Source organism: Phytohabitans flavus (genome assembly GCF_011764545.1).
Taxonomy (GTDB): Bacteria; Actinomycetota; Actinomycetes; order Mycobacteriales; family Micromonosporaceae; genus Phytohabitans; species Phytohabitans flavus.
Map to the genome: position 1 here is coordinate 4743282 of NZ_AP022870.1, position 113802 is coordinate 4857083.

The window sequence follows — 113802 nt, forward strand, 5'->3', positions numbered from 1 at the left end:
AGACCTGCTGACCGGTCATCGCCTCGCCCGCGAGGGTCACGGGGTCCGTGCCGAGACGCGTCACCGTGCCGCTGATCCGGACCGGTGCCGACCAGCGCGGGTCGAGCGTGGCGCCGACCGTCGTGTCCACACTGGACCCCGCGCCAGCGATGTGGCAGGCGGCGACGGCCGGGGCGTCCACCAGGGTCGCGTACGAGCGCAGCTCCCCGGGACGGTCCAGCAGCGCGGCGACGACGGTGGCGCTGTCGGCGGCGGCGCCGGCGGTGGGCGAGTCGGCGGACTGCACGAGCAGTACCGGTCCCCGGCCGGTGCGCGGCCGGACGGCTGCCACCGCGTCGCGTACCGGCACGGGGTGCACGGCGAACTCGCCGCGCCGGGCCCAGGCGGCGTCGGCGACGGCCTTCGCGGTTGCCCGGGCCGCGGCCTCGTCCCCGGCGTGCGTGACGGTCACGCCGAACCCGAGCTCGGGCACGTCCAGCCACGGCTGTACCGGAAACAGCGAAACGTCGAGGATCGGCCCGCCGGTCGCCTCGTCGGCGAGCCGGCGCAGCAAGGCCATCGGCGGGTCGGCGACGGCCTGGGACTCGGCCGGCACCAGCATCGGCCGCTTCTCCAGTACCGTGCCGGGCCGCAGCCCGTCCCGCAGCATGCGCAGCGCGATCGCGGCCGCGCGCCGGCCGGTGTCGCCCTGGTCGACGTGCGGGTACGTGCGGAACCCCACGAGCGCGTCGACCTGGGCGACGAGGCGCGCGGTGACGTTGGCGTGCAGGTCGTGCGTGACGACGAGCGGCGTGCCGGGCGGCAGGACAGCGCGGGCCGCCTCGACCAGGGCGGCGTCCGCGGCCGGCTCACCGTCGGCGACGAGGGCGCCGTGCAGGCACAGCACGAGGGCGTCGACCGGCCCGGCGGCGACAAGACCGTCGAAGAGCAGACCGCGCAGGTACGTGAACGCGTACTCGTCGAGCACGCCGCCGGACATCGCCCATGCGCGCACGACCGGCACGGGTTCGGCACCCGCCTCGGCGGCACTGGCCAGCGCTCCGGCGATCTCGGTGTTGGTACCGGCGGACCGCTCGGCGGCCTCGTCGCCGACCCAGAGCCCCTGCGCGGTGAAGTCGTCCAGTGTGGACGGCTGCGGGGCGAACGTGTTGGTCTCCTGGATGATGCTGGCGACCGCGATCCGTTCGGTCATCAGTTCATCACCCACCCGCCGTCGACGACCAGCAGCTGGCCGGTGACGAACGAGGAGTCCGGGCCGAGCAGGAAGCTCGTGACCGCGGCCACGTCGTCCGGCTCGCCGCGGCGGCGCAGCGACTGGACCGCGGCCATCGTCGCGGCCAGCTCGTCCGGGTCGCCGTACACCTGCTCGTCCGGGGTACGGATGGCGCCCGGCGCGATCGCGTTGACCCGTACGCCGTCCGGCCCGACCTCGCGCGCGAGCGCCCGGGTGAACCCGATCAGCGCGGCCTTGGAGGTGACGTAGTGCAGGTTGCCGGTACGGCCGAGCAGCGGCGAGACCGAGGACATCACCACGACCGCGCCGTGCCCGCTGGCGGCCAGGTCCGGGTACGCCGCCTGGACGCACAGGAAGCTGCCGGTGACGTTGACCGCGAGGACCCGCTGCCAGTCGGCGGCGGTGAGCGCGTGCCAGGGCCGCTGCGCGGCGACCGAGGTGGCAGCGTTGCAGACAAGGGCGGTGACCGGGCCGAGGCGCTCGCGTACCGCCTCGATCATCGCCGTGACCTGGTCCGGGTCGGTGACGTCGGCTTCCGCCGCCGCGGCCTGTCCCCCGGCCGCGGTGATCTCGTCGACGAGGGTCGCGGCCGCGGCGCGTTCGCCGGGTAGGTGGTTGACCGCGACCGCCGCGCCGTCGGCGGCGAGCCGGGCGGCGATGTGCCGGCCGATGCCGCCCGTGGCACCGGTGACCAGCGCGACCCGGCCGGTCAGGTGCGGAGTGGGCATCAGAACCTCGGAAACTTCGCGCGGAAGCCGGTCTGTGCCGCGTCGGCGAACTCGCTGCCCTCGCCGACCTTCGCGTGGTGCGCGGCGTAGAAGCGCAGCTTGTCCTGGTCGATCTCGACGCCGAGGCCGGGCCCGCTGGGTACGTCCAGGCGGCCGTCGCGGAACGCGAACGGCGTGGTGATGATGTCGTCGGCCTGCTCGGGCAGGTGCGAGTCGACGCTGTGGCTGACCATCGTCTCGGCGGCGGCCAGGTGCAGCACGGCGGCGGTGGAGATGCCGAGCTCGCGGTCGCTGTGCAGGCTGAGGCCGAGGTTGAAGGTCTCGCAGATCTTGGCGAGCTGGAGCACGGCGCTGGGGCCGCCCCAGAAGTGGACGTCGCCGAGGATCACGTCGACCGCCCGCTGCCGTACCGCGAGCGGGATCTGCTCGAACGCGACGCAGCACATGTTCGTGGCCAGCGGTACCGGCGTGCGTTCGCGGACCAGCGACATGCCCTCGATACCCCAGGTCGGGTCCTCGCAGAACTCCAGGCCGTAGTCGTTGACCGCATTGAGCACCCGAATGCTCGTCTCCACCGACCACACCGCGTTGGGGTCGATCCGCATGTACCGCAGCCGGTCCCCAAGCCGCTCGCGCATCAGCCGGACCGAGGCGATTTCCTGCTCCGGCGGCAGTACCCCGTTCTTGAACTTGATGTCCCGGAAGCCGTGTGTCTCGAACAGCTCCTCGGCGTGGTCCGCGGCGTCCTCCGGGCTGTCGCCGCGCCCGATCTCGGTCATCGACTCGTACCGGTAGAACACGTATGCGGCGAACTCCACCCGCTCGGTGCCGATGCCTCCCCACAGGTCGCCGCAGCGCTTGCCGAGGGCTTTGCCGACAAGGTCCCAGCAGGCCATCTCGACCGCCGCGCCGGCCAGCTTGGCGGCGCCCACGAGGGCGAGCTGCTCACTGGTCATCCGGAACACGCCGAACCGCCGGGCGAGCCGGCCGACCTCCATCGGGTCCAGCCCGACGTAGAGGTCGCGGTGCAGGCGCAGCGCCTGTACCACCTCGTCGCCGCCGCGGGTCTCCCCGACGCCGACCAGCCCCTCGTCGGTGATCAGCTCCACGATCGTGCGGGTGGTGGAGACCTCCACCCCGAACGACCAGCGCAGCGGGCGCCGAAGCGGGACGGTGACGGCCGTGGCCCGGATGTCGACGATCTTCACGGTCACTTCCTCTCGGCGAGCACGGCGCGCACCGCGGCGAGCGTCTCGTCCACGTGCTCGTCGTCGTGTGCGGTGGAGACGAACCAGGTGCCGCGGGGCAGGACCCGTACGCCGTGCTCCAGCAGGCGGGCGGCGAAGCGGGCGTACCCGGCCCGGTCGGCGACCAGCGCCTCCCGGTAGTCGCGGGGCTGGCCGGTGTCGAACCGGACCTGGAACACCGCCGGGAAGCCGACGATCTGCGCGTCCACGCCGGCGTCGGCGAACTCCTTGCGCAGCCCCTCCATCAGCCGGGTACCGGTGACGGCGATCCGCCGGTGCGGCTCACCGCCGGCGATCTCGGTGAGGGTGGCCAGGGTGGCGGCCATGGCGACGGACTGCGTGTTGTACGTGCCGCCGTGCAGCACCTTGCCCACCAGGGCGCTCATCGGCTCGCGGCGGCCGACCAGGGCGGCGACCGGGAACCCGTTGGCCAGCGCCTTGCCGAGGATGGTGAGGTCGGGCGTGACCCCGTACAGCTGCTGGGCGCCGCCGGGCGCGACCCGGAACCCGGTGATCACCTCATCGAAGACGAGCAGCGTACCGGTGGCGTCGCAGGCCGCGCGGACCGCTTCGAGGTACCCCGGCCGGGGCAGGATGCCGGCGTTGTTGAACATCACCGGCTCCATGATCACCGCGGCGACGTCGTTCGCCGCGAGGCGCTCGGCCAGCGGCTCCGGGGTGTTCCAGGGCAGCACCACCACGCCGTCCGTCGGCTGCTGCCCAGCCGACCCGGGTACCGGTACCGGCGCCTCGGCCGGCCCCGCGTCACCCAGATCGGGCGCCACGCTCCAGAGGACGTTGTCGAACCAGCCGTGGTAGTGCCCCTCGAACTTGACCACAGTGGACCGACCGGTGACCGCTCGGGCGACCCGCAGTGCGGCCTGTACCGCCTCGCTGCCGGAGACGGCGAAGCGGACCAGCTCGGCCGAGGGCACGAGGTCGGCCAGGATCTGGGCCGCCGCGTACTCAAGCTCGGTCTGGCCGGCGACGAGGATGCTCCGGTCGAGCTGGGCGCGAGCCGCTTCGACCACCGGCGCCGGGCGGTGGCCGAGCAGCATCGGCCCCATGCCGAGGAAGTAGTCGATGAGGCGGTTGCCGTCCAGATCGGTCAGGATCGGCCCGTCCGCGGCCGTGAAGACCAGCGGGTGCGGGGCGATCCCCTGCCGGAAGGCGCTGTTCACACCGCCGGCGACCAGCGCGGAGGCTTCCTCGATCCGTTGTCGTGACGCGTCGAACTGCATTGCTGCTCCTTGCGGCGGTGGGGGCACCGGAGGGGACGAGGTCGGGGCGGCGGGGGTTAGGTCACCAGACCGTCCATCCGCCATCGACCACGAGGCTGTGCCCCGTGACGAACGAGGACGCCGGCGCGGCCAGGAACAGCACCGCCGAGCGCAGCTCCCGGTCGGTGCCCAGCCGGCGCATTGGCGTGCCCTGCTCCAGCGCGGCGATCACCTCCGGGCGCAGCGCGTCGTCGTTGGCGGGGCTGGGGAACATGCCCGGGCAGAGCGCGTTGACGGTGACGCCGGACGCCCCGACCTGGGCGGCCAGAAACCGGGTCAGGCCGATCACCGCGTGCTTGCTGGCGAAGTAGGAGGCGATATCCAGGTCGAGGCCGGGATAGCGGGAGGCGTCGCCGCCGACGAGGCCGTACACGGACGCGACGTTGATGACCCGGCCCCAGCCCCGCTCGATCATGCCGGGGACGAACCGCTGGAAGAGCCAGAACGGCGACTCCACGTTCAGCGTCATGATCCAGCGCCAGTCCTCGGAGCGGGCCTGCGGCCACGGCGCCCGGTGGGCCAGGCCGGCGTTGTTGACCAGCACGTCGATCTCGCCCGCGGCGGCGACGAGCGCGTCCACGTCGGCCGGCTCGGTCACGTCCGCCCGGACCGGGATCACGGTGCCGCGGTCGGCGAGCTCTTCGGCGGTACGCGCCAGCGGCTCCTCCCGCCGCCCGCAGATGACCACGGTGGCTCCGGCGTCCACGAACGCCTCAGTCATCTGCCGGCCCAGGCCGTCTCCCCCGCCGGTGACGAGCACCCGGCGTCCCGTGAGGTCGGGGTCGTCAAGGGGCATGTCAGTGTCCCTTCAGGACGGTGCTCTCGGCCGGGTCGAGCGCGGGTTCGTCCACCGCTTCCAAGCCCGCCATCAGGTGCAGCAGCCGTGTGTGGGTGACCCGCTCGATCGCGTCGTCGTACACGACCTGGCCCAGCCGCAGCACCACGACCCGGTCGGCGACCGCGAAGACCGTACGGATGTCGTGGCTGATCAGGATCACGCCCGCGCCGTTGTCCGCGGCCTGCCGGGCGATGCGCAGTACGTTGCGGGTCTGGGTGACGCCGAGCGCGGCGGTCGGCTCGTCCAGGATGACCAGCTTGACGCCGTCCTTCATGGCACGGGCGATCGCCACCGACTGGCGCTGGCCGCCGGAGAGCCGGCCGACCGAGCGGTTCATGTCGGTCAGCGTGATGCCGAGCGAGGCGAGCCGCTCGCGGGTGCGGGTCACCGCGGCGCCGTCGTCCCGGACCGGGATCAGCCCGAACATCCGGCGGCGCGGCTCGTCGCCGAGGATCAGGTTGTGCGCCACCCCGAGGTTGGGGCAGACGGCGAGGTCCTGGTGCACGGTCTCGATGCCGGCCCGGCGGGCGTCGATCGGGCCGCCGAAACCCACCTGTTTGCCGTCCAGCTCGATCCGGCCGGCGTCCGGGCGGTACACCCCGGAGATCAGCTTGATCAGCGTGGACTTGCCGGCGCCGTTGTCACCGACGAGGCAGACGACCTCGCCCGCGCGGACCGAGAACGTGCCGTCCCGCAACGCGAAGACCGAACCGAACCGGCGGGCCAGGCCGTCTACCCGCAGCACCACCGGGCCGGGCTGGCGCGAGGTGTCCCGGTCCAGGCCGTACTCGTCGGCCGCCGAGACGCCCAGGCCCGGTGGTGCCCCCGGGGTCGGATCTGGTTCGCCTTGCTCGGCCGGTGCCTCCCGGCGTACCGAGCGGGCCCGCCGGTGCTCGGCGATCTGGTCGGCGCCGAGGGCGAGCAGCAGCACCAGGCCCTTGCTGATCTGCTGCCACCAGTCCTCGAGGCCGGCGAAGATGAGCCCGGAGCTGAGTACGCCGATCGTGGCCACCCCGACGAAGACGCCGGCGGGGTGGCCGCTGCCGCCGGCGAACCCGACGCCGCCGAGGATCACGGCGGTGAGGACGTCGAGCTCGAACGACGTACCGATCTGCGGCGTGCCGCTGCCTAGCCGGGCCGTGGTGAGCACCGCCACCACGCCCATCAGCAAGCCGTTGAGCACGTACAGGCGCACGATGGCCCAGTCGACGTTGACGCCGGTCAGCCGGGCCGCCTGCGCGTTGCCGCCGATCGCGAAGAGGCGCAGCCCGCCCGCGGTGCGCAGCAGCCAGAACCCGCCGGCGACGAAGAGCACGCCGGCGATGATCACCGGCAGCGGTACCTCGTTGATCCGCGCCCGGCCGAGGAAGATGAACGCGTCGGAGAAGCCGAACACCGACCGGCCGTCGCTGACCAGGTACGCCAGTCCTTTGAAGACCGCCATCGTGCCCAGCGTCACGATGAGCGGCGAGATCTTCATGAACTTGACCAGGATGCCGTTGGTCAGGCCGAGGACCAGGCCGGCGACGAGCCCGGCCAGGACCGCGACGACGACGTTTCCCGAGTCCTTGGCGAACTGCGCGGTGATGACGGAGATGAGCGCGTACTGGCCTCCGATGGACAGGTCGACGTTGCCGGAGACCAGCAGGAACATCGCGCCGATCGCGGCGATCGCGATCGCGGAGACGTTCATCAGGATCGTCAGTCCATTGGAGACGGTGAAGAAGTTGTCGAACGAGATTCCGAAGTAGGCGACCAGGACGACGCACAGCAGCGCCAGGCCGGTGCGCCGGCTGGGTTCTCCGGGTACCAGGTATCGGCGGTTGGCCGCCACGGATGCGATCGACAACTCGACCCCCTCGCCCGACGTCAGGCGGCGTAGTTGATGAACTGCTCGCGATCCTGGTAGCGGATCGAACCGAGCATGGTGAAGTACTCAGCGGAGTTCTTCCAGGTCTCCGTGACGGCCTTCATGTCGGCCTGGTACTTGTCGATCGTGGCCGCCGAGTTCAGCTCGATCGCGTTGAACTGCATGACCTGCGGGATCGGCTTGCCCTCCAGCCAGTCGGCGGCGAACTGGCCCCACGCGTACCCCATGAGCGGGTAGGCGAAGGCGAAGCTCGCCTTGTAGGCGCCGCCCTTGCGGATCTCGGCGAGCGCCTGCTCGTCGCCGTCGATGCCGGACAGGTACATCTCCGGCCGCGCCTTGCCCGCCGCCTGGAGCGCGGACAGGGCGCCGAGGCAGTACGTGTCGCCGCCGACGATCACGTTCACGTCCGGGTTCGCCTGCATGATTGTGTTCATCGCCTTGAACCCGCCGTCCTGCGTGATGGCGGGCGGCTGGATGTCGGACACGATCTTCATGCCCGGTCCGGCCGTCTTCAGGCCGTCGAGGGCGCCCTGGTGGCGAGCCTTGAGGACCTCGATCGTGTCGGTGTTGAAGTAGACGACGTTGGCCTGGCCGCCCAGCTTTTCGGTGATGTACTTCGCGGCGGCCAGCCCCTGGGCGTTGCCCACCTTGTACTGGTCGGCCACCACCTGCGAGGTGCTCGGCGGGGTGACCAGGGAGAGCACCGCCGCGCCGGCCTCGATCGCCCGTTTCATCAGGGGTGCCTGGGCGTTCGCGTCCAGCGGCTGGATGCACAGGGCGGCGATGCCGCGCTGAAGGAACGTCTCGATCTGCTCGACGTTCTTGGCCGAGTCGTCGTTGGCGATGGCGGTCGTGAACTCCAGGCCGCGGGACTTGGCCGCGGACTCGATCGCCGAGGTGATCTGGAGGAAGAACTCCGCGTCCGAGGTGTTCGCCCAGGCGATCCGCTTGGGCAGGTTGGGCTTCTCGCCCGCCGGACCGTTGAAGTCGAACGGTGCCAGTTGCTTCTTCTCGGTGATCCCGTTTCCGATCACCTTCTGGCCGGAGCCGGCGTCAGCGCCGGAGTCCGAACCAGAGCCGTCGTCGACCGAACAGGCCCCCAGCAGCGGCAGGCCGACAAAGGTACCCGCGCCCGCAAGCGCGCCGATTCGCAGAAGGTTACGCCGGTTGAGCTGCCCCCGACCCGCCGTTGTGTCATCAGGCATGTGCGACTCCTCTGTCATCGGGTCCGCATTGCGGACTCCGATTTTGCTATGCGGACACGCTAGGGACCTCGCTTGTGATCTGTCAATCGGTCGCGGCGCCTTGATCGTCCACCGAAATCAAGCTGTGACCAGGACGAATCAGGCGATCATGTGGACACCGAGAGCGCCGCGCCCACCGCCGCCTCCCAGTCGGGGTCGCGCTCCAGCGGGTACAGGGGGCGGGCCGGGACCTGTAGTCGAGCTGGTCCACGGCGGCCGGGCAGTAGCCCGGTGTGCGGGTGTAGATCGCGCGCGCGGCGTACCCGCCGAACGCCGCCTTCCACGCGATCGCCCCTTTCGCGACGATGGCGCGGGCGGACCGAGGGTGTACGTCCACGGCGGTCAGGTGGTCGTCGTCGAACGGGACCACCCGCCGCTCGGTCAGCACGAGTTCGCCGATCGGGTCCTCGACCACCACGACGCGTCCCATGTCGACCCGCTGCCCGCGCATGTAGGTGCCGCCGCGCAGATAGCTGACCGCGCCGTACCGCCGGACCGGTCCGGCCGCCGGGTACGGCGGTCCCATCCGCGGATCGCTGTGCCCGCCCACCGGTACCGCCAGCCGCGCGCCGTCCACGTCGTACGCCCTCTCGACCGCGGCCGGATCCCAGATCACCGCGACGCTGCCGGTGGCGCGGGCGCGGGCCAGGGCGTGCAGCAGCGCGGTGCCGTCGCCCGGCGAACCTCCACCCACGTTGTCCGCCACGTCCACGAGCACCACCGGGTACGGCGCCATGGTCGCGGCGGCCGCCGCCTGATCCGGACCGACCAGCGGCGCCGCGAAGTCCTCCCGCCGCGCCCAGACAAGGCTCGCCAGCTCCCGCGCCCGGTCCGCGGCCCGGGACCGCGCCGCCAGGTAGACGGCGAAGCCGAGCCGGTCGGTCTCCGCGTACGCGAAGCCGGGCAGTGCGCTGGCGGCCCAGACGTCCGGCTCGGCGCGGAGCGCGTCGGCGGCGGCCAGCAGCTGCCGCATCGGCGCCACGGCGTCCTCCTGCGCGTGCGGCACCGTCAGCAGCGGCAGCTTGACCAGGTGCCGGTCCGGGCGGGTGTCCGAGCGGGCCATCCGGACCACGAGCTCCAGCGCCTCGGCGCCGCGCTCGGCCATGTCCACGTGCGGATAGCTGCGGTACCCGCACAGGACGTCGGCCGAGCGCGCCAGGTCCAGGCTGACGTTCGCGTGGTAGTCGAGGGCGACCCCGATCGGCAGGTCACCGAGCACCGCGCGCAGCGCCGCCACGATCTCCGCCTCCGGGTCCGGGTGCCCGTCGACCACCATCGCGCCATGCAGGGAGAGCACCAGACCGTCCAGAGTGGACGCCGCCCGAGCGCGCTCGACGAGGCCGCGCAGCATCCGCTCGAACGCGTCCCGGTCCACCGTCCCGGCCGGCAGGGCGGCGCCGAACAGCAGCCCGACCGGCTCGACCCGGTGCTCGCGGGCGGCCGCGATGGCCCCGCCCAGCTCGGTACCGGTACCGGCCAGCGCGGCCACCAACTCCGGGCCCTCGAAGAGCTGGTACCGGCGGAAGTCGTCGAGTGTGGTGGGGCGGGGCGCGAACGTGTTCGTCTCCTGCCAAATCCCCCGAGCCCGATTCTCATGATCGTCACCGATTTCCTCTGGCTCTAGATCGTGTACGCTACCCGAAATCTAGTTCCGCGAAGCGGACTAGACAATGATCTCCGCAGGAGGCGGGATGGCTGGCCGGGAGATGTCCGCGATGCGTACAATCAGTCCCCATTGCGGAACAGGCGGCACTACCGGATCTGGAACGGAGCTCGGCGACCGTGACCAACGAACGGCGCTCCGACGGGGTCAACGTCCTCGTCAAGGCACTGGACATCCTCGACCGGATGGCGACCGACGCGCCCTGCACCGTCGCGCATCTGTGTCAGCACACCGGCGTGACCAAACCCGCGGCGTACCGGATCCTCAAGACGCTGGACCAGCGCGGATACGTCGTGCGCGACGAGGTGCGCCGGGAGTACTCGCTCGGCCCCGCACTCTACGGCCTGAGCCGCGCCGCGCGGAACTCCACCGACCTGGTGCGGCTCATCCGCCCGGCCATGCAGGCGCTGCACGAGGAGTTCGGCGAGACGGTCAACCTCGGCGTGGTCAGCCACGGCCAGGTGCTCTACCTCGACGCGATCGAGAGCGCACAGCGACTGCGTACGACCGTCCAGATCGCCCTGCGCGACAACATCCACACCACCGCGCTCGGCAAGTCGATCCTCGCCGCGCTGCCCGAGCGGGAGGTGCGCGAGCAGCTTGTCGAGGCGGACTGGTCGCCCGTCACGCCGAACACTCTCGGCTCGGCCGAGGAGCTGCTGGCCGACCTGCCCCGGTTCCGGGCGCAGGGCTACGCCGTGGACGACGAGGAGAACGAGCTGGGCTCCCGGTGCGTGGCCGCGTCCATCTTGGACAGTGCCGGCCGGCCGGTCGCGGCGATCAGTGTCTCCGCACCAACGTCACGGATGACCGACGAGACGCTCGTCGCGATCGGCGAGCGCCTGGTGGAGACCTGCAAGCAGTTGGGCAACGTACTGACCTGACCGGGCGGGCCGCGCCGTGACACTCGACATGCTGTTGCGCGGCGCGGCCGTCCTGGACGGCACCGGCGGTGAGCCGCGGCGGGTGGACGTCGGCGTACGCGACGGCCGCATCCGGTACCTCGGAACGCAGAGCCCTCCTCCGGCCGCCACGCGCCAGCTCGACATGTCCGGCCTGGTCCTCGCGCCCGGCTTCGTCGACATCCACACCCACTCGGACGTCAGCCTCCTGCACGACCCGGCCGGGCAGAGCAAGGCGCTACAGGGCGTTACCACCGAGGTCGTGGGCAACTGCGGCTACTCGGCGTTTCCCGTGCACCCGCAGCGGCGGGCGATGCTCGCCGACCACCTGGCCCGGCTCGGCGACCCGCCGACGGCCCTGGGCTGGACCGACTACGCCGGGTACGCCGACGCGCTGGACGCGGCCCGGCCCGCGATCAACGTCGCGGTACTTGTCGGACACAGTGCCCTGCGGATCGCGGCGATGGCCGACCCGTACGGCCCGGCGGGGCCCGACGACGTCGACCGGATGCGGCACCTGCTCGACGCGGCGCTGGCCGCCGGCGCGTACGGCATGTCCACCGGCCTCACCCACACACCGTCCGCGCTCGGCGACACAGCCGAGGTCAGCGCGCTGGTCGCGGTCTGCGCCCGGCACGACGCCCTGTACGCCACGCACGCACGCGCCGCCGCCGGCCGCGAGCTGGCCGCCATCGACGAGGCGATCGACACCACCCGGGCCACCGGCGGGCGGCTCCAGTTCTCCCACCTCGCCCTCAACGACCCGGAGTACTGGGGACGGGCCACGGACGCGCTCGACCGCTTCGACGCCGCCCGCGCCGAAGGGCTCGACGTCGCCTTCGACGTGTACCCGTACGACGCCTCCTCCTCCGCCCTCATCCAGTACCTGCCGCCCTGGGTACAGGACGGCGGCAGCGCCGGGCTGCGGGCCAACGCCGGCGACCTGGACTGGCGGCGCCGGGCACTCGACGCTGTGCGGGCCGGCTTCTTCGGGGGCATCCCGTGGCACTGGGACCGCGTGGTGGTCACCGCCGCCGGGCCGTACCACGAGCTGACCGGGCAATCCCTCGCGGCGATCGCCACCGCCCGCGGCCACGCCCCGGAACGGGTCCTGCTCGACCTCTGCGTCGAGCTTGGCGACACCGTCCAGGTCGTACTCCACTACCGCACCGAGGCCGACATGACCGCGTTCCTCGCGCACCCACTGTCGATCGTCGGCTCGGACGGCAACGCCCTCCCGCTGGCCGGCGCGGACAAGCCACATCCCCGCGCGTTCGGCACGTTCCCCCGCGTCCTGGGCCGGTACGCCCGCGACGCCGGCCTCTTCGGGCTCGCCGGCGCGGTACACAAGATGACCCTCGCGCCCGCCCGGCGGCTCGGCCTGGCCGATCGCGGGCGGATCGCCGAAGGCGCCGCCGCCGACCTTGTCGCCTTCGACCCCGGCGCGATCGCCGACCGGGCCACCTTCGCCGAACCCCGCCAGGCGCCCACCGGCATCGCGCTCACCGTCGTCGCCGGCGAGATTGTGGTACGCGACGGCGCGCTCACCGCCGCCCGCCCGGGAAAGGTGCTGCGCCGTGCCCGCTGAACACCCCAAAGGGCTGCCTCCTGGCGCAGACCCGCGCGGCGCGAACATCTTCGACGGCACGTTCCCGCTGCCGACCGCGGTACTCGACGACGCGGCACTGCGCCACAACATCGCCACGATGGCCCGCTACTGCGCGGACAACTCGGTGCTGCTCGCGCCGCATGGCAAGACAACGATGTGCCCGCCGCTGATCCAGCGGCAGCTGGACCACGGCGCCTGGGCGGTCACCGCGGCGACCGCGTGGCAGGCCGGCATGATGGCGTCGTTCGGCGTACCCCGCGTCCTGATCGCCAACGAAGTCGTGGACGCCGGCTCGACCGCGCTGCTCGACCGGCTGCTGGCCGACCGGCCCGACCTCGAGCTGTACTGCTACGCCGACTCGGCCGCGGCCCTGGATGCCCTGCTCGGTGGCATCGCGCCGAGCCGCCGGGCCCGGCTGCGACTGCTGGTCGAGCTCGGCATCGCCGGCGGGCGCACCGGCCTGCGCGACGACCGCGAGGCCCTCGACCTGGCCCGCCGGATCGCCACCGGTCCGGCGACCCTGGCCGGCGTCGCCGCGTTCGAGGGCATCATCGACGAACCCGTCCTCGCCACAGGCCTGGCCCGGGTCGACGCCTTCCTGCGCCGCGTCGCGGACCTGTGCCTGGCGATCGACGCCGCCGGGCTGGCTGGCGCCGACCCGATCGCCACGATCGGCGGCAGCGCCTACTTCGACCGCGTCGTCCGCCTGCTACCGGACGCGCTGGCCGGTACCGCCTTCCGGACCGTACTGCGCAGCGGCTGCTACGTCACCCACGACGCCGGCAGCTACCAGCTCCTCTCCCCCTTCGGTGCCAGCGGGCGGGAGCGGCCACGGCTGCGCGAGGCGCTGCACGTGTGGGCGCCCGTGCTGTCCCGGCCCGAGCCAGGGCTCGCCATCTGCGGCCTCGGCCGGCGGGACGCCTCCGCGGACGCCGGCCTTCCGGTGCCACAGCTCGTCCGCGCGGGTACCGGCCTGACCGCCCCGCTTTTGTCCACTGTGGTCACCGCGGTCAACGACCAGCACGCGTACCTCCAGGTGTCCCCGGCAACGGCGCTGGCCGTCGGCGACCTGGTCCGGTTCGGGATCTCCCACCCGTGCACGACATTCGACAAGTGGCGCCGTATCCCCGTCGTCGACCCGGACGGCACCGTCATCGAGGTGGCGCAGACATTCTTCTGAACCACCGTTCCGTCGGAAGGAGCGCGCAATGGCCCCCATCGGCTGGCCGTCATCGGCTGCGGTGACATGGAGGACGCCCACCAGCAGGTATTCGCCGGACTCGGTGACCGGATCACCGTCATCGGTACCGCCGACGTCGTCCTGGCCCGGGCCGAGCACGCCGCGCAGGCACTTGGCGCGCCACGCGCGGTCACCGACTACACCGAGCTGCTGGACGACGCCGACGCCTGCCTGATCGTCACGCCGCACGACCTGCACTACGAGATGGGCATGCGCTGCCTGCGGGCCGGCAAGCACGTACTGATGGAAAAGCCCATGGCCGTCTCCGAGGAGCAGTGCCTGGACCTCATTCACGCGGCGAGCACCGCCGAGCGGCAGCTCATGACCGCGTACCCGATGCGCTTCCACCCGCTCGTCGCCCACCTCCGGGAGCTGGTGGCCGCCGAGGCGTACGGCGAGGTGATCCAGGTGTCGGTCTACACCGAGCAGCACACCGAGCACCCGGAGGGGCACTGGATCCGCTCCGCCGCGCGGCTCGGCGGCGGGCAGCTGTTCAGCCACGGCTGCCACTACGTCGACCTGCTGCTGTGGATGCTCGGCGAGCCCGTGCGCGGTACGCACACCGGCACCCGGCGCGGCACCCCGTGGATGGAGTGGGAGGGCACGAGCAACGCGGTGATCGAGTTCGCCAGCGGCGCGCTCGGGTACCACTTCGGCACCTGGGGCGCCCGCGCCACCCGCCACGGGTACGCGATCCACGTGCACTGCGAGAAGGGCATGCTCGAAGCCGACCTCACCCGCGGCCTCCTCTACGCCCACCACCCCTGGGCCGGCGAGGCCCCGCGCGGCGGCCTCTCCGGGCGGCTCTCCCCCGACCCCGAGCACGCCGAGGTACTCATGGCGGTGCCCGCAGACTCCAAACACCTCGGCGGCGAACTCGTCCACTTCGTCGACTGCCTGGACAGCGGCGCCAGCCCGCTCACCGACGGCCCGGGCAGCCTGCAAGGGCTCCGCGTGATCTGGCGGCTCTACGAGGCCGAGCGGCGAGGCGTGGTCGCCGACCTGCGCGGCCTCGGGCTGAGCGCGGAATGGGACCGACCGGGTCTGGCCGGCCTCCCGCTGGCGTAGCTCAGCCGGCGCAGATCCGGTGGTAGTCCAGATCCGGCATGGTCGACCACCACTCTCGCTCACTCATCGGGCCCACCTGCGCGCACGCGGCCCGCACCGGATCGGCGGGCGCCGGGATCGGCGGCCCGCCCAGCGACCACACCGAGACAAGGTAGCCGTCGAGGTAGCCCTCGTCCGTGCGCTCGTGCTCGAAGACCGCCCACGTGCCGTCGTCGGCGACGAGGGCGCCGGTCGCGTAGGGTCCGAGCGGCAGCCGTGCGGCCGAGCCGTCCGCGTTCAGACGCCACGCGGTCGACTCGCCGTCCGGGTCTACCAGCTCCGCCCACACCCGACCGACGTCGACGTCGCACCCCGAGCAGTAGGTGCCGAGCCGAATCAGCCGTGGCGGGACGATGTCGAGGTTCCACAGCATCGCGGTCCTGTCCGGCAGCACGCCCACTGCCCACGGCGGGCTGGCCAGAAACTCGTAGATCTTGAGCGCCTGCGGGACGCTCGCCAACCGCACCGGCGCCGGGTCCAGGCGCCACAGCGCGGTCGTCCCGTCGGTGTGGCCGATCTGGGCGTAGCCGTCCTGAGCGAAGACGCGCTCCGGGTCGACCTGCGTACCGGCCGGCACAGGCGGGGCCGAGGGGTTGGCGAGGTCGCGAAACTCAGCGGTGCCGTCATCGCGGACCAGCACGATGCGCTGCGTGACGTCATCGATCTGCTCGGTTTCGATGTGTTCGCCGAGCACCTGTGGCGTCGTGTCCGGCAGGTCCCAGAGCTGGACGGCGCCGTCGTCGTGCGTCGTGACAAGCAGCTCCCGGCCGTCCGCCAGGGTTTCGAACGAGCCGTAGCTGACGTCCGGGCCGAGCCCGACCGGCTCCTTGGCGCCGGCGCCGAGGCGCCACAATAGATCTGGGCCCTCCTCGTCCACCGTGTACGCCCATTCGCCATCCGCCGACAGGTAGAGGCGATCGGCCAGTCGCCCGCCCAGCGCCTCACGGGGTGGGTCGGCGCTGAGGTCCCACAGCCGGTACTCGCGGCCGAGTCCGATCCCGTAGTGGAGGGTGTTGCCGGCGATGTCGAGGCCAAGGGCGTCCTCGGCGCCATCGGACAGCTCGACAGCTCGCCCACCTGGCGCGAGCGGTACGGCCCGCACCGACCCATCCAGCGTTTCGACGGCGGCCCACCGACCGTCTCCGTCGCCGAACCAGACGTACTCCACGCCTGGTCCGAGGTCCAGCAGCGGCTTGTCTGGCGCGTCGAGGTCATGGATCGTCGCGGTGTCGTCGTCGTACCTGATGACGGCGATCAGGCCGCCAGCGACGCCCGACGTGTCCCTGATGTCGCCGAACGGCAGCGGGATCTGCCGCGGCGGGGACTGGGCGAAATCCCACAGCACGTCGTTGCGGTCGTTGTACTGGATTCGCATCATGTCGTCTTCGATGCGGGTCAGGATCGACACGCCCGTGTCCAGCCGCTCCGGCTCGGGGCCCGCCGCGCGGGACCACCAGCCCAGCAGGTTGCCGCCCATGTCCACCCCGAGGAACCAGTCGCCGGCCTGCGCGGTCCAGTTCAGCCGGTAGGCCTGCCCACGGCCGCCGGACGCCTGGATCCGCAGCGTCTCGCCGAGCTCCCGGCGCGAGCTGGCGTCGGAGTCGGTCTCGGCGGCGGCGATCCGGAGCTGGAGAGCGGCCTGTGGGGACCGGGCGGCCAGTTCGTCGGCGCGCCGTACCAGGGCGCCAGCTTCCGCGTTGCGCTTGTCGGCGACGTAGTCGTCGACCTGCCTGCGTACGGCCGGCAAAATCGCCAGCACGATGATCAGCGGCAACGCCACCGCCGAGGCCGCGGTGGCGAGGCGGGTAATCGACTGGGCCCGCCGTTCGAGCACCTCGGGCGGCACGGTGGAGGGCTCCTGGTCCGGCGCGAGGTACTGCTCGACCTTGTCGTGACGGAACTGGTAGAACATGCCGACCTGGCGCAGCAGCCCGCGGCCATGCGCGTCTTCCAGGAAGGCGATCGTGTGCCGGGGCAGGCGCCGCGCCGCACCGAGCCAAAGCTGCGCCGTCGCGTACGAGACCCAGGCCGAGCCCGACCCGAGCAGCACCACGGCGCAGACCGCCAGCCCGCCGTAGAAGCCAGCCTCGACCGGCCCGAACGGCACGATGGCGTCGCGTTCCAGCCAGCCGGCACGGGCGCTGGCCACGACGAACGCCGCGATCCCGGCGGCCGTGGCGAGTCCGGCGGTGACCGCGATCGCGAGCGACGTCGTCCAGTCAGAGCGGAGCGCCGACCGAGGCGAGACAAGCGCGCCGTCGTCGAGCGGCGTCGCCAGCCAGCGCCCGACGCCGAGTGGCAGCCCGATCGCGCCGGCCAGCAGTACGGCGGTCCAGATCGCCGGTGACCGTCCGGCGGTCAGCACGGTGTCCAAGGTGTCGGGATGGTGGTCGAAGAGCGAGGTGTCGCTCAGCCGCTCGATGCCGACGAGGAGGCCGACGACGAGGCCAGCGGGCACGCTGAACAGCAGCCCGGTGCCGAGGCCGGACACGAGCCGCGGCACGAGGCTACGCAGCCGCCACGACGGGCGGGCCGGGGCGGCGCCACGCCACGCGCCGATACCGGCGTTGACGACGCTGAGCAGCCCGGCGACCGCGGCGATCGTGGCCGCCGCGGGCAGCTGGTCGAGGCTCCCACCCTGGCCGAGTAAGCCGGCGAAGCCGAGGCAAATCGTGAGCCCTGCCGCGACCGCTGCGTCCCGTAGCGAAGCCGCCCCGAGCACCCGCCCACGACCGCGCGCGGCGGCCGGATCGGCCGCGGCGGCGCGCTCCGCACCGCGGCCGGCGACGACGCCGAGCACGACGCCGACGAGGGCGCCGGTGCTGACGTTGCCGAGGCGGCCGGGGCCGAACGGCGTACCGATGCCGCAGGCGGCCGCGCCCAGCAGGCCGAGCAGCACGGCGCCCGTGAGCCGGTAGGCATCTGGCGGCACCCCCGCGCCAAGCTGCCACCAGGCGAGGTCCGGCCGGAGCAGGCGGCGCCGGACGAGCCGGGCCAGCGTGGCGAGATAACGCTCGGCCGCCGCCGGATCACGGTGGTCGCGGTAGACGGCCGGGACAAGCTGGGCGAGCAGGTGCGCCTCGACGGCTTCGGCGCTGTCGAAGTCGCTGACCAGCTCCGCCGGGTCGCGGTCGGCCGGGCGGTAGACGGTGCGAGCGAGCGAGATCATCAGCGGAGTGGACAGTGCCTCGGCGAGGTGGCCGTCCGGCTCGGCCCGCATCGCGGCGACCACCACGTCCCAGCGGGTACTGCCGGGCGGCTCGCCACCGGTGAGGAACTCCACGGCGTCCTCGACACCGATCGGGCTGATGGTGATCTCGGCGGCGAGCGGCAGCCGACCCTCCACCGCGACGATCGCGTCGTACTCGTCCTGGCGGCACGTGATGATCATGTTCAGCCCGCCGGCCGAGGCCGCGTCGCCGAGACGCCGGGCCGCTTCCCGCCGCATCGGCACCGGCAGCTCGTCGAGGCCGTCGAGCACGAGCAGCACCCTGTCGTGCTCCACGAGCTCACGCGCGGCGGCGGGACCGAAGCGCCGGGCGTCGGCCAGCTCCGGATAGTTTTCCGCGATCCACCGCGCGGCCCACGCCCGCAGCTCCTCCTCGGCCGGCTGCCACGCACTCAACGGGAGCAGCACCGGGACGGGCTCGGGCGCCGCGTCCGTCGCCCCGTCAGCACGGGAAACCCGGGGCGGCTCCAGCGCGGCGACGGTACACAGCACGGCGAGCGTGCTCTTGCCGGAGCCCGCCGCGCCCCGGATCACGAGCTGCCGGGTACGCAGCCGGCGGAACGCCGCGATAAGCCCGGCCGCCGGCTGCCGCGAACCTCCTACGAGCGCACCGTCGCGCAGCCCGGCGGCCCGACTCCCGGCCGGCAGCCCCGTCTTCGCCCAGCGCAGGCGCAGCGGCTGCGGGTGCTGGAGCCGGCGGGTCTCGATCTCCTCCCGCCACTGCCGGCCGACCCGGTGCGCCAGCCAGGCGGCGGCCGCGGCGAGCTGTTCGTCGCCGGCCGACTGGTCGTGCGAACGGCGAAGCTCGGCGCGGATCGCGACAAGCGCGACGGCCAGCGACGCGGCACTGACCACCGCGGACGCGACGCTCGCGAGCGAGTCGGCCGTCGACAGCCCGTTTTCCGGCCCACGGGCCAGCACGGCGAGCAGCGTGGCGAGCCCGCCCACGAAAGCAACCGCCGCCACGGCGAGCAGCCACCGGGTAGCGGCGGGCCGGCGGGCTCGGGGCACGCGTCAATGGTGACTGAACCGATCCATCCACCGCACCCCCGCCCCCAAGTCTCAACCGGACGGCCATGCACAGAATGGACGGACCGCATTGACCAGAACGACAGCCGTCCATTACTTGATCCTTGACGACGGTTCGGACGTAGTTTGAGAACGTGGGTGAGCGGGTCGTGGCGCTGGTCGCGCGGCTGATCATGCTTGGTGCGGTGGTCGGCGTAGTCGCGATGCACCAGCTGGCCGGCGTCCCTACCGGCCACTCCCACAAACATGGCGCAGCCCCGTCGGCACTCGCTGTGGTGGCGGCAGCCGATCACTGTCCGCACCCGCCCGGAGCTGACTGCCCGGACCGCTGGCATGGTCACCCCGGCCAGGTATGCCAGCCCCACCAGGGCGGAAATGGTCCCGACGGGGTCCCCGCCCTTTCGCCGCTGCCGACCACGCCCACCGAGCCACCACTGCTAACGGCGCACACGGCCGCGCGCGAGGCGGGCAACGGCACCGGCTGCGGTCCACCCGGGCTGGCTGAACTCTCGCTGCGACGCATATAGGCCGACTCCCGGCCGACCGCCGGCACCCGTTCACCAGGTGTACGGCCGTCGGCCGCTGGCCAACCTCGTTTCCAGCGACGAATCCAAGGAGTCGACCAAGATATGCGTAGCAGTTCAGTCATGCGCCGCGCCGGCGGCGTCATCGCGGTGGCCGCCGCCCTCGCCTTCGTCGGTGCCTGCGGCGGAGAGGGCCACGACGGCGGCGGCCACGGCGGCGAGCAGCAGCCCGCCGCGTCCGCCGGTGCCGGCACGCCGGCGGATGCCGCCGGGCACAACGACGCGGACGTCGAGTTCGCCCAGGGAATGATCCCGCACCACCAGCAGGCGGTGGAGATGGCCGAGCTCGCCGCCACCCGCGCGGCGAACCCGAAGGTCAAGGAGCTGGCCAGCAAAATCGCGGCGGCTCAGGGGCCAGAGATCGGGCAGATGAACGGGTGGCTGACCGCGTGGGGCGCCCCGCCACCGGCCACCAGCGGCGGCCACGACACGCACGGAAGCATGCCCGGCATGATGAGCGACGCCGACATGGCGGCGCTGGAGAAGGCCACCGGGCGGGACTTCGACAAGAGGTTCCTGGAGATGATGATCGAGCACCACGAGGGCGCGCTGCGGATGGCCACCAGCGAGCAGCAGCAAGGCCAGCACCCTGGGGCGAAGGCCCTGGCTCAAAAGATCGAGGCGGATCAGACGGCCGAGATCGAACAGATGCGAACCATGCTCCAGTCCGCCTGACCTCGTACACGGTGGTCCCGGCCCTCCCAGGGACCGGGACCACTCGGACCATCCCCCGCGTGCCGCCTCGCTGGGGGCCGCGCCGCTCAGGAGCGGCAGGTTTACAACGTCAACCCGAGTGGGTCAGGTGAGATCACATAGCATGTGCGCGTGCGTTTCGAGGTCTGCGTGGACGATGTCGAGGGTGTACTCGCCGCGCAGGCGGCGGGCGCCGACCGGGTGGAGCTGTGCGCCGCCCTCTCCGAGGGTGGGCTGACGCCCAGCGCCGGCGCGATCGCCGAGGCGCTCGACAGCACCACCATCGCCGTCAACGTGCTCATCCGCCCGCGCGGCGGCGACTTCATCTACGACCGGCACGAGATCCGGGCGATGCGGCGCGACATCGAGGCCGTCGCGGCGGCGGGTGCGCACGGGGTCGTCATCGGCGCGCTCACCGCGGACGGCGATGTGGACACCGCCGTATGCCGGCAGCTCATCGCGGACGCGGGCGGCCTGTCGGTGACGTTCCACCGCGCGTTCGACATGGCGCGGCTTCCCCGCGAAGCGCTCGCCGCGATCGCCGACCTCGGCATCGACCGGCTGCTGACCTCCGGCCAGGAAGCGACCGCGCTGGACGGCGCCCCGCTGATCGCCGACCTCGTCGCAGCCGCCGGGGATCGCCTCGCCGTGATGCCGGGCGGCGGCGTGACGGCGAGCAACGTACGGCGCCTGCGCGACCTGACCGGCGCGGGTGAGGTGCACTTCACCGCCCGGACCACAGTGGACAGTCCGGCCCGGCACCGCAACCCGCGGGCCAGCATGGGCGCGGCCACGGCGACCGCGGAGTACACGCGCCGCCGCACGAGCCAGGCGGCGATCGAGGAGCTGATCGCCGCCGCCGGCGCCCGGTAAGAAATCTCAGGAGCGCGGCGAGATACTTCATGGTTCCGCCGGGACGGCCGTCCGTACGTTGGCCGTACCGCGGAAGGGGTGGTGCGCATGGCACGGGAGGAAACACGCCAAGGGCTGCGGGTGGCCGTGGTGGGCCTGGAGTTCGGGCGCCAGTTCGTGCCGATCTACCGTGACCATCCCCTCGTCAGCACGGTCTTCGTCGCCGATCCGCGGGACGCGGTCCGGGACGCCGTCGCGGCCAGGTGTGCCGTGGCCGGTGCCTACCGCTCGCTGGACGAGGTGCTCGCCAACCCCGAGATCGACGCGGTCCACATCGTCACCGGGTTCGCCGACCGGACGGCACACACCGTCGCCGCCCTCGACGCGGGCAAACACGTCGCCTGCGCCGTACCGATGGCGCTGAGCTTCGAGGACATCGCCCGGATCGTCGCGGCACGGGCTCGCGCGGGCACGACCTACATGATGATGGAGACGGCCGTCTACACGCGGGAGTACCTCTTCGTCGAAGATCTTCTCCGGTCAGGCGCCCTCGGGACGATCAACTACGCCAAGGGCGCGCACCACCAGGACATGACCAACTGGCCGGCGTACTGGATGGGCCTGCCGCCGATGCACTACGCGACCCACGCGATCGCGCCGATCCTCCGGCTGCTGGACGCACCGGCGCAGCGGGTCGGCGCGGTCGGTGGCGGGGCGCTGGCGGCCGAGCACCGCGGTGCCGGCGGCAACCGGTTCGCCGTCGAGTCGGCCCTGGTCCAGGTGGCTGGCCGGGACGCCGTCGTCGAGCTTGTCCGGTCGCTGTTCCAGGTCGCCCACCCGGCCAGCGAGTCTTTCTCCGTCTTCGGCGACCGGCAGGGCTTCGAGTGGCCCCAGCGCGATGGCCGCGAGCCGCTGCTGCACACGCTCGAGGCACCGACGGCCGCGCGGGGGCGCCGGGTGACCACGCGGTCGGTGCGCGCGCCGGACCGCGCCGACCTGCTGCCCGAGCCGATCCGGCGGTACACGCGACCGGACCCCGAGGCCGGTCCGGGCGCGCTGATCCGGCATGGCGGGCACGGCGGGTCGCATCCCCACCTGGTACACGAGTTCGTGACAAGCATCGTGGAGAAGCGGCCGCCGGCGGTCGACCACACCCGCGCCGCGAACTGGACCGCTGTAGGCATCGCCGCGCATATGTCCGCGCTCGGCGGCGGTACTCCGGTCGGCGTCCCCGCGTTCTGAGCGGCGACTCAGCCCGAGGCCAGGCGGGCGGCCACCGCCGGTGGGGTGGGTAGCGAGCCCTGGGCGCCGAGGCCCTCGGTCGCGATCGCCCCGGCCGCCGCCGCCCAGCGGACCGCCGCTGCCAGCGGCTGGCCGTCGGCGAGCGCCACCGCCAGGCCCGCCGTGAACGCGTCACCGGCGCCGGTCGTGTCGACCACGTCGGCGGCGCACGGCGGTACGGGTACCGGGTCGGCACCCGCCACGTGCACGGTGCAGCCGGCCCCGCCGTGGGTGACCACCACGGCTTCCACCCCCGTGGCCAGCAGCGATTCGGTCCCGCCGAGCGTGGATACCTCCGTCTGGTTGGGGGTGAGCACCGAGACGAGTCCCAGCAACGAGTCGGGTAGCGGCTGGGCCGGGGCGGGGTTGAGCACGAAGCGCCAGCCGCGCGTGCGGGCGGCCGTGGCCGCGGCGTGTACGGCGTCGAGCGGGATCTCCAGGCAGGCGACCACGACCGCGTCGCCGGTGACGTCCGCCAGCGCCGAGGTGACCAGGTCCGGCGTGACCGCGGCGTTGGCGCCCGGGACGATCGCGATGGAGTTTTCCCCCGCGCCGTCGACCAGGATGATCGCGGTACCGGTCGGGCCGGCAACCGTGGTCAGCGCCTCGACGCGCACGCCGCGGTCCGCGAGCTGGCGGCGGGCGACTGTACCCCAGTGGTCGTCGCCGACGGCACCGACAAGGTGGGTCTTCGCGCCGAGGGCGACCGCCGCGGCGGCCTGGTTCGCGCCCTTGCCACCGTGCTCCTGCGTGAAGTGCGACATCGACACCGTCTCGCCGGGCAGCGGCATGCGCTCGCCGACGGCGACGAGGTCCACGTTGACTGAGCCGACGACCACGACCGTGCTCATGCCGCCATCCCGGTGTTCGCCATGCCTTCCACGAAACGCCGTTGTAGCACCAGGAACAAGGCCAACATCGGGAGCAGCATGATGAGGCCGGCCGCCGCGATGAGCACGTCGTTCTGGACGTACGACTGCTGGAAGGCGAAGAACGAGGTGGAGACCGGCATCTGCGCGTCGGACTGGAGGAAGGTCACCGCGAACAGAAACTCGTTGTACGCCGCGAGCGCCGTGATCAGCGCGACGGTGAGGATGCCGGGCAGCGCGTTGGGGAGGATGACCCGCGCGGCGATCCGCAGCTCACCAGCACCGTCGATGCGCGCGGCCTCCTCCAACTCTCGTGGCAGGGTCAGCAGGAAGGCCCGCAGCAGCAGCGTGCCGAACGGGCTCAGCGTCGCGCAGTAGATGATGATCAGCCCAAGTTTAGTGTCGTACAGCCCGGTCTGCGTCCAGATGTAGAAGAGCGGGACGAGGAACATCTGCATCGGCAGCGCGCTGCTGACCAGCAGGTAGAGGATGACCGAGCCGCCGCCGGGCAGGTCGAGCCGGGCCATCGCGTACGCGGCGAGGCCGGCGATGATCAAGGTGCCGACCACTGTTCCGGTGACCAGGATGGCGCTGTTGGCCAGCCCTCGGCCCATGTGCGCCTGGCTCCAGGCGTCGGCGAAGTTGGACCAGAGCAGCTTGGCCGGCGGGCCGAACGGGTTGTCCACGAGCTCGGCCTGCGTCTTGAACGCGGCGAAGACGAAGATGATCAGTGGCCCGACGGCGAACAGGGCGAGGATGAGCAGGACCGCCCACCCGCCGATACCGGCGGGCCGGCGTCCGCTCACACCCGCCACCCGGGGCGCACGCAAACGTTTCGGCCTCGTCAGGGCGCTGATGGCACTCATGCTTCCCACTTCCTGACCCGGCGCAGCACCTGGTAGGTGATGACGACGATCGCGGTGAACAGGGCCATCACCACGCCGATCGCGGAGGCGTACCCGGCTTCGAGGTTGGCGAAGGCGTTGCGGTAGAGCAGCGTGCTGAGCACGTCCGTGGCTCCGGCCGGACCGCCCTGGGTGAGGATGAAGACGAAGTCGAACGCGAGGAACGACCAGATGATCGTCTGCACGACGAGGAAGACGAGGGTCGGCCGGATGCTCGGCAGCGTGATCGACACGAACTGGCGGAACGGCCCCGCGCCGTCCAGCGCCGCGGCCTCGTAGAGCGCCGGGTTCACCGACTGCATGGAGGCAAGGAAGATCACGACCAGGAAGCCCCAGAACGCCCAGGTGTTGACCATCGCGACGGTACCGAGCGCCAGGTCCTGGTCGCCGAGGAAGTTCACACCGAAGACGCTGCCCAGGCCGTTGTCCGGCGAGAGCAGGGTCTGCCAGACGGCGGCGCTGACCACGGTCGCCACGGTGTACGGGATGAAATAGGCGAGCCGAAAGAGCACCTGGTACCGGCGTACCCGGGAGAGCAGGTACGCGCCGAAGAGCCCGAGCGTCATCGGCACGACAAGGCTGACGGCGGTCCAGATCAGGTTGTGGTAGAGCGCCGACTTGAACTCCTCGTCGCCCAGCATCCGGGTGTAGTTGTCGAACCCGATCCACTGCCCCGACCCGACACCGGACCAGTCGGTGAACGAGTAGTACACCGACTGCACGGCGGGCCAGAGGATCACCGTGACGTTCGAGGCGACGAGCGGGAGCATGAAGAGCCAGGCCACAAGCCGGGTGCGGTGGCTCACGCGGCGGCGCCGCGGCCGGCTACCCGGGCGGGTAGCCGGCGCGGCCTTGGGGAGAGTGGCGGTGGGTGCGGTCATGGGGCCGGCGTCAGTCCGGGAGCGGCGGTACGACGCCGGCGGCGAGCTCGGGCCCGAAGGCGTCCGCTATCCCCTGGCAGTACGCCTGGGCGGTGAGCTTGCCCGTGATGAGCTTCTCCCAGCCCTCGATGATGTAGGTGTCGGTCTTGGGCGGGAAGAACGTCCAGGTGGTGTAGCCGACGTGGGTCGCGCTGGAGAAGGCCGCGAAGAGGCTCGAAACCCGCTTGTCCAGGTCGGCGGGGAAGTCGGCTTCGGTCATGGCGATCGGCGGGGGCGGCTCGTTGGCCTCGGCGAGCGCCCTGCCCTGCCGCTTCGGGTCCGACATGTTGAAGTCGATCCACTCGGCGGCGGCGTCCGGGTTCTTCGACTTCGCGTTGATCGAGTTGGTGCCGCCGACAGCCAGCTCCCAGACGTCCTCGGGCACACCGTCCCGCAGCGAGGGGACGGCACCCCACGCCCACTCCGCGTCGTTGCCGCCCTCCTTGCCGAAGAACGGCCCGATCTCGCCCAGCCCCCAGGTGCCGGTGATGTTGAATACCGCCTCACCCTTGGCGAGCTGCTGGTACTGCTGGGGGAAGGTATTGGTGAAGTAGCGGTCCACGGCGCCGCCCCACCAGCCGTCCACAAAGTACTTCCGGGCCTGCTCCATCGCGTCGACGAAGACCGGGTCGCTGAACTTGATTTCGCCCTTGAGCGCCTGGCGTACGGCGTCGGGGCCGGCGATGTGGTTGAGGAAAACCGAGACGTGCCACTCGTTGGCGTTCTTGTAGTCCGCGTTGCCGGCGCTCACCGGGATCATGCCCTTGGCCTTGGCCTCCCGGCAGATCGCCTCGAACTCGGCGCGCGTCTTCGGAAACGTCCAGCCGTGCTGCGACATGGTCGCCGGGTTGTAGAAGATTTGCATCGACTCGTAGTTGGTCGGTAGCGCGACGAGCTTGCCGTCGATGACGCCGGTCTTCATCGCCCAGCCGAGGATGCGATCGTTCCAGCCGAGCTTCTTCGCGTAGTCGTCCAGCGGCAGGAGGTACCCGGCGGCGGCGTACTCCCGCAGCGGGCCGGGGCCGGCGGCCGCGACGATGTCGGGGCCGGACCCGGCGGCCAGCGCGGTCTGCTGTTGCTGCTCGAAGTTGTCGAACTGCTTGACCGACAGCTCTGCCGGCACCGCCGGATGCTCCTTGTTGAACGCCTCAAGGGTGTTCGTGCGGAACCAGTTTTCGGCTTCCTTGCTGGCGAAACCGGACCAGACCACGATCTTGCCGGAGTTGCCGCCGGGGGCGTCGCCGCCGCCGGCGCAGGAGGCGAGGAAGGTGGCGAGCGCGGTGCCCCCGCTCAACTTGAGCAGATTCCGGCGGGAAAGACCGGAAGGAACGTTATTCATGGGGTGGGTTCTCCTGTTCTGTCACCGGAAGCCGGTGGGGTCGGCAAACGGCTGAGGGCCGATCAGGCCCGAATCAGGAGGCGGCCCGCTAGGCCGACTCCCGGACGTTGAGGGCACCGGGCACGACGATGTCCCGGAACGGGCCCGTCAGCTCCCCGGTTATCCGCTGGAGAAGCAGCCGGCCGCAGACCGTCCCCTTCTCGTAGGCGCGGTTGTCAATCGTCGTCAACTGGGGATGGACCAGAGCGGCGGCGTCGATGTCGTCGAAGCCGGTCACCGCCACGTCATCGGGTACGGCACGCCCCGCGGCCCGGAGCGCGTCTATCGCGCCAATGGCGCCCAAATCGTTTGCGCAGACGATCGCGTCGAAGTCGAGACCCGCGTCGAGGGCCGCCGCCACGGCCGCGCGCCCGCCTTGCCGCGTGTAGTCGCAGCGGATGACGAGCTCCGGAACGATGGGCAGGCCGGCACCGAGCAGCGCGTCCTCGTAGCCGGAGAGCCGCGAGTCGGCCGGCCCGACGCCCGGCAGCCCGCCGACGAACGCGATCCGGGTGCGGCCCCGCCGCAGCAGGTGCCGGGTCGCCTCGGCGACGCTGACCTTGTCGTCACCGTGCACCCGGTCGCCGATCGGCGCCTTCAACGGGCCGAGTATGACCACCGGTGTATGCCCGCCCACCAGGGACTGGACGTACTCGCCGGGCGTACGGAACAGATCGACGATCAGGCCGTCGACGGCCCGCCCGACCATGTCGGAGATGAACGCGGCCTCGCGATCGGCGTCTCCGTCGGTGCTACAGACGACGACCTGGTAGCCGGCGTCGCGGATCGCGTCCTGCACGCCCCGGGCGACCATGGGATAGAACGGGTTGGTGATGTCGGGCATCACGAACGCGATGGTCTGGGTGCGCGCCTTGCGCAGGCCCACCGCTAGCTGGTTGGCCCGATAGTTGAGCTCCTTGACGGCGGCGAGGACCTTCGCCCTCGCCTCGTCGGAGACCGGCCGCCGGCCGCTCAGCGCGTGCGACACGGTCGTCCGGCTCACGCCGGCGATCTCCGCGACGTCTGCGATACGAGCTCGCGATGGCATGGCCAAGCTCCTGACGGCTGTACGGGGTCCGGCGCAAACCGGTTTGGTAAATCTCACCCGCCGGGCGGGGTGTTACGGAAGTTTGGGTCATGATCCTGAGCTTGTCAACCGGAGGTTTCCCGACTTTAGGTGTGTATCGCCGATCTGAGATAGGAAGTGGACCACATTGGCCGCACCCCTCTAGCGCAAACGCGTTTGCGCGTTATCGTGTGGCTCCAGCCCTAGATCACCGACGTTGACGGAGCGAAAGTTCATGACTGACCTGCGCGACCGCGTCCACGGTGCGGTCCTCGGCCAAGCCATCGGCGACGCCCTCGGTGCGCCGACCGAGGGGATGACGCGCGAGGCGATCCGTGCCGCCCATGGCCGGGTTACCGGCTTCCTGTCCGACGATCCCGCCGGTACCGACGACACCGAGTACGCCGCGCTGACCGCGCGGATCCTGCTGACCTACGGCCCGGCGCTGACCATCGACGACGTCTCCAACGAGTGGGAGCGGGTGCTCGTCCACCAGAATGGCGGCTTCAACCGCGGCGGCTTCTCCGAGATGGAGGGGATACACAACCTCGCCCGCGGGCTGCGCGCCCCGGACACCGGCTCGGACAACCATGAGATGTGGAGCGACGGGTCGGCGATGCGGGTCGCGCCGATCGGAGCGTACTTCGCCGGCGACCCCGCCGAAGCGGCCCGGATCGCGGGCATCGACGCCCAGGTGAGCCACGCCCGGGACGGCATCTACTGTGGACAGGCGGTAGCCGCCGCCGTCGCCGCCGCGGCGACCACCGACGACTGGCGGGTGGTGGTCGACGCGGGCGTCGCCGCGATCCCCGCCGACTCCTGGTCGGCCCGAATGGTCAACCGCGCGGTGGCGATCGCGACCGGCCCGGGTACCGCCGAGGAGCGCCTCGACGAGCTGGAGCGGCGCATCTCGATCTTCCACTACCCCTGGTCCGACGTGGCCCCCGAAGCCACCGCGCTCGCGTTCGGCGTATTCGCCACCGCCGAGGGCGAGTACGTCGACTCGGTGCTCGGTGGCGTCAACATCGGACGCGACGCGGACACCATCGCCGCGATGGCCGGTGCCATGGCCGGCGCCCTGCGCGGCGCGAGCGCGATCCCCGCCGAGTGGTCAAGCCGGATCGTCGCGCTGCGCGGCACCTGCATCCACAACACCGCGGGAGTACGCCTCTCCGCGCTCGCCGACGAGATCGCCGACGCCGTCGAGGCGCGCGGCACCGCTACCCCGAACGGAGCCACCCGATGACCACGCCTGCCGACGCCGCGTTCCTGGACCGAGCGGAAGGCGCGCTCTTCGGCCTCGCCGCCGGCGACGCCGCCAGCTTCCCCGCCATGTGGCACCGCATGCTGCCGCTGCCGCGACGGCGTGAGCTGCTGGCGAGGTTCACAGTGGAGGGTGACGCCCAGCGGGTCAACAAGCTCCCCGTGCCCTTCAGCATGAGCGCCAGCCCGGCCCTGATGGACTTCGGCCCGACCGACGACGCGGAGCAGGCGGCGCTCGGCGCGCAGATCGTGCTCGCGGTCCCCGCCGACCCGAGCATGGACGACCTCTTCGACGCGTGGTGGAGCCGGGTCGAGCCGCAGCACGAGGAGCTCTGGGGGTCCGTGGCCGACCGTTCGGCCGTGACCAACGCACTGCTCGGCCTGCGCGCGCCGACGACCGGCAACGACAACCCCCACCACTACGACGACTCGGCGCTGGCCCGGGTGCTGCCGGTCGGCATCCGGTGGGCCGGCGACCCCGATCAGGCCGCCACCGTTGCGCGCCGCCTTGCCTCGATCACCAACGCCGAGGTCGGCGTCGACGGCGCCGCCGCGTTCGCCGTGGCCATCGCGGTCGCCGTCGGTGGCGGCACGCTCGCGGAAGCCGTCGACGCCGCCCGCGGTCAGATCTCCGCGCAGACCTGGCTGGGCCGGAAGCTCGCGGTCGCCGAAGAGGCGCTCGGCGAGTCCGGCTCGGCGTTCGCGGCCATTCCCCTGTGGAGCGACAAGGTGGTCAACCCCGAGTACAACTTCGGCAACGTGGTCGCCGAGACGCTACCGCTGGCGCTGCTCATCGCCCGGGAGAGCGGGAGCCTCGCCGAGGCGCTCGGCGCCGCCGCGCTGCTGCCCAAGCCGGCCGACACGTTGCCGGCACTGGTCGGGGCGCTGGTCGGGGCTTCGGTTGGCGCCAGCGCACTGCCGTCCACCTGGCGCGGGCCGATCGACGAGCTGGCCGGCCTCTGCGTACCGTCCACACAGGGCGTACGGCTGGGCGAGCTGGCCGCCGCGCTGGCAGCGGCACCCGCTGGTGGTGGCGACCTCGCCTGAACCGACGACGGCTCGCGCCCCGGGTGACCGGCACCCGCGGCGCGGGCTTTCGGCGCCCGTAGCGCATTTGCCCTGGCTTTGGCCTTTTCCCGAAACGGCGAACAGGAAAGCGTGTCGGGTTCCTGTCGCTCACCAATTCGGGTGACACCGAGCGCGATACGTTGCGCCCCACCAGATCCCCGGTGACTCAGGGACGTCGACATAAGACGGTGGGCGGATGCGCATCTATTTCCGGCGGTGGCCTTTCCTTGCTGTTTTGAAGGCTATTGTGCTGGTCATCGTATTGGGGACGGTGACATTCGAGAATGCGCCGGAGCGCCCGCAGCCGGTGGCTTTGACATATCCGGTCGCCCTCCGAGCGGCTCACCAGACCACCGTCTCCGTCCGTTATGGACGGCTCCCGAGCGGCTGGCGGCCCGCGTCGGGACTCGCCACGGAGGCGGCGGGCGCGGCCGCGCCGTTCCGGCAGTGCCCGCAGGTCGGGGCGGCGACCGGCTGCGGCGCGCTCATCGAGGTCACCGGCACGGGTGCGGTGGCTGTCCGTTCGGATCCCGGCCAGCGCCCGTACGACGGCCTGAGCGGCGCCACCCTCGTCGGCGTGCTGAACTCCAGCCCGGCGCCGGTCCGCGAGCTGTCCCTGGCCGCTGACGCCCAGCTGTTCTCGTTCCACACGGGCGGGCTCTGCGGTGTCCACGATGGAGCGGTGCCGGGCGGGTGTCCCTTCGGCGGTACCGGCTTCGAAGGTCCCGGCGTCACCTTCGCCCGCCTCGGCACCGACCGGCGCAGCGGCAAGGTGCGCTTCCACCCTCCGCTCGGCCCGGGCGCCACCGCCTACTTCGCGCTGGCGCAGGCCCCGGCGGCGAGCGTCGCGCCCGCCGGCAGCCCGACCCGCGCAGGCGAGGGTGGCCCGCCGAGCCGGACCCGCCCGATGCCCTCCTGCGGATCCACCGTCAACTGCGCCACCGGCGTGTGGTGGGAGGAAACCACCGACGTGTCGATCGCCGGTCGAGGCGCACCGCTCGCCTTGACCCGGACCTACCGCTCCGACCGCGCCGACCAGGACTCGCGGTTCGGGCAGGGCTGGGTCGACAGCTACGGCATGTCGGTTTCCACCGACGCGGGCACGGCCAAGGTCACCGAGGAGAACGGCGCGTCGCTGCTCTTCACCTCGGACGGCCAGGGCGGTTACCGGGCGCCGCCTGGGCTGCCGGCGACCCTGATCTTCAGGCCCGGCAGCGGTTTCGAGTTCCGCCGGTACGCCGACGGGATCCGGCACCTGTTCACCGAGTCGGGGCGGCTGGTCCAGCAGAGCGACGCCCACGGCAACACCACCCACCTGACGTACGACGACGACTTGCTGACCCGGGTCACCGATCCGGCCGGCCGGACCTTGCGCTTCGGCTACCTCGGCGGCCGGGTGTCCACTCTGGAGGTCGTGGACCGGGACACCGACCTGGCCGCGCGGACCTGGCGTTACGGGTACAGCGGCGGCGACCTGACCCGGGTCACGGACGTGCGCAGCAAGCGCACCTGGACCTTCGGCTACGACCCGGGCCACCGGATGGTGACGGCGCGCAGCCCGCGCGGCGGCATCCGATCCGTCACGTACGACGAGGCGCACCGGGTGAAGGCCCTGGTGGATCCGACCGGCGGGCAGACGAGCTGGTCCTACCGAGGCGACGGGGCCGCCCCGTCCGGCGGCACCACCACGATGACCGGTCCGGAAGGCGACGTCAGCGTCTTCGAGTACGCCAGCCTGGAGCTGACGGCGGTCACCCGCGGCGCCGGCAGCCGGGACGCGGCCACCACCCGCTACACGTACGGGCCTGGCGCGCTTGTCTCCTCGGTGACCGACGGAAACGGCCACACGACACGGTACGACCACGACGCCGGCACGGGCGATCTGCTGCGGTTGACCGACGCTCGCGGCAACACCACCACCTACCGGTACGACAACCCGGGCGAGATCGCGGCCGTGGTCAACCCGCTGGGCGCGACCACCGAGTACCGGTACGACAACGGCAGGCTGACCGCGATGGTCGACGCCGAACGGCAAGCGGTCACGTACCACTACGACAGCGCTGCCCACCCGGGCGACCTGAAGTGGATCAAAGGCCCGGACCCCGACAAGGACAAGCAGGTCACCACCCTTGAGTACGACGACTGGGGCAACGTCGTGTCGTCGACCGTCTACCCGCACCTCGAGGAACGCGCCACCACGAATTACACATACGACTTCGCCGGAAACCCCACATCCGTTGTCGACCCGCTCGGCGGCGAGACCCGGTTGACGTACAACGCCGCTGGGCAGCCGGAGCAGCTCGGCGCGGGCACGAAGGCGATCCGGTACGACGGCAACGGCAATGTGGAGCAGGCGACCGACCACAGTGGAAACGTCACGCGGTTCACGTATGACGACGCCGACCGGCCCGTCATGGTGATCCGCGCCGACGGCAGCAGCACCCGTACCGGCTATGACCGCGCCGGCCGCGTAAACCTACAGGTCGACGCGGCCGGACTGCCCACCAAGTTCACCTACGACGCGCTGGACCGGGTCATCTCGGTCACCGACCCGCTTGGGCGCATCACCCGGATGGGCTATGACCGGGCGGGCAACCAGACAAGCCTGACCGACCCGGCGGGCCGGCTCACCCGATACGGGTACGACGAGGCGAACAACCTTGTCTCGGTCACCCAGTCGCGCGGTGACGTGCCGGGCATCGTGTACCACTACGACGAGGCCGGCCGGCTGGACTCGATGGACGACGGCACTGGGCACACGAAGTACTCGTATGACCGGAACGACAGGCTCACCGGCGTCACTAACGGCGCCGGCCTCACTGTCAGGTACACGTACGACGGCGCGGGAAACCAGGTCGGGCTGACCTACCCCGCCGGCACCGTCAGGCGCACGTACGACAACGCGGACCGGCTCACCACGGTCACCGACTGGGGCGGCCGCACCACAGAGTTCGAGTACGACATAGCCGGAAACCTCACCTCGCAGAAATACCCCAACGGGATCGTCACCAGCTACGAATCCGCCATCACCAGCAAGCTCGGCGACGCCACCAAGGCGGAGTTCGGATACAACCGGGATGCGGCCAACCGGATCAGCTCAGCCACGACCGAGTTCGACGGGCAGCCGAAAACCACCATCGCGTACACGTACGACACGCTGAACCGGGTCGGGACCGGCGATGGCGGCGCGTTCGGGTACGACAGCGCGGGCAACCTGGACGCCTTCCCGGACGGGACCGAGCAAGCCTTCGACGCCGCGGGACAGCTGAGGACCACGACCCCGGCCGATGGCACGGCGGTGACCTACGGCTACGACGAGCAGGGCAACCGCGCTTCGGTCACGACCGGCGCCGGCACCACCGACCTCAGCTACGACGAGGCCAACCACCTCACCGGGTACGGCGAGGACATCCAGTACACCTACGACGGCACCGGCCAGCGAGCCAGCGCGACGGTGAACGGCAGCACGTCGACCTTCGCCTGGGACCACTCGACCTCTGTCCCATTGGTGCTCACCGATACCGCCAACTCCTACCTCTACGGCCCGAACGGCCAGCCCATCGCGCAGATCGGCCGCGACGGCACGGTCCGGTACCTGCACACCGACGCCCAGGGCAGCGTCCGCATGCTCACCGACGAGCGCGGCGGCACGGTGGAAACGCGCGGCTACGACGCCTTCGGCCGGCCGACCGGGCCAAGCGGCGGCTCTCCCCTGGGCTACGCCGGTCAGTACACGGACCAGGGCACCGGATTCCAGTACCTGCACGCCCGTCACTACGATCCGGCCACCGGGCAGTTCCTCACCCGCGATCCCTCGCCGCGCTGACCCGCGCGCCGTTCTCGTACGCCGGTAACAACCCACTCAACGCCGCGGACCCGTCCGGCCTGTCCTGGTGGAACCCGATCGACCTGCTCAAGAAGGCCGCGTCCTTTGCGGTCCGGGCCGCCCGCTTCGTGATCTCGCACCTGGGCGACATCGTCGCCGGGGTGGTGTTCGGCAATTGCGAAGGCGCCCTCTTCGCGGCGGCGGTAGCGGTCAGAAGTCCGCTCGTGCTTTTCGCCACACCACTGTGCGGCGCGCTCGCCGGCGCGGCCGGCGGGGTCACCGACTACCTCGTCACCGCCATCCAGACCCGCACCTTCTCCTGGTCCAGCCTCGGCACGGCGGCCAAGGACGGTGCGGCGGAGGGTTTCGCCCAAGCCACCGGCGAACTCATCGGCGGCCGCCTCGGCCGCCTCGGCCGCGGCCGCAAGCCCACCCCACCCTCCGCGACGCGAGCGGCCTAAGAGGGCATCTGATTCATAGATCGGGGGTTGTGTCCGCATTTATGGTGTCGTCGTCGCGCCAGGACGGGGTTGATTCGCCCGTCAGTCGCCGGGACATGGTGTCGATCATTGCCCAATGAATCATGGATCGGGAACGCTGCGGGTTGGTTTCGTAGTCGCGGACCAGGCGGCGGTGCCACATCAGCCAGCCGAACGTACGCTCGACCGCCCAGCGCTTACGTTGTGGCTTGAACCCGCGTTGCTGTGGGTCCTTGGTGACCACTTGCACGTCGATACCGTGCATCGCGCCGGCGTCAATGACGCTTTGCTTGTAGCCGGAATCCACCCAGGCCACCGCGACCGCGGGGTACTGGTTGGCCACCTGTTCCACAACTACCCGGCCGCCGGCGGTGTCGTGGACACTGGCCGCGGTCACCAGGATCACCAGCAGCAGACCCAGCACGTCGGAGGCGATGTGTCGTTTCCGCCCCTTGATCTTCTTCCCCGCATCGATACCTTGCGAATGCTCGGGCACGTTGCCAGAGGTCTTGACGGACTGCGCGTCCAGGATCGCCGCGGTGGGTTCGGCGTCCCGGCCCGCCGCTTGGCGGACCTTGCCCCGCAACGCGTCGTGGATCGCCTCGGTGAGGCCTTCCTTCTCCCACAACGCGAAGTAGCCATGCACCGTCTTGTACGGCGGGAAATCGTGCGGCAGATACTCCCACGGGATCCCGGTCCGATTCACGTACAGGATCGCGTTCACGATCTCCCGCAGATCATGCTTTATCGGCGAGATCCCCAACCCGACCCGGCCCGCCCGCCACGCCGACAGCATCGGCTCGATCAACGCCCACCGAGCGTCGGACAGGTCGGTGCCGTACGGACGGCGAGCAGTCGTCATTCACCCGACCTACCAAACCAACATCCACAATGGTGGGACGCCCTGTCAACCACGGCCCGCCGTGTCTATACCAGATCATCACTAAATGGGATGAGATGCCCTCTAACTAGAAAGCGTTTGGAGTTGTGGTGCCCTCGGCGTCTTGTCTCGAATAAAGGCCCAAAATCAAAGAAAGTTGGGCTACCGCGATGTCCGTTGTGGTCCGGACCGTCGCTCCCGCGGCCTCACCCTTCGCGGTTGCGCAAGCTCACCCCCCGGGTCGTGGTCGACCAACCACGACCTTCGCTGCCGAGTCCGCGCTCCGTCCAAACCAGACACGCGCCCAAAGGCGCTCGGTTTGCCTTGATCGGCGCGACGACGGGCCGCCGTCCGGCAGATCGTGGTACTGAGTTGCCCCTGGAGGGCAGTTGCATACCACGATCTCTCGCGTACACCAACCCCGCGTCCGACGGCGATCCCGGGTCGGGCTCGGGGTTGGGCTTGGATCGCCTAACGTCGAATTTCGAAGACCACGTGCCCTTCCACCGGCTCATCGTGAACGTCGACGGCCGTGACCCTGGCCCCGGACGGACCCCGACGGGACCAACTCACCAAATGCTCGACGCTCTCCGCTTCGCCTCGAAGACAGCCTCGACCCGGCCATCCGGTAGGTTGCGCACCCAACCGGCCACACCCTGCTGCCCGGCGACGCGGCGGCACGTATCACGGAAGAAGACGCCCTGCACGTCGCCCGAGACCAGCACCCGCCTACGGATCACCAGGTCACAGTACCGCCGCCCGCCTGCGTTTCCGTCAGGCTGGGTAGCCTTGCCGGCGGGTCCAAGGGCCTCCGAGTCGGGTGCGGCTCGCGCTGTGTCCGGGTGGCAGGTCAAGAACATCGATCAAGGTAGGGTCTTCATCCACGGCATGGTGAAGGTGTCCGATCTTCCCGGTGCTGTCCGCGTCCGTCGCGCCGATGAGCTGCCAGACACCGTCGTCGGCGTCGTTGCCCTCGCGCTGGCACTGGCCCTACTTCCCTTCGTGGCGTTTACCAGCTGGCGCGGTTCAACGCTGCTTCGTCGACTCACCCGCCGGAATCAGTCGGCGTAGACACGGTAGAGCCACCAGTCGTCGCGGATATGCGTCCACTCCTCGCCTGGCCAGATTGTCGGGGGTGGTGAGCTGGCGTCGGGCAGGTACACGTACGACCAGTGGTGCTGCCAGGAGTCGTCCTTGAGCGCTATGTCGATTCCTCCTTCCGCCTGGCGGAAGATCTGTATGATCGCCACCCCGGACCGCTCGACGGCGGCTGTCACTTCGTCGAAGTCCGCCCGCGCCTCGGCGTCGAACCCCAGCGAGGCCCCACACTCTGGAGGCCCATCGCCGTAGCTGCCACGCGGATACTCCAGCTGGCGGCATGGCACCGGTGTCAGGCGGTAGTACGCGACCTGAAGCTCCTGGACCACGGGCAGCACTTCCGTCTCCAGGCGGTCCACGTCCGCCTTCCGCCGGTACGGTCCGGGACCTTCGCCCGGGGCGAGGTCTTCCAGGGCCCGGATGGCAGTGCCTGCGGGCGCGGTCACGATGTCGAGGCCGGGCACGGGCAGCGGGCCGGCGAGCGCGAGCGCGACGTAGGCGGCGGTCGCGCCGGCCACGGCCTTGACGAAGTTTCGGCGACGGCGACGCAGCGCGGCGCGCGCCTGGGAGGTCACGGCTCGCCCGTCGAACTGTGCGATCGGCAGGCCCGGGGCGCCCGCGCGGAGGTAGGCCACGACGGCGGCGTCGGACGGGCCGCCGCGCGGGGCGGCCGGCTGGCGGGTGGGGTCCATCATTGCTGCCCTTTCGTGAGCAGGGTGCGCAACCGGGCCAGGGCCCGTGCGTTGTGCGACTTGACGGTGCCGATCGAGACGGCGAGCTCCTTGGCGGTCTCGGACTCGGTGAGGCCGAGCAGGTGCCGAAGCACCACCACCCGTCGCTGGGCCAGCGGCAGCTCGGCCAGGAGTCGGACGACCTCGTTGCGCCCGTCCACAGTGTCGGCATGGCTCGGCGTCGTGCCCTCGGGCAGCGTGTCCGGGGAAGTCAGGACCTCCAGACGGAGGCCGCGCCAGCGGTCGATCCTCAGGTTCACGAGCACCTTGCGGGCGTACGCCCGGGGATCGGTGCGGCGGGCCCGCTCCCAGGACCTGTAGGTGCGTTCGAACGTGGTCTGCACCAGGTCCTCGGCCTGACTCCGGTCGCCGGACAGCAGCAGGGCGACCCGGAGGAGGTACGGCCCGACGTCGGCCACGAACGCCTCAAACTGCTCATCTCGGCTCCCGGACAACTCGACCACCTCGGCGCGCGGGCGGGCGCCAGGCGGCGCGGTGGCCCCCGGGGCACTCACCGATTCGGCGTTCACAGCCGATCGCCTCGCATGCTCATACCCTCCACCACGGCAGGACCCGCCGGATGGTTGTCACGCATCGACAGCGGTGTCAGCCCCGCGTCTTGAGGGGTACGGGATGAACGTGCTTCTGTTTTCGTCGAGGTCAAGGCTCCGGCCGATCGGTGCGGCGGCGCGTTGCGCGCAGGACAGCCGTTCGCAGGTTTTGCAGCCGGGGCCGATCGGGGTAGCGGCGCCTGTCGCGTCGAGGTCTCGGCCGTCGGAGTAGACGAGGCGGCTCGCGTGGCGGGTCTCGCAGCCGAGGCCGATCGCGAAGATCTTGCCGGGCTGGCGGAAGCCGCCGAGGTGGCGGGTCACGGTGCGGGCGATCCACAGGTAGCGCTGGCCGTCGGGCATGGCCGCGATCTGGGTCATGACCCGGCCGGGTGCGTTGAACGCCTCGTACACGTTCCACAAAGGACAGGTGCCACCCGAGCGGGAGAACGGGAATCCTGTGGCTGACTGGCGTTTGGACATGTTGCCGGCGCGGTCGACCCGCACGAACGAGAACGGCACGCCGCGGGCCTTGGGGCGCTGGAGGGTGCTCAGCCGATGGCAGACGCTCTCCCAGCCCATCGCGAAGTGGTTGGTGAGCAGCTCGATGTCGTACCGCATGCTCTCGGCCGCGGTGAGGAAGCGCTGGTACGGGAAGATGAGCGCGGCCGCGAAGTAGTTGGCCAAGCCGACCCGCATGAGGATCTGGGTCTGCACGTCGTCGACCTGCTCCTCCTCGATGACCTCGTCGATGATGTCGGCGCACTCGATCAGGCCGATCTGGGCGGCGATGCGGCTCGCCTCCTGGCCCGGGCGCAGCGACGTGGACAGGTACAGCGTGCGCGTCTCGGGCCGGTAGCGGTGCAGCTCGCCACCGAGTGCCGAGGCGTCCTCACGGGTGACCTGGATTCCGTGCCGCTCGGCGAGCCGGTCGGCCAGTACCGCGCGGGTCTCACCCCGCCGCACGCCGATCTTCTCCGCGAGGGCCTCGGCCGCCTCGTCGAGGTCGGGGATGTAGTTCTGCCGGCGGTAGAAGAAGTCGCTCACCTGGTCGTGCGGGCTCCGCCCGGCCACCAGCTCGCGGTCGCCGACGATCTCGGCCAGCTGGTCGTTTGCCTGCCGGTAACGGCGAAACAGCTCGATGACGGCCTCGGCCACCTCGGGCAGCTTTGTGGCCAGCTCGGTCAGGTCGGACACCGTGACTCGCGGCGGCAGGGCTTCGCGCAAGTCGTGCACCAACCGTGGGGTGTCGTGTGGCGCGAAGAATGTGGTGTCGACGCCGAATAGCTCCGTGATGCGGATGAGCACCGGGACGGTCAGCGGCCGGGCGTCGTGCTCGATCTGGTTGAGGTAGCTGGCCGATATGCCGAGCTGCCGGGCCAGCTCGACCTGGCTGATCGTGCGGTCCTCGCGCAGGCGTCGCAGCCGCGCTCCGGCGAATGTCTTGGTCACGGGTGCTCCTTCCGCCGACCAGATCAGCACAGATTAGCAGCATTGAAAAGGGGCGCATTCGCAAGTTTGCAAAATGGCGCCGAGGCTTCTCAATAATTGGCTGTTTCCGTCCCTTTACCGGCCGTCACCTCGGATGCCAAGTTTTGCGACAGGCCCCCGATACGCGATCGGGGAAGCACTGAAGGAGTGACCGATGAACGCACCCGCGCGACGGTTGCAGGACGAGTGGACGGCCGACCCGCGTTGGCGTGGCGTCGAGCGGACCTACACGGCACAGGACGTGGTGCGCCTGCGCGGCGCGATCCAGGAGGAGCACACGCTCGCGCGGCGGGGCGCCGAGCGGCTGTGGGCGTTGCTGCACGACGAGCCGTACGTGCACGCGCTGGGCGCCCTGACCGGAAACCAGGCGGTGCAGATGGTTCGGGCCGGCCTCAAGGCGATCTACCTGTCCGGCTGGCAGGTCGCCGCGGACGCCAACCTCGCCGGGCACACGTACCCGGATCAGAGCCTCTACCCGGCCAACTCGGTGCCGGCGGTGGTGCGCCGCATCAACAACGCGCTGCTGCGGGCGGCGCAGATCACCACGGCGGAGGGTGTCGAGCCGCCGGTGGAGTGGCTCGCGCCGATCGTGGCTGACGCCGAGGCCGGGTTCGGCGGCGTGCTCAACGCGTACGAGCTGATGACCGCGATGATCGCCGCGGGTGCCGCCGGCGTGCACTGGGAGGACCAGTTGGCCTCCGAGAAGAAGTGCGGACACCTCGGCGGCAAGGTGCTGATCCCCACCGGCCAGCACATCCGCACGCTCAACGCCGCCCGGCTCGCCGCCGACGTCGCCGGCGTCCCGACCGTGATCGTCGCGCGCACCGACGCGCAGGCGGCCACGCTCATCACCACGGACGTCGACGAGCGGGACCGGCCGTTCATCACGGGCGAGCGCACGGCGGAGGGCTTCTACCGGGTACGCGAGGGCATCGAGCCGTGCATCGCGCGGGGCATCGCCTACGCGCCGTACTCGGATCTACTGTGGATGGAGACGAGCACGCCGGACCTCGAGGTGGCCCGCCGCTTCGCCGAGGCGGTCAAGCGGCAGCACCCGGACCAGTTGCTCGCGTACAACTGCTCGCCGTCGTTCAACTGGCGAAAGCACCTCGACGACGCGACGATCGCCAAGTTCCAGCGCGAGCTGGGCCACATGGGGTACAAGTTCCAGTTCATCACGCTCGCCGGCTTCCACGCCCTGAACTACTCGATGTTCGACCTCGCCCGCGGCTACGCCACCACCGGCATGCCGGCCTATGTGGAGTTGCAGGAGCGGGAGTTCGCCGCCGAGGCCGCCGGCTACACCGCGGTCAAGCACCAGCGCGAGGTGGGTACCGGCTACTTCGACCTCGTCAGCACCGTCCTCAACCCGGACGCCGAGACCACCGCCCTGCGTGGCTCCACAGAGGAAGCCCAATTCGCATGAGAATCCAAGTCACTGGCGAGATGGCGGACCGGTTCGCCGAAGTCCTCGACCCCAAGGCCCTCGACTTCCTCGTCGCGCTCGACGGCGAGTTCGCCCTGCGGCGGGTCCAGCTGCTCGACACGCGCCGGGCCCGGCGCGCCCGCTACGCGGACGGCCAGCTCCCCGGGTTCCTGCCCGAGACGCGGGCGATCCGGGAGGACCTGTCGTGGCAGGTGGCGCCGCCGGCACCCGGCCTGGACGACCGGCGGGTCGAGATCACCGGGCCGACGGACCGCAAGATGACCGTCAACGCCCTCAACTCCGGCGCCAAGGTCTGGCTCGCCGACTTCGAGGACGCGACGTCGCCGACCTGGCACAACATCATCTCCGGCCAGCTCAACCTGATCGACGCCATCGACCGCCGGATCGACTTTACGGCTCCGGGTGGCAAGCGGTATGCGCTCGGCGAGCAGACAGCCACCATCGTGGTCCGACCGCGCGGCTGGCACCTCGCCGAAAAGCACATCGTGGTCGACGGCCGCCCGATCGCCGCCAGCCTCGTCGACTTCGGCCTGCACTTCTACCACTGCGCGCAGCGGCTTGTCGACGCCGGCCGCGGCCCGTACTTCTACCTGCCCAAGCTGGAAAGCCACCTCGAAGCGCGGCTGTGGAACGACGTCTTCAGGTTCGCCCAGGACTACCTGGGCATCCCGCGAGGCACCATCCGCGCCACGACGCTCATCGAGACCATCACCGCCGCGTTCGAGATGGAGGAGATTCTCTACGAGCTGCGGGAGCACTCGGCGGGCCTCAACGCCGGCCGGTGGGACTACATCTTCAGCATCATCAAGAACTTCGGCAACCGCGACGACTTCGTACTCCCCGACCGCTCGGCAGTCACCATGACCGTGCCGTTCATGCGGGCGTACACCGAGCTGCTCGTCCGTACCTGCCACCGCCGCGGCGCGCACGCCATCGGTGGCATGGCGGCCTTCATCCCCAGCAAGGACCCGGCCGTCAACGAAATCGCGATGGACAAGGTCCGTGCCGACAAGGAACGCGAGGCGGGCGACGGCTTCGACGGCTCGTGGGTGGCCCACCCCGGGCTGATACCGGTGTGCCGCACGGCCTTCGACCCTGTGCTCGGCGAACGCCCCAACCAGGTCGACCGCCTGCGCGAAGACGTGTCGGTCACCGCCGACGACCTGCTCGCGATCGACCGGACACCGGGCCAGGTCACCTACCACGGGGTCCGCAACAACGTCGCGGTCGCCCTGCGGTACTTCGACGCGTGGCTGGCGGGCACTGGCGCGGTCGCCATCTTCGACCTGATGGAGGACGCGGCCACCGCCGAGATCGCCCGCTGCCAGGTCTGGCAATGGATCCTCCACGGCACGCCACTCGCCGGCGCCGGGATCGTCACCTCGGACCTGGTTCAGTCCATCATGGACGAAGAACTCACCGCACTCGGCCGCGACCGCTCCGCGCCCGACCGCGAGCGCCTCGCCAAAGCCGCCGACATCTTCACCGCCCAGGCCCTCGGCGACGACCTGCCCGCCTTCTTCACCACGAAGGCCTACGCCCAACACCTCGTCGGGCAGCCATCGCCACCAAGCTAACGGTGTCCACAATGGAGATTTGAGCTACCGCGACGTCCGTTGTGGTCCAGACCGCTGCTCCCGCGGCCTCACCCTCCGCGCTTCACAACCAAACCCCGCCTTCGCCTTGAACTCACCCCGGGTCGCGGTCGATCGACCGCGACCCGTTCGTCGGGCCGCGGGCCCCTGGGGGGTTGGGCTTGGACCGCGGACCTGGCAGCGCGGGTCGGGGATCTCGGCGAGCGCCAGCGAGCCGCCGACCTGCGCGGTGCCCGCGGGAGCATACGGTCAGCGACTGGCGCGGACCGGGGCAAATACCCATCTCAGAAAAATCAGCCGGACGTGCGAGCAGCAAACCGGTGCCGGTTAGCGTCTGTACTGCCATGACTGGTGAGGAAGCCGATGGACGCTGAACTGGAGGACGAGTTCAGCGCTTTCGTCGAGGCGAGCGCACACAGCCTGTTTCGGTCGGCTCTCGCCCTGACCGGCCACCGCGAGCAGGCCGAGGATCTGCTCCAGACCGTATTGGCCCGGGGCGTGCGGCATTGGGGCCGCATCCGGGACAACAACCCCGAGGCGTACCTGCGCAAGGCCCTGTACCGGGAGCAGGCGAGCTGGTGGCGCAGCCGCCGGCGTGGGCGCGAGGTGAGCGTCGAGCACCTGCCCGACCTGGCCGTCACCGCCGACCGGACCGACCGCGTGGACCTCGGGCTGGTGCTGCGGCATGCCCTGGCCCGCCTCGCACCCAGGCACCGGGCGGTCCTGGTGCTGCGCTACCTGGAGGACCGCGCCGACGCCGAGATCGCCGAGATCCTCGGCTGCACCGAGTCGACCGTCCGCAGCCAGGCGGCACGCGCCCTGGCCCGGCTCCGCACGCTCTGCCCGGAGCTGGAAACCATCGATATGGCACACACAACGAAGGGGGTACAGGGCAAATGAGCAGCCGTACGGACACCATACTGCGGGAGGCGTTCGAGGACCTGGCCGGTAGCGCGCCGGTACCCGGTGGCCTCGCCCGCGCCGCGCTCGGGCGGGCCCGCCGCCAGCGGCTGCGTCAGGCTGGCCTGGTCGGCGGCGCAGCGGTCGCCTGCGCCACCGCGATCGGTGCCGGCGTGGTGGTCGGGCCCGCCGACCCGACGCCCCCGCCGCAGGCCATCGCCGCGGGGACTCGCACCATCGTCGCCTTCGGCCAACAGTATGGCCCGGCACCGTCGGCGACACCGGAGCCCTGGTGCCCGGGTACGCCCCCCAAAGACTGCGGGGTGTACAGAATGAAGGGGGCCTACTTCTCACTACTTCTGAACCCCGCGACCGGTGAGTACGAGCGGCTGCCGTACCGGCGGGTCCTGCCCTCGCCCGACGGCGAGCGAGCGCTGGTGTGGCAGGAGGGCCCCGACACTCGCGTCGGGGTGTGGGAACGCCGCACGGGCGACGTGCGCTGGTTCGACGGCGATTACCGAGACGCTGCCGAGTGGTCGCCGGACGGCGACCGGATTCTGTTGATGCCCGTGCCGCCGTCCGAAGAACTACCCGTGATCGTGCTGGCCGACCCCGACACGATGGCCACCACTACGGTGCGGTTGGCCAGACCCGCCATCGGCGAGTGCATATCCATGGAAGTCATCTGGATGCCCGGTGGCGAGGGCGTCGCGGAGACGTCCTATTGCCAGCAGGCGGGGCCGTTTCAGGTCAGAGGGATCCGCACCTACGACCTGACCGGCAGGCTGACCGGCACCATACCGGCGGCAGGCAGGCTGGTGGCGTACTCGCCCGACGGTGCCCTGATCCTCCTCGCCTCATCGCCTGGCTATCGCGCCATCGTGGTCGACGCCGCCACCGGCGCCGAGCGGAGCCGGCTCCCCACGCTAATTGGGGTGTCGTCGCCGCCGTTCGAAGGGGGAGTCGTCGGTTGGTTCGACGCACAACACCTGGCGGTCTACTCGGTCACCGGTTACCGGGCTGATGACGGCGAGAAGGAGCAGGCGAGCCTGCGGGTGGTGGATCTCTCCGGCGCGACGATCGCCACCCACGACGTGCCGTACCACCTGGAGGGCACGCGGATCATCGGCACTGTTACCCGCTGATCGCTGGCGGAGTCCGCGAGCGCGTGCCGGCCCGGGGTGCCCCGGGCCGGCTTGCGCAGCGGTAGCTTTCGACCCATGGCAAGCATTGAGCAGCTGGATGGCCCGCCCGCGCGTGCGGAGGCCATCACCGAAGAGATCCTCCGGGAGTACCTGGCCTGGTGCGGGGAGCGGTTCACTGCGGACCACGGCGTGGTGTTCGACGACTCGGAGGCGGCCGTGGCGGCGCACCACCGCGAGTTCACCGACGAGCTGCCGCACCTTTTGGGTCCACGGGGGCGCCTGCTCGTCGCGCGTGCGGGCAGCGAGGTCGTCGGGGTTGGCGCGCTCATGGAGCTGCGACTCGACCAGCCGACACGACCGGATGGGGGCAAACGGTGAAGGATTCGGGGGTCAATGCCGAGCGCGCGGACGCGGACGACATCGAGGAGGCCGCGGCGGTCTTCATGGGTTTGCGGCCACGCTTGTTCGGTATCGCGTACCGCATGCTCAGCAGCGCCAGCGAGGCCGAAGACCTGGTGCAGGAGGTCTGGCTGCGCTGGCAGACGACCGACCGCGCCGCGGTGCTCAACCCGGCCGCTTTCCTGGCGACCACGACCACCCGCCTGGCCATCAACGCACTCCAGTCCGCACGGGTGCGGCGCGAGACGTACATCGGGCCGTGGCTGCCCGAGCCGGTCGACACGAGTGCCGACCCGTACCTGGGCGCCGAGCGCGGCGAGGCCCTGGAGTTCGCCGCCCTGCTGCTGATGGAGAAGCTCACGCCCAACGAGCGCGCCGCGTACGTGCTGCGCGAGGCGTTCGACTACCCGTACTCGCAGATCGCCGACATCCTCCACCTGAACGAGCCCGCGGTGCGCCAGCTTGTCAGCCGGGCCCGCAAGCACATGGCCGGCGAGCGGCGTACGCCGGTGACCGCGGCCGCCCAGAAAGAGCTGCTGACCACCTTCATCACGGCCGCCCGCTCCGGCGACATGGCCGCGCTGGAGCGGCTCTTCACGCCGGAGGTGACAAGCCTCTCCGACGGCAACGGCGCGTACCAGATCGCCCGCCGGCCCGTGGTGGGCGCCCTGCGCGTGGCGAAGTTCATGAACGCGATCACCTGGTTCTGGGAGGGCCTCGACGTGGAGTTCGCCACCATGAACGGGCAGTCCTCCGCCGTGCTGCGGCGCGACGGCAAGGTGTACGGCGTGCTGACAATCAGCGCCTCCACCGACGGCATCGACCAGGTGCTGTGGATTCTCAACCCCGAGAAGAACGCGGCGCTCTCCCCCGCAGGGTGATATGACCGAAGCCGCATGTATTCACTTCGATACGCCACGCCTATCCTGAGGTGATGCTGCGCAGGCTCGCTCACATCGCCGCCGCATCCGTGCTGGCCACCGCCGGGCTGCTCGGCCCGAGCACCCCGTCGTCCGCCGCCACTGACGTCTATGGCGGGGACCCGTTCCGGACCACGGCGAGCACCCGGTGCTCGGTCTCGTTCACGGTGGTCGGCGGGTTCATCAGCGCACGGCGTTGCGTCAGCCGGGTGGGCGAGCCGGTGTTCACGCTCGGCGGCACGCGGATGGGCCAGGTCGCGGCGCTCGGCCCGGCGACGTCCGACTACGCGTTCGTGCGGCTCGACCCTGGCTGGACCCCGGTGGGCAAAATCCGCGCCGGCGCGCAGCTCATCCCGGTGGCCGGCGCGACCTCCGCCCCGGTCGGCGCCGCCGTCTGCCGGTACGGCAGCACCACCGGCTGGCGCTGCGGCACGGTCCTGGCCAAGAACGCGACCATCTCGTACCCCGGCGGCGTCATCCACGGGCTGACCAGGACCAACGTCTGCTCCGAGGCCGGCGACGCGGGCGGCCCGTTCATGGCCGGCAACCAGGCGCAGGGCATCACTTCCGGCGGTACCGGCAACTGCACCACCGGCGGCACGACCTTCTTCCAGCCGGTCGCGGTCCCGCTCACCGCGCTCGGCCTGACCCTGCTCACCTCACCCCCGGCGCCCTGACCTTGCTGGCGAATCTTGATTGCTTGCTTCCCCTTGATCGGTGGGCGCTCTGCTTGTCCGTGGTGAGAAATTGCCCCTCCAGAGCCTGGCGCGTAATTGGTTGGGTGGGTGCTGTCAAGTAGGTCCGGGTTCGAGGTCTAGCCGTTGGGTATTCAACCGTGATTTATAGGGGTATCGACCTGCTCGGATGATTTGAGTAGGTTTTGTGAGTGGGACGTGCCTGGATCGCCGCGAACGCGGCTGCCCAGCCGGCGCTGCTGCCGGCCGACGCTCGTGATCTGCTACCCGTCGATCATCTGGCATTCCAGATGATGGCGCTGGTGGACGAGCTTGACCTGTCCAGGTTCGAGGCGGCCTACCGGTCCGACGGGCGTGGCCGGCCGCCATTCGCGCCGCGGGTGATGCTGACACTGATCTTGTACTGTCGGGCCAAGAAGCTCATGTCAGGCCGGCAGGTCGCCGCTGCCTGCTTCGACGACGTCGGCGCCCGGTTGATCACCGGTAACCGCTACCCCGACAGGTCCACGATCGACAGATTCCTCGACATACACGCAACGGCGATCATCGGGCTGCTGCCGCAAACCCTGCGCCTGGGCCACGCCGAAGACCTGGTCGACGTGAGCGTGGTAGCTGGCGATGGCACCAAACTGGCCGCCAACGCCTCGATGGGCGCCACCGTCGACGAAACCGACCTGCGTTCCCAGATAACCGACCTGCAACAACAGTTGGCCACCGCGCAACAGCAGTGGATCGAACACCTCACCCCCAAGGCACAGGTTCCCACCCTGTTCGAAAACACCGACACCGACACCGACACCGGTCGCCGGGCTGCCACGCCAGACACCACCACCAGCGATCCCAGATGGCGGCGGATAAAGACCCTGACCAAGATGCTGCACGACCGGCAAGCCGCCCTGACTCGACTACAGACCCACCCGGCCAGCCAGTTCACCGCCTGGCAGGACCGACTCAAACGTGACCAACAGCGGGTCGAGCAAGCCAACGACCGCCTGCAACACACCCTGGCCAAAGTCCACGCCATCCACGAACGCCGCAGCCACACCACCGCCGCCGGCGGCAAACCCCGCGGCGGTTGGGACCCACCGCCATCACCCGACGACGACAGCCGGGTCCGCCGCGCCCGCGCCGCGCTGGCCAAAGCCACCGCCCGCGCCCAAGCCACCACCGACCACCCGCCCAGCCTCGGACGGATCAACACCACCGACCCGACCAGCGCCATCATGCCCAGCAAACAAGGCGGCTACGACCAACACCACAACATCCAAGCCCTCGCCAGCAAAGGCCAGTTCATCCTCGCCATCAACGCCCACCCCAACGCCACCGACACCCAAGCCCTCACCGGCCTACTCAAACAAGCCCGCGCCAACCTCGACACCGCCGCCATCACCGACCCGATCGGCGCCGCCCTCTTCGACACCGGCTACGCCTCCACCGACAACTTCACCACCCCCAACCCGCCAACCTGCTCCTGATCGCCGTCAACAAACACACCAACCCCACCAGCCAGCAACCCCCAACCCAGCCCACCATCCCCGACAGCTGGCAACCCATGGCCAACCACTTCAACAACCCCGAAAACCGGGAACTCTACAAACGACGCGCCGCCATCATCGAACCCCTGTTCGCCCAACTGTTCACCCGCTTCGGCCGCCACATACACGCCCGCGGCGACAACGTCACCACCGAACTACACCTCTGGGCCACCACCCACAACCTCCTCAAAATCAGCCGCCACCGCCACAAACCCAACTAGACACCCCCACCACCACACAGCCCTCCGCGACACCCGCCAAGGGCCACACACCCACACCCACACCACCCCAACCACCACAACAAGCAACCAACACCACACACAACGCCACCACCCCACCCCACCCCCACCCCACACCCACCCCACACCCACCAACACCCGCCAATTACGCGCCAGGCTCTCCAGGGGCAATTTCTCGACACAATCGCAGCGCGACCTCCCGCTCTTGTGTGGAGGGTCGATCCCGGTCAACGCGGGTCGGGGGCCGCCGGCCGTAAGGCCGGCGGTTGGGTTGTGAAGCGCGGAGGGTGAGGCCGCGGGAGCAGCGGTCTGGACCACGGCGGACATCGCGGTAGCTCAAAATGTCCATCCTGGATGGAGCTGTGGCCACCATTGTGGACAGACTAGCCTCGGCCGGCGTCGGCGCGGGGTTGGGTGGCGCCGCGGCTGGATGGTTTGAAGGTGGTCGACTCGATCAGGTCGACGGCCACGACCGCGCCCTCCTGCTCGCGGATCGCGGTCCCCAGCGCCGTGGCGGCAGCGCGGCACGAGCCGTCGGCGAGGAGGTCGAGGACGGCGGTACGGATGGCGGCCGGCTTGGCGGTCTTCGGGAGCGCGCGTCCGACGCCGAGTCGGGTGACGGCCTTGCCGATCGCGGGCTGGTCCATGAGCGGGTGCATCGGCATGACGAGCAGCGGCAGCCCGTACGACAGGGCGCGGGCGGTCGTGCTGTGCCCGCCGTGCCCGATGACAAGCGAGGCCTCCGGCATGAGCGCGGCGTGGTCGACGTACCGGTGGACGGTCGCGTTGGTGGGCGCCCGCAGCGCGGCCGGGTCGACCGCGGGCCCTGTGGTTACGACGGTCTCGACGGCCAACCCGTCGAGGCCGTCCAAAATGGACTGGAGTGCCTTCTCCTGGCCGGGGAAGCGGGTGGTGCTCAGGCTCACGAGCACCCTCGGCTTGTCGCCGGCGGGCTTGGCGGCGCGGGGCGTGCCCTGCCAGACGACGCCGGTGTGGTGTACCCGCTGCGGGAGCGCCACGCCCGGCTCGAACTCGCCGCGCACGGTCACCAGGCTCAGCGCCGGCGACTCCAGCACCCGCCGCATCCGGATGCCGCGCATCCGCATGATCGCGCCGACCGGTCCGCTGGCCTGCTTCTGGAAGAAGCTCCACAGCGTGTGTACGAGCGAAACGGTGGGAACGCCGGCCTCGACGAGGGTCTGGATCGCGCCCAGCAGCAGGCAGTCGACGATCACGACGTCGGTCGGCTCGGCCTTGGCCAAGCGCAGCGCGTCGGCGGCGATCCCGCGGTCGGCGAAGGCTGCGGTCAGGTCGCGCAGCGCCGAGAGGGTGCTGCGGGGCGCCGCTGACTCGTACCCCCGGCCAAGCTGGACCGGCGCGAACCTGAAGCCGGCGGCCTCGATCGCGGCCCGCTGCGGCTCGTGCCCGAGAAACCGGACGGTGCCACCGCGCCGCACGATCTCGCGGGCGATGCCCAGCTCGGGCGGCAGGTTTCCGCCGCCGTCCATGGTGACGAATAGCGCGTCCATGGGTGCTCCCATCCCAAACGTCTGCCTACCGCGCTGAGTCAGCCAGCCGCCAGGATGGCGCTGACCAGGGCGAACATCCGCGCCCGCGTGGTGTCCGGGTCGAGGCCGCGGTCGCGGCGCAACAGCTTCCACGCGTACACATCCGTCGCGACGACGAGCAGGTCGACGAGCGCGTCGCGGTCGGCGCCCGGCCGGGCGTCGAGCTGGCGCTGGAACATCTCCTCCACCCAGGCGCGGTGCAGCAGCTTGCCCGGCCCCACGACCGCGCCGATGCGGGGATCGTGCTCCTGGCTGAGCAGCCGCAGCACGAAGTCGCCCCGCCGCTCGTAGTGCGCGACGATCACTCCGATGGCGGCCTCGGGATCGCCGGCCGGCGCCCGGCGCTCCTCGGCGACCTCGGCGGACGCTTTGGCGACCGCCGCGTCGAGGAGCCCCTCACGGGTCCCGAAGTGCCGCAGCACCGTCTGCACGCTCGTGCCCGCGCGGGAGGCGACCTCGTCGAGAGTGATCTCGATGGTCATCTTCTCCTCGCTCAGGTCGAGCACGGAACGCAGGATCCGCTCGCGGGTCGCGGCCATCGCCTCGCCCCGCGCTCCCAAGGTGTACGCGCGCTGCTTTCCCATCCGGTGACACACGCTACCGCCGGCGCCAATTTCATGTCAACGCCGACTAACACGAAATACGAGCGACGCCGCCGGGGCGTGATGTGCTCTAACCTCTGCGGCATGCTGACGTGGCCCCCGCCCGGCACGCCGTACCACCGTTTGGCCCGCACGGACCGCCACCGGTGGTGGCGTCCCCCGGTGGGCGTCCTGGTCTTCGCCGTCGGGTATGTCGTAGCGCTCGTGCCGCTCATCTGCGCGCCGATGGCCATCGGCCTGGCGGCCGGCGCCCGGACCGACGCCGACGGAGTGCCGATACTCGGCGCGGAGGTGGACACCGCGGTGGCGCTGGCCAGCCTCGCCGTCGCACTCCCGCTGGTGCTCCTGACCGCGCGGCTCATCCAGCTCCGCCCGCCCGGCACGGTGTCGTCGGTGGTCGGCCGCGTACGGTGGCGCTGGCTCGGCGTCTGCCTGCTCCTCGCGCTGGCCGCCACGCTGGTGCTCTTCGGGCTCGACCTCACCGTCACCGCCGCGTTGGGCGAAGACGTGGACGACTCCGCGACGTGGGCGAGCATGCCGGCCGTCCTCGCCACCACGGCGATGCTCCTCGCGCTGGTGCCGCTACAAGCCGCCGCCGAGGAGTACGCCTTCCGCGGCTGGCTCCTCCAAGCGGTGGGCACCTACGTCCGTGGCCCCTGGCTGCCAATCGCGGTCCAGGCCGTCATCTTCGGCTCGGCCCACGGCTGGGGCACCGCCTGGGGTTTCGGCGCCCTGCTCGTCTTCGGCGGGGCGACCGGCTGGCTCGCGGTGCGCACCGGCGGACTCGAAGCCGGCATCGCACTGCACGTCGTGATGAACCTCGCCTCCTTCCTGCTCATGGCCGCGCTAGACCAACTCGACTCGGACCAGACCCTGACGGATGCAACGTGGCACACGGCCGTCCTCGACGCCTTCGTCGTCTGCCTTTACGCCGCGGTCGTAGCCCGCCTCGCCCGCCGCCGCCCACTCGAGACCGTCTCCCCGGACCGACCACTGTGGACCGAGCCGCAACCGCAGGTCCCGACCTACCCGGCACCGCCCCCTTTGCCCACCCACCAGCCAACAGACGCACCCCACTGACCGACCCAGATCTATTTGAGCTACCGCGATGTCCGCGGTGGTCCAGACCGTCGCTCCCGCGGCCTCACCCTCCGCGCTTCACAACCAAACCCCGGGCCGGCATGGCCGGCGGCTAGCCCGCGCCCGACCCGCGCAACGATCGCGGTCCCGCTCCACTTCGGACAACAAGGCACACGCTCGCCCGGAGGCCGGAGATCCCCGCCGGAGGCAAATGGGGTAACCGCAACCAGGCGCGGAGGGTGAGGCCGCGGGAGCAGCGGTCTGGACCACGGCGGACGTCGCGGTAGCTCAGATCTCGATCCTGTAGCACCATTGTGGACAGCGTCAGGAGATCGTGGCCTGGCGGCCCCAGCTGCGCAGCTGGCGGCATCGGGTGAGGAAGTCGGTCGCGGGGCGTTGGCCGTTGCCGATCCGTACGAAGCCGTCGTCCAGGTGGGTGTCGAGGCCGGTGGCGGCGAAGAGGGCGTTGGCCTCGTCGACGTAGGCGATGAACTTGCAGTGGGCGTACGCGTCGGAGACGAAGTCACGCGCGGCCGGCAGGTTGGCGAGTTGGGCCGCGCCTTCCTTGGTGGTCAGGAGCGCGACCGCGTCGTAGAGCACCGACGGCGCGCCCTCCAGCTTCTGGTCGGCGGCGATGTGGTTGCCGTCGCTGGTGTCCACGCCGCCAACCACCGGGGCGACGATCTCGACGTTGGCCTTCTCCTTGGCCGCGGCGGCGCGTAGCCCGGCCAGGAGCTCGGCGTCCACCCCGTCGGTGACCAGGATGCCAATCTTGCGTCCGGCAAAGGTCTCCGGGCCGTTGGCCATGATGGACAGTGCCGGCGACGGCGTCAGGTCGCGGACCGTTTCCCGGGCCGCGGGCAAGGGGTCGGGCAGTTCGGCCAGGCCGAGGCCGTCGGCCACGATCCGGGCGAGGTCGTCGTCGACGTTGCGCAGGCCGGCGACCATGCGCGTCCGGATGTCCGCCCGATCGCACTTGCTGAGTTCGAAGACGAACGCGTCCGCGATGTGCCGCCGCTCCACCGGCGCCTGGCTCATGTAGAACAGGCGGGCCTGGCTGTAGTGGTCGGCGAAGCTCTCCGCGCGCAGCCGCCGCTTGGGGCCGCTCTCCTGCGAGGGGTACGTGGTGAAGCCCCGCATCGGGTCCTCGCGCGGACCGCCCTCGTCCGGTGGCCACGAGTTGGGCTCGTAGTTGGCCCGGCTCGTCGGGTTGGCCATGGCCATGTGCCCGTCCTGCTGGAAGTGCGCGACCGGGCACCGGGGCGCGTTGACGCGCAGTTGGGTGAAGTTGGGGCCGCCAAGGCGCTTGAGCTGAGTGTCCAAATAGGAGAAGTTGCGGCCCTGTAGCAGCGGGTCGTTGGTGAAGTCGATCCCCGGCACGATGTTCTGCGTACAGAACGCCACCTGTTCGGTCTCGGCGAAGAAGTTGTCGACGACGCGGTCGAGCACCAGCCGTCCGACGCGGCGAAGTGGCACCTCCTCCTCCGGGATGATCTTCGTCGGGTCCAGCACGTCGAAGGCGAACCGGTCGGCGAAGTCGTCGTCGAACAACTGGAGCCCGAGCTCCCACTCCGGGTACGCGCCGCGGTTGATCGCGTCCCACAGGTCACGCCTGTGGAAGTCGGGATCGGCCCCGTTGATCTTCACGGCCTCGTTCCAGACCACCGACTGGAGGCCCTGCTTCGGCTTCCAGTGAAACTTGACGAAGGTCGACCGTCCCTCCGCGTTGACCAGGCGGAACGTGTGTACGCCGAAGCCCTCCATGAATCGGAACGAGCGCGGGATGGCCCGATCCGACATGATCCACATCAACATGTGGGTCGACTCGGGCATAAGGGACGCGAAGTCCCAGAAGTTGTCGTGCGCGGTCTGGGCCTGCGGAAAACCGCGATCGGGTTCCGGCTTGGCGGCGTGGATGACGTCCGGAAACTTGATTGCGTCCTGGATAAAGAAGACCGGGATGTTGTTGCCCACGAGGTCCCAGTTGCCCTCGCGGGTGTAGAGCTTCACCGCGAAGCCGCGCACATCCCGGGCGAGGTCGAATGAGCCCCGGCTACCAGCGACGGTGGAAAACCGGACGAACGCCTCGGTGCGCTGGCCGGACTGCTGGAACAGGTCCGCGCGCGTGATGTCGGAAAGCGACTCGTAGGTCTCGAAGAACCCGTGCGCACCGAAGCCGCGCGCGTGTACCACCCGCTCGGGGATCCGCTCATGGTCGAAATGAAAGATTTTCTCGCGAAAGTGGAAGTCCTCCAGCAGGTCCGGCCCGCGTTCGCCGGCGCGCAGCGTGTTCTGGTCATCGGAAACGACAATTCCCTGCTGCGTGGTGAGGCTCTTCCGGCCGTCCCCAGCGGTCTGATGCAACTCGCCACCCGCGCCGCGCTCGACCATCTCCTCGCCGTACCGGACCTCGTCCCGCTTGGCCTTGTCACCCATATCGACTCCCTTGCACTGGGTGCGATGTCGCGCCGAGCGACTTCCCGCGATTCGCCCGGCCAACCCTCGATCGCCGGCGCAGCGCTCTTGACCACGAATCCGCGCGTCACGACAAATCGGGAAGCTGGCAAATGAAACCTGAAATTCGTTGCGCTGGGAGAGAAGTGATCTCATCTAGTGCCGTAGGATTGACTGTGGCGGCGTAGCCGGCCATCCGCAAACACGGCTGCGCCGCCATTCTTTGCATGCCCACCCGGCGTGAGTTCGCCCGGGTCCCAGTGGAATCCCGGAGCGGTGGCCGAGGCTGCCGGCGGACCGGCGCGGGGTGGCGGGCTCGTCCTGGACGGCGGTGGCGCCGTCGCGCACCAGGCCGGCGTCGTCGGCGAGGTCTGGCGGCGGGAGTCGGCGCGGATCGTCGCCGGCCTCGCCCGGATGCTCGCCGGCGACGCCGGCCTGGCCGAAGAGCTGGCCCAGGATGCGCTCGTCGCCGCGCTGGAGCAGTGGCCGGTCGACGGCGTCCCGGACAACCCGGGCGCCTGGCTCACCACCGTCGCCCGCCGCCGCGCGGTCGACACCCTCCGCCTGCTGAAGCGCCGCGACCGCGGGCAGGTGGTCTCGGTGTGATGTCGCGGATAAAGATCCAAAGCCAAGGAAATTGAGCTACCGCGATGTTCGTCGTGGTCCAGATCGTCGCTCCCGCGGCCTCACCCTCCGCGGTTGGCAAGCTCCGACCCTACAACCGGACGCCGTCCGGCAGATCGTGGTATCCAGCCGCCCCCACAGGGGCAGCTGGATACCACGATCTGCCGCGTACACCGACCTGACCGCGTCGATCAAGGAGACGGGTCTGCGCGGTCGTTGCGGGACCAGCATCACCCAGGGCCAGCCGGCCCACCCCGCGGCAGATTCGCCGCTGATTACCAGCGCGGCCACTCTAGGGAAGCGGAGCAAATGCACCTGCGCACCCACCCCTGGCCCTGGTCCGGCAGCGGTCCCCGGGTCGACGCGTCCCGTTCGTCAGGTCGCGGTACTTCGGGGGTTTGGGCTTGGACCGCAGACCTGGCAGCGGAGGTCGGGGAACTCGGCGAGCGCCAGCGAGCCGCCGACCTGCGCGGCGCCCGCGGGAGCATACGGCCTACAACTGACGCGGACCCGGGAAAATACAACTCAAAAGTCGAATGTGACCCCGACACTGAAAGCTCTAGTCATCCTTCCCCGTTGAGCTTCGCCAGCTCCGCGGCGAACTCGGCGTCGGTGAGTGCGCCGCGCTCGTGCTGCCGCACCAATGCGTGGCGCCGTTGAGCAGCGGTCAAGCCTGTCCGGACAGCCGGGGTGCGCTTGTCTCTAGTGGATGGTGCGGCCGTGATCGTCGTGGACGCTGGCATCGCGGTGGCGGAGCGCCGCTCCGGCGCTTTCCGCTGCCCGCCCTGGGCGCGCCGGTGGTGCTCGCGCAGCGTCTCGAGTATTTCGTCGTACTCCTCCCTCGAAAGGTTAAGCCAGGTCCACTCAGGACGGATCTGGTGCTGTTGCAGGATGTCGCCGTGCTGAAGCGGTGTCCGCACCACAGTGCCATCGGTCCCTTCGATGACGATCGCCCGACGGTCCGTGTCGGCGTCCGCATTGCCTGAGCGGATGTCCAAGACCGATGCCCAGGGCAGCGTGACGGTACGCCAAGCGTTCCGCGATCGGATGCCGGTTTCGCTGACGTAGACGCCGAGCATCACCCTTCGGACGCCGGCGGCGACGGACAACGCAAGGACCGACAGGATAAAGACCGCCAGCCAGGTCGGCAGCTGGCTGCGGACGATGCCGGGCACGAATATGGCGCCAAGAATCGCCAGCCCGATAAGCCCCAAGACAAAGGTGCGAGTCAACGTACTCGAATACGGCCGATGCCATCTCCCCATGACTGGATGGTCGCCGATCGCGTCAATCCAGTGGGGTACCGCCTACTGGAGTCCGGTGCGGACGGACGTGATGCGCTGGGTGTTGAAGCCGAGCCAGTGCATGCGGCCCAGGTAGCGCGCGTGCTCGATCTTCAAGCAGCGGTCCATGACCACCGCCAGGCCGCCGTCCTCCGCGATCTGCCCGCCCTCGGCGTTGATCACGCCGAACTGGCACCAGAGGGTACTGGCGTTGATGGCGACCGCCTCGCGGGCGATGCCCGGCAGTGCGTCCGGCGCGCGGAAGACGTTGACGATGTCGACCGGCACGGGCACGTCGCGCAGGCTCGGGTAGCTGGTCTCGCCGAGGATCGTCGCCTCGCGGGGGTTCACCGGGATCACCCGGTAGCCGTGCCGTTTGAGGTAGTAGCCGACGAAGTTGCTGGCGCGCAGCTCGTTGTTCGACAGGCCGACGATCGCGATGGTCCGCGCGGTGTGGATCACGCGCTGGATCGTCGACACGTCCTGGTACCTGCCGAGATCGGTCGTGGTCATGCCGTTGCCACCTCGTTTCCGGTCGACGCGGCGACCTTCGCGAAACCCTGCTCCAGGTCCCAGATCAGGTCTTCGACGGACTCGGTACCGACGGAGAGGCGTACCGTCCCCGGCGCGACGCCGGCCGCCCGCAGTTCGTCGTCGCTCAGCTGGCGGTGCGTGGTGCTGGCCGGGTGGATGACGAGGCTCTTCGCGTCGCCGACATTGGCCAGGTGGGACCAGAGCGTCACGCCGCGGATGAGGTCCTGCCCGCCGATGCGGCCGCCGGCGCAGTCGAACGAAAACACCGCGCCCGCGCCGCGCGGCAGGTACTTTTCCACGAGCGGCCGGTACCGGCTCGACGGCAGGCCCGGATACGTCACGTTCGTCGCCAGCTCGTGCGCCTCGAGGAAGTCCGCGACGGCCCGCGCGTTCTCGACGTGTCGCTGCATGCGCAGCGACAAAGTCTCAAGCCCTTGCAGGAAAAGGAACGCGTTGAACGGCGACATCGCCGCGCCGAGATCGCGCAGGGTTTCGGCGCGCAGCTTCATGAGATAGCCGTACATGCCGAACGTCTCGTGGAACTGGAGACCGTGGTATGCGGGAGACGGGTCCGCGATGACCGGAAACCGCCCGTTGGACCAGTTGAACGTGCCCGCCTCGACGACCACACCACCGATGCTCGTGCCGTGGCCACCGATGAACTTCGTCGCGGAGTGGATGACGATGTCGGCGCCCCACTCGATCGGCCGGCACAGGTACGGCGTAGCGAACGTGTTGTCGACGATCAGCGGCAGCTCGTGCTCGTGGGCAATAGTCGCCACGGTCTCGATGTCCAGCACGTTTCCGGCGGGGTTGCCGATGGTCTCGCCGAAGAATGCCTTCGTGTTGTCACGGACCGCCCGCCGCCATGCCTCCGGGTCGTCGGGATCGACCCATGTCAGCTCGACGTTCATCTTGCGCAGCAGGTGCTTGAGCTGGTTTACCGTCCCGCCGTAGAGCGCGGTGGACGACACCACGTGGTCGCCCGGCTCCAGCAGCGTGAAGAGGGCGGCGGCTTGCGCGGCGATCCCGCTGGCGAACGCCACGGCGCCGGAGCCGCCTTCGAGGTTTGCCACCCGCTCCTCGAAGACCGCGACGGTCGGGTTCATGATGCGCGAGTACGTGTTTCCGTACTCCTGGAGGTTGAAGTACGCCGCCGCCGATTCGGGATCCTCGAATACATAGCTTGTCGTCTGGAAGATCGGCACCGCTCGTGCGCCCGTGTTCGGGTCGGGTCGTTGCCCGGCGTGCAGCTGCCGGGTCTCGAATCCGAACGCGCGGTCTTCCTCGGGTTTGTCGGTCACGAAGTGCCTCTTTCTGCGACGTCAGCCGCGGGGTTCTTGACCTCAGCCGGCAGCCAGGAACCGGCGGATGATGGGCGTCTGGCGCGCTTCTTCGAGCAGGAAGCAGTCATGGCCGTACGGCGCGTCGATCACGTGGGACTCGACCGGCTTGCCGAGCGCGCGGAGCGCGTCTTCGATGTCCTTCGACGCCACCGGCGGGTACAGCCAGTCGGAGCTGAACGCGATCAGCAGCGTCCGCGCCGCGATGGTTTCGAGCGCCCGCACGAGTGATCCCTCGCCGTGCTGCCGCGCGAGGTCGAAATACGTCAGCGCGCGCGACAGGTACAGATATGTGTTGGCGTCGAAGCGCTGGACGAACGAGTCGGCCTGGTGGCGCAGGTAGCTTTCGACCTCGAATTCCGGCTCGGTGATGGTGTACCGGATGTCGTCCGCGAACTGGAGTCGCCGGCCGAACTTCTCCTCCAGCGCCGGCGCGGAAAGGTACGTGATGTGGCCGACCATCCGTCCCACGCCCATGCCACCGTCCGGTGCGCTGCCCGTGCCGTAGTAGTGGCCGCCCTGCCAGGCCGGGTCGCGCATGATGGCGTCACGCGCGATCGAGTTCCAAGCCACGCCCTGCGGATGGAGGGCGTGTGTGCTGGCGATCGCCACGACGGCGTCCACCTGCTCGGGGTAGAGGATCGCCCACTCGATCGCCTGCATCCCGCCGAGCGATCCGCCGGCCACCGCCGCGAGCCGCTCGATGCCCAGCATGTCCAGGAAGGCGCGCTGTGTCCGTACCATGTCCGCCACGGTGATGACGGGAAAGTCTGACCCGTACGGCTTTCCGGTCTCCTGGTTGGTCGACGACGGCCCTGTGGTACCGCGGCAGCCACCGAGCAGGTTGGTGGCGACGACGAAGTAGCGGTCTGTGTCGAACGCCTTGCCGGGCCCGATCATCCCGTCCCACCAGCCGAGCCCTCTACCGGCCGTACCGTCACGGTCCTCCGCGGCGAACCCGTCGCGGGTACTCGCCTCGGGTGTTGTCTTCGACAGCCCCGCCGCGTGCGCGTCACCGCTCAGCGCGTGACAGACCAGGATGACGTTGTCTCGATCGGGTGACAGGACGCCGTAGGTCTCGTACGCCACGCGGATCGGGCCGAGCTCCCGCCCGCAGTCCAGCCGCACCGGTTTGGGCAGGTCAACGTACTGGGTCTCGACGATCCCGACCGAGCCGGTCCTAGCTGGCGCCACAGGCGTGATCGTAGCCAACATCATCGCCCCGGTGCTATTGTCTACCTCCCCAATAGGTAATGCTGGAAACTCGGCGAAGGGTGGGCATGAGAGATGACGACGGTCGACAACGGAGTTAACGTCCAGGCGCTGCTCGACGCGCGCAAGGTGCTGGCGGGCGCGCCCGAGGCCGCCCAGTTCACCTGGCGGGCCTCCTCGAAGTGGCAGAACGGCGTGCACAGCACGACGACGGTGGAGAAGTTCTTCGGCCTCGGGCAGGAGCAGGCCCACAAGTCCGAAGCGGTGTTCGACGCCGACCACCCCGAGGTCTTCGCGGCGGAGGACAACGGCATCACGCCCATCGAGTACCTCCTCGTCGGCCTGGCCGCCTGCCTGACGGCGGGTGTGGCGTCGGTCGCGCAGAACCGCGGGATCCAGCTGCGTTCGGTGGAGTCGACGGTCGAAGGCCAGCACGACATCCGCGGGATCCTCGGTGTCGACAGCGACGTCCGCAACGGCTTCAACGACATCAAGGTGACGTTCAAAATCGACGCGGACGCCTCGCCGCAGGACATCGAGGCGCTGGTCGCCCAGTCCCAGAAGCGTTCCGCCGTGTTCGACGCCCTCACCAACCCGACGAACGTCACCGTCGAGGTCGCCTGAGGGGATCGAGCCATCGAACACACCACCGTGGTGGTCATCGGGGCGGGCCACGCCGGCCTCGCCGCGAGCCACTTCCTCACCGAGCGGTCGATCGACCACGTCGTCCTCGAACGCGGCGAGGTGGCGAACTCCTGGCGCCGGGAGCGCTGGGAGTCCCTGCGACTGCTGACGCCCAACTGGCAGAGCCGCCTGCCCGGCCTCCCCTACGCGGGCGCGGACCCCGATGGGTACATGACGGCCGGCGAGGTGGTCGAGCTCGTCGACCGCTTCGCCGCCGTGTCGCGCGCGCCCGTCCGGACCGGTACGAACGTCACGTCGGTTAGCGGTGTCGACGGCGGCTACCACGTGACGACAAGCCGAGGTGAGATCCGCTGCCGCGCGGTGGTCATCGCGAGCGGCGCCTGCAACCAGCCGGCGGTGCCGCGGATCAGCGAGGCGGTACCGGCGTCCGTCGAGCAGGTGACCCCGCTGGAGTACCAGAGTCCCGCCAAGCTCGCGGACGGCGGCGTGCTCGTCGTGGGCGCTTCGGCGACCGGCGTACAGCTGGCGTCGGAGATCAGGGCGTCGGGCCGGCCGGTGACCCTCTCGGTGGGCGAGCACGTACGGCTGCCGCGCACCTACCGTGGTCGGGACATCCTGTGGTGGATGGACGCGTCTGGCGTGTGGGACCAGCGGTACGACGAGGTGGACGACCTCACCCGGGCCCGGCGCCTGCCCTCGCCGCAGCTCGTCGGCACGCCCGAGCGGGGCACCCTCGACCTCAACGCGCTCGCCGCGGCCGGTGTCGAGCTTGTGGGCCGCTGGGCGGCCGTGCGCGACGGCCGCGCACTGTTCTCCGGTGGCCTGCGCAACGTGTTCTCGCTCGCTGACCTGAAGATGGAGCGGCTGCTGGCCACGTTCGACGAGTGGGCACGCGCGCACGGACACGACGGCTCGCCCGAGCGTTTCGCGCCCACGCGCGTACCCGCATCCACGCGGCTCCAGCTCGACCTGGGCAGCGGCGAGATCCGCACGGTCGTATGGGCGACGGGCTTTCGCCCGGACTACCGGTGGCTCGACGTACCCGTCGTCGACCCGAAAGGGCAGCTGCGCCACGACGGCGGCGCGGTCGAAAGCCCCGGCCTGTACGCGCTCGGGCTGCCAGTGCTGCGGCGGCGCAAGTCCACCTTCATCCACGGCATCGAGGACGACGCCCGCGACGTGATCGCCCACCTCGCCGGCTACCTTGCCGTACGTCGATGACTTGGCTGATCGGCGCTGCTTCGGGCGGCCTAGAATCGCGCCCATGCCGTCGATCTCCGGGAGCCGCCGCGCCGCAGGTGACAGCTCGGCGGTTCCGCCCGGGTACGTGGAGGTCGACTTTGGTGCCGGGCCGCGGCTGCTGGAGGAATCCACGTCAGTGTTGAGCCTTAAACCCGCGGACGGCCTCGTCCCCGCGCAAGGAGCGGTCGATTGGTCGCCGTTGGAGGCTCTGCCGGACTGCCTCACCGTGGAGTGGTCCGGTCCCGAGCGTGGAATCGTCGACGCCGTGGCCGCCCACCCGGAATTCGCTTCCTGTACTGGGATGACGCCGCTGGTGACATCGACCTCGGCTCAACCCGCCTCAGCGAGGTGCGGCTGGAGGGTGCCGGGCTGCGGAGCCTGCGACTTCCCGACCAGATCGAGACGCTGCTACTGCGCAGGCCGCCGGCAACCTTGAACGTTCATGCCCCCAACGGCGGCCACCGGCTCGACCTGCGACTGTTTCCGTACGGGCCGGACGTCGTGATACCGGACGGCCTGCGCCGGGCGTCCAAGCTCTGGCTCTGGGTCGGGGGCGAGGTGTCGATGACCGTACTGGCGGCCATGACCGACCTGGAGGATCTGACGATCACGTTCGACGGTGCTCCCGGCGCCCTGACCGACCTGCGTGAGCTGGATCGGCACAGCCGGCTGCACAGCCTGCGCCTCGATGACGCCTTCGGGCTCGACCCGGCCAGCTTGCCGGAGCTGCGCTCGCTTCGTCATCTCGAACTCAACGGCACCAGACGCACGACCGCCGCCGCCGTGAAGGGCCGGTTCAAGGGCAGCGCGGTCACGGTGTCCGTCAGCGGCGCGAAGTCGCAGGCCTGGCTGGCGGCGCACATGGACAATCCGTTTCGCGACTGGGTGGAGGACTCCGAGGCGTATGGCCGCGCGGCATGCGCCGCCTACACACGCGCCATGAGCGCCGTCAACGCGATCCCTTCTGCCGCACCCGACCGGCTGGAGGCGGTCGAACGTACCCTGCGCGGCCTCGTCACCGACCTCAACACAGTGCACGACGAACACGGTCCAATTGAGACAGACGACCGCGAGCATGCCTGGTACGTCTTCGAAGAACTGGCCAACCGCCTTCAGGTACCCGCGCCGGAGGCGAGCAGGTGGTTCGACGAGGCTCGGCGATTCTGACCGAAAGCCTTTAGCGCTCCAGGGCGTCGAGTAGGTCTTGCAGGGCGCGGCAGGCGGTGGCGAAGCGTTCCGGGCCGATCAGCTCGCCCCAGCGCTCCTCGATCTCGGCGACCCGGTCCCCGCCGCCGCCAACGCTGCCCGCCCACGCGCCGTCGGGACGATGAGCTTTGCCCGCCCGTCCTGCGGATCCGGCTGCCGTTCGAGGTAGCCCAAGCGCTGGAGGTCGTTCACCAGCTCGGAGGTGGCGGCCAGGCTGAGCTGGGCGCGGGCGGCTAGCTCGGTGAGCCGGGCGCCGCCGTAGATGTTGCCGAAGATCTGTAGGTGCGGCTCGCGTAGGTCGCCGTACCCGGCCTCGCCGGCCGGGCTGAAGACCTCTGCCCGGAACTGGCGGAGCAGGCGGACCAGCAGCTGCCCGATGGCCGCCCGGTCGGCGGGCAGGTCGCTTGACGTCGGCATCCGAGCAGGATAATACTTCGGGTACCGAAGCTTCGGTTCCCGAAGTAAATTGGAGGCGGCCATGGCAACCGCGTCGACCGTCCGGACCCGGGTCGGTCCCCTGCACGTCGAGGTCGACGGTGACGGGCCGCCGGCGGTGTTGTGGCACAGCCTGTTCGTCGACTCGACCACCTGGGCCCGCCTGCGCCCGGCGCTTGCCGCGCGGCGCACGCTGATCCTCGTAGACGGCCCTGGTCACGGCCACAGTGGACGGCCGCCGGGCCCGTTCACCATGTCCGACTGCGCTGACGCCGCCGCCGAGGTCCTCGCTTCCCTTGCCGTGACCGGACCGGTGGACTGGCTCGGCAATGCCTGGGGCGGCCACGTCGGGGTGACCTTCGCGGCCGAGCGCCCGGAGGCGTGCCGCAGCCTGCTCACCATCGCCACGCCGATCCACGCCCTGCCCGCCTCAGACCGCCGTTCCGTGCGCCTGGCCTATGTCCTGCACCGCCTGGCCGGCCCGCGCGCGGTGGCCGGCCCGCTCACGGACGCGCTGCTGGGCCGGGCCCTACGCCGCGCCGACCTGGCCGCCGCGACCGCCGCAAGCTCGTCGTTCATCCGCGCCGACCGGCGCGGCATGCGCCAGGCGATCCGCTCGATCAGCCTCGACCGCGCCGACGCCACAGCCCTCCTGCCCGCGATAAAGGCGCCGACTCTGATGGCCACGGGCGCCGACGACGCGATGTGTACCCCCGCCGACACCGCGACCTGGGCCGCCCAGGTGCAGTCGGGCCACCATGTCGTACTGAGCGGAGCCGGCCACCTCGCTCCCCTCTTCGACCCGCGCACCTCGACCGTGATCACCGACTTCTGGCAACAAACCGGCCGGTAGCGGTCACCGGGCGGTCGATGGTTCGATCGTCGGGTGACGGTTGTGGCCATGCGCCGGTGGCGGGTGCGTGGCGCGCTGGCCCCGGCGGCGGCCGCCGCGGTGACGGCGGCGTTGCTGGCGCTCTCCTTGGCTGGTCCGGACCGCGGGCCGGTGGCCTGGCCGCTCGGTGTACCACTGCTCGTCGCCGGCCTGGCCGCGTTGCGTTGGCGGCACACCCGGCCCGGCGCGGTGCTGGCGTTCACGGTCGCCGTGGCTTCGGCGTACTACCTCGCGGGTTTCCGCCAGGGCCGGAAGTGGTGCCGTTCGTCGTGGCGCTCTTCGCCGTCGCCGCCTCCGGCCGGCGGCTGCTCGCGGTGGCCGCGGTGGTCGGGGCTTGCCTTGTCTCCGGCTCGGCCGACTTGGTCCGCGGCGACCCGGAGGAGCTCGCCGACCTGTTCGGGGTCGCCGGCACGCTGGCGGCGGTCGTCGCGGCCGGCGAGGCGCACCGCGCCCGGCGGGCGTTCCTGGAGCAGAGCCGGCAGCGGGCGGTCGAGGGCGAGCGGCTGCGGATCGCGCGGGAGCTACACGACGCGGTGAGCCACCATCTGGCGGTGATCAACCTACAGGCCGAGGCGGCGCTCGCCCGGTACGCGAGCCGTCCGGAGTTTGCCCTGACCGCGCTCTCCACGATCAGCGAGGCCAGCCGGGAGGCGCTCGGCGACATCCGCGCCACACTCGGCGCGGTCCGCGCGGCCGGATCCGTCGCGGTGGAGCCGGCGCTGTCGCTGGCTGACCTGCCCGGGCTCGCCGCGCGCGTCCGGGCGACCGGCGCCGAGGTGACGGTCACCCTGCCAGATCCGCCCGCCGCGCTGCCCGCCGCCGTCGAACGCGCCGTCGTGCGCATCGCCCAGGAGGCGTTGACCAACGCCGCGCGCCACGCCAGGCCGCGGCAGTTGCGGCTGACCATCGGGTACGAGCCGGGGCAGGTGCTGCTCGACGTGACCAACGACGGCGCGGCCACGACGGTCCCACGGCAGGGCAGCGGGATACCCGGCATGCGGCAGCGCGCCGAGGCGCTCGGCGGTGAGCTGCGCGCCGAACCGCTGGGGACGGCCGGTTCGCGGTACAAGCGCGCCTGCCGCTCGGCGGTGGCCGGTGATCCGCGTCCTCGTCGCCGACGACCAGGTGCTGGTCCGGGCCGGCCTGCGGGTGATCCTCGACGAGCCGGACATGCGGCTTGTCGCCGAGGCCGGCACCGGGGAGCAGGCGGTGGAGCTCATTCGCGTTCACCGGCCCGACGTGGTGCTGATGGACGTGCGCATGCCCGAGCTCGACGGGCTCGCCGCCACCCGCCGGATCGCCGCCGACCCAGCACTGGACGCGGTCCGGGTCGTCGTGCTGACCACCTACGACCTCGACGCGTACGTCTACGAGGCGCTCCGCGCCGGCGCCAGCGGCTTCCTGCTCAAGGATGCCGGCCACGCCGAGATCGTCACCGCCGTCCGGGCGGTCGCGGGCGGCGGCGCTCTGCTGTCCCCGGCCGTGACCAGGCGGCTGATCGACGAGTTCGCGGCACGGCCACCGCGGCAGGTCGACGGCACCGGGCTGGACCGGCTCACCGAGCGGGAGCACCAGGTGCTGCTGCTCGTCGCGGCGGGGCTCAACAACGACGAGGTCGGCGCCCGGCTCGGGATGAGCCCCGCGACCGCCAAGACGCACGTCACCCGCATCCAGGCGAAGCTCGGCGCGCGCGACCGGGTACAGCTCGTGGTGCTCGCCTACGAGACGCGGCTGGTCCAGCCCGGATGGCTGGTCTGACCCGCTGAGGGTGTCAGGGTCGGCGTACGCGGTTCGCGTACGGCGCGACCATCCGCCGGCACGAGGCCGCGGCCCGGCACGCCGAACAGGATCGCCACATGAGCGATTTCCGAACCTCGCTGGCCCGCGCCTGCCTCGTCGCCGGCCCCGCGCTGCTGGCCGCGTCGACGTTCTTCTGGACCGACGGCCGGTCCGGCCCCACCGGTGGCACGCTGCTGGTACTGGCCATGCCACTGTGGACATACGGCATCGTCGCCCTGCTCGACGGGATGCGCGCGACCCTGCCCCGGTACGCGGCCGCTGTGCTCCTGCTGACCCTCTTCGGCGCGATGGGCGGCGCCGCCTTCGGCTTCCAGGGCTTCTTCGAATCGGTACACGGCATGGACAAGCAGGCCGCGCTGGCCGCCCTGGACGAGCACCCGGTCACCGCGGGGATCCTGTTGTGGGGACTTGGCCCACTGTTCCCCGCCGCACTGTTCACGCTCGGCGCCGGCCTGCTCCGGACCCGCCAGCTGCCGAGGGCGGCGGCCCTGCTCATGTGCGCCGGCGGGCTTCTGTTCCCCCTCAGCCGTATCCCCCGCCTGGAGTGGGTCGCCCACCTCGTAGACCTGGTCCTGCTCCTGCCGTTCCTGGTAGCCGCGCTCGGAAACTTCGCCACGACCGGAAAAACTGAGCTGCACGAAGCTCAGGGACGGACGAGCCCCGCCTCGTAACCGAGGATCACAGCCTGGACCCGGTCGCGGAGGCCGAGCTTCGACAGGATGCGGCCGATGTGGGTCTTGACCGTGCCTTCGGAGAGGTGGAGTTCGAGGGCGATCTCGGCATTTGAGCGGCCCAGCGCGATAAGCGTCAGCACCTCCAGCTCCCGGGGCGTCAGCGCGGCCAGCCGACCGGTGGGCGGGGCGGGGCGGGGCGGACGAGACGAAGTGGGCGATCAGCCGGCGGGTCACGGTCGGTGCCGCGACCGCCTCGCCGGAGACCACCACCCGTACCGCCGCCACGAGGTCGACCGCGAGCGTGTCCTTGAGCAGGAAGCCGTTGGCACCGGCGCGGAGCCCGGAGAAGACGTACTCGTCGAGGTCGAACGTGGTCAGGATCAGCACCTTCGGCGGCGCGGGCAGCGCGCGTACCCGCCGGGTCGCCTCGATGCCGTCGACGCCGGGCATGCGGATGTCCATGAGTACCACGTCGGGTTTCACGCGGGCGACCACGTCGAGGGCCGCGGCGCCGTCGCCGGCCTCGCCCACGACGTCGATGTCGCCGGTCTCGTCCAGGATCATCCGGAAGCCGGTGCGGACCAGCGCCTGGTCGTCGACGAGCACGACCCGGATGCTCACGCGGGTGCCCGCAACGGCAGTACCGCCCGCACCACGAAACCGCCCGCCTCGCCGGGGCCGGCCGACCAACGGCCGCCCAGCAGCGAGATCCGCTCGGCGATCCCCCGCAGCCCGTTGCCCTCGGACGAAGGCGTCGCGGACGCGGCTCCGTCGTCCGATACCTCGATCGAGAGCGAGTCCTGGTCGAAGCCGAGCCGGACCACCGCCCGCGCCCCGGATCCGGCGTGTTTGATCGTGTTGGTGAGTGCCTCCTGCGTGATCCGGTACGCGGAGAGGTCGACCGTAGTCGGCAGCGGCACCGGCGCCCCGTCCACGGTGAAGGTGACCGGCGTGCCCGCCGCGCGTACCCGATCGACGAGGTCCGGCAGCGCGGCGACGCCGGGCTGCGGGCCAGCTGGGGTCCCTCGGCGGGGTCGTCGCGGACGATCTCCAGGAGCCGGCGCATCTCGGCGAGCGACGCGCGGCCCGTGGTGATCACGTTGTCCAGCGCGGCGGCTGTGCGGTCCGGATGGCGCTGGAGCGCGGCGGCGCCGCCCTGTGCCTGCACGACCATCACCGACAGGCCGTGCGCGACGACGTCGTGCAGCTCGCGGGTGATGCGGGCCCGCTCGGCGGCGGTGGCCAGCGCGACCCGCTGGTGCTGCTCCCGCTCCAGGTCTTCGGCCCGTTTCACCAGCGTGCGCAGGTGCAGGCGGCGGCTGCGCACGCTGTCGCCGATCGCGAACGCCAGGCCGAGCATCAGCAGCACGACGATCGTCTGCCCGACGGCCGCACCGACGAGATCGCCGAAGGTCGGCGCCGACGGCTCCGGTTTGTCCAGGATGGGCGCGCCCGGCTTGAAGTACGCCTCCTCGGCCAGCCTGGCCTTCTCGCCCGTGGTCACGCCGAGGTCCGGCCGTGACTCGCCCCGGACCGGCACCGTCACGAGCTGCACCGCGGTGAGCAGGCAGGCCGCGACAAGCACCCCGCCGAAGACGAACGCCGAGCGCCGCCGGGGTGGGCGCTGGCCAGCGTGTACAGGGCCAGGGGCACGGCGAGGTCGAGCAGGATCGGATGGGCGGTGGGGTCGGCGTGGTGCCCGACCGCGCCGAGGCAGGCAAGGACGACGGCGGTCACCGTACGCCACCGGCGGATCGCGACCGCGACGGCCATCAGCAGGGGCAACAGCAGCCACACCGGCGATGCCGCCTCCTGCTGCTCGATCGTGACGACGAGCAGCACGACCGCCACGACGGCATCGAGCAGCGCCCACCGCCACACCGACGGGACACGCAGTCGGCGCAGGTCAGCGACGTGGAACACCACTTCATCGTAGGGCCGCCGGCGGCTGGTGGCGTCTTACCGTGGTCGTACGCCACGACCCGACCCGGGTGGTACGGCGGGCGGCGAAAACCGGCCCGTGCGGGGACGAAAACGCATCCCGTACCGGCGACCGTCTTGTGCCATGAGGACCCTTTCCCTACTGCTCGTCACGTGCGGTCTGCTCGCGGGCTGCGGACTGACCGGCGCCAGCGACGCGGCCGAGCCGTCGCCGACCGCGATGGCGGACGCCGAGATCCTGTCCATCGGCAAGGAGGTGGCCACCTGCATCCGGTCCAACGGCGTACCGGAGTTCCCCGACCCGTACGTGGAGGAGGGCCATCTCCTGCTGCCCGACCAGGTGGAGCAGGACATCGAGGCGAAGTACCCGGAGGACGTGCTGGAACGGGCCCTGGCGGCGTGCCAGTCGATCATGGATCGGCTGCCCGAGTCGGCGCTCAAGAGCGACGGCGGCGGTGAGTCCACCGGCGAACCGGGGCCGCCCACGGCCGAGGACGTGGACGCGCTGCGCAAGTTCGCCCAGTGCATGCGCGACAACGGCGTGCCGGACTGGCCTGACCCGAAGGCGGACGGGTCGTTCCCGCTGGCCGGGTCGCCGATCGAGACGGAGGGCAAGTCACCGCGGATTATCGCGGGCTTCGACGCCTGCGGAAAGCACTACGACGGAAAGCTGGCCTTCTCGTGAGGCGGGCGTTCGGCGCCGCCGCGGCGGTCACACTGGCCGCCGCGGGCATCGCCACGGGGTATGCCGTGGTGACCCAGCCTCGGGCGGCCAGCAGCACGGATCCGGTGCCCACCGGTACCGCGCCGGTGACCCGGGGCTCGGTGAGCCAGCGGGTGCGGATCCCCGGCACGTACGGCTTCGACGGGTCCTACTCGGTCGTGCACCAGGGCCCGCTGGGCATCCTGACCCGCGCCGCCGCACCGGGCTCCACAGTGGATCGCGGTGCTGAGCTGTACACAGTGGACGGCAGGCCGGCGCGGCTGCTCTTCGGGGCCACGCCGGCGTACCGGGCGTTCGAGTCCGGCATGACCGACGGCCCCGACGTCAAGCAACTGGAGCGCAACCTCGTCGAGCTCGGGCTCGACCCCGGCGTCGGATCACAGTGGACAACCACTTCTCCGCCGCCACGGCGGCCGCGATCCGCCGCTGGGAGACGGCGTGGGGCGTGCCGGCCGGGCGCCGGACCGGAGCGCTGGCGCTGGGCCAGGTCGTATTCCTGCCGGGCGCGCTGCGGGTGGGCGAGGCAGCCGCCACGGTCGGCACGGCGGTCGGCCCGAACCAGCCGGTGCTCGCCGCCACCTCGACCACCAGGGTCGTCACCGCGCCGGTCACCGCCGACCGGCAGGGCTCGGTGAAGGTGGGCGACCCGGTGACGGTCACGCTGCCCGGCGCCAAACCGCTGGACGGTACGGTGCTCCGGATCGGCCGCGTCGCCACCACCCCGCAGGAGACTGGCGACGGGCGCCCGGCCGGCCCGGCCACCGTGACCGTGGTGATCACGGTGCCGCGCGGCGCGCCAGACCTGGACCAGGCCCCCGCGCAGGTGTCGATCGCGACCGCCGTACGCGAGGACGTGCTGCTCGTACCGATCGCGGCCCTGCTGGCGAAGCCGGGCGGCGGCTACCGGCTGCGGCTCTCCACCGGCGCGTACGCGGACGTCGACCCCGGCATCTTCGACGACGCCACGGGCAAGGTCGAGGTGGCCGGCGGGCTCACGGTGGGCGACCTCGTGGAGGTGCCGGAGTGACGCCGGTGCTGGAGCTCGCGGACGTGCACAAGCGGTACCCGGGCAGCCCGCCCGTCGACTCTATCCGCGGCGTCACGCTCACCATCCACAGTGGAGAGCTGGTGGCCGTGGTCGGCCCGTCCGGCTCGGGCAAGACCACACTGCTCAACCTCGCGGCCGGCCTCGACCGGCCCACCTCCGGCTCGGTGCGCATCGCCGGCCAGGCAATCGAGCGCCTCTCCGACCGGCGGTTGTCCGGCCTGCGCGCGTACCGGCTCGGTGTGGTGTTCCAGCAGTTCTTCCTGCTCGACCACGCGACCGCCCGGGACAACGTCGCCGCCGGGCTGCTCTACCGAGGGGTTCCGGCGGGACAGCGCCGCCGCGCCGCCGACGAGACGCTGGAGCGGGTCGGGCTCGCACACCGGGCCGGGCACGAGGCGCGCAAGCTCTCCGGCGGCGAACGGCAGCGGGTGGCGATCGCGCGGGCGCTGGTGGGACGGCCGGCGGTCGTACTCGCCGATGAGCCCACCGGCAACCTCGACTCGGCCACCGGCGCGGAGATCCTGGCGTTGCTGCGCGAGCTGAACGCGGCCGGCACGACCCTCGTCGTCATCACGCACGACTCCGACGTGGCGGCCGCGATGCGGCGCCGGATCGAGCTGCGCGACGGGTACGTGGTCCGGGACGTGCTGGGGAGTGGCGCGTGAACCCGTACTCCAAGCTCCGCGCGGCCGACCTCCTGCCGGTCGCCACGGTCGGCCTGCGCAACCGTCCCGCTCGGGCCGCGCTCTCCGTACTGGGCGTCGCGATCGGAATCGCCGCGGTCGTGGCGGTGCTCGGCATCACCCGGTCCAGCCAGGCCGACGTGCTGGCCCGCATCGACCGGCTCGGCACCAACCTGCTGACCGTCGTAAACGGCCGGGCCATCGGCGGCCAAGAGGCACAACTACCGCAGACCGCACCGGCGTCGATCGCGCGTACCGAGGCGGTGCTCGCGACCGCACCCACCGCGGAGCTGGACCGGGCGGCGGTGTACCGCAGCGACCGCATGCCCGCCTACTCCGGGGCGGCCTCGCCGTGCGCGCCTGCGACGAGCGGCTACTGTCCACACTGGACGCCACGCTGGCGCACGGCGCGTTCCTCAACGCGGCCACCTCACGCTATCCGGCGGCCGTGCTCGGGTACGAGGCGGCGCGCGCGCTCGGCATCGGCACGGTCACCGGCGAGCCGAGGATCTGGCTGGGCGGCCGGTGGTACGCGGTGATCGGCATCCTCCACCCGGTCGAGCTCGCTCCGGAAATCGACCGGGCCGCGCTGATCGGCTTCGAGATGGCGGCCGAGGACTTCCGGTACGACGGCCATCCGAGCCGCATCTACGTGCGGGCGGATACGGCGAGCACCGCCGAGGTGGCCCGGATGCTGCCCCGCGCCACCGATCCGGAGTCCCCGGCCAAGTCGACGTCAGCCGCCCCTCAGACGCACTCTCCGCCCGGCTCGTGGTCGGCGACACGATCTCCGCGCTCTTCCTCGGCCTGGGCGCGGTGGGCCTGCTGATCGGCGGCATCGGCATCGCCAACGTCATGATTATCTCGGTACTGGAACGCCGCAACGAGATCGGCCTACGCCGAGCACTCGGCGCGGCCCGCCGGCACGTGGCAGCCCAGTTCGTGGTCGAGTCGCTCCTGCTCGGCACCGCGGGCGGCGCGGCTGGGGTGCTGCTGGGCGCGCTAGCCACGTACCTGCTGGCCTACCAACGCGGCTGGCAACCGCTGATCCCACCACTCGCCGTCGGCGCCGGCCTCGTCGCGGCAATCACGATCGGCGCGGTGGCCGGCCTCTACCCAGCCCTCCGGGCCGCCCGCCTGGCCCCGACCGACGCCCTACGCACAAGCTGAGAGCCATCTGTCCACTTTAGAGAGCTACCGCGATGTCCGCGGCCTCACCCCGGCCACGCCGGCCGGCTTTGGTTGTGAACCGCGGAGGGTGAGGCCGCGGGAGCAGCGGTCCGGACCACCGCGGACATCGCGGTAGCTCAAATCTCCATAGTGGACTGAATCCACCGAGAGAGCCGCGGACAGACCTTGACCCTACGACGGCGGTCTCGTCCGGCCTGGTGGGTCGTTTCGGTAGCGGCCGGGTGGGATGCCGTACTCGCGCTTGAACGCGTTTGAGAAGGCGAACTGTGAGCTGTAGCCCACCAAGCGGGATACCGCGTCCAGCGGCAGGTCGGACTCGCGCAGTAGCCGTGCGGCGCGGGTCATGCGCCACCAGGTGAGGTACGACAGCGGGGGCTGGCCGACGGTCGTGGTGAAGCGCCGGGCGAAGGCGGCGCGGGACAGCGCGGCCTTCCCGGCGAGTGCGTCCACTGTCCACGGTGCGTCGGGCTGGCGGTGGATGGCGTCGAGCGCGGCGCTGACCGCAGTGTCGTGGAGGGCGGCGGCCCAGCCGGTGCGCGGCGAGCCGTGTGGCTGGGTGCTGTACCAGGCGCGCAGGATGTGCAGCAGCAGGATGTCGAGCAGTGCCGGCACCATCGCGTCCGCACCGTGCTGCCGTGTCTCCAGCTCGGCGCCGAGCAGGTCCACGGCGGTACGCAGGCCGTGGTGCCGGGCGGGCAGGTGTAGGACCTCGGGCAGCGCGGCCACCAGCGGGTGCGGGCGGCTCTGGTCCATCCGGTACATGCCGCAGATGAGCACCGCCGGGCTGGCGGTCGCCCCGTCCGCTGGCGTGTCCGGGCCGAGCAGGACGGGCCGCTCGGGTGGCCAGTCGTCGAAGTCGTGCCCGTCGTCGAGGTCGAGCAGCGCCGTGTGCGGGCTGTCGGCCAAGGCGTGACCCCGGCCGCGCGGCAGCAGCACGACGTCGCCGACGCCCAGCGCGAGTGGCTCCCCGGCCGGCGGGATCAGCCAGCAGCCGCCCTGGAGCACGACGTGGAACCCGGCGCCGGGCACCGGCGGGTACCGGCGACCCCACGGCGCCCGGCACTCCACCCGGAACGACCGCGGCTGGCCCGTGCGCATCGCTGCGACGGCCGGGCTCAGCAGATCCATGTCGCCACCCTATCCAGCGTCTCGCCGTGAATCGGCTGCGAGACGATCGCGTATAGCTTGCGGCGTTCCGCGCATTGATGCGCTCGGGCGGTGATCCCTACGGTCAGAGGCATGACTGCTATCGGGATCATCGTCGGCAGCACCCGGCCGGGCGGCGTCGGCACGGACGTCGGGCGCTGGGTGCACGAGATCGCGTCGCTTCGCGGCGACGCCACGTTCGAGCTCCTGGATCTGCGCGAGTTCGACCTACCGCTGCTCGACGAGCCGGTGCCCGCCGCCGCGGCATCCGGTGCCTACAGCAAGCCGCACACCCGCCGCTGGGCGGAAAAGGTGGCCTCGTTCGACGGCTATGTGTTCGTCACGCCGGAGTACAACCACTCCGTCCCGGCCGCGCTGAAGAACGCGATCGACTACCTCTACCCCGAGTGGCACCACAAAGCTGCCGGGTTCGTGGGGTACGGGGTTGACGGCGGTGTGCGCGCCATGGAGCACCTGCGGCAGGTGATGGGCCAGATCCGGATAGCCGCGGTCAGCGCTTATGTGCCGCTGTCGCTGTACACCGACTTCGTCGAGTTCGCCAAGTTTTCCCCCGCGCCCCAGCGCGCCGAAGCCGTCGGCACGATGCTGGCGGACCTGATCGCGTGGAGCGACGCACTGCGCGCCGTACGGTCCGGCGGGCCGCGTGTGGAAGATTGACGGCGTGAGCGAGCTCGATGGCGTCCGGCTGCGGCTCGATCGCATCCGGGACGCGGTGGACGTGATCGACCCCGTGTTCCTCGATACGCCGGCGTTGCCGGCCGCGTCGCTCGGTGAGCTGCTCGGGTGTTCGCTGACGCTCAAGGTCGAGACGCTCAACCCGGTCCGCTGCTTCAAGGGGCGGGGCACGGAGACCGTGGCCGCGCAGGCCCGAGCGGCGGGCGTGTCGCGGATGGTCTGCGCGAGTGCCGGCAACCTGGGACAGGCCCTGGCATACAGCGGTGCCCGCCACGGCATCGCGGTCACCGTCGTCGCGGGCCACACCGCCAGCCCGCTCAAGCTGCGCCAGATCGCCAGCCTCGGCGCGACCGTCGAGCTCGCGGGCAAGGACATCGAGGATGCCCGCATCCGCGCGCGGGAGCTGGTCGCCGAGCAAGGGGCGTACCTCGTGGAGGACAGCCTCGACCTCGCGACGTGTGAGGGTGCGGCCACCGCCGGTCTGGAGCTGCTGCGGGACGTCCCGGGGCTGGACGTCGTGCTCGTCGCGCTGGGCGGCGGCGCGCTGGCCAGCGGCGTCGGCTACGTCGCGCGCGCACTCGGCGGCGGCGTGGAGGTGATCGGCATCCAGCCGCTGGGCGCGCCCGCGATGGCGCGCTCGTGGCAGCGGCGGACGGTGGTCGAGACCGACTCCATCGACACGATCGCCGACGGCGTGGCGGGACGCTGCCCGATTCCAGAGGTACTCGAAGATCTGCTGGTCGTGCTCGACGGCGTGGCACTCGTCCGGGAGGAATCGATCAAGGACGGCATGCGCCTGCTCTACGAGCACGCCGGTCTCGTCGTCGAGCCCTCGGCCGCCCTTGGCATCGCCGCGCTGCTGGAAGAACCCGAGCGGTTCGCGGGGCGGCGCGTGGCCACGATCATCTGCGGCAGCAACGTGGTCCCGGCCGACCACGCACGCTGGGTGCTCGAAGCTGTGGCGCAGGGCGCGGCCAGGGTTAGCCGAGGAACGACAGCAGCCGCGCGGTGAGTTCGGCCGGCTGCTCCTCGAAGATCCAGTGACCGGAGTCCTCGATGACACCGCCGCTCACCGTCGTGGCGTATTGGGCGGCCTGGCTTGGTACCGCCTCCGCGAGGCTGGCGCGGGCGCCGAGGGCGAGCACCGGCATGGCGAGTTTCGTCTTGGCGTACTCGGCGTTGTCGGCGATGTCCTGCGGGAAGGCCCGGAAGTATTCGAAGCTGGCCCGCAGGTGAGCGTCATCCCGCAGGTGCCGGGCGTACTCGTCGACAGCGTCGCCGCCGATGCTGGTGCCCTGGACCCGCATCGAATCGGTGAACCGCTCCACCCAAAGGGCCTCCCGACCGCTCACGAGCTGTTCGGGCAGCCCGTTCGGGAGGCTGAAGAAGCCGAAGTTCCACGCGCCCGGCCCGTGCGGTGTCAGTGACGGCGCCTGGTACAGGCTCTGGTCCGGGATGGGCGCCTCGGTGAGCACGAGCTTGCTCACCTGGTCGTGGTAGGCGGCGGCGTACGCGTAGGCGACCATCGTGCCGATGTCATGGCCGACCAGGCTGACCTCGCGTTCCAAGCCAAGCTGCCCGAGCAGGCCGTACACGTCGCTGGCGAGTGTCTTCTTGTCGTAGCCACCGGCCGGGGCGTCACTGCCGCCGGCGCCCCGCAGGTCGGGCGCGATCACCGTGTAGTGCTTGGCGAGCTCCGGCAGCACCTTCCGCCACATGTACCACGTTTGCGGATAGCCGTGCAGCAGCACCAACGTGCTGCCCCGACCCCCGCGGATGTAGTTGATCGTGACGTCGCCGACCCGTGCGGTCTGCTCGGTGAACGACTCCGGAACCCGCTCGCCACTCATACGCGTGGGCTACCCGCCTCCGGGACCGATACACCTCCTTACCCAGAGATACGCAAAGGGTCATTTGCACAAACGCTTCTTTGCCGATAGCGTCCCGGGCGTGACAACCGCTACCGACGTCGACGACTTGGACGCCGTCTTCGCCGCCCTCAGCCACCGGACCCGCCGGGCGATCGTCACCCGGCTCGCACAGGGCGACGCGACCGTGGGCGAGCTGGCCGAGCCGTTCGACCTGACGCCCCAGGCCATCTCCCACCACGTGGGCATCCTTCGGCGCTGCCGGCTGGTCCTCCAGCGGGTGGACGGCCAGCGACGACCGTGCCGGCTGAACACGGAGCGCATGCTCGAGCTGAGCGGCTGGATCACCGAGCAGCAGCGCGAGTGGGAGTCGCGCCTCGACCGGCTCGAGGAGCACCTGGCGTCGGTGCGGGCGAAGCGGGCATGACGGCCGACGTCAGCCTCCACGGCGACCAGCTGATCGCCGCCCGCTACCTCGACGCCGAGCCCGCGCTCGTGTGGGAGGCGTTCACCACGCCGGAGCACCTGGCCGCGTTCTGGGGTGGCCACCACGCCACAGTCCCGCCCGAGTCGGTGGCCGTCGACCTCCGGGTCGGCGGGACGTTCGAGCTGGAGACCCAGGGCGCCGACGGCAGCAGGCGCCCGCTGCGCTTCCGGTACGACGTGGTCGAGCCACCCACGCGCCTGGTGCTGGGCGAGTCGCGCTCAGGCATCACGACCGAGATCCGCCTCGCGCCGACCGGCACCGGTACCACCGTGGTGGTCCACCAGCGGCGACTGCCGCCCGAGCTGCGCAGCGAGCAGGCCCGCACCGGTCTCGGCGGGATCCTCGACCGCCTCCACGACGTTGTCGTGGAGCTAGCCAACAACACAACCAACCAGGAGAAGTAGATGAGCACGCAGGAGCAGGTCGTCCACCGGTACATGGACGGCTTCCGGCGCAGCGACCACGACACAATCCTCGGCTGCCTCACCGACGACGTCGTCTGGACGATCCACGGCTTCCGCACCACTGAGGGCAAGGCCGAGTTCGACAGCGAGATCGAAAACCCCGCGTTCGAAGGCAGCCCCGAGCTCGCCGTCGAACGCACCATCGAGGCCGGCGACGTCGTCGTGGTCACCGGCACAGGCGTCGGACATCACCGCGAGAATGGCCGCTTCAGGTTCGCGTACAACGACCTGTTCACCTTCCGGGACGGCCTCATCGCCCAGGTCGACTCCTACGTCATCCCCCTCCCCTAACCGGGTTTCCAGACAAGTTCAAAGACGGAGATTTGGGCTACCGCGACGTCCGCGGTGGTCCAGACCGCTGCTCCCGCGGCCTCACCCTCCGCGGTTGGCAAGCTCACCCCAGGTCGTGGTCGGCCGACCGCGACCTTCGCTGCCGCGTCCGCGCTCCGGCCCAACCTTTGACCTAGCTCGGCGGTTGGGCGGGGTCCGCCCAAAGGCAGACATGTCCCAAAGGGCGCTCGGTTTTGCCTTGATCGACGCTACGACGGGCGCCGTCTGGTAGATCGTGGTACTTAGTTGCCCCTGGAGGGCAGTTGGATACCACGATCTCTCGCGTGCACCAACCTATTGACCCGACTCCAGAGGTCTCTCCACCAGCTCCGCGAGGTGGCCCTGGTAGTTCGGGCAGGTCGCGATGTCCTCGTGCGAGCAGTTCAGCCCGGCCTCGAGCAGGTCGAGTGCCGACCGCAGTGCCGCCATCCTCGCCTGTAGCGCGCGTTGGTTGCGGCGCAGCACGTCCTTGCGGGCGGCCGGGTCGCGCGCGGCGAGGAACGCCCGGATGTCCGGCAGCGGCAGGCCGGCCTGCTTCGCGCGCACGATCGACGCCACCCGGAACATGTCGTCGCGGGTGTAGCGGCGCCGGCCGCCCTCGACGCGGGCGGGGCGGAGCAGGCCCACCGACTCCCAGTGCCGCAGCACGTGCGCCGGCAGGCCGAAGTGGTCGGCCACCTCGCCGATCGTCATCGGACTTGACTTCATGTCGACATTAAGTCCGACCATGGCGGGCATGTCCAGCCTGCTTGCTGTCCTCGATGCCGTCGACGCGCAGCCCATGTCCGTCAAGCTGCGCGCACGTTCCTACGAGTTGCTCGGCGACCTCACCGGCCGAACCGTGCTCGACGCCGGCTGCGGCGGTGGCCGCGCGGTCGCCGAGCTGGCCGAGCACGGTGCCCGCGCGGTCGGCGTCGACCTCGACCCCGAGATGATCGCCGTGGCCCGAAAGCGCTGGCCGGCCGGTGAGTTCCACGTCGGCGACGCCTGCGAGCTGCCGCTCGAGACCAAGTCGGCTTCCTACTACCGCGCCGACAAGGTGTTGCACACGCTCGACGACCCGGCGCGAGCCGTGGCCGAGGCCCGCCGGGTGCTCGCGCCGGGCGGCCGGGCCGTGCTGCTCGGCCAGGACTGGGACACGATCGCCATCGACTCGGACGAGCCGGAGGCCACGCGCCGGCTGGTACACGCGAAGGCGGACTCGCTCCCGTCGCCGCGCGTCGCCCGGAGGTACCGCAACCTGCTGCTCGACGCCGGGTTCACCGACCCGGTCGTCGAGGTGCACACGGCTGTGTTCACCGACGACACCGCACTCGCCGTGCTGCACCGGATCACCGACGAGCAGAGCTGGCTCGCCGAGCAGGCCGAGCGCGCCCGCACCAACCGCATCTTCGTCGCGATACCGATCTTCCTGGTCGCCGCCCAGGGCTAGCGTCAGCGCCACTGGAGGCGCTGGCGGAGCAGGTCGATCTCGGCCGGGTTCGTCGCCAGCGCCAAGGCCCGCTCGTCCTCAGCGCGGGCGGCATCGGTGTGGCCGGTCGCGCGGAGGAGCTCGGCGCGGGTGGCGTGGTACAGGTGGTAGCCCTCCAACGCGCCGGCGAGCTGATCGAGCTCGGCCAGGGCGGACCGCGGGCTGTCGGCGTAGCGCAGCGCGACGGCCCGGTGCAGGCGGGTGATCGGCGACGGCTGTACACCGAGCAGCATCGTGTAGAGGACGAGGATCTGCGGCCAGTCGGTGTCCTGCCACCGCCTCGCTTCGGCGTGCACGGCGACGATCGCGGCCTGGAGCTGGTACGGCGCGGGCCTGCGCTGGGCGGCGGCACGGGCGATCAGCCGGCCCGCGTCCTCGATCGCCGCGTGGTCCCACAGTGAGCGGTCCTGGTCCTGGAGTTGGATGATGCCGCCCCGCTCGTCGAAACGGGCGGCGGCGCGGGCCTGATGCAGGCGGATCAGCGCCAGCAGTCCCATGACCTCGGGTTCGGTGGGCATCAGGCGGTGCAGCAGGGTGGCCAGGAACTCGGCCTCGTCGGCCAGGTCGCGGTCGTGCGACGCCTCGCCGGTGGTGGTCAGATACCCCTCGTTGAACAGCAGGTAGATGACCGCCAGGACCTCGCCGAGGCGATCGGCGAGTTCGTCCGGGTCGGGGACCCGGTACGGGATGCCAGCTTCGGTGATCTTGCGTTTGGCACGGGTGATCCGCTGGCCGACCGTCGACTCCGGCACCAGGAACGCCCGCGCGATCTGCGCCGTGGTCAGGCCGCACACCGCGCGCAGCGTGAGCGCGATCTGGCCGGTGCGGGGCAGGGCCGGGTGGCAGCAGGTGAACAGCAGCCGCAGCCGGTCGTCCGGCTCCGGCTGGGTCGGCCACTGGAGCAGCGCCAGCTTGCTGCGGTACCGGGCCTCCCGCTTGAGCAGGTCCAGCCCACGGCGGCGCGCCACGGTGAAGAGCCACGCGTCCGGCCGGTCCGGGATCCCCTCGGCCGGCCAGTGCGCCATCGCCGCCTCGACCGCGTCCTGGACAAGGTCTTCGGCCGTGGCGAAGTCCCCGGTCAGGCTCACCAGGGCGGCGGCGAGGCGGCCCGCGTGATCACGCACCACGCGGGCCAGCTCCCCGTGTGCCGTACCGCTCATGTGGAGGCGATCGGGCGAATCTCCACGAGCGGGCAGCCGGGCCACGACTTCGCCAGCCGCAACGCCCCGTCCAGGTCGGGCACGTCCACCTCCGCGAATCCGCTGACCACCTCCTTGCCCTCCACGAAGGGCCCGTCCGTGATCACCGGGTCACCGCCCTCCAGGCGGACCGTGGTCGCGGCCTCCGGCGGCATCAGGTACACATGCCGGGTGACCTGGTCGGCGTGCTCGGTGAACCACTGCCAGACCCGGGCGTAGGCGCGCTCGCGCTCGGCGTCGTCCATCGCGGCCAGGTCGGCGGCGAACTGCTCGGTCTCGACGAACATCAACACGTACTTCACAGCATCTTCTCCAGCCGCGCCGCGAGCTCCTCCGGCGGTACGTCCTCCACGTGCGAGGCGATCGTCCAGCCGTGCCCGAACGGGTCGATGACGAACCCGTCGCGGTCACCGTAGAACTGGTCCTGCGGCGCTCGCTTCAACGTCGCGCCGAGCTCCACCGCCCGCGCGATCACCGCGTCCGCGTCCTCGACGTAGACGAACTGGAACACCGGCGAGCCTGCCAGCCCATCGGCCGGCGGCGCCGAGGTGCCCATGAACGGCGAGGCGTCCTCCACGATCAGGACCGAGTCGCCGATCTCGATCTCCGCGTGCGCCACCGTGCCGTCGGGGCCGGGAAACCGCATCCGCTCGGTCGCCCCGAACACCTCGGCGTAGAACTCCAGCGCCTTCGCCGCCCCGTTCACGACGAGGCAGGGCGTCACCCGCCGGTAGTTCGACGGGATCGGGTCCGGCTTCGCTGCCTGTGCCATTTTGGTGCCTCCAGCATCTCGGTCGCCCGCTCGACCGGCCGGTGGCGCGCACCGACCGGTCGAGCTGGTCAGGATCGATCTTCACTCTTCAGACGACCGGCGACCCATCCGATCCGACACGGACCGGAAAAAATGCTGGGCTACTACTGAACGAAGTGACCCGGGCCGTACACCTGCCAGGTCGTCGCCTTCGGGTCGTGGATCGACTGGAACGGCACCCGGAAGCGGAACGCCTGGCTGGTCGTCCGCTTGATCGTCCAGAGCGTCGAGCGGCTGCCGGCGCGGTCCCAGGCGATGCCCTGGCCCTCGACGCCGGGCAGCGTGACGGTGGCCACCCACTCAAGCTCGCTGCCGATCTCGGGCAGGCGCATCACGTACGCCTCACCGAGGTCGTGCCCGGTCAGCCACAGCCGGCCGTCCGGACCTCACGAACCACCGGAGTTGCTCATCGGCTTGAACCGGTCGAGGATCGGCTTCGGGATCGTCCACGCCTCGACCACCTGAAAGTGGTCGTCGAGCTTGACGACCTGGGTGTTGTACGTCTCGCCGTAGGGCTTGGTCTGCCCGTTCGGCACGATGTCGTAGTTGGCGAAGCCCGCCCACCACGCGCCGTCAAACCGGTCGAGCCAGGTCAGCGAGCCGCGGCTGATGCCGAAGCTGTACGTGTTGACGTGCTTCATCGTCCGCGTGTCGAAGACCTCGACGGAGCTTTCCATCGGCGAGTCGGAGTAGTTGGAGTGCGCGGCGTAGAGCTTGCCGTTGACGACCACGCCGCTGTCCATGTGAATCATGGGGCTGCTGGACTCGGCGGCGAACTGGAGCAGTGGCTGGCCGCTGGCCCGGTCGTGCTTGGTGATGCGCCGGTTGTCGACCACGTAGAAGTAGCGGTCGTCCACCGCGACGCCCTGGTTCGCGTCGAAGGTCTCGTACGCGCGGTCGAGCGTCGCCGTGAAGACGGGCGGCTCGGCGAGCGCGGCCGCGGCCACGGGGGCGGCAGCCGCGGGCGGGGCGGCGTCGGCCGGAGCCAGCGACACGCCGAGCGCGAGCGCTCCGGCGGTGGCCGCGGCGGTCACGCCCGCGGCGATCCTGGTACGTGTGGTGAGCATCGGGGTCTCCTCCCACGAAAGTTGATCTCCGTGGGAGACGGTCTACGACCTACCCTTCACCGAGTCGACGCCATCGCGACCAGCCGATGAACCGCCACGCAACGCCTCGAAAGGGTCCGCTCAGACTCCTCCGCGCTGGTACGTCGCCGCATCGGCGCCTGACCACACCCGCCTGTCGGGATCCCGACCGGCCGCTGTGAGCGCTATGGCAGCCGCCTGAAAGCCGCCCCCGCGACCGTGACTGTCGACATCGGACGCGGGTGGCAAGCCCGCCAAGACAGGGAGCGACAGATGAGAACCACAGGTTTCCGGTGGCGGGCGGCAGGGTTGGCGCTCGCCACCGTCACGGCTTCGTCGGCGATGCTCGCGCCGGCGGCCGCCGAGGAGCTGGAGCGCGGGCCGGGGCTCTACGCCCCGTGCGCGATCGACGGTGATCGGATGCCGATGCGCACGATCATCGAAGAGATACTCGAGGCCTCGCCGGGGCCGAACACCACCGAGGACGACCCGCCGCTGTACCAGCAGCCGAGCGCTACCGAGCGGGCCAACCTGGCAAGCGGCATCGCCCACATGATCGCGGGCAGCCGGCACACCGCGCTCCAGTACTTCGCCCTCGCCGGGTACGAGGCGTGCCAGGGCAGGATGGACGAGGTGCCGACCTGGTACAGCCGCGACGTCCTCGTCTACGACAACGAGGGGCGGGGCAGCGGCACGCGTGGCCGCCCGATGCTTGTGTACCGCGAGGAGGCCACCGGCCTCGGCGAGGGAGGCATCGTCCTCGGGGTACCACACGCCAGCGAGGACGGCGTGCCGGAGATGGCGCTGAACGCGTTCTCCACCATGCGGGACACCGTGCGCGGCGTAGTCCTCGCCGGCACCCACCGATGCAACAGCACGACGAACTCCGACGACGACGGCACCACCCCGAGTGCGGTAGGCACTACAAGATTTCGGACATGGCGCACCAGTTCGACAGCCCGCTGCCGAGCCAGGCGCAGACCGACTTCCAGGTCATGCACGACGGCCTTCGTACCGGCCACCCCACCTCCAACCAGCTCCAGATGCACGGCATGCAGAACAACAACCCGAACGAGCACGACGAAGGCTTCGAGATCTCCGACGGCGGCGACGCCGAGGCCGACCTGGTCGACGAGGCGGTCGAGCGGGCCCACGCCGCCTACGCGGCGGCACTCACGACCGCGATGAACGCCGGCGGCCTGACCGCCGCCGAGCAGACCGAGCTGAGCTGGCTCACCACCTGCCAGGCGTACACGATCGAAGGACCTCCGGCAGTCGAGGTCCCGGCCAGCAACCGGCACTGCGGACGCAACTCCGACCAGGGCCAGCTCGAACGGGCTCGGGGCCACGGCGCTCGCTGGCTGCACATCGAAATCTCCAGGTACATCCGCGACAGCAGCAGCATCGACCCGACCGTCTTCAACTCCATCCAGCCGGCCCTCCGAGCGATCGCAGCCGGCTGACCACACCAGGTCACTCTGCGAATCCATTCCACTGTGGAGATTTGAGCTACCGCGACGTCCGTTGTGGTCCGGACCGCTGCTCCCGCGGCCTCACCCTCCGCGCTTCACAACCCAACCCCGGGGCCGGCACTGCCGGCTCCGGGGCGCGGCTGGAGCCTCGCCGACTGCCGGGACTGGCTGGCGCGCACCCTCACCGCCGTACTACTCGAACCCCTCGCGAGTCAGGATGCTGGGACGACGTAGGGGAACCGGTCCGTGCGCTGGGCGGCCGTCGTCGACGGGCCCAGGCCCGAGGACGTCGCCTTGTCGAGGACCATCGAAAACATCACCTCGGGCGCGTTGTCCGCGATGGCGCGGCCGTTGACGCCGGTAAAGCCGAAGCTCGCCGGAGTGCCGACCATGTACCGAAGCACGTCGGGAAACAGCCGCCGCGCCACGAGAGCGCCGTAGCCCTGCGGGTCCGCCGACGTACCGTTCGCGGCCACCACCGCGCCGATCTTCTCGGCGATCCACTTGCCGTCCGAGTTGAAGTCCTCGGCCGGCTGGCGTTCGTTCGCCGGGTTGGAGAAGTCTTTGTCGTCGGGCCAGAAGATCGGCCACATCATGGGGTGCCCGAAGCGGTTGATCTGGCGCCATCCGCCCGCGTCGGTGGCCAGCTTCGTGGCGCACCAGACGCCGATTTTGGTACGCGGCCGCAGGCGCGGGTGGTCGTGCGCGACCTCCAGCACGATCGAGTACACGTTGGTACCGGCGAAGCTGTTCTTCGCGCCCGACGCCGCCCACGACGTGAGGTCGACGGTGGTGCCGTCCCGGACCGCCGCGTTGATCACCATGAGCTGGTCGAGATCCACGTAGAAGGGGTCCTGGATCCGTCCCGCCCAGACCCGCAGCGGGCCCTGCTCGACCATCTCACCGGTCCGCCCGCGCGCCACCTCGGTACCGGCTGGTGCGTCGTCATCGGTGCTGGCCGCGGCGCCGGTGAGCTCGTAGACCGCGTAGCCCTGGCCGCCGTCCGCCCCTGCCTCGTCGAACACCACCCGATAGGTCAGCGCCTCGACGTCGGCGTTGTCGAAGTGAACCTTGAACTCGTAGCGGCCCTCGGGGTGGAAGCCGGGCGTGATGTCGTCGGGGCCGGTGACGTTCGAGTTGACGTCCATCACGAACGCGGTCGCGCTCTCATTCCCAAAGACGTAAAGGTCGTCGATGTACAGGCGGCCGTTCTGGCGCGCCAGCGGGGTGTCGAGGTGATGCGACATGATCTCGCCTTCCGGCTTGAGGGGTGCCTCCCGTTCATCGAAGCTAGCAACGGACCGGCCGCGCGTTCGGCGTATCGCGGCAGCCCTGACCCGGCCCTGCGGGACCCGCCGAAAACGCCGAGCGGCGCTCACCCGTACGACGGGAGCCGCCGGCGTACCTCAGGGGTGGTCGTTGGCCGGCGGCCCGGCGTCGATCTCCACCCGGTACACGTTGACGGGGTACTCGACCGATTGCTCCCCGCCGGCAAGGCCCTCGGTGCGGTTGAGTTGGGCGGCCGGAATCCACAGGCGCCTCAGGTGGTCGATCCACATCGCGTCGCCCCAGACCAGGCGCGGATCGGCCAGCAACGTGCTGACCTGCCCGTCGGGTGTGATCGTCAGGATCCGGCGCTGTTCCACGTCGCTGAGGTAGATGGTGCCGGTCGCGTCGATGGCCGTACCGCCGGTGGTCGGGGTGTCCACCCACATCTCCGCATGTTCGGCGACCGCGTCCGCAGATAGCGACGGGTCGTCGAGGTAGGCGGTCTCGATGCGGGCGAGCGGACCGCACGCCGGCTGGTAGTACAGGTACCGCCCATCGGGTGAGACCTCGAGCTGGTCGGCGTGCACCCGCACCTCGCCGCCGTCCTTGCCGCGCAGGGCCTGCCCGTCCGCGTACATCGTCCGGGTGCAGACCGTGCTCTCGTGGTTGTCGAGCACGCGGCGCGCCTGTCCGCTGGCCAGATCGACGACGATGAGCCCTGGTGCGCCCGCGTCAGTGACGTAGGCGTTCCCGCGGTTGAAGCGCACATCGTCGATATAGCTGTTTTCCCGCTGTACCGGGCCGAGGTCGTAGACCCGGGCGATCACGTCCAAGGTGAGATCGACCACGATCAGCCGGGCGCCGCCGGGGACGGCGGGTTGGCCCAGGCCCGGCGCGCCCGCGTCCACGATCCAGAGCCGCCCGTCCGGCCCGATCCGGAGCGCGTTGACGCCAACGAAGCCCGTATCCAGGTCGCGGCCGTCGAGTACCTGGTTCCACTTTCCGTTGGGGTAGGGCACGAATTGCCCCACGGGCACGACCTCGGCGACTTGAAGGCCCGGGCCCTCCGCGGACGGGAAGCTGACGAACCTCCGCCCGTCCCGGGCGGTCGTGACACCGGTCCAGACCCGGTCGCTGGACAGCTCCTGCATGAGGCGGGGATCCTCCCGCTCGGGTAGCTGGACCACGCGCGTACTCCTCCCGTCCGTACGACCTCGCCATCTCCCTTTACCCGGATTTGCCGTATCAGCCCTAGTTTCGGTGAATCGCGCGCCCACGGTGTCGCCAGATGGCACCGTGTAGCGCAGAGGAGCGCTCGCTGGCGAGGAGGTCGATGGCTCATGGCCGGGAACGCGCGACAAGGACGTTCGTCAGCGGACATGGCGAAGGTGCGGGAGCGGTACCAGCACCTTTTCGAGGGCGATGGTGGCAGCAGCCAGCCGATGCTGCACGAGCTGGGCATCGAGATACAGGACTTCGGCACCATGCGGCTGCTGCCGATCGCGTTGAGCCACGACGCGCGCGCCCAGTCCTGTCAACTGCTCAACCGCATCCTCGCGGACACCCAGATCCTCTACAGCCTGTACAAGAAACACCATTGGCTGATGCGCGGGCTGACCTTCTACCAACTCCACCTGCTGCTGGACAAGCACGCGGACGAACAGCTCGCGCTCATCGACATGATCGCCGAACGGGTACAAACCCTGGGCGGCGTGGCGGTCGGCGATCCGCGACACGTCGCCGAGATCACCACCGTCCCGAGGCCACCCAACGGCGCCGAAGAGGTCTTCGCGATGCTGTCCCGCCTGCTGGAGGCGCACGAGATCGTCATCGCCAAGGTCCGCGACGGCATCGAGACCACGCAACAAAACGGCGACGCCGGCAGCAACGACATCCTCGTCAGCGACGTCCTGCGCCGGAACGAGCTACAGGTCTGGTTCATCGCCGAACACCTCGTCGACCAACCCTGACCAGCCTCGGATCACGCCGGGCTTTGTGAACGCTTTCCGCTGCCATAGCAACCGGAAGCGTTCACAAAGGCGCGACGCCGACCCCGCCAGACCACAAGACCCTGACATTGAGCTACCGCGACGTCCGCGGAGGGTAAGGCCGCGGGAGCAGCGGTCTGGACCACCGCGGACGTCGCGGTAGCTCAAGATCTCGGTTTGAACGTTTGCGACCACCACTGTGGACAGACCCGGTGACCCCGGACGCCTACCGGTCCCGCAAGTCGGCGGAGTGCGGCCTGCGTCAGGCGGCCGCGAGCCAGTGGCGGATGGTCTGGAAGTCCACATGGGTGAGCCCGACGCGTGGGTCGACGCGATGTGCGAGCGCTCGTCCCCGGTGGTGCTCCGCGATCCACTCGCGGTCCAGGCCGGTGATCTCGTCGTCCACCCACACAAAGGTCCGTCCCGCCGCCCGCTCCACCAGAGCCCTTGTCTTCCAATGGATGCCTTCGACTGGCTGATCGTCGTCATCCGGCCAATCCATGACGGGCAGCTCGGGCAGGCCGATCCAGGGTGAGACCACCTCGTTGGCCTCGGCCATCCAAGACGTCGCCCAGACCAGGTCGCATCCCAGAGCCAGCAACCGCGGCCCATCCTCCAGGTTGAGCCGATCGAGCATCGGGTTGCCCACCTCGACGGCCGCGGATCCGCCTCGGGCCTGGCGGGCGGGGCCGTCCGGTCTCGCGGCGAAGGGGATCAGGGTCCCGTCGACGTCTAGGAACAGCATCGGACGATCGGGGATGACGGGCATCAGAACACCTTAATCGCACGTTCGCGCTGGTCAGGGGGCACGTTGAGCGCCAAGCGTTCACCTCCTGTTAGCTCCCTCATGTCTGGCGCTCGCGCGCTGGACACCTCGCCGTCTTACGTTCGCCGCCGCCACCGCAACTAGCAGGGAGAACGGCAATGGCCGAGATATTGGTGCAGGTCGTCGCGCAGGTGCTGACCGCCGCGATCATCGCGTTGGTCACGATCGCCATCCGGCGGATCTTCCGCAGCGCGTAGACCGCCGCCTGCGCGCCCGTTGTCCCCGGGCGAGCTACACGCAGGTGTCCACCGCGCGGTGACGATTCTGGGTCGTCACATCCATAGCCTTCTTCGCAGCCGCGGCAATTCGGTCGCGGACCTCGCGAAGGAGTCATCATGCGCCTGTTGAAGCAGCTCTTGGCCGTCGCCGCGGTCGCCTTCATCGGCGGCCAGGCCGTCGCCGCGGTACAGGGCAACCCCTGGCTCACGCTCGTGTTCGGTACCGCGACCGCGGTGCTCGCGCTGCTCACCTACGCCTGGGTGGTGCGGCGGACCGAGCGCCGCGCGCCCACTGAGGTGGCCCGCGGCGGAGCCGGCGCCGCGATCGGCCGGGGGGTGCTGATCGGCGTCGCGATGTGTACGGGCGTCATCGTCAGCATCGCCCTGCTCGGCGGCTACCACGTCGATGGCGCGGGCTCGCTGGCGGGCGTGATGGCGCTGCTCGGCTTCATGGCCGCCGCCGCCGTGACCGAGGAGTTGCTCTTCCGCGGCGTCCTGTTCCGGATCATCGAGGAACGTACCGGGACCTGGATCGCGCTTGTGCTGACCGGTGTGCTGTTCGGACTGTCGCACCTGTTCAACCCGCACGCGAGCCTGTGGGGTGCGATCGCCATCGCGGTCGAGGCCGGCTTCATGCTCGGCGCCGCCTACGCCGCCACCGGCACCCTGTGGGTACCGATCGGTCTGCACTTCGGCTGGAACTTCGCGCTGGGCGGCATCTTCGGTGCCGAGGTCTCGGGCAGCGGCACGTCGGAAGGGCTGCTGGACGCCACGTTCTCGGGCCCGACCGTGCTCAGCGGCGGCGACTTCGGGCCGGAGGCGAGCCTGTACACGGTGGCGGCCGGTGTACTGCTGACGATCGTGTTCATGTGGCTGGCCCGCCGCCGTGGCCACGTGATGCCCCGTCGCCGGCGCACCACCCCGGCTGGCTCCGCCGCTACGCTCGCGCGGTGATCGAGCTGCGAGGGATCCCGGACCGGTGGCGTCGGTACCCCGTCACGGTCCGGGATCTACCGGTCCCGCTGCTGCTCATCGCCGCGTCGCTCGTGCCGGCGCTCCACCCGTACGGCACGCAGGTCGGCAACCTGCCGGACCGACCCTTCGACCTGGCGGCGCTCGGGGTGGTCGCTCTCGAAGCCCTGCCGCTGGTCGTGCGCCGGCGGTGGCCGCTCGCCTGTCTCGCCCTCGTGACGCTCGGGTTCGCCGTCGACCAGCTTCTGCGGTACCACACGGTCGCGGGTACCGCCCTGGCCATCGCGCTGCTGAGCGCGGGAGCCCACCTGGAGCGGCACCGGCGCACCACAGCGGTCCTCGTCTCGGTGGCGTACGTGCCGCTGGCGGTCGCGCTCGACCGGCTCGGATCGACCGAGGGCGTGACCGGGTTCGCGACCTTCTACCTGGCGCTGGCCCTCCTGTGGGGCATCGGGGCGTGGCTGCGCGGGGCCCGGGCCGCCGAGGCGGAACGCCGCCGGCACGTCGCCGAGACGACCCGCGCCGCCGAACGCACCCGCATCGCCCGCGAACTCCACGACGTCGTGACCCACCACGTGACCGCCATGGTCGTCCAGGCCGAGGCCGCGCGTTACCTGACCGCCGCGCCCGAACGCCTCGACCAGACCCTGACCTCCGTCACCGACACCGGCCGCCGGGCCATCTCCGACCTGCGGCACCTGCTCGACCTGCTCAACCCGGACCACAGCACCGAGCCGGCAACGCAGTCCGTCGGCGAACTCCGAACCCTCGTCGAGCAGACGCGGCAGGCCGGCCAGCCGGTCGAGTTTACCCAGGAGGGCAGTCCACATGAGACGATCGGCAGCGCCGAGGTCGCGGCGTACCGGGTCGTGCAGGAGGCGCTGACGAATGCGCTCAAGTACGCCCACGGCAGCCCTACCGTGGTCCATGTCCAGCACGGCGCGAGGGAGATCACCGTGGAGGTCACCACCGAGGGCTCCGGGGCGGCGGGCGCGTCACCCGGCGGCAGCGGGCGGGGCCTGCGCGGTCTTCGTGAACGGGTCGGCGTGCTCGGCGGCGAGTTAAGCGCGGGCCGGCGACCGGGCGGCGGCTTCGTGGTCCAGGCCCGCATCCCCGCGGGAGGGCCGTCGTGACCGCGCCGATCCGGGTACTCGTCTGCGACGACCAGGCGCTGATCCGCACCGGGTTCGCGACGATCATCGACGCCCAGCCCGACCTCGAGGTGGTGGGCGAGTGCGGGGACGGGCAGGCCGCGATCGACCTCGCCGGCCGGCTGCGACCGGACGTGGTGGTGATGGACGTACGGATGCCGATCCTCGACGGCATCAAGGCCACCCACCAGCTGGCCGGCGCAGGCGTGCCGGATCCCGTCAAGGTGCTCGTGGTGACCACGTTCAACCTGGACGAGTACGTGTACGAGGCGCTGCGCGCCGGTGCGAGCGGCTTCCTGCTGAAGGACGCGCCGCCGGCCCAGCTGCTGCACGGGATCCGGACCGTCGCCACCGGTGCGGCACTGCTGGCCCCGGAGGTGACGCGGCAGCTCGTGGGGAGGTACGCCGCGCGAATCCGGCCCGCCGACGGTACACCGGGCGAGGTACCGCTGACCCCGCGCGAGCTGGAGGTGCTGCGCCTCATCGCGGAGGGCCTGTCCAACAGCGAGATCGCCGCAGCACTGGTGATCAGCCACGAGACCGTCAAGACGTACGTGTCACGCATCCTCACCAAGCTCGACCTACGCGACCGTGTACAGGCGGTGGTCTACGCCTATCGCCGGGGCCTGGTGACCTGAGCGGGCGTCGCGTTTCGCTGGACGAAGGCGGGGTAAGCGCCACCTCGTTTCAAGGAGGTGGACGACGTGACGGACCGGACCGGGCCGAACGAAGAAGGATTCGCCGGCGCCGCTACCACCCCGGAAGTGATGCGGGAAAAGCGGACTCGCGAAGAGCGCGAGGAAGAGGAGGCCGAGGAGACCGCCATACCGAACCACGACCTCACCGAGGCGATCTCCGAGTCGTTGGCCGACGGCGAGCGGGAGGACCACGAGAAGGAGCACGGGCGGCACGACCACTGAGCAACACAGGAGTCGTCCGCCAGGTTTGGCGTAAATAGAGTCTGGTAAATGGCATCCCTGGGCACGGCGGTAGTGATCGGGGCGAGCATGGGCGGGCTCTTGGCGGCCCGCGCGCTCAGCGAGGCGTACGAGAAGGTCGTGATCGTCGACCGCGACACGCTGCCGGACCTGGCGGCGGCCCGGCGCGGTGTGCCGCAGGGGCGGCAGCTGCACGTCCTGCTCTCCCAGGGGCGCAAGGCGCTGGAGGAGCTGTTTCCCGGCCTGACCGGCGAGCTACAGCGGGCCGGCGCGCCCTTGGTCGACCTGCACCACGACGTCAACTGGCACAACGACGGCTATCTCATGCGTGGCGCACCGTCCCCACTGCTGGCGCTCGGGCTCAGCCGGCCGCTGCTGGAGCATGGCGTCCGGCAGCGGGTCACGGCGCTGCCTGGCGTCGAGATCCGGCACCAGACCGAGGTGTTGGGGCTGACGACAAGCCCGGACCGGCGTCGCGTCACCGGCGTACGCCTGTCCGGCGAGACAATCGAAGCCGATCTTGTCGTCGACGCCGGCGGCCGGGCCTGCCGCTCCCCCGTGTGGCTGGACGAGCTTGGCTACGACCGCCCAGCCGAGGAGCAGGTTCGCGTCGGCGTCACCTACGTCACCCGGACGTACCGCCGCCACCCGGGACTGATCGGCGATCGGTCCGGCGCGATCACGAACGCGATGCCAGGTTCGCCCCGTGCCGGGATCGTCGCGGTGATGGAGGACGGCCGGCTCGCGGTCGCGCTCAGCGGCATGCTCGGCGAGCAGCCACCCACCGACGACGCGGGTATGGCGGAGTTCGCCGGCACGCTGCCGCTGCCCGAGCTCGCCGAGGTCGTCGGTACCGCCGAACCCGCCTCCGACGCGGTGTTGATGCGCTTCCCGACCAGCGTGCGCCGCCGGTACGAGCGGTTGCGCCGCTTTCCCGACGGCTACCTCGTGGTGGCCGACGGCCTGTGCAGCTTCAACCCGATCTACGGCCAGGGCATCACGGTCGCGGCGCTGGAGGCCCTGCTGCTGCGCCAGCTGATCACCACCGGCACCACGGACCGCCTCGCACGCCGCTTCTTCCGTGGCGCCGCCCGCCTCATCGACGCGCCGTGGTCGATCGCGGTCGGTACCGACCTGCGCTTCGCGGAGGTCGAGGGCCGCCGTGGATTGAAGGTCCGGTTCGTCAACGCGTACGTCCACCGCCTGCACATGGCCGCCACCGCCGACGCCGTGCTCGGCGCCGCGTTCCTCCGTGTCCTCAACCTCGTCGACCCGCCCACCGCGCTCCTGGCGCCGGGCATCGCGTTGCGCGTGCTGCGCGGCTTTTTCCACCGGCCCGTCCCAACCCCTCCCGCGGCGATAGTGCCGGATCCGGTGGCCCCGCGCTTGCCGTAATCGATAAGTGAAATAGACAGCGGTAAAGACCCGCGCGCCACCAGCGAAAACAAAGCTAAGGCTTACCTAAATGGGCCGGCGATATGCCGGCCCTGCCGGCTTTCAAGGCAAAGGCCCTTTCGCTATCGACGGCGTCGCCGGAGAGATGCGTCAGTAGCAGCGATTCTTTACTCCGATGTCGCCAACAGATCATTTGCACGGCGCACCGGAGTTGGTCCGCAGGCGTTGGCTGCTTGTCGTTGCACCTCTCTGAACAGGAGTTTTGCCCGTGCCTGCTTCTCGTCGTAACTTCCTTGCCGGTGGCGCGGCCGCTGGCGTCGGCTTGGCCGTCGCCGGTGGGGTCCCCTCTCTCGCCCAGGCCCACCCGAGCAAGCCCCGGCCGTCGGGCGGTGCCGGTCACAAGCCCTTCCCGCCGCTCGTGGACGACCCCAAGGGGATCCTGGCCCTGCCTGAGGGCTTCAGCTACACGATCGTCACCCAGGCCGGCGTCACCCGGCTCGACAAGGGTCAGGGCGTGACCCCGGCCGACCACGACGGCATGGCCGTGTACGACGCCGGCCACGGCCGCTACACGATCATCCAGAACCACGAGATCGACCCGGGCGCCGAGTTCGGCGTGCCGCACGTCAAGGGCACCGTCTACGACCCCGGCGCGACCAACGCCGGTGGCTGCACGGTGATCAAGACCGACCGGGCCGGCCGCAACCTGGGTGAGTTCGTCGCCATCTCCGGCACCGCCAGCAACTGCGCGGGCGGGCCCACCCCGTGGGGCACCTGGCTGACCTGCGAGGAGACCGAGGACCGGGCCGGGGACGAGTGGGAAGAGGACGGCCAGTCCGGCGTCTTCCAGAAGGACCACGGGTACGTCTTCGAGGTCTGGGCCGACGGCAGCGCGGACCCGCGGCCGATCAAGTGCCTGGGCCGCTTCGCCCACGAGGCTGTGGCGGTCGACAAGGACCGTACGAAGATCTACCTCTCCGAGGACGCCGACGAGCCCAACGGCCTCTTCTTCCGGTGGACCGCTCCCCGTGGCGTCAAGCTCGGCAACCGCGTCCTCACCCGTCTCGCCCCGGACGCCGGCGTGCTCGCCGCGATGGCGATCATCATGGACGACGGCTCGGTCCTGCCGGACGTCGCCTACCTGACCTCCGCCCAGCTGGGCCGCCCCTTCCCGGTGCGGTGGGTCCCGGTACCCGAGCGCGACGCGCAGACCAAGGCGGTGCGCGAGCAGTTCGCCGACGACCAGGTCACCCGCGGCAAGAAGTTCGAGGGCGTGTGGGCCACCGACGAGGGTGTGTACGTCGTCAACTCCTACGCCTGGGACGAGGGTGAGCTCCCGGCGGACGCCGCTCCGCACGACGGCATGGTCTGGTTCTACGACTTCCGCGCGGAGACCATCCAGCTGGTCACCTACTTCCCGCACCAGGTCGCGTCGGAGGAGGGTGAGCCGACCAAGTACACCGACCTCACCTTCGACGGCCCCGACAACGTGACCGTCACCCCGTGGGGCAGCCTCGTGCTCGCCGAGGACGGCGCCGGCGCCTCGCACGTGCTGAGCTCGTTCCCGGGTGGCCCGACGTACGCCATCGCCCGCAACCAGCTCAACGACTCGGAGTTCTGCGGCCCGACCTTCACCGAGGACGGCAAGGTCCTCTTCGTGAACATGCAGGACCCGGGCCTCACGCTGGCCATCACCGGCCCGTGGGAGAAGTACCTGGGCTGACCCAGCCAGGATCGACAAGTAATAGGGGCCAGGCGGGATCGCCTGGCCCCTATCGCTTTTGGAGGTTGTCAAAAAGAACGGCCCGTCGGATATCCGACTGGGTCTGTTGACTTGCAATGGGGAGCTAGTTGGCGTGCCAGACTCGGGCTGCGAATCGGTACACCGATGGACGAGGTGAGGGCATGTCAATCACCGCTGGTGGACTAGAAATGTATATGGGGCCGCCGGCGCTCGGCGCTCCCGACGATCTGGACGTTGTCATCCGCACGTTCATCGACGAGGCCAAATCGTCGTTGTTGATCGCGGTGCAGGAGATCGATTCGGAGCCGATCGCGAGGGCGATCATCGCGGCTAAGGCGCGCAAGGTCCGGGTAAGGATCATTCTGGAGGCCAGCTACCTCACCGAGGAAAACGCGGTCGACGATCCGTGGTTGGCCAGTGGGGACAATGAAACCAACCGGACCATCCACGACGCGCTGCTACGTGCCCGGATCGACGTGATCACCGATCTCAACCCGGCGATCTTCCACCAGAAGTTCATGGTCCGCGACGTCGACAAGCCCGGCGCGGCCGTTTTGACCGGGTCGACCAACTTCACCCGTACCGACACCGGCACCAACACCAGCGACAGTGGCGTGTCTGGAAACAACCTCAACCACGTGCTGATCCTGCACGGGCAGAAGGCGGCCAGCCAGTACGAGGCAGAGTTCGATCGGATGCGAGCCGGCACCTTCGGCGATCTCCACGAACGCGTCGAACCCAAGCCGGTCGAGTTCCAGCTGGGTGGGGTCCGGGTCAAGCCGCTGTTCGCGCCCCGGCACGGCCCGGAAATGGAGATCATGAAGCAGATGCTCAAAGCCCGTTCGAGCATCGACTTCGCCATGTTCACCTTCGCCCAGTCGTCCGGCATCGACGACACGATGAACCGCCTGGTCAACCCGCAGCTGTCGATCCGTGGAGTGCTGGACCGTGGACAAGGCAACCAGAAGTGGGCCGCGACAACGGGCCTACAGGCGGCCGGGGTCAGCCTGTTCGAAAACAAGCCCGGCACCGGCGTCCGCAAAATCCACCACAAACTCATGGTCGTCGACCGGCGGCTCGTCATCGCCGGCAGCTTCAACTACACCGGCCCCGCGACCACCATCAACGACGAGAACATCGTCATCATCGGCGACCTGGAAGAGTCCGACGAAACAGCGGAGACGACCCAGACCGGCCTCGCCGAATTCGCCCTCGCCGAGATCGACCGCATCATCTCCGGCCTCGGCCGGCCCATTACGCCAAAGTGAGCGCGCTCAGCGCTTGCGCGTGGATCGGATGGCGTCGGCGAGGGCCCGGATCGCGGTGGGGATCGCCGGGATGGGGACCTGCGCGTAGCCGAGCAGCAGGGTCGGGGCCCCGCTGCTGGGCGGGATCCAGAAGTCGTGCATGGTCACCAGGTTGATCCCCCGACGCCGGGCCTGGTCGAGGATGGCTTGTTCGTCGTAGTCGTCGGGTAGCTCGACGGTCGCGTGCAGCCCGGCGGCGATGCCTCGGACGGTGGCCTCGGGCAGGGCGTGGGCCAGCTCGTCGAGGAGGAGGTCGCGGCGGCGACGGTACCGCGCACGCATGCGGCGCAGGTGGCGGTCGAGCTCACCCCGGGCGAGGAAGCTGGCGAACGCGTGCTGCTCGATGCCGGCGGTACCGCAGTCGGCGAGGTCCTTCTCGTCGGTGACCGCGGCGAGCAGCCGCGGCGGGACGACCAGCCAGCCCAGTCTCAGTGCCGGCGCGAGCGTCTTGCTGGCCGAGCCGGCGTAGACGATCCGGTCGGGTTCCAGCCCCTGGAGGGCGCCGACGGCCGCGCGGTCGTAGCGGTACTCGGCGTCGTAGTCGTCCTCGATGACGATGGCATCGCGCTGCCGTAGCCAGGTCAGCAGGCCCTGCCGCCGTTCGCCGGTGAGCACCGCGCCGGTCGGGTGCTGATGAGCTGGCGTGAGGACCAGCGCATCCACGCCGGCCCGTTCGAGCTGGTCGAGTCGGATGCCCGCCTCGTCCATGCCGATCGGCACGATGTCCAGGCCGGCTTTCTCGGCGATACGACGCTGTTCCGGATGGCTTGGGTTTTCGAACCCGATCCGCCGCGCGCCGTGGGCGATCAGCGCGCGGCAGACGATGCCCTGGCCTTGCGAGTACCCGTTGGTGACGATCGTGCGCTCCGGTGCGGCGGCCACGCCGCGCACCCGGCCGAGGTACTCGGCGAGGGCCGACCGCAACGCCTCGACGCCACGCGGGTCGCCGTAGCCGAGGTCGGCGTTGGTCATCGCCTGTAGCGCGTCGCGCAGGCACCGCAGCCACTGCGAGCGCGGGAAGGCGGACACGTCCGGCACGCGCGGTCGCAGGTCGAACCGGGGCGCCGCGGCCGGGACGCTCGCCCCGGCCGAGGAGAGCACGCGCGCCTGGGCCGTCTCGGCGACGCACGGTCGCGCGCCCTGCCGCAGCGTCAGGTATCCCTCGGCGGCCAGCTGCGCGTACGCCCCGACCACGACCCTGCGCGAGACGCCGAGCTGACTCGCCAGGTCCCTTGTGGACGGCACGCGCGCACCCGCCCGAAGCCGTCCTTCGCGGATCGCACCGCGCAGCTGCGCCTCGATCTGCGTGCCCAGACCGCGACCGTCCCGCGAGACGGACAGCAGCATCTCTATCGGCTGACTGGTCTCGTCCATAGCTGAGGAACTGGATCCTTTCGCTGTACCAGTTGGTACCTAGCATCGAACCATGAGCGCCGCACCGACGCATGCCGAGCCGGCCGTGCCGACCGTGAACCCGGGCCGCTCACTGGCGGTCTTGACCGTCGGGGCGGCGATGACGCAGGCGGCCACCATGGTCGCGAGCACGGCCAGCACGTTGATGTTCGCCCGCGTGTTCGGTGATCGCTGGGGCGGCGTACCGCCCACCGCCGGCGTGCTGGGCGTCGCCGCCGGCTCGATCGGCCTTACCTGGCTGATGGGTCGGACCGGCCGCAGGTCCGGCTTGATCGCGGCCTACGCCGTCGCCGCGGTGGGGGCCGGCGCCGCCGTCGCGGGCGCCCTTGTCGAGCCACTGCTCGTTGTGGGCGGGCTCTTCCTCCTCGGCGTGGGCAACGCCGGCTCGCAGCTGGCACGTTATGCGGGCGCCGAGCTCTATCCCGCTTCCCGCAAGGGATTCGCCCTCGGTGCCGTGGCGTGGGCGGGGACCATCGGCGCGGTGGGCGGACCGGCGATGCTGGCGCCCACCGCCGCCGCCGCTGACACAGCTGGGCTGCCGCCGCTGGCTGGCGCGTTCCTGCTCGCGCTCGCCGCGGCCGTGGTGGCTGGCCTTGTCACGACTGGCGTACAGCGCTCCGGCACCCCGGTTAGCCGCGCCGGGCAGCGGAAGCAGACTCCGATCCGCTTCGCGCTTGTCTCGATGGTCGTCGCGCACGTGGTGATGGTCGCGCTCATGGTCGCCGCCCCGCTGCACATGGACCACCACGGCCATGGCCTGGGCACCGTGGGGACGGTCATCAGCCTGCACGTCCTCGGGATGTACGCCCTCGCACCGTTCAACGGCTACCTCACCGACCGGTACGGCAGCCGTCGCGTGCTCGTCGCCGGCGTATCGACGGTCGGCGCCTCGGCGATCGTGCTGGTCGGTGCCGCCCACCTGAGCGAAGCGTGGTTCGCGGTAACCCTCTTCGCGCTCGGCTACGGCTGGAGCCTGTCCATGGTTGGTGGCAGTGCCCTGCTGGTGCGTGATGTCCCACCGGCAGAGCAACTCCGCGTCCAGGGCGGCGTCGAAGCATGGGTGTGGGGTGCCGCCGCGCTCGCGACCTTCACGTCGACTCAGCTCTTGGCTGTCGGCGGTTATCCGCTACTGGCAACGGTGTGCGTGACCCTTGTGGCGGTCACCCTGCTGCGTAGGAGGCCACGATGACCCGATCCGCGCTCTGGCTGCCACTCTTCGACGGCCTCGCCGATCCTGTCGTGGCCGCGCGCCTGGCCGGTGAGGCGGAGGCGGCCGGTTGGCACGGGTTCTTCGTGTGGGACCGCCTGAGCTGGCCGGCACCGGTACGCCAGGTCGCCGATCCGTGGATCACGCTGGCCGCGGTCGACCGGCTACGCGGCCAAATGCTCGACGAGGCGATGCTGGTCCTCACCACCGCGTGGTCCGGCGAGCCGGTGCACCATCGCGGCGAGCAATACACCATCGACGGCATTCGGTTCCTTCCCCGACCGGTACAGCGACCGCGGGTGCCGGTGTGGGTCGCCGGCTACCCCGGACGGATCCGGCCGCTGCGCCGGGCCGCCCACCACGACGGGTACTTCCCCATCGACCTCGAACACCCCGACCAGCTGGCCGAGATCGTCGCGACGCTCACCGACCTGCGCGGCCCGGCGACCACGCCGTACGACGTCGCGGTTGCCCTTCCCCCTGGCGTCGACCCCGAGCCGTACATCAAGGCGGGCGCCACATGGTGGATGCCCGACCTCCCGCCGGAAGCCACTGTGGACGAAGTGCGCGGCCTCCTGCGCGAAGGCCCCTACAAGTGAGTACCTATGTTTTGATTCACGGCGGCGGAGATGTCGGCTGGTACTGGCATCTTGTGGAAGCCGAGCTGCGCACCCGCGGGCACGACACCGTCGCCCCAGACCTTCCCGCCGACGATGACTCCGCGACCCTGACCGACTACGCCGACGCCGTGGTCGACGCCGTCGGCGGCCGCAAAGACCTCACCGTCGTGGGACATTCCTTCGGCGGATTCACCGCGCCACTGGTCGCCGACCGGCTCAAGGCCGACGTCCTGGTCCTGGTCGCCGCGATGATCCCCGCCCCGGTGAGGCTCCCCGCGACTGGTGGTCCAACACCGGCTACCACGAAGCCGTGCGGGAGCAAGCCGCCCGGGACGCCGGCGCGACAGGCAACGAAGACCCGCACATCAGCTTCTACCACGACGTGCCACGCGAACTGGCCGAGCAGGCGATAAGCAAAGAACGCGCCCACCCGTCCACCGCCTCCATGAACTCGCCGTGGCCACTCAAGGCATGGCCAGACGTGCCAACGAAATTCGTGCTGTGCGCCCAGGACCGCTTCTTCCCACCCGCCTTCTTCCGCCGGCTGGTAGCCGACCGCCTCGACATCCTCCCGGACGAAATCGCGGCCGGTCACTGCGTCGCACTCAGCCGCCCAAAAGAACTAGCAGACCTACTGACGAGGTACTAGACGCAACCCATTTCCACAATGGAGATTTGAGCTACCGCGATGTCCGCGGTGGTCCAGACCGCTGCTCCCGCGGCCTCACCCTCCGCCGCACACAACCCAACCCCTCAAGGCCCCAACCCAGAAAGATCACGCTGGTGATCGTTCGCCCGATACCTACACGACACGCCGAACGCGCCGCGGATTCTGGGCGAACGATCACCAGAGGCCTGCGCGGCGAGAGTGAGTCGCCGGGCTTTGGGAAGACTTGTTGCTGCCAGGGCAACCACAAGTCTTCACAAAGGCTTCTTTCCGGGGCGAGGTCGCCTCATCGCCCAGCGACACCGATCGCTTGCCCACCTTCTCGCGACACCGGCGACAAACATCACGGATGGCGGCGCCGGCCGGCCGTAGGCTGGCGGCGGCTTGTGAAGCGCGGAGGGTGAGGCCGCGGGAGCGGCGGCCTGGACCACTGCGGACGTCGCGGTAGCTCAATGTCTACAAAGGTTTCTCCAGAACGAGCGACGCGGCGCGACTACCTCAATCCCCAATGCCCACCAGGGCGGGCAGGGTCTGGGCCGCGGTGCCGCGCAGGTTGATGGCGCAGATCCGGTCGAGGGGTGTGGGCTCGGGGTTGATCTGTATCACGACCGCGCCGGAGCGGGCCGCGACGCGGGGGATTTCGGCGGCTGGGTATACGACGCCGGAGGTGCCGACGACCAGCAGCAGGTCGCAGGTGGCGGCGGCTTCGAAGGCCGCGGTCAGAGCGGCCTCGGGCAGTGGCTCACCGAACCAGACCACGCCGGGCCGCACGAGCCTGCCGCACCGTTCGCAGCGCGGGGGCGGTATCCGGCCGCCCTCCCCCGGGCCGGCGCCGGCGTCCTCTTCGGCGTCGGGGAACGCAGCCGGGTGGGCAGCGTCGGGGATGGCGGTCGGGTGGACGGCCTCGGGGAAGGCGGCCGGATGGGCGGCGTCGGAGACGCAGCGTGGGGCGAAGAGGCTGCCGTGCAAGTGGATCGGAGCGCTGGAGCCCGCTCGCTCGTGCAGGTCGTCGACGTTCTGGGTGACCACGACCGTGCCGGGCGCCCTGGCTTCGAGCGCGGCCACAGCTAGGTGTCCAGCATTGGGTTGTGCCCGGCGGACCCGTGCGCGACGCCACTCGTACCAGCCCCACACCAGGTCCGGGTCGGCGTGAAAGGCCTCCGGGGTGGCCAGCCGCTGCGGGTCGAATCGGGCCCAGAGACCGGACAGATCGTCGCGGAAGGTCGGTACGCCGCTCTCGGCCGAGATCCCGGAGCCGGTGAAGACGACGACCCGGCGGGCCTGGGCGAGAAGCTCGGCGGCGCCCCGCTCGTCCCCCTGCTCATCCTCATCGGCACGGCCACCCGCCTCGCCGCCGCCCGACGCGGCGCCCTGTAATTCTGGCTGTCCTATCACGACGGTGATTTCACCAGTGCAGCTCGAGCGCGAGTGGACCGCGTACGTTGATCGATGCCTGGAGCCGGATCGGGTGGTCGGGATGCAAACGCATGCCCGGCAGCCGCTCGACGAGCACCTGGAGCGCGACGCGGGACTGGACGCGGGCGAGCGGCGCACCGACGCAGGTGTGTACGCCGGCGCCGAACCCGAAGTGGCGGCTCGGTGTGCGGGTCACGTCGAACCGGTCGGCGTCGGGGTAACGGTCCTCATCGCGGTTGGCGGAGGCGAAGACCACCAGCACGTCTCCGCCCTCCGGGATGTCCACGCCCCCGAGCGTTGCCGGGCGCGTGGCGCGGCGGAAGAGGGTCGGCACCGGCGGCTCGAAGCGCAGGACTTCCTCGACCGCGTTCGGAATCAGCTCCGGGCGCTGGCGCAGCAGCTCCCACTGTTCGGGGTGGCGCAGCAGCGTCCGGACGGCGTTTCCGACGGTGTCCCTTGTGGTGATGTGGCCGGCGCCGATGGTGCTGGAGATCGTCCCGACCACCTCCGCTTCCTGGTCGAAGGTGAGCGCCTCCTCGCCCGGCGCGAGGGCGGCGACGACGTCGCTGACGAGGTCGTCCTCGGGCGCGGCGCGTCGCTGGCGCACATATCCGGCCACGACGTGCTGGAGCGCGACGAACTCGCGGGCGGCATGCGCCTCCTCGGCTTCGCTCAGGTCGGCGCTGCCCAACAGAAACAGCGACTCGCTGCCCGACTTGGCCGCCGCCACGTCGCCCGAGCCGATGCCGAACAGGTCGGCAGCGGTCGCGACCGGCAGCGGCGAGGCGTACCGCTCGACCAGATCGGTGCGGCCGTCCGCGATGAAGGAGTCGACCAGGGCGTCGGCCCGCTCCCGGATCGCCAGCTCCATCGGCTTGACCGCGCCTGGTGTGAGGCGCTTGATGTACGGGGCACGAAGCCGCCGATGCGCCTCCCCGTCGGACGTGATGTGGTCCGGCTTGGGCGGGTAGCCATTGGCGAGCTCAGCGAACGTCGCCGGGTACAACTCACGGACCGGCCGGAGGCTGTGAGCCGAGGAAAATCCCTCAGGGTCTTTGAGGACAGCGTCGACGTCGTCGAACCGGGTGACGACCCACGCGTCCAGCCGTGGCGAGTGGAACACCGGCTCGCTGCGCCGAGCCTCCGCATAGAACGGGTACGGGTCGTCGAGGTGCGCACCCGTCGGGTCGTAACTCTCCGCGAACCGACTACCTGCCATCTCGGCTCCTACCTGTCAATGGGACCGGTGAATCGACAATAGCGATTGCGATGCGCACGACGTTGACCCGAACCTCACCTTCTGGCTCCGAAGGCGCGGTAGGCGTGCGATGGTTGGCCTACAACGCCTGCTGGAAGGGAGCAATCCCATGACAGAAGCCGCGCCCGACCTCGCAGATCTCCCGGCGCCCGCCGAGGGCATCCTGGTGACGCAGTTCATCACGGTGCGCAACGTGGCCCGGTCCCGCGACTTCTACTCACGCGTTCTGGGCGGCACCGTCGTCGTGGACGAAAACCCGTGCGTCGTTCGGCTGTCCAATTCGTGGATCATCATGAATCCCGGCGGCCCGCCAACCCCAGACAAACCAGACGTCTCAGTGGTCGACTACGAGCCCGGCGACACCACATCGACATTCCTGAACCTGCGGGTCGCTGACATCCAGGCGCGTTACGAGGAGTGGAAGGCGAAGGGCGCGGAGTTCCTCACACCGCCGCTCGACCGCGTCGCCGAGATCCGCTGCTACATGCGAGACCCGGACGGATACCTCATCGAGGTCGGCCAGGCCACCGGACTACTCCAGGGCACGCATGCCGCGAAGCGTCCGGAGGACCTCCCCGGCTGACCACACGGGGCCCGCATGAACGTACTCGACCCGCGCTGGCCGGACGTCACCCTCGCAAGGGGAACACCGGTAGCGGCGGGGTCAGTCGATGGGATGAAAGCGAAGAGTACGAGGAATCCGCTTATACCCTGGGATTAGCGTGACTCATCGTGCGTACACGACGACTGTTCGCGGCGCTGGCGGGTGCCGCTCTGGCTTTGCCCACATCTGCGGCTACGGCCGGCGCCGCGGAAGGCGCGTCGGCGGCGGCAACGCCGCGCCATGTGCCGTGCCCGGCCATCGCGGTACCGGCAGGCGCCCGCGCCGCGCGGCCCAAGCCGCCCGCGCCCGATCAGCAACAGCGGGAGGTCGGCGGGGCGGAACTGGCGTCCGCGGGGTTGACGATCCCCGCCGGTGCGCCGGTGCCGGCAAAGCTGACCGCGACCTCCTGGCTGGTGGCGGACCTGGGCAGCGGCGCGGTGCTCGGGGCCTGCGGAGCCCACGAGTACGCCACTCCGGCCAGCGTGCAGAAGCTGCTGCTGGCGGCGACGTACATGCCGAAGCTCGACCCGGCGCGGATGGTCGAGGTAACCCATGCCGACATGGACTACGAGCCCGGCAGCTCGGCGGTCGGGCTGGTGGAGGGCAGCCAGTACTCGATCAAGACGCTGTGGCTGAGCCTGCTGCTCAAGTCCGGCAACGACGCGGCGAACGTGCTGGCCCGCGTCGGCGGCGGCACGTCCGACTTCCGGGCCGGAGTCGAGGCGATGAACGCCGAGGCGCGCCGGCTGGGCGCACACCAGACGCACGCGGTCACCCCCTCGGGCCTGGACGGTCCCGGGCAGTTCACCAGCGCGTACGACATGGCGCTGATCGCTCGGGCCTGCTACGCCCGCGCTGACTTCCGGCGGTACACGGCGACCGACACGGCGTTGATCCCGCCACAGCGCAACGGCGCGGGTGGGTTCCAGCTCAACAACGACAACGGATTGCTGCACAGGTATCCCGGGATGCTCGGCGGCAAGACCGGTTTCACCGACCTGGCCGGGCAGACCTACGTGGGCGTAGCCGAACGCAACGGCCGCCGGCTCGTGGTCACCCTGCTCGGCGCGGAATCCGCCCCAATCGGCAGTTACGGGGAGGTAACTACCCTGATGGACTGGGGATTCGCGCTGCCCGGCGACGTCTCGGTGGGCCAACTGATCGAGCCTGAAAACGCGGACGCGTCGCCAGGGGCCCAGCTCACTCCAGTGGCGGGACCAGCTCCGGGAGAGTCGGAGACCTCGACGTTCTCCGCCAAGAGGATCGTGCTGACCGCGGGCATCGCCACGCTGCTTGTCGCGCTCGTCCTGCTCGGCTGGGCACGACGGGTCCGCGTTCGTTCGGCCGCCGGCAATCGGGATCAGGAGCGCGAGGACTGACCGATTCGTCAAATCCGGAATCGGGCACCGGGGCACGAGCGAGGCCTTACTGGCAATAGCGCGCGTGGATTGGCATTAATGCCGTGGCCGACAGGAATCCCACGGCATTGGTAGCGGATCGGTGACGAATTGATGTGACCGCCACCGCAAATCTTGTCTGTTCGCGTACCGAGCAGTAGCGTCGCTGAGTCTGGTCGGTTGTGTTGTCGCCCCCGCGACGCCGAGCAGACCCGCCGAGTCGCATACGCGAGCCGGGGACCCAGGGCAGTTGGGGTGAATCCGCGGTCACGACCGTGGTAGGGCGAGCTTCCCGCCCGAATCCGTCAGCTAACCCGGTAGGCGGCCAGGAAGGAGACCCCCGTGCAGTTTCCGCTGTGCCGTGGCCCGTCTGCCGGTCACCCGCTGTCTGTTCATCGCTTCGCGCGTCTGAGCCGACCCCCGCTCGACAAATAGCGATTGCGGTAAATACCTAGGTCGATTCCGCGACCCTTCGCGCCGCTGATCAGCGCTGCGCCGGTTGTGCCTGCCCATTGGCGGCCGCCGGTCGCGGAGTCGACCCCGTCACCCTGGCCCGATTCGATGACGGGCCGGATTCCCCCTGGAGGACCGAGTGAAGCACGGACGCCACCGTGTCAGCAGGGCACCCGTCACCATCACCCGTAACTACAGCATCGTGGCCGCATCGGCCGTATTTCTCAGCGTGGCCGCGACAACCGGCGCACTGATGAACTCGTCGAATGCGCCGGACCTTGCCGCCAAGGAGATTCCGGCCGTCACCGTTCAGGCCGTGGCCGCCGATCAGGCGCCGAAGGAGGAAGCGGCGCAGCCCGGCCCACCGGCGGCCCCTAGCCAGCCGGCCAAGCCGGAGGCGAAGCCGTCGAGCCCCGCCCCCGCGCCGGCGCCGCCGAAGGCCAAGACCCTGGATTACACGTACCAGGGCCAGCCCAACAGCTACTGGTGCGCACCGGCGGCCACTCGCATCGCGCTGACCGCCCGCCACATGTTTCCGAGTCAGGACGACCTCGCCGTCCAGCTCAACACGACCTTCAACGGCACGGACTCGGCCGCGGACACCACCCGGGTGCTCAACAGCCTGACCAAGGGCAACTTCTACCGCACTCGGGAAATCCCCGGCGAGGAGGCGACGCCGGCTGAGATGGACCGCCTCCAGGCCGACGCCGTGCGGGCGATCAGCAGCGGGTACGCCATCGTGGCCAACGTCGTCGGTGGTGCCACCCGCGCCGATGGCAGCTGGCTCGAGTGGCCCGGCGGTCACTACATCACGATCGTCGGTTACGAGGACGAGGGCCGGATGCTGCACATCGCCGACCCGGCCAACCCGAACGTCAGCTCGTACTCGATCAGCACGATCGAGATGGCCAACTGGATGTCGCAACGCGGCTACTCCGGCTGATCCGGTCAGGCCAGCACGACAGGCAGCAATGACATCATCCGGCGGGCCAATCTGATGATTGGCCCGCCGGATCCGGCTGGGCGGCCACGACCCGGTCCGAGGTAAACCAGCGGCTGGCAACGCTGGCCGATCAGCTCACCATCCATTAGAGACATTAGGGTCGGTCAATCCACAATGGAGATTTGAGCTACCGCGACGTCCGCGGTGGTCCGGACCGCTGCTCCCGCGGCCTCACCCTCCGCGCTTCACAACCCAACCCCAACCCCGGCCCGCACGGCCCGCGGCAAGACCGGCCCGGGGTGGGTCGCGCGCCGCATTTGCTCTGCTTCCCTACCGGAGGCACCGGCCCGCGCCGAGACATCGGCCTTTCCCTTGATCGACGGAAACCGCGCCTAGCCGAGCTGCGATCGTGGCGAAAAATTACCCCTCCAGAGCCTGGCGCGTAATTGGCGGTGCGCTGTTCGTCAAGTCCGCCAGCTTGGTCGTTGCGGTCGGATCGAAGTAGATCCAGAACGTTTAGGGTCGATATAGCACACAAGACGTTCTAGATCTACATTCGCAAAAGAATATATGGGGCAAACCCGGCAACCGATGGTGCCTGCGCGTCGATGCCAGGCGAATTCCAGCCGCTCGCGGCGGGATTGACATCGAGCCTGTGCCCAATTACGCGCCAGGCTCTCCAGGGGCAACTTCTCGACACGGACGGCCAGAGTGTCCACCGATCAAGGCCACGCTCCTCTTCGCCGTCCGCGGACGTCTCCTTGATCGGCGCGATGGGGTCGGAGCACGCAGCGATCCAGGAGCGTCGCGCATCGCGCGCGTCGGATTGGCCGCGTCCCAACAGCCGGCTATGCCGGCCCGGTTTGGTTGTGTAGCGCGGAGGGTGAGGCCGCGGGAGCGACGGTCTGGACCACCGCGGACATCGCGGTAGCCCAAAATCTCCAACGTGGCCTAACGCGCGGTCGCGACCTACAGGTCTTGAGCGTTGTGTGGGCTTGCCTTGGTCCGTGGGAGCCAGAACTCGACCTCGGCGCCCTCGCCGGGTCTACTGTGGATGGTCATCGTGCCGCCGAGGTCGGTGATCCGGCCGCGCATCGACTGGGCGACACCCAGCCGGCCGGCGTCCTCCGCGTCGGCCAGGCGCTGCGAAGTAAACCCGACACCGTCGTCTCGGACCGTGACGCGCACGGCGTTGCCCTCGTCCTCCAGCAACACCCATGCGCGGGCGCCGGGTCCGGCGTGCCGGCGCACGTTGTCCAAGGCCGCCCGCACCGCCGCGGTCAGCTCCTCGGCGGTCCCGGCCGGCAGCTCCACAGCTTGCGCCGGCGCCGCGACCTCGACCGCGGGGGTGGCCAACGCCCTCAGCTGGGCCCGCACATCCTCGCTGGCGCCCGGCTGGGTCGTGGCCTGTCCGCTGAGCAGAGTCCGCAGCGCCGCCTCCTGCTCGGCGGCGAGCGTGGCCAGCTGCCCACCCTGCCCGCCGAGCTCGGAACCGTGTCGCTGGACCAGCGCCAACACTTGCAGCACGCCATCGTGGATGGGACGGGCCAGCCGGTCCCGCTCGGCAGCGGCGGCGCTGCGGCGGATCTGCTCCGCGTGTTTGCGTTCGGCCGATCGGGCGGCGACCTGCTGCGCGAAGGCGAGCCCGCCGATCGCCGCGCCCGTCACCAGCAGCAGCACGGCCGACGTGTTCAGGTGGAGCACCGGGTTGAGGAACGACGAGACGGGCTCCCCGTCCCGCAGATAGGTCGCCGAAACTGTCGCTATGCCACCCGTGGCGACTACCGCGGCCACCGGACCGAGCGCGGCCGGAAGGCTGCCGCGCGGTGCCAGCACCGCCGCTGTGGCGCCGATGACCGCGGTGCCGGCGGCGGTGACCAGGACAAGGATCACCAAGGCCGGCACGGTGCTCTCCCGGTCCGCCAGCTTCTCCGGATGGCCGCCGGTCGCCGCGTAGGCAATGAACAGTGTGATCGCGCTGAGCACCGCCAGCGCACTGGCAAGCGGCATGCGCCAACGGCTCGCGGCCACGATCGCGCCGATCAGGACACCGGCCAGCGCGCCGACCGACCGCACCAGCTCCAGCGAAAACAGTGCGGTCATCGCGAGGATCGCCGGGGCCACGAGGGCGACCCGCACGGTCGCGGCGGTCAGCGACCCCGCCAATGCCCACAGCCCTCCGAGGGCGGCGATGCAAACCCCGGCGACCAGCGTGAACACCCCGATGATCGCGGCCGCCACGTAGAAGCGCCGGTACAGCGGGATCCCGAGAGGTCGAGCAGGACGGCGAGCCGCTCGATGGTCAGGAACGAGAGCGGGATCGCCACGCACATCGCCAACGTGCCCGTCACGATCGGACGGATCCGCCACCACGACCAACGACCGGCCCCGACGAGCCCGACGGCGTCGCGGTCGCCGTGCCTGATGTACCACGCGGCCGGCAGGAGCCCGGCAATGCCGACCACGAGCATCCCGAGGTGCCAGGTCGGGATGGCCACGTTGGAGATCAACCAGCCCGCTCCGACCAGCGCCGACCCGAAGATCTGCGCGCCGGCCGACAGCCCAGCGATCGCGGCGCCCCACCCGGTGTCCACCCGGGCCAGGCCCTGGGCGCAGGCAAGCACGCCCACGATCGTCAGCGGGTATCCGGCCGAGGTCATGACGCTGACCTCGACCGGGTAGCTCAGGCCCGGATGTGCCCACAAGCCCGGCACTGTGAGCAGGGCCGCGGCGACCAGTAGGTACGGCCACCATCGCAGCATGCAGAGCCCCGCCAGGGTCGCCAGGATCGCCACTGCCAGAGACCACCACCCCGGGCCGCGGATCTGGCCAAGCCCCGCGCCGTCCAGAAAGGGCGCCGGCCCGCCGTACCGGGGTGAGGCCCAGATCGCCAGCAACAGGCAGCCACTCACCCCGCCCAGCGCTGCCGGCACATGCCGTATGGACCCACCCGGAACCGCTCGTCTGACAAAAGGCACATCAGCAATATCCCGTACCGCCTGTGCCGTTACCTGAGCCCCGCTACTCATCCTCCTCGGCGCAGGACCCGGCGCTAGCGCCCGTGGGAGGGGCGGGGGCGGAAGTGGTGGCCGATCCCGTACCGGGCGACTGCCTCCCCCAGCCGGACGCCGTCCACGTCGGCGGTGCGGAAGTGGAGGCCGCCCCACACGCGGGCGCCGACCAGCTCCTCCACGGCCTGGGAAAAGCGGGTGAACGACCGGGTGGCGTCCGCGTCGACGCTGTAGGCGTGGAACTGGACGGTGTCCCGGGCGAAGAATGACCTGAACACCGACATCCGCGCACCGGTCGCGCACGCGTGGCCGGACGGGTACTCCGGGAACGGCGGCGTCACCAGCAGCGGCGTCCATCCGGGGTCGTCACCGGCCCGGATCGCGGTGATCGGGCGCCAGAAGCCCCACGCCTCTTTCTGCCGGAAGCAGGCGATCCCGGTGTCGGCCACGACGAGGTCGACCATCGCGAAGAGCCGCGCGGTGCGCAGCGGATCCAGCCGCTGGCCGACCGCGAGCTGCCGCTTGATCTCCCAACCCACCGAACGCCGGTCGTGCCACCAGATGGCCGCCTCGGTCTGGTCGGCGGTGCGCACCGTGCTGCCGGCCGCACCGACAAGCTTGACCTCGTCCAGGTCCCGCGCGTACGTGCGGCTCGTCAACGCCGGCGGGCCCGGCGCGGTGAACGCCTCCGCGCTGGGCAACAGGAACGGCCTCACGAACCCAAGCCACGCCCCGTCCGAGACGAACGCCGGCGGCGTCGGCCGCCACTGGCCGGGCTGGTCGCCCACCGTCCACTGTTGACTGCCGAACGCTCCGTCGTCGCGGCGCGCGTCGACCATCGCGGCCGCGGCCCGGCCACCGACGGCGATACCGGCTCGCTTCGACCGCCCGTCCGGTATCTCCGCCAGGTACTCGTCGTACTGGGCCCGCAACCGCTCGCTCTGCGCCGGGAACAGGTCGGCCATCACCCGGTAGGCGGCGGTGGCCACGGCGGCCTCCGTGGACTCGGTCCCTGTGGTCCGGGGCGCGACAAGATAAGGCTGGTACGGCACGCCGGCGATCGCATTCACCGCGTCGTAGACCGCCCCGCTGACCATCGCGAAGCTGCGCACCTGCGCATTCGGCTGCTGGGCGGCGATGTCCCAGATCGCGGTCTGGGCGTTGATGTCCCAGACGACGACCGGGTTGTCTCTGGGGGCGGGTGCGGAGGCGGAGGCGGATGGTGCCGGCGCCCCTGCCAGAAGGACCAGGGCGGCCGCCGCCCCACAGAGCCAACCGCGATGCGCCATGACCCATCCCCCCAATGGCCGGCGTCCAAGCGTCCACCGCATCGTGCGCCACCACGACCCGAAAAGGCAATGATGTTGATCAATTAAATGGCGCCGGACAGCCGCTCGACCCCGTGGTCCGGGCGGGCGTCCGGCGCGGTGGCGGTGTCACTCGCAGTACACCCGCATCTTGGTGTCGGGTTGGTCGAGGTCGACGGTGAGCTCGTCGAGGTGCTCGACAAGGTCGTCGAGGTGCTGCGGCTTGAGCTGGGTGAGGTCGATCGGGACCCCTGTCTTGTCCAGCTCGGCGTTGACGCGGATGAGCACCTGCGGAGGGACAAGGCTGGCGAGCCGGACCCCGGCGCGCAGCAGCTGGAGCGGGACCCTGATGTTGATCCGGCCCGCACCGCCGTCGGAGTTGTCGTCCATCACCACGCGCAGGTACCTAGGTCGGGTTTTCGGGCTGAGTGCGGCTCCCGGCGGCGGCACAGGCTGGTCTCGCTCGACGGCGTCGATCAGCCGCTCGGCCTCGTCCGCAGTGATCTTGCCCTCGGCCAGCATCTCCAGGATCTGGCGGCGCTGCTCGTTCATCGTTGCTCCTCTCGTCTGAGTCATCTGACGCTCACCAGCACGGCCAGCTGACCGTCGTCGATCTCGAACCGGGCGCCGGGCAGCGCCCACAGCAGTCGCCCAACGCCGCGCAGCGCGCCCATCGGGCTCACCCGGAACATGCGGCATGCGACAAGTCCGGCCAGCACGGCGAGCAGGAGCAGCGGTGACAGCACCAGCAGCACCGGCAGGACAGGGACGAACAGCCGGAGCCAGCGGCCGTCGGAACGGCGATAGCGCACCGTCACCAGCTGCGGGATCATCGGGATTTCCCCAGCTCGGCCAGCGCCTCCTGGACACTGATCTCCCCCCGCCGCAGGCGGTCGACGACGTCAGCCCCAGTGGGCGCCGGGTCGGTGTCGACGAAGTCGAGGCGCTCGGCGATCCGGTTTAGCCGGGACTTGATCGTCGGGTAGCTAACCCCGAAGATCCGCTCCATCTCCTTGATCGAACCGTGCGACCGCACGAACGCGGCCACGAACACCTGGTCGTCGACGCTGAGCAGAGCCAACTGCGGCGGCTCGAACTGACCCTCGACCACTACGCCGCTGCCGGCGAGGCGGACCCGCTCGACCACGAACGGCTGTCCGCGCGTCAGGTCCGTCAGCTCCTGCCAGTCCACCCTGGGCCCCTTACTGTCGGCGACATGCTCGCCATTAATTTGTATCTTGATTTTTTTAAGCAGTCAACGTGCAAACCTTGATTTTCCTAAGTTGATCTTCAAGGCTGCGAGCTAGGCGCGAGGGGTGAGGGTGGCCATGGCGCGGTCGACGGCGTCGCCGAGCGGGCTGGTGGCGCCGGAGGCAAGCCAGGAGTGTTGGGCGGCGACAAGGCAGCCGAAGGCCGCGGCGGTGAGCGCGCGGGGCGTGGGGTCGTCGACCGCGTATGGCCTGCCAGCCGCCGCGGCGCGCTGGCGTAGGGCGTCGACCACGGCGTCTTGGATCTGCTGGAGCTTTTGCAGGTAGGCGGCGTGCAGGGCGGGCGTTTCGAGGACGACCCGGTGGATCGGCTCGGCGATATGCTGCTGGCCCGGCTCGTCCAGGATGTCGAACAGGCGGCGCAGCGACACCCAGACCGGCTCGCCCGGCGGCCGCGTGCGGAGCGTGTCGAGCATCTGGTCCGCGGCCAGGTCGAGCTTGCCGACGACGATCTCCTCCTTTGTGGCGAAGTAGCGGAAAACGCTGCGCTGCGACATGCCGACAGCCGCGGCGATGTCGTCGATGGTGGTGGCCTCATAGCCGCGCTCGACGAACAGTGCGAGCGCCGCCTCGCCGATCTCGCGCTGCACGGCTCGGCGGGTGCGCTCCCGGAGGGCGGGCTGTTTGGGCTTCATGATGCGTCGATCATATCGCCAGCAGTCATGGTTGACAGTGACTGACATGTTCGGCGTACGCTGTCGTCATGCCCAAGACCATCGTGATCACCGGCGCCAGCGACGGCATCGGCGCCGCGGCCGCACGACAGCTTCACCAGCACGGCCATCGAGTCGTCGTCGTCGGCCGTTCCCCCGACAAGACCAGGTCAGTCGCCCGGGAGATCGGCGCGGACCACTTCCTCGCCGACTTCACCCGCCTCGACGAGGTGCGCAAGCTCGCCGCCGAGCTGGATGCCGCGTACCCGCGGATCGACGTGCTGGCCAACAACGCCGGCGGTGTCTTCGGCGATCCCACCAAGACCGTCGACGGGTTCGAGAAGACCTTCCAGATCAACCACCTGGCGCCGTTTCTGCTCACCCGGCTCCTGATCGACAAGCTTGTCGCGTCCCGGGCGACGGTGATCCAGACCTCGAGCGTCGGCGCTCGACTGGCCGGCAAGCTCGACCTCGACGATCTCGACCACGACCGGAGATACAACCCGGTCCGGGCCTACAACGCGGCCAAGCTCGAAAACCTCCTGTTCACGAAGGAACTGCACCGCCGCTACCACGCCCAGGGCATCTCCACGGCCGCCTTCCACCCGGGCAACGTCGCGACAAGCTTCGGCACCCAGTCCCACAGCTGGCTGATGAGGTTCATCACGACCAATCGCATCACCCGCGGCATGCTGATCACCCCGGAGAGGGGCGCCGACCAGCTGGTCTGGCTCGCCGAGAGCCGTCCCGGCCTGGACTGGGAGCTGGGCGGCTACTACGAGAAGCGCAAGCCCGCCAAGCGCGTCAACCCGCAGGCGCTCGACACCGGCCTCGCCCGTGGGCTCTGGGACCGCTCCGAACAGCTGATCGGGGATCCTTAGCCGACGGTGGGGTACTGCGGGAGCGTGATGGCGCTGGCGGCGCGGCGGGCCATCTTCGCGGGCAGGTCCCGCAGCCACGGCATGAGCGGCATCATCCGCATGTTCAGCCGCATGAGCCCAGCGAGAAAACGATTGGCGGGCACCATCATGCTGGCCGAGTCGGCGAGCTTCTGGCAGCCGTCCACATAGGACCGCATGGCGCTCTCGTACCGGGCGAACGCCGTGGCGTGGTCGCCGCCGGCCGTGGCCAGCTCCCCGGCGAGCACGTAGGCGCCGACGACGGCGAGGCCGGTGCCCACGCCCGACAGCGACGACGGGCAGTACCCGGCGTCGCCGAGCAGCGCGATCCGGCCGCGTGACCAGCTGTCCATCTTTATCGTGCTGACCGAGTCGAAGTACAGGTCCGGTGCCGTGGCCATCAGCTCGAGCAGCCGTGGCGTCTCCCACCGCGCTCCGGCGAACGCCTCGTGCACGATGCCGCGCTGCCGATCGCCGTCCACCCGGTCGTACGACAGCGGGGGCGAGGCGAAGTACAGCAGCACCCGCGCCTCGGTGTTCTCGCGGGCGCTGTAGACGACGATGCGCTTGGGCTCGCCGTAGACGAGGCCGCTGTGGTCGAGCGCCAGGTAGTTGGGCGTGGTGAAGATCGCGCAGTGCAGGCCGAGGTGCTTGACGTACGACCGCTCCGGCCCGAACGCCAGCGAGCGGACCCGCGAATGCAGCCCGTCGGCACCGATCACGAGGTCGAAGCTGCGCGGCGCCGCGTGCTCGAACGTCACGTTCACCCCGTCCGCGGTCTCCTCCAGCGCGGTGATCGAATCGCCGAAGACGTACTCCGTCTCGTCCATGGTCGCCTCGTACAGGACGCGGACCAGGTCGCCGCGCAGGATCTCGACGTCACCACCGGTCTGCTCGGCCGGCATGCGGGCCAGCTTCTTTCCCGCGCGTTGACGTACCACGAATCTCCGGTACCCGTACGGGCGTGCTCCACCTCGTCACGTATGCCCATCCTCGACAGCAGATCGAGGTGGACGGGTCCGCGGAAGTCGACGGCGTACCCACCCTCGCGCAGGGCCGGAGCGCGCTCGACGACGGTGGGCGTGAAGCCGTACCGGTGCAGCCAGTAGGCCAGAGCCGGGCCCGCGATGCCGGCACCGGAGATCAGGATGTCACGGGGTTGTCCAGGCGAGACAGTCATGCCGGTGAGCGTGGCGGGGCGGCCTCACCGGGCGCTCACCGCCCGCTCACCGGCCAGGCGCTGCGCTGGCGAGCCCGTGATGACCGACTCTGGTACCCCGACGAGTCGCAGGGCTTCGACGCTTCCGAGCTGCGCCGAGGCGGCGTACAGCGCCTCGTACCTCTGGTCGCCGAGGGCCAGCCGCGCCGCCTCCGCGTGGCGCGACGTCTCCGGCTCGACGACGGCGGCCGGTCCACGCAGCGCCCGGGCCGCGCCGAGCAGCGAGGCCGCGCGGAGGGGATCGCCGTCGTCCAGTTCGATTCCGGCGAGCGTGTCGACGGCGCGAGCGTTCAGGTGGAGCACTCCCGTCGCGGCCGCGAGCTCGATCGCCTGCTGGCAGCGCGCCCGAGCCTGCGCTGGATCGCCCTCGGCCAAGGCGACGCGGCCCAGGCCCAGCAGGGCATCGGCCCGGATGCTGGCGCTCCGGATCCAGATGGTGTCGACGTTTGTCAACGCCTGCTCATACCGCCGGCGTGCCGTGGCCAGGTCGCCGAGCAGGTAGGCGATGTCGGCCAGGCCACGCGATGCCATCGCCTCGTAGACCGGCAGCCCTGCCCGACCGGCCAGCAGTGCCGCCTCCTCGTAGTCGGCCCGAGCGATCGAGGGATCCGTCCCCGCCGCGACGGCGTCGCGCAGCCGGTAGTCGCCCCGGTCGCACGACAGGTCGCACCGCTCCTCGATCGCGCCGAGCTCGTCGACGAGGCTCAGCGCCTCGTCGGTCAGGGCGACCGCCCGCGCGTGCTCACCCCGCATCGAGGCGGTGCCGGCCAGCGATCCCAGTGCCATCGCCTGACCCCACCGCTCGCCGAGCGACCGGAAGCCCGCAAGCGCCTGCTCGAACTCGCGCTCCGCCGCGGCCATGTCGCGCAGCAGAAACTGCGGGTACCCCAGCACCAGGTGCGCGGAGGCGACCTCCCAGGCGTCCGCGCTGTCGCAGGCCCGCGCCATGAGCGCGAACAGCGGCCCGGCGTCGACCTCCGGACCGACCGTCGTCCAGAGGAACGTGGTCAATGGGTGCGGCACTCGACCCGGCGCCATCGCGACCTCCAGCGCGGCCGCGATGTGTCGCTGGCCAGGGCGCACCGGAGGGTGTGCCGCCGCCAGCACGCAGAGCACGTACTCGTTTTCCAGGCCCGGTGGCGGACCGTCCGCCAGCTGGTCCAGGGCGGCGGCCGCGTGCTCGGCGGCGAGTCCGAGGGCGCCGCGCATCCAGAGGTACGTCGCCGACGCGGCCACCAGGCGCAGCGACAGTGCCGTCTCCCCCGCGCCGACCGCCCATCGCAGCGCGGCCAGCAGGTTTTCGTGCTCGTCGCCGAGTATCCGAAGCCAGGCGAGCTGCTCGACGGTACGCAGGCGCGGGTCGGCGGTCCGCGCCAGCGACAGCAGGTACTCGGCGTGCGCCCGGCGCGTGGCCTCCGACTC

The 113802-nt window shown here is 70.4% G+C and carries 112 protein-coding genes, 3 pseudogenes and 1 riboswitch (2 of these 116 running past the window's edge); of the genes and pseudogenes, 59 read left to right on the forward strand and 56 right to left on the reverse strand.

Translation table 11 applies throughout. From position 1 onward, the window contains the following. The 8 genes from Pflav_RS20685 to Pflav_RS20720 form a co-directional block, all read right to left on the reverse strand. Window positions 1-1192, reverse strand: partial view of a M81 family metallopeptidase gene (locus tag Pflav_RS20685; protein WP_173037615.1) — the 5' portion only. 305 nt of this gene lie to the left of the window's left edge; 1192 of the gene's 1497 nt are visible here — the first part of the coding sequence; its start codon is at window positions 1190-1192; its stop codon lies beyond the left edge, outside the window. Next, complete coding sequence (locus Pflav_RS20690; protein ID WP_173037616.1) at window positions 1192-1962, reverse strand: SDR family NAD(P)-dependent oxidoreductase; 771 nt, start codon at window positions 1960-1962, stop codon at window positions 1192-1194. Before Pflav_RS20690 ends, Pflav_RS20685 begins: the two co-directional genes overlap by 1 nt. Then, window positions 1962-3170: an enolase C-terminal domain-like protein gene (locus Pflav_RS20695; RefSeq protein ID WP_173037617.1), complete on the reverse strand. Its 1209-nt coding sequence runs from the start codon at window positions 3168-3170 to the stop codon at window positions 1962-1964. The genes Pflav_RS20690 and Pflav_RS20695 overlap by 1 nt, the downstream gene beginning before the upstream one ends. Before the next feature lie 2 nt (window positions 3171-3172). Further along, on the reverse strand, window positions 3173-4450 hold the full coding sequence (locus Pflav_RS20700) for an aspartate aminotransferase family protein (RefSeq protein WP_173037618.1): 1278 nt from the start codon (window positions 4448-4450) through the stop codon (window positions 3173-3175). Between the two features lie 61 nt (window positions 4451-4511). Then, window positions 4512-5285, reverse strand: a complete 774-nt coding sequence (locus Pflav_RS20705; protein WP_173037619.1) for an SDR family NAD(P)-dependent oxidoreductase — start codon at window positions 5283-5285, stop codon at window positions 4512-4514. A 1-nt stretch (window position 5286) separates the two neighbouring features. Beyond that, complete coding sequence (locus Pflav_RS20710; protein WP_173037620.1) at window positions 5287-7176, reverse strand: ABC transporter permease subunit; 1890 nt, start codon at window positions 7174-7176, stop codon at window positions 5287-5289. A gap of 20 nt (window positions 7177-7196) precedes the next feature. Continuing rightward, complete coding sequence (locus Pflav_RS20715) at window positions 7197-8402, reverse strand: sugar ABC transporter substrate-binding protein (protein ID WP_173037621.1); 1206 nt, start codon at window positions 8400-8402, stop codon at window positions 7197-7199. Between the two features lie 82 nt (window positions 8403-8484). Then, window positions 8485-10086, reverse strand: coding sequence for a M81 family metallopeptidase (locus Pflav_RS20720; RefSeq protein ID WP_332107879.1), 1602 nt, complete (start codon window positions 10084-10086; stop codon window positions 8485-8487). 137 nt (window positions 10087-10223) lie between these two features. On the opposite strand from Pflav_RS20720, the gene Pflav_RS20725 reads away from it, so the two are divergent. From Pflav_RS20725 to Pflav_RS20740, 4 genes are read left to right on the forward strand one after another with little or no spacing between them, the layout of a single operon-like run. After that, window positions 10224-10988 (forward strand): IclR family transcriptional regulator, encoded by a 765-nt coding sequence (locus tag Pflav_RS20725; RefSeq protein WP_173037623.1) that lies wholly within the window; start codon window positions 10224-10226, stop codon window positions 10986-10988. Between the two features lie 16 nt (window positions 10989-11004). Next, window positions 11005-12594 (forward strand): N-acyl-D-amino-acid deacylase family protein, encoded by a 1590-nt coding sequence (locus Pflav_RS20730; protein ID WP_173037624.1) that lies wholly within the window; start codon window positions 11005-11007, stop codon window positions 12592-12594. Then, window positions 12584-13795, forward strand: a complete 1212-nt coding sequence (locus Pflav_RS20735) for a type III PLP-dependent enzyme domain-containing protein (protein WP_173037625.1) — start codon at window positions 12584-12586, stop codon at window positions 13793-13795. Before Pflav_RS20730 ends, Pflav_RS20735 begins: the two co-directional genes overlap by 11 nt. 51 nt (window positions 13796-13846) lie before the next feature. Then, window positions 13847-14923, forward strand: coding sequence for a Gfo/Idh/MocA family protein (locus Pflav_RS20740; RefSeq protein WP_269474633.1), 1077 nt, complete (start codon window positions 13847-13849; stop codon window positions 14921-14923). A 1-nt stretch (window position 14924) separates the two neighbouring features. Here the strand turns inward: Pflav_RS20740 and Pflav_RS20745 are convergent, their stop codons facing one another. Continuing rightward, the gene (locus Pflav_RS20745) at window positions 14925-19202 is read right to left on the reverse strand and encodes an NACHT domain-containing protein (protein ID WP_173037627.1); all 4278 of its coding nucleotides are present in this window, start codon (window positions 19200-19202) and stop codon (window positions 14925-14927) included. Window positions 19203-19393: 191 nt separating this feature from the next. Here Pflav_RS20745 and Pflav_RS48845 point away from each other — a divergent pair, with 191 nt between their 5' ends. The 4 genes from Pflav_RS48845 to Pflav_RS20760 all read left to right on the forward strand — a co-directional run bounded on the left by Pflav_RS48845 (window position 19394) and on the right by Pflav_RS20760 (window position 22591). Continuing rightward, the gene (locus Pflav_RS48845) at window positions 19394-19747 is read left to right on the forward strand and encodes a DUF6153 family protein (protein WP_377310593.1); all 354 of its coding nucleotides are present in this window, start codon (window positions 19394-19396) and stop codon (window positions 19745-19747) included. A 102-nt stretch (window positions 19748-19849) separates the two neighbouring features. Beyond that, the gene (locus Pflav_RS20750) at window positions 19850-20479 is read left to right on the forward strand and encodes a DUF305 domain-containing protein (protein WP_173037628.1); all 630 of its coding nucleotides are present in this window, start codon (window positions 19850-19852) and stop codon (window positions 20477-20479) included. A gap of 150 nt (window positions 20480-20629) precedes the next feature. Then, window positions 20630-21370: a copper homeostasis protein CutC gene (locus tag Pflav_RS20755; RefSeq protein WP_197938666.1), complete on the forward strand. Its 741-nt coding sequence runs from the start codon at window positions 20630-20632 to the stop codon at window positions 21368-21370. 87 nt (window positions 21371-21457) lie between these two features. Then, entirely contained in the window at window positions 21458-22591 is a 1134-nt protein-coding gene (locus Pflav_RS20760; protein WP_173037630.1) for a Gfo/Idh/MocA family protein, read from the forward strand. Between the two features lie 8 nt (window positions 22592-22599). Here the strand turns inward: Pflav_RS20760 and Pflav_RS20765 are convergent, their stop codons facing one another. The 5 genes from Pflav_RS20765 to Pflav_RS20785 form a co-directional block, all read right to left on the reverse strand. Continuing rightward, the gene (locus Pflav_RS20765) at window positions 22600-23481 is read right to left on the reverse strand and encodes a ribokinase (RefSeq protein WP_173037631.1); all 882 of its coding nucleotides are present in this window, start codon (window positions 23479-23481) and stop codon (window positions 22600-22602) included. Next, window positions 23478-24305, reverse strand: a complete 828-nt coding sequence (locus Pflav_RS20770; protein ID WP_173037632.1) for a carbohydrate ABC transporter permease — start codon at window positions 24303-24305, stop codon at window positions 23478-23480. Before Pflav_RS20770 ends, Pflav_RS20765 begins: the two co-directional genes overlap by 4 nt. Before the next feature lie 56 nt (window positions 24306-24361). Then, window positions 24362-25285, reverse strand: coding sequence for a carbohydrate ABC transporter permease (locus Pflav_RS20775; RefSeq protein WP_197938667.1), 924 nt, complete (start codon window positions 25283-25285; stop codon window positions 24362-24364). Window positions 25286-25295: 10 nt separating this feature from the next. Beyond that, a complete protein-coding gene (locus Pflav_RS20780; RefSeq protein WP_173037633.1) occupies window positions 25296-26618 on the reverse strand; it encodes an ABC transporter substrate-binding protein in 1323 nt (440 codons plus the stop codon). Between the two features lie 133 nt (window positions 26619-26751). Next, window positions 26752-27750, reverse strand: a complete 999-nt coding sequence (locus Pflav_RS20785; protein WP_173037634.1) for a LacI family DNA-binding transcriptional regulator — start codon at window positions 27748-27750, stop codon at window positions 26752-26754. Between the two features lie 253 nt (window positions 27751-28003). Here Pflav_RS20785 and Pflav_RS20790 point away from each other — a divergent pair, with 253 nt between their 5' ends. The 4 genes from Pflav_RS20790 to Pflav_RS20805 all read left to right on the forward strand — a co-directional run bounded on the left by Pflav_RS20790 (window position 28004) and on the right by Pflav_RS20805 (window position 34386). Then, window positions 28004-29014, forward strand: a complete 1011-nt coding sequence (locus Pflav_RS20790; RefSeq protein ID WP_173037635.1) for an ADP-ribosylglycohydrolase family protein — start codon at window positions 28004-28006, stop codon at window positions 29012-29014. After that, window positions 29011-30078, forward strand: coding sequence for an ADP-ribosylglycohydrolase family protein (locus tag Pflav_RS20795; protein ID WP_173037636.1), 1068 nt, complete (start codon window positions 29011-29013; stop codon window positions 30076-30078). Before Pflav_RS20790 ends, Pflav_RS20795 begins: the two co-directional genes overlap by 4 nt. A 292-nt stretch (window positions 30079-30370) precedes the next feature. Further along, window positions 30371-33925, forward strand: coding sequence for a DUF6531 domain-containing protein (locus Pflav_RS20800; RefSeq protein WP_173037637.1), 3555 nt, complete (start codon window positions 30371-30373; stop codon window positions 33923-33925). A gap of 128 nt (window positions 33926-34053) precedes the next feature. After that, window positions 34054-34386: a hypothetical protein gene (locus Pflav_RS20805; RefSeq protein ID WP_173037638.1), complete on the forward strand. Its 333-nt coding sequence runs from the start codon at window positions 34054-34056 to the stop codon at window positions 34384-34386. A gap of 13 nt (window positions 34387-34399) precedes the next feature. Here Pflav_RS20805 and Pflav_RS20810 read toward each other — a convergent pair whose 3' ends face one another. From Pflav_RS20810 to Pflav_RS20830, 5 genes are all read right to left on the reverse strand, one after another. Then, window positions 34400-35266 (reverse strand): IS5 family transposase, encoded by an 867-nt coding sequence (locus Pflav_RS20810; protein ID WP_173037639.1) that lies wholly within the window; start codon window positions 35264-35266, stop codon window positions 34400-34402. A gap of 587 nt (window positions 35267-35853) precedes the next feature. Beyond that, complete coding sequence (locus tag Pflav_RS43785) at window positions 35854-36024, reverse strand: acylphosphatase (RefSeq protein WP_197938668.1); 171 nt, start codon at window positions 36022-36024, stop codon at window positions 35854-35856. Window positions 36025-36342: 318 nt separating this feature from the next. Beyond that, complete coding sequence (locus Pflav_RS20820) at window positions 36343-37074, reverse strand: hypothetical protein (protein WP_173037640.1); 732 nt, start codon at window positions 37072-37074, stop codon at window positions 36343-36345. After that, entirely contained in the window at window positions 37074-37628 is a 555-nt protein-coding gene (locus Pflav_RS20825; protein WP_197938669.1) for a SigE family RNA polymerase sigma factor, read from the reverse strand. Before Pflav_RS20825 ends, Pflav_RS20820 begins: the two co-directional genes overlap by 1 nt. A gap of 72 nt (window positions 37629-37700) precedes the next feature. Continuing rightward, entirely contained in the window at window positions 37701-39113 is a 1413-nt protein-coding gene (locus Pflav_RS20830) for a short-chain fatty acyl-CoA regulator family protein (RefSeq protein ID WP_173037641.1), read from the reverse strand. Window positions 39114-39306: 193 nt separating this feature from the next. Between Pflav_RS20830 and aceA the strand changes: the two genes are divergently transcribed. The 9 genes from aceA (at window position 39307) to Pflav_RS20875 (ending at window position 48009) form a co-directional block, all read left to right on the forward strand. Next, window positions 39307-40578 (forward strand): isocitrate lyase, encoded by a 1272-nt coding sequence (gene aceA, locus Pflav_RS20835; RefSeq protein ID WP_173037642.1) that lies wholly within the window; start codon window positions 39307-39309, stop codon window positions 40576-40578. Continuing rightward, the gene (gene aceB / locus Pflav_RS20840) at window positions 40575-42176 is read left to right on the forward strand and encodes a malate synthase A (RefSeq protein ID WP_173037643.1); all 1602 of its coding nucleotides are present in this window, start codon (window positions 40575-40577) and stop codon (window positions 42174-42176) included. The genes aceA and aceB overlap by 4 nt, the downstream gene beginning before the upstream one ends. Window positions 42177-42557: 381 nt before the next feature. Then, window positions 42558-43094 carry a SigE family RNA polymerase sigma factor gene (locus tag Pflav_RS20845; protein ID WP_173037644.1) on the forward strand — a complete coding sequence of 179 codons (537 nt, stop codon included), beginning with the start codon at window positions 42558-42560 and terminating at the stop codon, window positions 43092-43094. Continuing rightward, window positions 43091-44239 (forward strand): WD40 repeat domain-containing protein, encoded by a 1149-nt coding sequence (locus tag Pflav_RS20850; protein WP_173037645.1) that lies wholly within the window; start codon window positions 43091-43093, stop codon window positions 44237-44239. The genes Pflav_RS20845 and Pflav_RS20850 overlap by 4 nt, the downstream gene beginning before the upstream one ends. A 75-nt stretch (window positions 44240-44314) precedes the next feature. After that, complete coding sequence (locus Pflav_RS20855) at window positions 44315-44617, forward strand: hypothetical protein (protein ID WP_173037646.1); 303 nt, start codon at window positions 44315-44317, stop codon at window positions 44615-44617. Beyond that, window positions 44614-45519 (forward strand): sigma-70 family RNA polymerase sigma factor, encoded by a 906-nt coding sequence (locus Pflav_RS20860; RefSeq protein ID WP_232071693.1) that lies wholly within the window; start codon window positions 44614-44616, stop codon window positions 45517-45519. Before Pflav_RS20855 ends, Pflav_RS20860 begins: the two co-directional genes overlap by 4 nt. A gap of 53 nt (window positions 45520-45572) precedes the next feature. Continuing rightward, a complete protein-coding gene (locus Pflav_RS20865) occupies window positions 45573-46235 on the forward strand; it encodes a S1 family peptidase (protein WP_173037647.1) in 663 nt (220 codons plus the stop codon). Between the two features lie 209 nt (window positions 46236-46444). After that, complete coding sequence (locus Pflav_RS20870) at window positions 46445-47728, forward strand: transposase (RefSeq protein WP_173037648.1); 1284 nt, start codon at window positions 46445-46447, stop codon at window positions 47726-47728. Window positions 47729-47805: 77 nt separating this feature from the next. Beyond that, window positions 47806-48009: a hypothetical protein gene (locus Pflav_RS20875; RefSeq protein ID WP_173037649.1), complete on the forward strand. Its 204-nt coding sequence runs from the start codon at window positions 47806-47808 to the stop codon at window positions 48007-48009. Between the two features lie 401 nt (window positions 48010-48410). Here Pflav_RS20875 and Pflav_RS20880 read toward each other — a convergent pair whose 3' ends face one another. Both Pflav_RS20880 and Pflav_RS20885 read right to left on the reverse strand, forming a co-directional pair. Then, window positions 48411-49556: a glycosyltransferase gene (locus tag Pflav_RS20880; protein ID WP_173037650.1), complete on the reverse strand. Its 1146-nt coding sequence runs from the start codon at window positions 49554-49556 to the stop codon at window positions 48411-48413. Between the two features lie 38 nt (window positions 49557-49594). Beyond that, on the reverse strand, window positions 49595-50179 hold the full coding sequence (locus tag Pflav_RS20885; protein ID WP_173037651.1) for a TetR/AcrR family transcriptional regulator: 585 nt from the start codon (window positions 50177-50179) through the stop codon (window positions 49595-49597). 102 nt (window positions 50180-50281) lie between these two features. Here Pflav_RS20885 and Pflav_RS20890 point away from each other — a divergent pair, with 102 nt between their 5' ends. Further along, a complete protein-coding gene (locus Pflav_RS20890; RefSeq protein ID WP_173037652.1) occupies window positions 50282-51277 on the forward strand; it encodes a CPBP family intramembrane glutamic endopeptidase in 996 nt (331 codons plus the stop codon). 324 nt (window positions 51278-51601) lie between these two features. On the opposite strand, the gene Pflav_RS20895 is transcribed toward Pflav_RS20890, so the two are convergent. Then, complete coding sequence (locus Pflav_RS20895; protein WP_173037653.1) at window positions 51602-53713, reverse strand: catalase; 2112 nt, start codon at window positions 53711-53713, stop codon at window positions 51602-51604. 258 nt (window positions 53714-53971) lie between these two features. Here Pflav_RS20895 and Pflav_RS45955 point away from each other — a divergent pair, with 258 nt between their 5' ends. Next, the gene (locus Pflav_RS45955) at window positions 53972-54337 is read left to right on the forward strand and encodes a sigma factor (protein ID WP_332107780.1); all 366 of its coding nucleotides are present in this window, start codon (window positions 53972-53974) and stop codon (window positions 54335-54337) included. A 581-nt stretch (window positions 54338-54918) separates the two neighbouring features. On the opposite strand, the gene Pflav_RS20905 is transcribed toward Pflav_RS45955, so the two are convergent. The 4 genes from Pflav_RS20905 to metX form a co-directional block, all read right to left on the reverse strand. Further along, on the reverse strand, window positions 54919-55587 hold the full coding sequence (locus tag Pflav_RS20905; protein ID WP_173037654.1) for a PH domain-containing protein: 669 nt from the start codon (window positions 55585-55587) through the stop codon (window positions 54919-54921). Window positions 55588-55662: 75 nt separating this feature from the next. Continuing rightward, complete coding sequence (locus tag Pflav_RS20910; RefSeq protein WP_173037655.1) at window positions 55663-56151, reverse strand: CoA-binding protein; 489 nt, start codon at window positions 56149-56151, stop codon at window positions 55663-55665. Then, the gene (locus tag Pflav_RS20915; RefSeq protein ID WP_173037656.1) at window positions 56148-57476 is read right to left on the reverse strand and encodes an O-acetylhomoserine aminocarboxypropyltransferase/cysteine synthase family protein; all 1329 of its coding nucleotides are present in this window, start codon (window positions 57474-57476) and stop codon (window positions 56148-56150) included. Before Pflav_RS20915 ends, Pflav_RS20910 begins: the two co-directional genes overlap by 4 nt. Before the next feature lie 42 nt (window positions 57477-57518). After that, on the reverse strand, window positions 57519-58709 hold the full coding sequence (metX, locus tag Pflav_RS20920; RefSeq protein WP_232071695.1) for a homoserine O-acetyltransferase MetX: 1191 nt from the start codon (window positions 58707-58709) through the stop codon (window positions 57519-57521). Between the two features lie 93 nt (window positions 58710-58802). Here metX and Pflav_RS20925 point away from each other — a divergent pair, with 93 nt between their 5' ends. The 3 genes from Pflav_RS20925 to Pflav_RS20935 all read left to right on the forward strand — a co-directional run bounded on the left by Pflav_RS20925 (window position 58803) and on the right by Pflav_RS20935 (window position 61781). After that, entirely contained in the window at window positions 58803-59351 is a 549-nt protein-coding gene (locus Pflav_RS20925) for an OsmC family protein (protein ID WP_173037657.1), read from the forward strand. A 30-nt stretch (window positions 59352-59381) separates the two neighbouring features. Continuing rightward, window positions 59382-60593: a flavin-containing monooxygenase gene (locus tag Pflav_RS20930; RefSeq protein ID WP_197938670.1), complete on the forward strand. Its 1212-nt coding sequence runs from the start codon at window positions 59382-59384 to the stop codon at window positions 60591-60593. A 369-nt stretch (window positions 60594-60962) separates the two neighbouring features. Beyond that, window positions 60963-61781, forward strand: coding sequence for a hypothetical protein (locus Pflav_RS20935; RefSeq protein WP_173037658.1), 819 nt, complete (start codon window positions 60963-60965; stop codon window positions 61779-61781). A gap of 78 nt (window positions 61782-61859) precedes the next feature. On the opposite strand, the gene Pflav_RS20940 is transcribed toward Pflav_RS20935, so the two are convergent. After that, window positions 61860-62237: a MarR family winged helix-turn-helix transcriptional regulator gene (locus Pflav_RS20940; protein WP_197938671.1), complete on the reverse strand. Its 378-nt coding sequence runs from the start codon at window positions 62235-62237 to the stop codon at window positions 61860-61862. Between the two features lie 61 nt (window positions 62238-62298). On the opposite strand from Pflav_RS20940, the gene Pflav_RS20945 reads away from it, so the two are divergent. The 4 genes and pseudogenes from Pflav_RS20945 to Pflav_RS20960 all read left to right on the forward strand — a co-directional run bounded on the left by Pflav_RS20945 (window position 62299) and on the right by Pflav_RS20960 (window position 65618). Then, window positions 62299-63108, forward strand: coding sequence for an alpha/beta fold hydrolase (locus Pflav_RS20945; RefSeq protein WP_173037659.1), 810 nt, complete (start codon window positions 62299-62301; stop codon window positions 63106-63108). Between the two features lie 17 nt (window positions 63109-63125). Further along, a pseudogene (locus tag Pflav_RS48850) lies at window positions 63126-63779 on the forward strand (histidine kinase); the annotation flags it as partial. A gap of 463 nt (window positions 63780-64242) precedes the next feature. Then, window positions 64243-64905 (forward strand): response regulator, encoded by a 663-nt coding sequence (locus Pflav_RS20955; RefSeq protein ID WP_173037660.1) that lies wholly within the window; start codon window positions 64243-64245, stop codon window positions 64903-64905. A 98-nt stretch (window positions 64906-65003) separates the two neighbouring features. Beyond that, complete coding sequence (locus Pflav_RS20960; RefSeq protein WP_173037661.1) at window positions 65004-65618, forward strand: hypothetical protein; 615 nt, start codon at window positions 65004-65006, stop codon at window positions 65616-65618. Here the strand turns inward: Pflav_RS20960 and Pflav_RS20965 are convergent. The 4 genes and pseudogenes from Pflav_RS20965 to Pflav_RS20980 all read right to left on the reverse strand — a co-directional run bounded on the left by Pflav_RS20965 (window position 65591) and on the right by Pflav_RS20980 (window position 67544). Next, window positions 65591-66242, reverse strand: a pseudogene (locus Pflav_RS20965) (response regulator). The gene Pflav_RS20960 and the pseudogene Pflav_RS20965 overlap by 28 nt on opposite strands. Continuing rightward, on the reverse strand, window positions 66239-66556 hold the full coding sequence (locus tag Pflav_RS20970) for a sensor histidine kinase (RefSeq protein WP_173037662.1): 318 nt from the start codon (window positions 66554-66556) through the stop codon (window positions 66239-66241). Before Pflav_RS20970 ends, Pflav_RS20965 begins: the two are co-directional and overlap by 4 nt. Before the next feature lie 161 nt (window positions 66557-66717). Then, a pseudogene (locus Pflav_RS48855) lies at window positions 66718-66981 on the reverse strand (histidine kinase); the annotation flags it as partial. A gap of 182 nt (window positions 66982-67163) precedes the next feature. Further along, the gene (locus Pflav_RS20980; RefSeq protein ID WP_173037663.1) at window positions 67164-67544 is read right to left on the reverse strand and encodes a DUF7134 domain-containing protein; all 381 of its coding nucleotides are present in this window, start codon (window positions 67542-67544) and stop codon (window positions 67164-67166) included. A gap of 142 nt (window positions 67545-67686) precedes the next feature. Here Pflav_RS20980 and Pflav_RS20985 point away from each other — a divergent pair, with 142 nt between their 5' ends. Next, the gene (locus Pflav_RS20985; protein ID WP_173037664.1) at window positions 67687-68247 is read left to right on the forward strand and encodes a hypothetical protein; all 561 of its coding nucleotides are present in this window, start codon (window positions 67687-67689) and stop codon (window positions 68245-68247) included. A 187-nt stretch (window positions 68248-68434) separates the two neighbouring features. Here the strand turns inward: Pflav_RS20985 and Pflav_RS20990 are convergent, their stop codons facing one another. Beyond that, window positions 68435-68593 (reverse strand): hypothetical protein, encoded by a 159-nt coding sequence (locus Pflav_RS20990; RefSeq protein WP_173037665.1) that lies wholly within the window; start codon window positions 68591-68593, stop codon window positions 68435-68437. Window positions 68594-68668: 75 nt separating this feature from the next. On the opposite strand from Pflav_RS20990, the gene Pflav_RS20995 reads away from it, so the two are divergent. The 5 genes from Pflav_RS20995 to Pflav_RS48025 are packed head-to-tail and all read left to right on the forward strand — an operon-like array spanning window position 68669 to window position 71187. After that, entirely contained in the window at window positions 68669-69313 is a 645-nt protein-coding gene (locus tag Pflav_RS20995) for an efflux RND transporter periplasmic adaptor subunit (RefSeq protein ID WP_173037666.1), read from the forward strand. Further along, window positions 69310-69999: an ABC transporter ATP-binding protein gene (locus tag Pflav_RS21000; protein WP_173037667.1), complete on the forward strand. Its 690-nt coding sequence runs from the start codon at window positions 69310-69312 to the stop codon at window positions 69997-69999. Before Pflav_RS20995 ends, Pflav_RS21000 begins: the two co-directional genes overlap by 4 nt. Beyond that, window positions 69996-70556: an ABC transporter permease gene (locus tag Pflav_RS48015; protein WP_332107781.1), complete on the forward strand. Its 561-nt coding sequence runs from the start codon at window positions 69996-69998 to the stop codon at window positions 70554-70556. The genes Pflav_RS21000 and Pflav_RS48015 overlap by 4 nt, the downstream gene beginning before the upstream one ends. Next, a complete protein-coding gene (locus Pflav_RS48020) occupies window positions 70553-70846 on the forward strand; it encodes a hypothetical protein (RefSeq protein WP_332107782.1) in 294 nt (97 codons plus the stop codon). The genes Pflav_RS48015 and Pflav_RS48020 overlap by 4 nt, the downstream gene beginning before the upstream one ends. Continuing rightward, entirely contained in the window at window positions 70789-71187 is a 399-nt protein-coding gene (locus Pflav_RS48025; protein ID WP_332107783.1) for an ABC transporter permease, read from the forward strand. Before Pflav_RS48020 ends, Pflav_RS48025 begins: the two co-directional genes overlap by 58 nt. A gap of 192 nt (window positions 71188-71379) precedes the next feature. Here the strand turns inward: Pflav_RS48025 and Pflav_RS21010 are convergent, their stop codons facing one another. Then, window positions 71380-72336 (reverse strand): AraC family transcriptional regulator, encoded by a 957-nt coding sequence (locus tag Pflav_RS21010; RefSeq protein ID WP_173037668.1) that lies wholly within the window; start codon window positions 72334-72336, stop codon window positions 71380-71382. Window positions 72337-72447: 111 nt separating this feature from the next. Here Pflav_RS21010 and Pflav_RS21015 point away from each other — a divergent pair, with 111 nt between their 5' ends. After that, window positions 72448-73032 carry an NADPH-dependent FMN reductase gene (locus tag Pflav_RS21015; protein ID WP_173037669.1) on the forward strand — a complete coding sequence of 195 codons (585 nt, stop codon included), beginning with the start codon at window positions 72448-72450 and terminating at the stop codon, window positions 73030-73032. A gap of 4 nt (window positions 73033-73036) precedes the next feature. Then, window positions 73037-74062, forward strand: a complete 1026-nt coding sequence (locus tag Pflav_RS21020; RefSeq protein WP_173037670.1) for a threonine ammonia-lyase — start codon at window positions 73037-73039, stop codon at window positions 74060-74062. Here Pflav_RS21020 and Pflav_RS21025 read toward each other — a convergent pair. Next, window positions 74031-74900, reverse strand: coding sequence for an alpha/beta fold hydrolase (locus Pflav_RS21025; protein WP_173037671.1), 870 nt, complete (start codon window positions 74898-74900; stop codon window positions 74031-74033). The two genes, Pflav_RS21020 and Pflav_RS21025, sit on opposite strands and share 32 nt — an antisense overlap. 100 nt (window positions 74901-75000) lie before the next feature. On the opposite strand from Pflav_RS21025, the gene Pflav_RS21030 reads away from it, so the two are divergent. Genes Pflav_RS21030 through Pflav_RS21040 form a run of 3 tightly spaced genes read left to right on the forward strand, consistent with a single transcriptional unit; the run spans window position 75001 to window position 76160 of the window. After that, the gene (locus Pflav_RS21030) at window positions 75001-75345 is read left to right on the forward strand and encodes an ArsR/SmtB family transcription factor (protein WP_173037672.1); all 345 of its coding nucleotides are present in this window, start codon (window positions 75001-75003) and stop codon (window positions 75343-75345) included. Beyond that, complete coding sequence (locus Pflav_RS21035) at window positions 75342-75809, forward strand: SRPBCC family protein (RefSeq protein WP_173037673.1); 468 nt, start codon at window positions 75342-75344, stop codon at window positions 75807-75809. Before Pflav_RS21030 ends, Pflav_RS21035 begins: the two co-directional genes overlap by 4 nt. Then, window positions 75810-76160, forward strand: coding sequence for a nuclear transport factor 2 family protein (locus Pflav_RS21040; RefSeq protein WP_173037674.1), 351 nt, complete (start codon window positions 75810-75812; stop codon window positions 76158-76160). 333 nt (window positions 76161-76493) lie between these two features. Here the strand turns inward: Pflav_RS21040 and Pflav_RS21045 are convergent, their stop codons facing one another. Continuing rightward, the gene (locus Pflav_RS21045; protein ID WP_232071700.1) at window positions 76494-76937 is read right to left on the reverse strand and encodes a MerR family transcriptional regulator; all 444 of its coding nucleotides are present in this window, start codon (window positions 76935-76937) and stop codon (window positions 76494-76496) included. Between Pflav_RS21045 and Pflav_RS21050 the strand changes: the two genes are divergently transcribed. Then, entirely contained in the window at window positions 76936-77631 is a 696-nt protein-coding gene (locus Pflav_RS21050) for a methyltransferase domain-containing protein (protein WP_173037675.1), read from the forward strand. The genes Pflav_RS21045 and Pflav_RS21050 overlap by 2 nt on opposite strands. 2 nt (window positions 77632-77633) lie before the next feature. On the opposite strand, the gene Pflav_RS21055 is transcribed toward Pflav_RS21050, so the two are convergent. From Pflav_RS21055 to Pflav_RS21075, 6 genes are all read right to left on the reverse strand, one after another. After that, window positions 77634-78830 (reverse strand): RNA polymerase sigma factor, encoded by a 1197-nt coding sequence (locus Pflav_RS21055; protein ID WP_173037676.1) that lies wholly within the window; start codon window positions 78828-78830, stop codon window positions 77634-77636. After that, complete coding sequence (locus Pflav_RS21060) at window positions 78827-79171, reverse strand: YciI family protein (protein ID WP_173037677.1); 345 nt, start codon at window positions 79169-79171, stop codon at window positions 78827-78829. The genes Pflav_RS21055 and Pflav_RS21060 overlap by 4 nt, the downstream gene beginning before the upstream one ends. Next, window positions 79168-79641, reverse strand: coding sequence for a VOC family protein (locus Pflav_RS21065; RefSeq protein WP_173037678.1), 474 nt, complete (start codon window positions 79639-79641; stop codon window positions 79168-79170). The genes Pflav_RS21060 and Pflav_RS21065 overlap by 4 nt, the downstream gene beginning before the upstream one ends. A 143-nt stretch (window positions 79642-79784) precedes the next feature. Continuing rightward, the gene (locus Pflav_RS43790) at window positions 79785-80012 is read right to left on the reverse strand and encodes a hypothetical protein (RefSeq protein ID WP_197938674.1); all 228 of its coding nucleotides are present in this window, start codon (window positions 80010-80012) and stop codon (window positions 79785-79787) included. 54 nt (window positions 80013-80066) lie between these two features. Continuing rightward, on the reverse strand, window positions 80067-80747 hold the full coding sequence (locus Pflav_RS21070; protein ID WP_197938675.1) for a hypothetical protein: 681 nt from the start codon (window positions 80745-80747) through the stop codon (window positions 80067-80069). A gap of 683 nt (window positions 80748-81430) precedes the next feature. After that, window positions 81431-81688: a hypothetical protein gene (locus Pflav_RS21075; protein WP_173037679.1), complete on the reverse strand. Its 258-nt coding sequence runs from the start codon at window positions 81686-81688 to the stop codon at window positions 81431-81433. A 15-nt stretch (window positions 81689-81703) separates the two neighbouring features. On the opposite strand from Pflav_RS21075, the gene Pflav_RS21080 reads away from it, so the two are divergent. Then, window positions 81704-82228 (forward strand): hypothetical protein, encoded by a 525-nt coding sequence (locus tag Pflav_RS21080; protein WP_173037680.1) that lies wholly within the window; start codon window positions 81704-81706, stop codon window positions 82226-82228. A 221-nt stretch (window positions 82229-82449) separates the two neighbouring features. Here Pflav_RS21080 and Pflav_RS21085 read toward each other — a convergent pair whose 3' ends face one another. Together Pflav_RS21085 and Pflav_RS21090 are read right to left on the reverse strand one after the other, a co-directional pair. Further along, on the reverse strand, window positions 82450-83484 hold the full coding sequence (locus Pflav_RS21085; protein ID WP_173037681.1) for a DUF4331 family protein: 1035 nt from the start codon (window positions 83482-83484) through the stop codon (window positions 82450-82452). Between the two features lie 159 nt (window positions 83485-83643). Further along, a complete protein-coding gene (locus Pflav_RS21090) occupies window positions 83644-84693 on the reverse strand; it encodes an L-dopachrome tautomerase-related protein (protein WP_173037682.1) in 1050 nt (349 codons plus the stop codon). Between the two features lie 192 nt (window positions 84694-84885). Here Pflav_RS21090 and Pflav_RS21095 point away from each other — a divergent pair, with 192 nt between their 5' ends. Next, complete coding sequence (locus Pflav_RS21095; protein WP_173037683.1) at window positions 84886-85476, forward strand: Dps family protein; 591 nt, start codon at window positions 84886-84888, stop codon at window positions 85474-85476. A 280-nt stretch (window positions 85477-85756) separates the two neighbouring features. Here Pflav_RS21095 and Pflav_RS21100 read toward each other — a convergent pair whose 3' ends face one another. Further along, the gene (locus Pflav_RS21100; protein ID WP_173037684.1) at window positions 85757-86263 is read right to left on the reverse strand and encodes an HAD domain-containing protein; all 507 of its coding nucleotides are present in this window, start codon (window positions 86261-86263) and stop codon (window positions 85757-85759) included. A 392-nt stretch (window positions 86264-86655) separates the two neighbouring features. Here Pflav_RS21100 and Pflav_RS21105 point away from each other — a divergent pair, with 392 nt between their 5' ends. The 7 genes from Pflav_RS21105 to Pflav_RS21135 all read left to right on the forward strand — a co-directional run bounded on the left by Pflav_RS21105 (window position 86656) and on the right by Pflav_RS21135 (window position 94006). Beyond that, window positions 86656-87492: a CPBP family glutamic-type intramembrane protease gene (locus Pflav_RS21105; RefSeq protein WP_173037685.1), complete on the forward strand. Its 837-nt coding sequence runs from the start codon at window positions 86656-86658 to the stop codon at window positions 87490-87492. Next, a complete protein-coding gene (locus Pflav_RS21110; RefSeq protein ID WP_173037686.1) occupies window positions 87489-88643 on the forward strand; it encodes a sensor histidine kinase in 1155 nt (384 codons plus the stop codon). The genes Pflav_RS21105 and Pflav_RS21110 overlap by 4 nt, the downstream gene beginning before the upstream one ends. Next, window positions 88640-89299, forward strand: a complete 660-nt coding sequence (locus Pflav_RS21115; protein ID WP_173037687.1) for a response regulator — start codon at window positions 88640-88642, stop codon at window positions 89297-89299. The genes Pflav_RS21110 and Pflav_RS21115 overlap by 4 nt, the downstream gene beginning before the upstream one ends. A gap of 66 nt (window positions 89300-89365) precedes the next feature. Continuing rightward, complete coding sequence (locus Pflav_RS21120; RefSeq protein ID WP_173037688.1) at window positions 89366-89581, forward strand: hypothetical protein; 216 nt, start codon at window positions 89366-89368, stop codon at window positions 89579-89581. A gap of 48 nt (window positions 89582-89629) precedes the next feature. Then, window positions 89630-90994, forward strand: a complete 1365-nt coding sequence (locus Pflav_RS21125) for an FAD-dependent monooxygenase family protein (protein ID WP_180201277.1) — start codon at window positions 89630-89632, stop codon at window positions 90992-90994. Window positions 90995-91262: 268 nt separating this feature from the next. Then, complete coding sequence (locus Pflav_RS21130) at window positions 91263-92717, forward strand: alkaline phosphatase PhoX (protein ID WP_173037689.1); 1455 nt, start codon at window positions 91263-91265, stop codon at window positions 92715-92717. Window positions 92718-92899: 182 nt separating this feature from the next. Further along, window positions 92900-94006, forward strand: coding sequence for a phospholipase D-like domain-containing protein (locus Pflav_RS21135; RefSeq protein WP_173037690.1), 1107 nt, complete (start codon window positions 92900-92902; stop codon window positions 94004-94006). Window positions 94007-94012: 6 nt separating this feature from the next. Here Pflav_RS21135 and pdxR read toward each other — a convergent pair whose 3' ends face one another. Beyond that, the gene (pdxR, locus tag Pflav_RS21140; RefSeq protein ID WP_173037691.1) at window positions 94013-95419 is read right to left on the reverse strand and encodes a MocR-like pyridoxine biosynthesis transcription factor PdxR; all 1407 of its coding nucleotides are present in this window, start codon (window positions 95417-95419) and stop codon (window positions 94013-94015) included. 52 nt (window positions 95420-95471) lie between these two features. Between pdxR and Pflav_RS21145 the strand changes: the two genes are divergently transcribed. Genes Pflav_RS21145 through Pflav_RS45975 form a run of 4 tightly spaced genes read left to right on the forward strand, consistent with a single transcriptional unit; the run spans window position 95472 to window position 97934 of the window. Then, window positions 95472-96647, forward strand: coding sequence for an MFS transporter (locus Pflav_RS21145; RefSeq protein WP_173037692.1), 1176 nt, complete (start codon window positions 95472-95474; stop codon window positions 96645-96647). Continuing rightward, window positions 96644-97264: an LLM class flavin-dependent oxidoreductase gene (locus Pflav_RS21150; protein ID WP_173037693.1), complete on the forward strand. Its 621-nt coding sequence runs from the start codon at window positions 96644-96646 to the stop codon at window positions 97262-97264. Before Pflav_RS21145 ends, Pflav_RS21150 begins: the two co-directional genes overlap by 4 nt. Then, window positions 97186-97698, forward strand: coding sequence for an alpha/beta fold hydrolase (locus Pflav_RS45970; protein ID WP_232071702.1), 513 nt, complete (start codon window positions 97186-97188; stop codon window positions 97696-97698). The genes Pflav_RS21150 and Pflav_RS45970 overlap by 79 nt, the downstream gene beginning before the upstream one ends. Beyond that, window positions 97596-97934 carry an alpha/beta fold hydrolase gene (locus Pflav_RS45975; protein ID WP_232072831.1) on the forward strand — a complete coding sequence of 113 codons (339 nt, stop codon included), beginning with the start codon at window positions 97596-97598 and terminating at the stop codon, window positions 97932-97934. The genes Pflav_RS45970 and Pflav_RS45975 overlap by 103 nt, the downstream gene beginning before the upstream one ends. A 516-nt stretch (window positions 97935-98450) precedes the next feature. Here the strand turns inward: Pflav_RS45975 and Pflav_RS21160 are convergent. Next, window positions 98451-99347 (reverse strand): SIR2 family NAD-dependent protein deacylase, encoded by an 897-nt coding sequence (locus tag Pflav_RS21160; RefSeq protein WP_269474524.1) that lies wholly within the window; start codon window positions 99345-99347, stop codon window positions 98451-98453. Between the two features lie 10 nt (window positions 99348-99357). Further along, window positions 99358-100587, reverse strand: coding sequence for a cytochrome P450 (locus Pflav_RS21165; RefSeq protein ID WP_173037694.1), 1230 nt, complete (start codon window positions 100585-100587; stop codon window positions 99358-99360). 148 nt (window positions 100588-100735) lie between these two features. On the opposite strand from Pflav_RS21165, the gene Pflav_RS21170 reads away from it, so the two are divergent. From Pflav_RS21170 to Pflav_RS21180, 3 genes are all read left to right on the forward strand, one after another. Beyond that, a complete protein-coding gene (locus Pflav_RS21170; protein ID WP_173037695.1) occupies window positions 100736-101209 on the forward strand; it encodes a VOC family protein in 474 nt (157 codons plus the stop codon). Between the two features lie 149 nt (window positions 101210-101358). Next, window positions 101359-102609, forward strand: a complete 1251-nt coding sequence (locus Pflav_RS21175; RefSeq protein WP_377308359.1) for a D-alanyl-D-alanine carboxypeptidase family protein — start codon at window positions 101359-101361, stop codon at window positions 102607-102609. A 221-nt stretch (window positions 102610-102830) separates the two neighbouring features. Continuing rightward, a riboswitch (cyclic di-AMP (ydaO/yuaA leader) is annotated at window positions 102831-102965 on the forward strand. Between the two features lie 254 nt (window positions 102966-103219). Beyond that, window positions 103220-104023, forward strand: coding sequence for a C39 family peptidase (locus Pflav_RS21180; RefSeq protein WP_232071704.1), 804 nt, complete (start codon window positions 103220-103222; stop codon window positions 104021-104023). 969 nt (window positions 104024-104992) lie between these two features. Here the strand turns inward: Pflav_RS21180 and Pflav_RS21185 are convergent. From Pflav_RS21185 to Pflav_RS21215, 7 genes are all read right to left on the reverse strand, one after another. Beyond that, window positions 104993-106264: a sensor histidine kinase gene (locus Pflav_RS21185; RefSeq protein WP_173037696.1), complete on the reverse strand. Its 1272-nt coding sequence runs from the start codon at window positions 106262-106264 to the stop codon at window positions 104993-104995. Next, window positions 106174-106956 (reverse strand): hypothetical protein, encoded by a 783-nt coding sequence (locus Pflav_RS21190; protein WP_173037697.1) that lies wholly within the window; start codon window positions 106954-106956, stop codon window positions 106174-106176. Before Pflav_RS21190 ends, Pflav_RS21185 begins: the two co-directional genes overlap by 91 nt. 119 nt (window positions 106957-107075) lie before the next feature. After that, window positions 107076-108323 (reverse strand): vanadium-dependent haloperoxidase, encoded by a 1248-nt coding sequence (locus tag Pflav_RS21195; RefSeq protein ID WP_173037698.1) that lies wholly within the window; start codon window positions 108321-108323, stop codon window positions 107076-107078. 147 nt (window positions 108324-108470) lie between these two features. Next, window positions 108471-108893 (reverse strand): SHOCT-like domain-containing protein, encoded by a 423-nt coding sequence (locus Pflav_RS21200; RefSeq protein ID WP_173037699.1) that lies wholly within the window; start codon window positions 108891-108893, stop codon window positions 108471-108473. 20 nt (window positions 108894-108913) lie between these two features. Continuing rightward, a complete protein-coding gene (locus tag Pflav_RS21205; protein WP_173037700.1) occupies window positions 108914-109174 on the reverse strand; it encodes a hypothetical protein in 261 nt (86 codons plus the stop codon). Then, window positions 109171-109533, reverse strand: a complete 363-nt coding sequence (locus Pflav_RS21210) for a DUF2089 domain-containing protein (protein ID WP_173037701.1) — start codon at window positions 109531-109533, stop codon at window positions 109171-109173. The genes Pflav_RS21205 and Pflav_RS21210 overlap by 4 nt, the downstream gene beginning before the upstream one ends. Window positions 109534-109644: 111 nt before the next feature. Continuing rightward, window positions 109645-110244, reverse strand: coding sequence for a TetR/AcrR family transcriptional regulator (locus Pflav_RS21215; protein WP_173037702.1), 600 nt, complete (start codon window positions 110242-110244; stop codon window positions 109645-109647). Window positions 110245-110312: 68 nt separating this feature from the next. On the opposite strand from Pflav_RS21215, the gene Pflav_RS21220 reads away from it, so the two are divergent. Further along, on the forward strand, window positions 110313-111143 hold the full coding sequence (locus Pflav_RS21220; protein ID WP_173037703.1) for an SDR family NAD(P)-dependent oxidoreductase: 831 nt from the start codon (window positions 110313-110315) through the stop codon (window positions 111141-111143). On the opposite strand, the gene Pflav_RS21225 is transcribed toward Pflav_RS21220, so the two are convergent. Next, a complete protein-coding gene (locus tag Pflav_RS21225) occupies window positions 111140-112102 on the reverse strand; it encodes an FAD-dependent monooxygenase (protein ID WP_197938676.1) in 963 nt (320 codons plus the stop codon). The two genes, Pflav_RS21220 and Pflav_RS21225, sit on opposite strands and share 4 nt — an antisense overlap. Window positions 112103-112365: 263 nt before the next feature. Next, window positions 112366-113802 carry the 3' end of a BTAD domain-containing putative transcriptional regulator gene (locus Pflav_RS21230; RefSeq protein ID WP_173037704.1) on the reverse strand. It continues 1698 nt past the right edge of the window, so the window shows 1437 of its 3135 coding nt (coding positions 1699-3135); the start codon falls outside the window, past its right edge; it ends in the stop codon at window positions 112366-112368.

Bases quoted from the DNA above. Each gene is read 5' to 3' on its own strand.
- Pflav_RS20990 (WP_173037665.1), bottom strand. From the start codon at position 68,593: ATGCCGGACTCGAACGCCCGGTACGCCGGCGTGGCCCCGAAGAGCAGC.
- Pflav_RS21015 (WP_173037669.1), top strand. From the start codon at position 72,448: ATGACTGCTATCGGGATCATCGTCGGCAGCACCCGGCCGGGCGGCGTC.
- Pflav_RS20810 (WP_173037639.1), bottom strand. From the start codon at position 35,266: ATGACGACTGCTCGCCGTCCGTACGGCACCGACCTGTCCGACGCTCGG.
- Pflav_RS21040 (WP_173037674.1), top strand. From the start codon at position 75,810: ATGAGCACGCAGGAGCAGGTCGTCCACCGGTACATGGACGGCTTCCGG.
- Pflav_RS48845 (WP_377310593.1), top strand. From the start codon at position 19,394: ATGCTTGGTGCGGTGGTCGGCGTAGTCGCGATGCACCAGCTGGCCGGC.
- Pflav_RS21055 (WP_173037676.1), bottom strand. From the start codon at position 78,830: ATGAGCGGTACGGCACACGGGGAGCTGGCCCGCGTGGTGCGTGATCAC.
- Pflav_RS21010 (WP_173037668.1), bottom strand. From the start codon at position 72,336: ATGGATCTGCTGAGCCCGGCCGTCGCAGCGATGCGCACGGGCCAGCCG.
- Pflav_RS21045 (WP_232071700.1), bottom strand. From the start codon at position 76,937: ATGCCCGCCATGGTCGGACTTAATGTCGACATGAAGTCAAGTCCGATG.
- aceA (WP_173037642.1), top strand. From the start codon at position 39,307: ATGAACGCACCCGCGCGACGGTTGCAGGACGAGTGGACGGCCGACCCG.
- Pflav_RS20690 (WP_173037616.1), bottom strand. From the start codon at position 1,962: ATGCCCACTCCGCACCTGACCGGCCGGGTCGCGCTGGTCACCGGTGCC.
- Pflav_RS20700 (WP_173037618.1), bottom strand. From the start codon at position 4,450: ATGCAGTTCGACGCGTCACGACAACGGATCGAGGAAGCCTCCGCGCTG.
- Pflav_RS45970 (WP_232071702.1), top strand. From the start codon at position 97,186: ATGGTGGATGCCCGACCTCCCGCCGGAAGCCACTGTGGACGAAGTGCG.
- Pflav_RS20760 (WP_173037630.1), top strand. From the start codon at position 21,458: ATGGCACGGGAGGAAACACGCCAAGGGCTGCGGGTGGCCGTGGTGGGC.
- Pflav_RS20885 (WP_173037651.1), bottom strand. From the start codon at position 50,179: ATGGGAAAGCAGCGCGCGTACACCTTGGGAGCGCGGGGCGAGGCGATG.
- Pflav_RS20880 (WP_173037650.1), bottom strand. From the start codon at position 49,556: ATGGACGCGCTATTCGTCACCATGGACGGCGGCGGAAACCTGCCGCCC.
- Pflav_RS21165 (WP_173037694.1), bottom strand. From the start codon at position 100,587: ATGGCAGGTAGTCGGTTCGCGGAGAGTTACGACCCGACGGGTGCGCAC.
- Pflav_RS20775 (WP_197938667.1), bottom strand. From the start codon at position 25,285: ATGACCGCACCCACCGCCACTCTCCCCAAGGCCGCGCCGGCTACCCGC.
- Pflav_RS21125 (WP_180201277.1), top strand. From the start codon at position 89,630: ATGGCATCCCTGGGCACGGCGGTAGTGATCGGGGCGAGCATGGGCGGG.
- Pflav_RS21050 (WP_173037675.1), top strand. From the start codon at position 76,936: ATGTCCAGCCTGCTTGCTGTCCTCGATGCCGTCGACGCGCAGCCCATG.
- Pflav_RS21025 (WP_173037671.1), bottom strand. From the start codon at position 74,900: ATGAGTGGCGAGCGGGTTCCGGAGTCGTTCACCGAGCAGACCGCACGG.
- Pflav_RS21035 (WP_173037673.1), top strand. From the start codon at position 75,342: ATGACGGCCGACGTCAGCCTCCACGGCGACCAGCTGATCGCCGCCCGC.
- Pflav_RS20940 (WP_197938671.1), bottom strand. From the start codon at position 62,237: ATGCCGACGTCAAGCGACCTGCCCGCCGACCGGGCGGCCATCGGGCAG.
- Pflav_RS21135 (WP_173037690.1), top strand. From the start codon at position 92,900: ATGTCAATCACCGCTGGTGGACTAGAAATGTATATGGGGCCGCCGGCG.
- Pflav_RS20910 (WP_173037655.1), bottom strand. From the start codon at position 56,151: ATGACCACGACCGATCTCGGCAGGTACCAGGACGTGTCGACGATCCAG.
- Pflav_RS21195 (WP_173037698.1), bottom strand. From the start codon at position 108,323: ATGGCGCATCGCGGTTGGCTCTGTGGGGCGGCGGCCGCCCTGGTCCTT.
- Pflav_RS21145 (WP_173037692.1), top strand. From the start codon at position 95,472: ATGAGCGCCGCACCGACGCATGCCGAGCCGGCCGTGCCGACCGTGAAC.
- Pflav_RS20925 (WP_173037657.1), top strand. From the start codon at position 58,803: ATGACGACGGTCGACAACGGAGTTAACGTCCAGGCGCTGCTCGACGCG.
- Pflav_RS20855 (WP_173037646.1), top strand. From the start codon at position 44,315: ATGGCAAGCATTGAGCAGCTGGATGGCCCGCCCGCGCGTGCGGAGGCC.
- Pflav_RS20890 (WP_173037652.1), top strand. From the start codon at position 50,282: ATGCTGACGTGGCCCCCGCCCGGCACGCCGTACCACCGTTTGGCCCGC.
- Pflav_RS20875 (WP_173037649.1), top strand. From the start codon at position 47,806: ATGGCCAACCACTTCAACAACCCCGAAAACCGGGAACTCTACAAACGA.
- Pflav_RS21220 (WP_173037703.1), top strand. From the start codon at position 110,313: ATGCCCAAGACCATCGTGATCACCGGCGCCAGCGACGGCATCGGCGCC.
- Pflav_RS20945 (WP_173037659.1), top strand. From the start codon at position 62,299: ATGGCAACCGCGTCGACCGTCCGGACCCGGGTCGGTCCCCTGCACGTC.
- Pflav_RS20715 (WP_173037621.1), bottom strand. From the start codon at position 8,402: ATGCCTGATGACACAACGGCGGGTCGGGGGCAGCTCAACCGGCGTAAC.
- Pflav_RS20765 (WP_173037631.1), bottom strand. From the start codon at position 23,481: ATGAGCACGGTCGTGGTCGTCGGCTCAGTCAACGTGGACCTCGTCGCC.
- Pflav_RS20750 (WP_173037628.1), top strand. From the start codon at position 19,850: ATGCGTAGCAGTTCAGTCATGCGCCGCGCCGGCGGCGTCATCGCGGTG.
- Pflav_RS21085 (WP_173037681.1), bottom strand. From the start codon at position 83,484: ATGTCGCATCACCTCGACACCCCGCTGGCGCGCCAGAACGGCCGCCTG.
- Pflav_RS21205 (WP_173037700.1), bottom strand. From the start codon at position 109,174: ATGATCCCGCAGCTGGTGACGGTGCGCTATCGCCGTTCCGACGGCCGC.
- Pflav_RS20895 (WP_173037653.1), bottom strand. From the start codon at position 53,713: ATGGGTGACAAGGCCAAGCGGGACGAGGTCCGGTACGGCGAGGAGATG.
- Pflav_RS20785 (WP_173037634.1), bottom strand. From the start codon at position 27,750: ATGCCATCGCGAGCTCGTATCGCAGACGTCGCGGAGATCGCCGGCGTG.
- Pflav_RS20845 (WP_173037644.1), top strand. From the start codon at position 42,558: ATGGACGCTGAACTGGAGGACGAGTTCAGCGCTTTCGTCGAGGCGAGC.
- Pflav_RS21215 (WP_173037702.1), bottom strand. From the start codon at position 110,244: ATGAAGCCCAAACAGCCCGCCCTCCGGGAGCGCACCCGCCGAGCCGTG.
- Pflav_RS20795 (WP_173037636.1), top strand. From the start codon at position 29,011: ATGACCACGCCTGCCGACGCCGCGTTCCTGGACCGAGCGGAAGGCGCG.
- Pflav_RS21170 (WP_173037695.1), top strand. From the start codon at position 100,736: ATGACAGAAGCCGCGCCCGACCTCGCAGATCTCCCGGCGCCCGCCGAG.
- Pflav_RS21105 (WP_173037685.1), top strand. From the start codon at position 86,656: ATGCGCCTGTTGAAGCAGCTCTTGGCCGTCGCCGCGGTCGCCTTCATC.
- Pflav_RS20705 (WP_173037619.1), bottom strand. From the start codon at position 5,285: ATGCCCCTTGACGACCCCGACCTCACGGGACGCCGGGTGCTCGTCACC.
- Pflav_RS20865 (WP_173037647.1), top strand. From the start codon at position 45,573: ATGCTGCGCAGGCTCGCTCACATCGCCGCCGCATCCGTGCTGGCCACC.
- Pflav_RS20820 (WP_173037640.1), bottom strand. From the start codon at position 37,074: ATGGACCCCACCCGCCAGCCGGCCGCCCCGCGCGGCGGCCCGTCCGAC.
- Pflav_RS43790 (WP_197938674.1), bottom strand. From the start codon at position 80,012: ATGCGCCTGCCCGAGATCGGCAGCGAGCTTGAGTGGGTGGCCACCGTC.
- aceB (WP_173037643.1), top strand. From the start codon at position 40,575: ATGAGAATCCAAGTCACTGGCGAGATGGCGGACCGGTTCGCCGAAGTC.
- Pflav_RS21095 (WP_173037683.1), top strand. From the start codon at position 84,886: ATGGCGAAGGTGCGGGAGCGGTACCAGCACCTTTTCGAGGGCGATGGT.
- Pflav_RS21080 (WP_173037680.1), top strand. From the start codon at position 81,704: ATGGCGCACCAGTTCGACAGCCCGCTGCCGAGCCAGGCGCAGACCGAC.
- Pflav_RS20985 (WP_173037664.1), top strand. From the start codon at position 67,687: ATGAGGACCCTTTCCCTACTGCTCGTCACGTGCGGTCTGCTCGCGGGC.
- pdxR (WP_173037691.1), bottom strand. From the start codon at position 95,419: ATGGACGAGACCAGTCAGCCGATAGAGATGCTGCTGTCCGTCTCGCGG.
- Pflav_RS21100 (WP_173037684.1), bottom strand. From the start codon at position 86,263: ATGCCCGTCATCCCCGATCGTCCGATGCTGTTCCTAGACGTCGACGGG.
- Pflav_RS21200 (WP_173037699.1), bottom strand. From the start codon at position 108,893: ATGAACGAGCAGCGCCGCCAGATCCTGGAGATGCTGGCCGAGGGCAAG.
- Pflav_RS21150 (WP_173037693.1), top strand. From the start codon at position 96,644: ATGACCCGATCCGCGCTCTGGCTGCCACTCTTCGACGGCCTCGCCGAT.
- Pflav_RS20850 (WP_173037645.1), top strand. From the start codon at position 43,091: ATGAGCAGCCGTACGGACACCATACTGCGGGAGGCGTTCGAGGACCTG.
- Pflav_RS20790 (WP_173037635.1), top strand. From the start codon at position 28,004: ATGACTGACCTGCGCGACCGCGTCCACGGTGCGGTCCTCGGCCAAGCC.
- Pflav_RS20960 (WP_173037661.1), top strand. From the start codon at position 65,004: ATGAGCGATTTCCGAACCTCGCTGGCCCGCGCCTGCCTCGTCGCCGGC.
- Pflav_RS21070 (WP_197938675.1), bottom strand. From the start codon at position 80,747: ATGCTCACCACACGTACCAGGATCGCCGCGGGCGTGACCGCCGCGGCC.
- Pflav_RS21065 (WP_173037678.1), bottom strand. From the start codon at position 79,641: ATGGCACAGGCAGCGAAGCCGGACCCGATCCCGTCGAACTACCGGCGG.